Origin of the sequence: Pseudomonas sp. NFIX49 (assembly GCF_900115915.1) — a bacterium.
Classification (GTDB): domain Bacteria; phylum Pseudomonadota; class Gammaproteobacteria; order Pseudomonadales; family Pseudomonadaceae; genus Aquipseudomonas; species Aquipseudomonas pharyngis.
This window is the reverse complement of the sequence record NZ_FOYE01000006.1, coordinates 417,202-532,544: the sequence shown is the minus strand read 5'-3', so window position 1 is coordinate 532,544 and position 115,343 is coordinate 417,202. Positions and strand designations below refer to the sequence as shown.

Annotated in this window: 86 protein-coding genes, 1 pseudogene and 1 riboswitch (2 of these 88 only partly in view); of the genes and pseudogenes, 49 read left to right on the top strand and 38 right to left on the bottom strand. The window is 61.6% G+C overall.

The genetic code is table 11. The annotated features are described in order from the left end of the window. The 4 genes from BMZ46_RS29135 to gspI form a co-directional block, all read right to left on the bottom strand. Positions 1 to 1,097: the 5' portion of a hypothetical protein gene (locus BMZ46_RS29135; protein ID WP_134333647.1), read on the bottom strand. 559 nt of this gene lie to the left of the window's left edge; 1,097 of the gene's 1,656 nt are visible here — the first part of the coding sequence; it begins with the start codon at positions 1,095 to 1,097; its stop codon lies beyond the left edge, outside the window. A 330-nt stretch (positions 1,098 to 1,427) separates the two neighbouring features. Then, positions 1,428 to 2,465 carry a hypothetical protein gene (locus BMZ46_RS20100; RefSeq protein ID WP_074690241.1) on the bottom strand — a complete coding sequence of 346 codons (1,038 nt, stop codon included), beginning with the start codon at positions 2,463 to 2,465 and terminating at the stop codon, positions 1,428 to 1,430. A gap of 495 nt (positions 2,466 to 2,960) precedes the next feature. Beyond that, positions 2,961 to 3,323, bottom strand: a complete 363-nt coding sequence (locus BMZ46_RS20095) for a DUF6124 family protein (protein ID WP_007959368.1) — start codon at positions 3,321 to 3,323, stop codon at positions 2,961 to 2,963. Between the two features lie 614 nt (positions 3,324 to 3,937). Next, a complete protein-coding gene (gene gspI, locus BMZ46_RS20090) occupies positions 3,938 to 4,318 on the bottom strand; it encodes a type II secretion system minor pseudopilin GspI (protein ID WP_074690243.1) in 381 nt (126 codons plus the stop codon). A gap of 146 nt (positions 4,319 to 4,464) precedes the next feature. On the opposite strand from gspI, the gene gspG reads away from it, so the two are divergent. The 9 genes from gspG to BMZ46_RS20045 all read left to right on the top strand — a co-directional run bounded on the left by gspG (position 4,465) and on the right by BMZ46_RS20045 (position 26,688). After that, positions 4,465 to 4,923: a type II secretion system major pseudopilin GspG gene (gene gspG, locus BMZ46_RS20085; RefSeq protein ID WP_025109838.1), complete on the top strand. Its 459-nt coding sequence runs from the start codon at positions 4,465 to 4,467 to the stop codon at positions 4,921 to 4,923. Between the two features lie 8 nt (positions 4,924 to 4,931). Further along, on the top strand, positions 4,932 to 5,885 hold the full coding sequence (gspK, locus tag BMZ46_RS20080) for a type II secretion system minor pseudopilin GspK (RefSeq protein WP_074690245.1): 954 nt from the start codon (positions 4,932 to 4,934) through the stop codon (positions 5,883 to 5,885). Beyond that, positions 5,882 to 7,027 carry a type II secretion system protein GspL gene (gene gspL / locus BMZ46_RS20075; RefSeq protein WP_074690247.1) on the top strand — a complete coding sequence of 382 codons (1,146 nt, stop codon included), beginning with the start codon at positions 5,882 to 5,884 and terminating at the stop codon, positions 7,025 to 7,027. The genes gspK and gspL overlap by 4 nt, the downstream gene beginning before the upstream one ends. Further along, the gene (gspM, locus tag BMZ46_RS20070; protein ID WP_074690249.1) at positions 7,020 to 7,565 is read left to right on the top strand and encodes a type II secretion system protein GspM; all 546 of its coding nucleotides are present in this window, start codon (positions 7,020 to 7,022) and stop codon (positions 7,563 to 7,565) included. The genes gspL and gspM overlap by 8 nt, the downstream gene beginning before the upstream one ends. Next, positions 7,562 to 9,913 carry a type II secretion system secretin GspD gene (gspD, locus tag BMZ46_RS20065; RefSeq protein ID WP_074690251.1) on the top strand — a complete coding sequence of 784 codons (2,352 nt, stop codon included), beginning with the start codon at positions 7,562 to 7,564 and terminating at the stop codon, positions 9,911 to 9,913. Before gspM ends, gspD begins: the two co-directional genes overlap by 4 nt. Further along, the gene (gspE, locus tag BMZ46_RS20060; RefSeq protein ID WP_074690253.1) at positions 9,910 to 11,316 is read left to right on the top strand and encodes a type II secretion system ATPase GspE; all 1,407 of its coding nucleotides are present in this window, start codon (positions 9,910 to 9,912) and stop codon (positions 11,314 to 11,316) included. Before gspD ends, gspE begins: the two co-directional genes overlap by 4 nt. Continuing rightward, entirely contained in the window at positions 11,316 to 12,527 is a 1,212-nt protein-coding gene (gspF, locus tag BMZ46_RS20055; RefSeq protein WP_074690255.1) for a type II secretion system inner membrane protein GspF, read from the top strand. Before gspE ends, gspF begins: the two co-directional genes overlap by 1 nt. A gap of 348 nt (positions 12,528 to 12,875) precedes the next feature. Beyond that, on the top strand, positions 12,876 to 13,985 hold the full coding sequence (locus tag BMZ46_RS20050; protein ID WP_074690257.1) for a substrate-binding domain-containing protein: 1,110 nt from the start codon (positions 12,876 to 12,878) through the stop codon (positions 13,983 to 13,985). Positions 13,986 to 14,175: 190 nt separating this feature from the next. After that, positions 14,176 to 26,688 carry a filamentous haemagglutinin family protein gene (locus tag BMZ46_RS20045; RefSeq protein ID WP_074690259.1) on the top strand — a complete coding sequence of 4,171 codons (12,513 nt, stop codon included), beginning with the start codon at positions 14,176 to 14,178 and terminating at the stop codon, positions 26,686 to 26,688. A gap of 79 nt (positions 26,689 to 26,767) precedes the next feature. Here BMZ46_RS20045 and BMZ46_RS20040 read toward each other — a convergent pair whose 3' ends face one another. Both BMZ46_RS20040 and BMZ46_RS20035 read right to left on the bottom strand, forming a co-directional pair. Continuing rightward, positions 26,768 to 26,962 carry a type II toxin-antitoxin system RelB family antitoxin gene (locus BMZ46_RS20040; protein WP_039768899.1) on the bottom strand — a complete coding sequence of 65 codons (195 nt, stop codon included), beginning with the start codon at positions 26,960 to 26,962 and terminating at the stop codon, positions 26,768 to 26,770. A 244-nt stretch (positions 26,963 to 27,206) separates the two neighbouring features. Beyond that, entirely contained in the window at positions 27,207 to 28,154 is a 948-nt protein-coding gene (locus BMZ46_RS20035) for a SphA family protein (protein WP_074690261.1), read from the bottom strand. 212 nt (positions 28,155 to 28,366) lie between these two features. Between BMZ46_RS20035 and BMZ46_RS20030 the strand changes: the two genes are divergently transcribed. The 11 genes and pseudogenes from BMZ46_RS20030 to BMZ46_RS19980 all read left to right on the top strand — a co-directional run. Then, entirely contained in the window at positions 28,367 to 29,404 is a 1,038-nt protein-coding gene (locus BMZ46_RS20030; protein WP_039768895.1) for an AraC family transcriptional regulator, read from the top strand. 144 nt (positions 29,405 to 29,548) lie between these two features. Continuing rightward, positions 29,549 to 30,436, top strand: coding sequence for a Dyp-type peroxidase (locus tag BMZ46_RS20025; protein WP_074690263.1), 888 nt, complete (start codon positions 29,549 to 29,551; stop codon positions 30,434 to 30,436). A gap of 9 nt (positions 30,437 to 30,445) precedes the next feature. Continuing rightward, complete coding sequence (locus tag BMZ46_RS20020) at positions 30,446 to 31,414, top strand: Gfo/Idh/MocA family protein (protein ID WP_074690265.1); 969 nt, start codon at positions 30,446 to 30,448, stop codon at positions 31,412 to 31,414. Between the two features lie 95 nt (positions 31,415 to 31,509). Beyond that, entirely contained in the window at positions 31,510 to 32,256 is a 747-nt protein-coding gene (locus BMZ46_RS20015) for a GntR family transcriptional regulator (protein ID WP_074690267.1), read from the top strand. Positions 32,257 to 32,258: 2 nt separating this feature from the next. Then, positions 32,259 to 33,989 (top strand): fumarate reductase/succinate dehydrogenase flavoprotein subunit, encoded by a 1,731-nt coding sequence (locus BMZ46_RS20010; protein ID WP_074690269.1) that lies wholly within the window; start codon positions 32,259 to 32,261, stop codon positions 33,987 to 33,989. Between the two features lie 25 nt (positions 33,990 to 34,014). After that, positions 34,015 to 34,260, top strand: coding sequence for a 4Fe-4S dicluster domain-containing protein (locus tag BMZ46_RS20005; RefSeq protein ID WP_007959413.1), 246 nt, complete (start codon positions 34,015 to 34,017; stop codon positions 34,258 to 34,260). A gap of 111 nt (positions 34,261 to 34,371) precedes the next feature. Then, positions 34,372 to 35,775, top strand: a complete 1,404-nt coding sequence (locus BMZ46_RS20000; RefSeq protein WP_074690271.1) for an ABC transporter substrate-binding protein — start codon at positions 34,372 to 34,374, stop codon at positions 35,773 to 35,775. A 125-nt stretch (positions 35,776 to 35,900) separates the two neighbouring features. Further along, positions 35,901 to 36,674, top strand: coding sequence for an ABC transporter permease (locus tag BMZ46_RS19995; protein WP_039768884.1), 774 nt, complete (start codon positions 35,901 to 35,903; stop codon positions 36,672 to 36,674). Beyond that, positions 36,674 to 37,522, top strand: a complete 849-nt coding sequence (locus tag BMZ46_RS19990; protein WP_074690272.1) for an ABC transporter ATP-binding protein — start codon at positions 36,674 to 36,676, stop codon at positions 37,520 to 37,522. The genes BMZ46_RS19995 and BMZ46_RS19990 overlap by 1 nt, the downstream gene beginning before the upstream one ends. Beyond that, complete coding sequence (locus BMZ46_RS19985) at positions 37,519 to 38,481, top strand: HEAT repeat domain-containing protein (RefSeq protein WP_074690274.1); 963 nt, start codon at positions 37,519 to 37,521, stop codon at positions 38,479 to 38,481. Before BMZ46_RS19990 ends, BMZ46_RS19985 begins: the two co-directional genes overlap by 4 nt. Next, positions 38,478 to 38,747: pseudogene (locus tag BMZ46_RS19980) on the top strand (DUF971 domain-containing protein); the annotation flags it as partial. The gene BMZ46_RS19985 and the pseudogene BMZ46_RS19980, both read left to right, overlap by 4 nt. 7 nt (positions 38,748 to 38,754) lie before the next feature. On the opposite strand, the gene BMZ46_RS19975 reads toward BMZ46_RS19980, so the two are convergent. The 3 genes from BMZ46_RS19975 to BMZ46_RS19965 all read right to left on the bottom strand — a co-directional run bounded on the left by BMZ46_RS19975 (position 38,755) and on the right by BMZ46_RS19965 (position 43,171). Then, positions 38,755 to 40,413, bottom strand: coding sequence for a phosphoethanolamine transferase (locus BMZ46_RS19975; RefSeq protein WP_074690278.1), 1,659 nt, complete (start codon positions 40,411 to 40,413; stop codon positions 38,755 to 38,757). A gap of 163 nt (positions 40,414 to 40,576) precedes the next feature. Then, the gene (locus BMZ46_RS19970; RefSeq protein WP_074690280.1) at positions 40,577 to 41,314 is read right to left on the bottom strand and encodes a TorF family putative porin; all 738 of its coding nucleotides are present in this window, start codon (positions 41,312 to 41,314) and stop codon (positions 40,577 to 40,579) included. A 99-nt stretch (positions 41,315 to 41,413) separates the two neighbouring features. Beyond that, entirely contained in the window at positions 41,414 to 43,171 is a 1,758-nt protein-coding gene (locus tag BMZ46_RS19965) for an amidohydrolase (RefSeq protein WP_074690282.1), read from the bottom strand. 103 nt (positions 43,172 to 43,274) lie between these two features. Here BMZ46_RS19965 and BMZ46_RS19960 point away from each other — a divergent pair, with 103 nt between their 5' ends. From BMZ46_RS19960 to BMZ46_RS19940, 5 genes are all read left to right on the top strand, one after another. Next, positions 43,275 to 44,192, top strand: a complete 918-nt coding sequence (locus BMZ46_RS19960) for a LysR family transcriptional regulator (RefSeq protein ID WP_039768875.1) — start codon at positions 43,275 to 43,277, stop codon at positions 44,190 to 44,192. Positions 44,193 to 44,363: 171 nt separating this feature from the next. After that, positions 44,364 to 44,981 (top strand): transcriptional repressor LexA, encoded by a 618-nt coding sequence (gene lexA, locus BMZ46_RS19955; protein WP_039768874.1) that lies wholly within the window; start codon positions 44,364 to 44,366, stop codon positions 44,979 to 44,981. Next, positions 44,981 to 45,598 carry a translesion DNA synthesis-associated protein ImuA gene (imuA, locus tag BMZ46_RS19950; RefSeq protein ID WP_011334534.1) on the top strand — a complete coding sequence of 206 codons (618 nt, stop codon included), beginning with the start codon at positions 44,981 to 44,983 and terminating at the stop codon, positions 45,596 to 45,598. The genes lexA and imuA overlap by 1 nt, the downstream gene beginning before the upstream one ends. A gap of 7 nt (positions 45,599 to 45,605) precedes the next feature. Next, a complete protein-coding gene (locus BMZ46_RS19945; RefSeq protein ID WP_074690284.1) occupies positions 45,606 to 47,021 on the top strand; it encodes a Y-family DNA polymerase in 1,416 nt (471 codons plus the stop codon). Further along, a complete protein-coding gene (locus tag BMZ46_RS19940) occupies positions 46,997 to 50,095 on the top strand; it encodes an error-prone DNA polymerase (protein WP_217634496.1) in 3,099 nt (1,032 codons plus the stop codon). Before BMZ46_RS19945 ends, BMZ46_RS19940 begins: the two co-directional genes overlap by 25 nt. Before the next feature lie 192 nt (positions 50,096 to 50,287). Here BMZ46_RS19940 and BMZ46_RS19935 read toward each other — a convergent pair whose 3' ends face one another. The 7 genes from BMZ46_RS19935 to BMZ46_RS19905 all read right to left on the bottom strand — a co-directional run bounded on the left by BMZ46_RS19935 (position 50,288) and on the right by BMZ46_RS19905 (position 57,582). Continuing rightward, positions 50,288 to 50,947, bottom strand: a complete 660-nt coding sequence (locus BMZ46_RS19935; protein ID WP_011334531.1) for a flavin reductase family protein — start codon at positions 50,945 to 50,947, stop codon at positions 50,288 to 50,290. A gap of 11 nt (positions 50,948 to 50,958) precedes the next feature. Beyond that, on the bottom strand, positions 50,959 to 52,446 hold the full coding sequence (locus BMZ46_RS19930) for an amidohydrolase family protein (protein ID WP_074690286.1): 1,488 nt from the start codon (positions 52,444 to 52,446) through the stop codon (positions 50,959 to 50,961). After that, positions 52,443 to 53,639, bottom strand: a complete 1,197-nt coding sequence (locus BMZ46_RS19925; protein ID WP_074690288.1) for an amidohydrolase family protein — start codon at positions 53,637 to 53,639, stop codon at positions 52,443 to 52,445. The genes BMZ46_RS19930 and BMZ46_RS19925 overlap by 4 nt, the downstream gene beginning before the upstream one ends. 85 nt (positions 53,640 to 53,724) lie before the next feature. Beyond that, complete coding sequence (locus BMZ46_RS19920) at positions 53,725 to 54,777, bottom strand: extracellular solute-binding protein (RefSeq protein WP_064597104.1); 1,053 nt, start codon at positions 54,775 to 54,777, stop codon at positions 53,725 to 53,727. Positions 54,778 to 54,792: 15 nt separating this feature from the next. Beyond that, positions 54,793 to 55,581, bottom strand: coding sequence for an ABC transporter permease (locus tag BMZ46_RS19915; RefSeq protein ID WP_074690290.1), 789 nt, complete (start codon positions 55,579 to 55,581; stop codon positions 54,793 to 54,795). Further along, on the bottom strand, positions 55,578 to 56,495 hold the full coding sequence (locus tag BMZ46_RS19910) for an ABC transporter permease (protein WP_074690291.1): 918 nt from the start codon (positions 56,493 to 56,495) through the stop codon (positions 55,578 to 55,580). The genes BMZ46_RS19915 and BMZ46_RS19910 overlap by 4 nt, the downstream gene beginning before the upstream one ends. Before the next feature lies 1 nt (position 56,496). Beyond that, entirely contained in the window at positions 56,497 to 57,582 is a 1,086-nt protein-coding gene (locus tag BMZ46_RS19905; RefSeq protein ID WP_074690294.1) for an ABC transporter ATP-binding protein, read from the bottom strand. 139 nt (positions 57,583 to 57,721) lie between these two features. Between BMZ46_RS19905 and BMZ46_RS19900 the strand changes: the two genes are divergently transcribed. From BMZ46_RS19900 to BMZ46_RS19890, 3 genes are all read left to right on the top strand, one after another. Continuing rightward, a complete protein-coding gene (locus BMZ46_RS19900) occupies positions 57,722 to 58,411 on the top strand; it encodes a GntR family transcriptional regulator (RefSeq protein ID WP_074690296.1) in 690 nt (229 codons plus the stop codon). Between the two features lie 132 nt (positions 58,412 to 58,543). Beyond that, the gene (locus tag BMZ46_RS19895; RefSeq protein WP_074690675.1) at positions 58,544 to 60,655 is read left to right on the top strand and encodes a hybrid sensor histidine kinase/response regulator; all 2,112 of its coding nucleotides are present in this window, start codon (positions 58,544 to 58,546) and stop codon (positions 60,653 to 60,655) included. Positions 60,656 to 60,683: 28 nt separating this feature from the next. Next, a complete protein-coding gene (locus BMZ46_RS19890; protein WP_074690298.1) occupies positions 60,684 to 63,317 on the top strand; it encodes an excinuclease ABC subunit UvrA in 2,634 nt (877 codons plus the stop codon). 95 nt (positions 63,318 to 63,412) lie between these two features. Here the strand turns inward: BMZ46_RS19890 and BMZ46_RS19885 are convergent, their stop codons facing one another. The 7 genes from BMZ46_RS19885 to BMZ46_RS19855 all read right to left on the bottom strand — a co-directional run bounded on the left by BMZ46_RS19885 (position 63,413) and on the right by BMZ46_RS19855 (position 69,601). Continuing rightward, positions 63,413 to 65,356, bottom strand: coding sequence for a response regulator (locus tag BMZ46_RS19885; RefSeq protein ID WP_074690300.1), 1,944 nt, complete (start codon positions 65,354 to 65,356; stop codon positions 63,413 to 63,415). After that, positions 65,346 to 66,221, bottom strand: coding sequence for a sensor histidine kinase (locus BMZ46_RS19880; protein WP_074690302.1), 876 nt, complete (start codon positions 66,219 to 66,221; stop codon positions 65,346 to 65,348). Before BMZ46_RS19880 ends, BMZ46_RS19885 begins: the two co-directional genes overlap by 11 nt. Further along, positions 66,214 to 67,224: an ATP-binding protein gene (locus BMZ46_RS19875; protein WP_039769014.1), complete on the bottom strand. Its 1,011-nt coding sequence runs from the start codon at positions 67,222 to 67,224 to the stop codon at positions 66,214 to 66,216. The genes BMZ46_RS19880 and BMZ46_RS19875 overlap by 8 nt, the downstream gene beginning before the upstream one ends. After that, complete coding sequence (locus tag BMZ46_RS19870; RefSeq protein WP_039768856.1) at positions 67,221 to 67,625, bottom strand: anti-sigma regulatory factor; 405 nt, start codon at positions 67,623 to 67,625, stop codon at positions 67,221 to 67,223. The genes BMZ46_RS19875 and BMZ46_RS19870 overlap by 4 nt, the downstream gene beginning before the upstream one ends. After that, positions 67,622 to 67,984, bottom strand: coding sequence for an STAS domain-containing protein (locus tag BMZ46_RS19865; protein ID WP_011334518.1), 363 nt, complete (start codon positions 67,982 to 67,984; stop codon positions 67,622 to 67,624). Before BMZ46_RS19865 ends, BMZ46_RS19870 begins: the two co-directional genes overlap by 4 nt. 3 nt (positions 67,985 to 67,987) lie before the next feature. Beyond that, on the bottom strand, positions 67,988 to 68,839 hold the full coding sequence (locus tag BMZ46_RS19860; protein WP_074690304.1) for an STAS domain-containing protein: 852 nt from the start codon (positions 68,837 to 68,839) through the stop codon (positions 67,988 to 67,990). Between the two features lie 240 nt (positions 68,840 to 69,079). Next, positions 69,080 to 69,601, bottom strand: coding sequence for a DUF4142 domain-containing protein (locus tag BMZ46_RS19855; protein ID WP_074690306.1), 522 nt, complete (start codon positions 69,599 to 69,601; stop codon positions 69,080 to 69,082). A gap of 205 nt (positions 69,602 to 69,806) precedes the next feature. On the opposite strand from BMZ46_RS19855, the gene BMZ46_RS19850 reads away from it, so the two are divergent. Next, positions 69,807 to 70,049 carry an HP1242/YdcH family protein gene (locus tag BMZ46_RS19850; RefSeq protein ID WP_039768852.1) on the top strand — a complete coding sequence of 81 codons (243 nt, stop codon included), beginning with the start codon at positions 69,807 to 69,809 and terminating at the stop codon, positions 70,047 to 70,049. Between the two features lie 109 nt (positions 70,050 to 70,158). Continuing rightward, the gene (locus BMZ46_RS29370; protein ID WP_166742314.1) at positions 70,159 to 70,329 is read left to right on the top strand and encodes a hypothetical protein; all 171 of its coding nucleotides are present in this window, start codon (positions 70,159 to 70,161) and stop codon (positions 70,327 to 70,329) included. A gap of 108 nt (positions 70,330 to 70,437) precedes the next feature. On the opposite strand, the gene BMZ46_RS19845 is transcribed toward BMZ46_RS29370, so the two are convergent. The 4 genes from BMZ46_RS19845 to BMZ46_RS19830 all read right to left on the bottom strand — a co-directional run bounded on the left by BMZ46_RS19845 (position 70,438) and on the right by BMZ46_RS19830 (position 75,408). Then, positions 70,438 to 71,454 (bottom strand): SMP-30/gluconolactonase/LRE family protein, encoded by a 1,017-nt coding sequence (locus BMZ46_RS19845; RefSeq protein ID WP_371855447.1) that lies wholly within the window; start codon positions 71,452 to 71,454, stop codon positions 70,438 to 70,440. Between the two features lie 56 nt (positions 71,455 to 71,510). Beyond that, on the bottom strand, positions 71,511 to 72,656 hold the full coding sequence (locus BMZ46_RS19840; RefSeq protein WP_074690309.1) for an SRPBCC family protein: 1,146 nt from the start codon (positions 72,654 to 72,656) through the stop codon (positions 71,511 to 71,513). A gap of 109 nt (positions 72,657 to 72,765) precedes the next feature. Next, positions 72,766 to 73,629, bottom strand: coding sequence for a LysR family transcriptional regulator (locus BMZ46_RS19835; RefSeq protein WP_039768849.1), 864 nt, complete (start codon positions 73,627 to 73,629; stop codon positions 72,766 to 72,768). A gap of 60 nt (positions 73,630 to 73,689) precedes the next feature. Continuing rightward, a complete protein-coding gene (locus BMZ46_RS19830; protein ID WP_074690311.1) occupies positions 73,690 to 75,408 on the bottom strand; it encodes a hydrogenase maturation protein in 1,719 nt (572 codons plus the stop codon). A 298-nt stretch (positions 75,409 to 75,706) separates the two neighbouring features. Between BMZ46_RS19830 and BMZ46_RS19825 the strand changes: the two genes are divergently transcribed. From BMZ46_RS19825 to BMZ46_RS19765, 13 genes are all read left to right on the top strand, one after another. Further along, on the top strand, positions 75,707 to 76,213 hold the full coding sequence (locus BMZ46_RS19825) for a sigma-70 family RNA polymerase sigma factor (RefSeq protein ID WP_011334510.1): 507 nt from the start codon (positions 75,707 to 75,709) through the stop codon (positions 76,211 to 76,213). Next, complete coding sequence (locus BMZ46_RS19820; RefSeq protein WP_074690313.1) at positions 76,210 to 77,157, top strand: FecR domain-containing protein; 948 nt, start codon at positions 76,210 to 76,212, stop codon at positions 77,155 to 77,157. The genes BMZ46_RS19825 and BMZ46_RS19820 overlap by 4 nt, the downstream gene beginning before the upstream one ends. Before the next feature lie 90 nt (positions 77,158 to 77,247). Further along, complete coding sequence (locus BMZ46_RS19815) at positions 77,248 to 80,172, top strand: TonB-dependent receptor (protein WP_074690315.1); 2,925 nt, start codon at positions 77,248 to 77,250, stop codon at positions 80,170 to 80,172. Positions 80,173 to 80,441: 269 nt separating this feature from the next. Next, positions 80,442 to 80,918, top strand: coding sequence for an antitoxin Xre/MbcA/ParS toxin-binding domain-containing protein (locus BMZ46_RS19810; RefSeq protein WP_170844922.1), 477 nt, complete (start codon positions 80,442 to 80,444; stop codon positions 80,916 to 80,918). Next, on the top strand, positions 80,915 to 81,418 hold the full coding sequence (locus BMZ46_RS19805; protein ID WP_039768845.1) for an RES family NAD+ phosphorylase: 504 nt from the start codon (positions 80,915 to 80,917) through the stop codon (positions 81,416 to 81,418). Before BMZ46_RS19810 ends, BMZ46_RS19805 begins: the two co-directional genes overlap by 4 nt. 117 nt (positions 81,419 to 81,535) lie before the next feature. Then, positions 81,536 to 84,190, top strand: a complete 2,655-nt coding sequence (locus BMZ46_RS19800) for a TonB-dependent receptor (RefSeq protein ID WP_074690317.1) — start codon at positions 81,536 to 81,538, stop codon at positions 84,188 to 84,190. 114 nt (positions 84,191 to 84,304) lie between these two features. Further along, positions 84,305 to 86,155: an extracellular solute-binding protein gene (locus tag BMZ46_RS19795; protein ID WP_039768843.1), complete on the top strand. Its 1,851-nt coding sequence runs from the start codon at positions 84,305 to 84,307 to the stop codon at positions 86,153 to 86,155. Then, positions 86,142 to 87,206, top strand: a complete 1,065-nt coding sequence (locus tag BMZ46_RS19790; protein ID WP_074690319.1) for a microcin C ABC transporter permease YejB — start codon at positions 86,142 to 86,144, stop codon at positions 87,204 to 87,206. The genes BMZ46_RS19795 and BMZ46_RS19790 overlap by 14 nt, the downstream gene beginning before the upstream one ends. Continuing rightward, complete coding sequence (locus tag BMZ46_RS19785) at positions 87,206 to 88,228, top strand: ABC transporter permease (protein ID WP_074690321.1); 1,023 nt, start codon at positions 87,206 to 87,208, stop codon at positions 88,226 to 88,228. Before BMZ46_RS19790 ends, BMZ46_RS19785 begins: the two co-directional genes overlap by 1 nt. 1 nt (position 88,229) lies before the next feature. Next, positions 88,230 to 89,864 carry an ABC transporter ATP-binding protein gene (locus BMZ46_RS19780; protein ID WP_074690323.1) on the top strand — a complete coding sequence of 545 codons (1,635 nt, stop codon included), beginning with the start codon at positions 88,230 to 88,232 and terminating at the stop codon, positions 89,862 to 89,864. Positions 89,865 to 89,899: 35 nt separating this feature from the next. After that, on the top strand, positions 89,900 to 90,427 hold the full coding sequence (locus tag BMZ46_RS19775) for a PAAR domain-containing protein (protein WP_039768840.1): 528 nt from the start codon (positions 89,900 to 89,902) through the stop codon (positions 90,425 to 90,427). A gap of 12 nt (positions 90,428 to 90,439) precedes the next feature. After that, on the top strand, positions 90,440 to 91,477 hold the full coding sequence (locus tag BMZ46_RS19770; RefSeq protein WP_039768839.1) for a hypothetical protein: 1,038 nt from the start codon (positions 90,440 to 90,442) through the stop codon (positions 91,475 to 91,477). 2 nt (positions 91,478 to 91,479) lie between these two features. Beyond that, positions 91,480 to 92,079 (top strand): hypothetical protein, encoded by a 600-nt coding sequence (locus tag BMZ46_RS19765; RefSeq protein WP_039768838.1) that lies wholly within the window; start codon positions 91,480 to 91,482, stop codon positions 92,077 to 92,079. 72 nt (positions 92,080 to 92,151) lie between these two features. Here the strand turns inward: BMZ46_RS19765 and BMZ46_RS19760 are convergent, their stop codons facing one another. Both BMZ46_RS19760 and BMZ46_RS19755 read right to left on the bottom strand, forming a co-directional pair. Continuing rightward, complete coding sequence (locus tag BMZ46_RS19760) at positions 92,152 to 92,469, bottom strand: SCP2 sterol-binding domain-containing protein (RefSeq protein WP_007959502.1); 318 nt, start codon at positions 92,467 to 92,469, stop codon at positions 92,152 to 92,154. A gap of 48 nt (positions 92,470 to 92,517) precedes the next feature. Further along, a complete protein-coding gene (locus BMZ46_RS19755) occupies positions 92,518 to 93,228 on the bottom strand; it encodes a histidine phosphatase family protein (RefSeq protein WP_074690327.1) in 711 nt (236 codons plus the stop codon). A 207-nt stretch (positions 93,229 to 93,435) separates the two neighbouring features. Between BMZ46_RS19755 and sohB the strand changes: the two genes are divergently transcribed. Further along, a complete protein-coding gene (sohB, locus tag BMZ46_RS19750; protein WP_074690330.1) occupies positions 93,436 to 94,458 on the top strand; it encodes a protease SohB in 1,023 nt (340 codons plus the stop codon). A 196-nt stretch (positions 94,459 to 94,654) separates the two neighbouring features. Further along, positions 94,655 to 99,508, top strand: a complete 4,854-nt coding sequence (locus tag BMZ46_RS19745; protein ID WP_166742315.1) for an NEL-type E3 ubiquitin ligase domain-containing protein — start codon at positions 94,655 to 94,657, stop codon at positions 99,506 to 99,508. Positions 99,509 to 99,569: 61 nt separating this feature from the next. Here BMZ46_RS19745 and BMZ46_RS19740 read toward each other — a convergent pair whose 3' ends face one another. Then, positions 99,570 to 100,064, bottom strand: a complete 495-nt coding sequence (locus tag BMZ46_RS19740) for a DUF934 domain-containing protein (RefSeq protein ID WP_007959510.1) — start codon at positions 100,062 to 100,064, stop codon at positions 99,570 to 99,572. Next, positions 100,048 to 101,706, bottom strand: a complete 1,659-nt coding sequence (locus BMZ46_RS19735) for a nitrite/sulfite reductase (protein ID WP_039768834.1) — start codon at positions 101,704 to 101,706, stop codon at positions 100,048 to 100,050. Before BMZ46_RS19735 ends, BMZ46_RS19740 begins: the two co-directional genes overlap by 17 nt. A gap of 525 nt (positions 101,707 to 102,231) precedes the next feature. On the opposite strand from BMZ46_RS19735, the gene BMZ46_RS19730 reads away from it, so the two are divergent. Continuing rightward, positions 102,232 to 103,305 carry an ABC transporter substrate-binding protein gene (locus tag BMZ46_RS19730; RefSeq protein WP_039768832.1) on the top strand — a complete coding sequence of 358 codons (1,074 nt, stop codon included), beginning with the start codon at positions 102,232 to 102,234 and terminating at the stop codon, positions 103,303 to 103,305. Between the two features lie 5 nt (positions 103,306 to 103,310). Here BMZ46_RS19730 and BMZ46_RS19725 read toward each other — a convergent pair whose 3' ends face one another. Together BMZ46_RS19725 and metH are read right to left on the bottom strand one after the other, a co-directional pair. Next, positions 103,311 to 103,529, bottom strand: a complete 219-nt coding sequence (locus BMZ46_RS19725; protein ID WP_007959515.1) for a DUF2970 domain-containing protein — start codon at positions 103,527 to 103,529, stop codon at positions 103,311 to 103,313. Positions 103,530 to 103,638: 109 nt separating this feature from the next. Continuing rightward, positions 103,639 to 107,349 carry a methionine synthase gene (gene metH, locus BMZ46_RS19720; RefSeq protein ID WP_039768830.1) on the bottom strand — a complete coding sequence of 1,237 codons (3,711 nt, stop codon included), beginning with the start codon at positions 107,347 to 107,349 and terminating at the stop codon, positions 103,639 to 103,641. Positions 107,350 to 107,507: 158 nt separating this feature from the next. Between metH and BMZ46_RS19715 the strand changes: the two genes are divergently transcribed. From BMZ46_RS19715 to nfuA, 3 genes are all read left to right on the top strand, one after another. Continuing rightward, positions 107,508 to 109,802, top strand: coding sequence for a fatty acid cis/trans isomerase (locus BMZ46_RS19715; protein ID WP_074690334.1), 2,295 nt, complete (start codon positions 107,508 to 107,510; stop codon positions 109,800 to 109,802). A 59-nt stretch (positions 109,803 to 109,861) separates the two neighbouring features. Further along, entirely contained in the window at positions 109,862 to 110,863 is a 1,002-nt protein-coding gene (locus tag BMZ46_RS19710; protein WP_074690336.1) for an acyltransferase family protein, read from the top strand. Positions 110,864 to 110,954: 91 nt separating this feature from the next. After that, complete coding sequence (gene nfuA / locus BMZ46_RS19705; RefSeq protein WP_007959519.1) at positions 110,955 to 111,539, top strand: Fe-S biogenesis protein NfuA; 585 nt, start codon at positions 110,955 to 110,957, stop codon at positions 111,537 to 111,539. Between the two features lie 132 nt (positions 111,540 to 111,671). On the opposite strand, the gene cobM is transcribed toward nfuA, so the two are convergent. The 5 genes from cobM to BMZ46_RS19680 form a co-directional block, all read right to left on the bottom strand. Further along, positions 111,672 to 112,418 carry a precorrin-4 C(11)-methyltransferase gene (gene cobM, locus BMZ46_RS19700; RefSeq protein ID WP_074690338.1) on the bottom strand — a complete coding sequence of 249 codons (747 nt, stop codon included), beginning with the start codon at positions 112,416 to 112,418 and terminating at the stop codon, positions 111,672 to 111,674. Positions 112,419 to 112,509: 91 nt separating this feature from the next. Further along, positions 112,510 to 112,923 carry a cobalamin biosynthesis protein gene (locus BMZ46_RS19695; RefSeq protein WP_074690340.1) on the bottom strand — a complete coding sequence of 138 codons (414 nt, stop codon included), beginning with the start codon at positions 112,921 to 112,923 and terminating at the stop codon, positions 112,510 to 112,512. Next, positions 112,920 to 113,621, bottom strand: a complete 702-nt coding sequence (locus tag BMZ46_RS19690) for a CbtA family protein (RefSeq protein ID WP_039768821.1) — start codon at positions 113,619 to 113,621, stop codon at positions 112,920 to 112,922. The genes BMZ46_RS19695 and BMZ46_RS19690 overlap by 4 nt, the downstream gene beginning before the upstream one ends. An 11-nt stretch (positions 113,622 to 113,632) precedes the next feature. Beyond that, entirely contained in the window at positions 113,633 to 113,830 is a 198-nt protein-coding gene (locus BMZ46_RS19685) for a CbtB domain-containing protein (RefSeq protein WP_039768819.1), read from the bottom strand. Between the two features lie 120 nt (positions 113,831 to 113,950). Next, positions 113,951 to 114,172: riboswitch (cobalamin riboswitch) on the bottom strand. 464 nt (positions 114,173 to 114,636) lie between these two features. After that, a protein-coding gene (locus tag BMZ46_RS19680) for an integrase core domain-containing protein (protein WP_074690342.1) crosses the window boundary here: on the bottom strand, positions 114,637 to 115,343 show its 3' portion. Its footprint extends 445 nt past the window's final position; only the last 707 of its 1,152 coding nucleotides appear in the window; its start codon lies off the right edge, out of view — the gene reads right to left on this strand; the stop codon is at positions 114,637 to 114,639.

Below are 115,343 nucleotides of genomic sequence, written 5' to 3'. Positions count from 1 at the left end.
ATGTCAGTACAGAATCCATTGCTTTCGAAATGTCTTTGAGCTCTTTTCAAAAGTTCAGGTTCGAAAAGATGAGATATCAAACTGTCATAGCTGTATTTGGTGTTTTTATCATCATCTATTAGTATGGAGATCAAGAGATTCCTAGTACCCAGCAGAGCTGGAACTAAGGCAGGGCAGAAGTATATGTCATCCGAAACAATCCAGAATGGTGGCATGAATTTTAAGCTTAGGTTGCTATTTTTTTCCTCGCCGCAGAAGAAGAATTCAGAAAATTTATCGTAGTCTGACTCAGATACCCCAGTGAGCGCTTGTACTAGACGTTTCAACTCAGCGGCACCCAATTTGGCCATGCCCAAGCCTTGCAAATGATGATCCCCATCCCCTGAGTCTTGAAGCTTATTGACTTCCAGATATTTGTAAACTACGAACGTAATATCATTATAAATTTGCCCTATACAAATAAAAGCATTCCTAATTTTTTTAAAGGCATCAGTAGAAGAGAACCCAATCTGCGTATAGAAATCAGGTGGAATGATATCTGCTTCAATGAATGCATTTTCAGATGCTTCGTACTGTTCGGAAATATGATCAAAATAGAATGTGGGGTTTACTGGCTTGTTTGTTTTGAGTCGATTAATAACGCTCGCGAGCCAAGGTCTAGTATCGTGAGTTTGATTTGAAATAACTGGAAGAGACAAATGCGTTAAAATTATGTCATTAATTTCATGCTTGAGTGTGGTTTCATCGGCATAGTCGATAATTGATTTCTCGCTGCTTTCGCGAGTAAAACTATATATTTTGCTACGAATAAACGGGATGACTATATTGAGGTTTGCACAAGCGAATAAATTTTTAAAGTCATTAGAGTTTAGTTTGCGCAAAAAATTATCACATGATTCAGGCGTTTGAGGGCTAAAGTCGTTCATGCGCTCAAATACAAATGTATATGGAGTTGCGAAGCTGTGAGGTACTTGCTTTTCCTGAATGAATTTGAAGGTGGCAATTTGGCAAAAATGATTATAAACATGGAGGAAAGGCTGGCGAAGAATTGGGTTTTCATCAAACAGTTTGTCGATCTGTGGCTCGAGAGTTTTCATTGATAAGCCTAGCTGCAATAATTGGAAAGTAGAATGGAAATGCCCCGTCACGTCAGACTGTATTGTCGATTTAATGGGGTGGGAGAATGTTATTATCTCACGCATTTCCAAAGTAGGTAGAATACGATAAATAGAAAAAGCTTGGATCTTAAGTGCGCATTGTTTCTTAGTCTCGGGCAAGCTCTGCTGGCAGTAGTTGAAAATGTTTAGAAAAAGGGGGGCGATTCATTGTTGTAAAATAAATCAGTCTTCTTTGTTCTTTTGTCCTCCGGTTGCTGCTAAAGCAATCTTGAAAGGACGTTTCACTGCCTTTGAACGAATAACGAGGCCTCAAGAATCTAATTTCTCGTTATCTGCCAAAGCCCATGTGAGCCTGTGAGCCTGCATGTCTGGGTGGAAAAACAGCCTGTAGGATATATTTCTTCGCTCTTCGGCAAATACGCCGTCACGTATTCTGTCGAATTTAATATGGGAGGACTCTTGTTTTTCAAAGTTATAGTCGGCCATGGTTCCGGCAATGTAGTCAGGTACTCTGATGAAGCTATCGTAAATTAGTTTTCCACTCATCTCGGGCTTGGCAAATAAAAGTCTGTGAGAAGAATTTATCCCGCTATTTGAGCAAAGTGTGTGATAGAGGTGGCTAACCTGGTCAAACATATAGTCGCCTATGACTTTGTTCTTGAACGTCAGCATGCTGTCGCGATCTGAGAGCCAAGCTATTTTCTCAGGGTTGGCTTTTACGCTTATCTCTGTAAGCAAATAAGCTGCCAGGCTACCGACAATCTCGATGTCTCTGAATAGACGTAAATTCAGACTTCTCGAGCTAATCAGCCCCTTCACCTTTTTCAGTTGTTTGATTGTGTCTTTATATTTGTCTTTCCCTTCTGGCGTGGATTGGCACCAATATTCCAGCATGCCAATCTGGGAGTCAATTCGGGTTAAGTGGTAAAATTTTTCATCGCTGAACATTCGGCGTTCGCGATCTAATATTAGCGTGATGCTAAATACTGGTCCTTCTTTAAGGAATGATATGAAGCTGTCGTTAACTGAACCGACATTTTTAAGGTCAGATGGGGCCACTGAATCTATGTCTGATGACATTTTTTCAAAAGGTGCCCAGTGTGGGAATAGCGAGAAGGTTACAGCGTCACTAAATTTGTTGGTGTCGTAAAATGCGTAGTCTGACGCTAAAATCCATTTCCTGGTGGGAGCATGCTCTTTTATAAAGTCGTCCAGTAGCTTCGATCCCCTCTTCATAAAGCTGTTATTGAAATGAACAATGGATTCATGGATGCTGAAACCAATCTGTGGCTGGTCAGGGTGCACTCCTTCAAGGGAGTCTTGCTGTATAAACTTCGAAAAATCCATTTCTTTCTCAATCTAATACGAACAGAATTTTTTGGAGAGTTTGGACTACTTGATCTCTGCGAAAATGAAACACTATTTTTACACAATCTGGCTAGTCAGCCTGTCGTAAAATTCTTGCCTTTGAGCGAAGAATTCTGCCGTGTCCAATCGATACGTGCTTTCCGACGCAGAATGGGAAACAGATCTCTTTACCATACGATGATTCAAATTTCCATCCTCATCCATGATTTCGCCATTTACGTTGATATGGACCAAAAAAGGGGACTGATTTATTTCAAGAAAATAGATCAGTTGCCTTTGTTATAAAGACAGGGGAGCGGGTGGGATTATTGATTACTGCTGGTATCGCTTGGGAATCGACACCGACCTGAAGACTCAGGATGACGTCGAGATGTGTCGCAAAAAATAGAAATGCTCATTTGGCCGAGGTTGTCAGCTACACCTGACAACCTCGGCCATTTTCTTTCCAGCTATAGAGCTACAGCGCTCAGCCGATCACGCCTTCACCTCAACATGATCCAACGCCTGATTCACCGCCAACTCGCTCAACATCACCAACTGCGCAATCCCAATCGCGGTTTTGCGATGCGCAGGCTCCAGCGTGGCGGCGAAGTTGTTGAGCATTTCGCTCGCCGATCCCAGTGATTCGCTGGCGTTGGCCAGCAAAGATTCGGTGTTGTAAGCCGGATTGGCCAGGTACATGGGGTCGTGTTTGTGGTGGCTGCCCATGATGCGTTGTTGTGGGGTGAGGTAGTGGTCGAGGGCGCGTTCGGCGGCTTCGTTCAGAGTTCGGGAGTCGGGGAATTTGTAGGGGGAAACCGGATCGGTTTCTGGTGGGTTTGGTGTTGGTTTGAACATAGATGTAGCTCCATATGGGACTCAAGGAGCCATCACTCTCGCTACCAAACGAGTGGTGGTGGCCATACGAAGGTTGGTAGACCGGCCCATATGGAAAATCCGGCGCGCCCGAGGGCGCCCTGCGCATGGCCACCATAAGACGGATGCCGAAAAGGCATCTGCGCTAGGTGACGTTATGCGTCATATGGGAGGTCGGGCTACCAAACCCGATCACTGTTTTTCAGTGACCCGGAAACGATAAGACCCGCGCATTAGACGCACAAGCCGGCGGATTCTGGCGTAGTCGTAGGTAATGACGCAAGGTTGTGTAGCCTTGGGGACGTTACGGTGGGTGTCTTTTAAACGGGGTTTTTGGGGTGGGTAAACGGGTGGTTCAACAAGCGGCCCTCACCCCAGCCCTCTCCCGGAGGGAGAGGGGGCCGACGGAGGTGTCTGGCGTTGTACATCGACCTGGGCGACCGAGTTGATTATGGGTTTGGAGGCGGGCGTTTGAGTTGATTATGGGTTCAACGCGGTGTGTGGGAGTTGGTGAAGATCTTCTGGTGGGTATCGGAAATGTCCCACGGTTGATTCATATACCTCTGAGCCGTCCGACGTTTCGGGACGGTTTAGGGCTAGGGACTCTCGGGACGGCTGAGCAGCGTCTCCAGCCGCGCAAGCGGCGGTGCCTCCTGGCTGCGATCAAAAACTTGCACCCCAACCTTGAGCAACCGCCCATTCTCCACCCCCCCAATCACCTGCTCACACCGCAACAACAACCTCCCTTGATCACACTCCATCGCCTTAACCCCCATCGGCAATCTCCCCTCCAACCGAAGTTCAGCCATCCGACTCTGCGCCGCAATCATCGCAATCGAGCGATCCCGCAAAACCCCGCTGCTCTGGGTCATCAACCCCGCCACGCGCACGGCGGCGGACATGGCCACGGCGATGATCGCCAGCGCAACGAGCACTTCAATCAGGGTGAATCCGGCTTGCGGGGTGGGGGTGCGCATCGGGGTCTCGGGCGGTCGGGCAGCCCTTGACGCTAACGCCCGTGCTTGACGGCTTGACGACGAAAACACCCGAGGATTTTCAACATCCCTGACATATCTTCTTGCAACACTGCGCGTCGAATCGAATCAAGCCAGGGAATGACGAGATGGATATCGCGCAGTTCAAACAGCCCAATCGACCGAGCCGGATGCCCCGTGGGCAGCAGGGTTTTACGCTGATCGAGATCATGGTGGTGGTGGTGATTCTCGGGATTCTGGCGGCGATGGTGGTGCCCAAGGTGCTCGACCGGCCGGATCAGGCGCGGGCCACGGCGGCGAAGCAGGACATTGGCGGGTTGATGCAGGCGCTGAAGCTGTATCGCCTCGATCACGGCACTTACCCGAGCCAGAGTCAGGGCCTGAAAGTGCTGGTTGAGCGGCCGGCCGATGCGAAGAACAGCAACTGGCGCTCGTACCTGGAGCGCCTGCCGAATGACCCGTGGGGTCGTCCTTATCAGTACCTCAATCCCGGTGCCAACGGCGAGATCGACATCTTTTCCCTCGGCGCCGACGGCCAGCCTGACGGCGATGGCGTGAATGCCGACATCGGTTCCTGGCAGTTGTAAGGCCGGTCATGAACAGCCAATCGAACCAGCAGGGGATGGCGATCATCAGTGCGCTGCTGATCGCGGCGGTGGTCGCGGTGATCGCTGCCGGCATGCTGACCCGCCAGAGCGTTTCGACCCGGGCGCTGGAAGCCGAACAATTGCGCGTGCAGGGCCGTTGGCTGTTGCACGGCGGGTTGGAGATCAGCCGGCAATTGTTGTGGGACGCCCGGCAGCGCGATCCATTGACCCGGCTCGATCAACCCTGGGCGCAGTTGTTGAATACCCAGGGTTTCGAGGGGCGGCTGGAGGACGAGCAGGGCAAGTTCAACCTGCGCAATCTGGTGGCCAACGAGCGAATCGATGAGGCGCAGGTGCAGGCGTTCGAGCGCTTGTGCGAGTTGATCGGTGTCAGCAGCGCCTTGAGCCGGCGCATCAGTCAGCGGGTGATCGGCTCTTATCCGCACCTGTTGAATGCCCAAGTGGTGGACAAGCCTGTGGCGAAAAATACGTTCGACAGCGGGCGCGCCACGTCGCCGTCCGCGTCGCGCAAACCGCAATCGCCGACCCTGCCGATGCTGCGCACGCTTGACGATTTGCGCAGTGTCGACGGGGTCAACGATGCGCTGTTGGCGAAACTGGCGCCGTACCTGACGGTGATTCCGGCGACCACCTGGCTCAACGGCAACACGGCCACGGCGCCGGTGCTGGCGGCTTATGTGCCGGGGCTGTCGTTGGAGCGGGCGCAGGCGTTGATCAATGAGCGTGACGCCGGGCGCTGGTTTATCAATCGCGGGGATTTCGTCAATCGCCTGCGACTGCCGCAATTGGAGATCACCAGCGTCAAGGTCGGCATCACCAGCGACTGGTTTCGGCTGCGCGGGCAGGCGCGGCGTGATCAGCGGCGGGTCAGCCTCGATGCGTTGCTGCATCGCAGTCAGGATCGTTTGCCGCAAGTGATCTGGTCGCGGGTGGGCGTATGAGCCAGTTGCGCGTGAGTTTGCCGCCGCTGGCGGAGCTGAGTCTCGACAGTGAAGTGGATTGTGTGTGGCTGGATCGTCAGGGGCAGGTCACACGGCAGGAGCGCGTGCGGCTCGGCGCACTGCCGAAGCAACCGCTGGTGTGTTTTCTGCACCCGTCGGACAGCCTGTTGGCGAGCATCGATCTTCCGCCGCTACCGGCAAACAAAACCGCTGCGGCGGTGCAATGTGCGGCGCAGGCCTTGATGCTCGGCGACAGCGCCGAGATGCACATCGCTCACAGCGCTCGTAATGAAAGCGGCCAGGTGCAGATTGCCTGGGTAGCACGCAAGGATTTGCAGCACCTCGGGCAATTCGGTTTGAACCTCAAAGGCCTGTACCCGGCGGCCTACAGCTTGCCGGTGATGGCGGGCGGCGTGGGTTGCCTGCACGACGAGCATCTGTTGCTGCGCCACGGCCCGAATGCGGCGCAGGTGCAGCCGATGATCGATGAAGCATGGCTGCTGGAAACCGGTCTGCCGGCGCACTGGATCGGTGGCGGCGCGCCGGAAGCGGTGCAATCGACATTGCCTGACTTGCAGCGCTGCTCCGGCCCACTGCCGAATTGGGGTTTGCACGGCGGCCTTCAGCAACCGGGCACCGAACATCGCGGCTGGGGCAGGGCGCTCGGTTGCTGTGCGTTGGCGTTGGCGGTGTGGGTGATCGGTTTGAACCTGTACGCCGCCCGCGAGGCCGGGCAGGGCCTGCAGCTCAAGGCGCAGATGGCGCAGCGGGTGAAGCAGGCGTTCCCCGAGTTGCCGGTAATCCTCAATCCGCTGCAACAGGCTCGTCAGCAAATCGCCGCTCGCCAGCAAGGCGCGGTGGATGCGCCGGGGCAGGATTTCACGCGGCTGGTGTCGCAGGCCGGCAGTGGCATGCCGTCCATGGCGGGCACGGTGCAGCGTCTGGAGTTCGTCGACGGCGCGTTGCAACTGAGTCTGCTGCCCGAGGCCCGGCGTTCGGGCAACGACAAGGATTGGCAAGGCACGCTGGCCCAGGCCGGCATCAGCATCAGCCCGAATGACGACGGCTGGGTCCTGCGCCCGGCCGGCGAGGCGACCGCTGCCACCGACAACGACGATAGCAGCGGAGCCGAAGATGAATAGCCCATCGCTTGCGAAATACCGCGCCGGTTGGCAGCGCTTCAATGCTCAGTTGCAGGCCCGTTGGCAGCCCTTGGCGCTGCGGGAAAAACGCATGGTGGGTGGCATGGCGGCGCTGTTGCTGGGGCTGTTTGTGTGGGTGGCGTTGGTTCAGCCGCCGTTGAAGAAGATCGCCGCCTCGCAAGTCGAAACCCCGAAATTGCGCGCCCAGGCCGAAGCGCTGGAAGTGCTGTTGCGCGACGTTAGCGTGCGCCCCGACGGGCAGAACCTGGAGCAGTCGCTGCAACAAACCTTGCAGGCCAGCGGACTGGGCGGCCATTACCAATTGGCGGCCGCGTCCGCCGGTTGGCAGTTGACCTTCGATGCGGCACCGGCCGACGCCGTGCTCGACTGGCTGCTGAGCCAACCGCGGAATTTTTCACTGCAAGTGGTCGAGGCCCGTCTGCAACGCGCAGACGACGCCGCGACCGATGACACCGCCGGCACTCTGTCGGGCACCGTACGCATGGATCAGGCGCTGGGCGCTAAGGAAGCTTCATGAAGGGGTCAGGATCCAAACGCATGGCGTTGCCGATGCTGTTGATGGCATTGAGCGCGTGCAGCAACACCACGCCACCGAATCAACCGCCGCTGCTGGTGGACAGCGAGCTCGGCCGGCCGCTGGCCAACACCCAGCGCAGTGGCGACGCGGTGCTCGACCGCGAGCGTGCGCAGGCTCAGGTCAAACCGGCGCCGAAGCAATTGCACAACATCACCGGACGCGCCCGCAATGGCGGGTCGGCCCGGGGCACGACGTTGCCGGCCAATCCGTTGGGCGATCAACCGGTGACGCTGAATTTTGTCGACGCGGATATTCAAGCGGTGGTGCGGGCATTGTCGCGTTCCACTGGCCAGCAGTTTCTGGTCGATCCTCGGGTCAAGGGCAACCTTACGCTGGTCTCCGAAGGCCAGGTGCCGGCGCATCAGGCTTACGACATGCTGCTGGCGGCGCTGCGCATGCAGGGTTTCAGTGTGGTGGACGTCGGCGGCGTGGCGCAGGTGGTGCCGGAAGCCGATGCCAAGTTGCTCGGCGGGCCGATCTACAGCGCTGACAAACCGGCCGGCAACGGCATGCTTACCCGCACGTTCCGCCTGCAATACGAGAACGCGGTAAACCTGATCCCGGTGCTGCGCCCGATCGTGTCGCCGAACAACCCGATCAACGCCTATCCGGGCAACAACACCATCGTCGTCACCGACTACGCCGAGAACCTCACGCGCGTCGCCCAGTTGATCCAGACCATCGACACCCCGAGCGCCATCGACACCGACGTGGTGCAGATCCAGAACGGTATCGCCGCCGACATCGCGCCAATGGTCGCCGACCTGCTCGACGCACCGGGCAACGATCCAACGCAGAAAATCGCGGTGATCGGCGACCCGCGTTCCAACACCATCATCATCCGCGCCGGCAGCCCCGAGCGCACGGAGCTGGCGCGCAACCTGATCTACAAACTCGATAACGCCCAGAGCAATCCGAGCAATCTGCACGTGGTGTATCTGCGCAATGCTCAGGCCGGCAAACTGGCCCAGGCGCTGCGCGGTTTATTGACCGGCGAGAGCGACAGCGGCACCAGCGACAATGCGCGCTCGGTGCTCAGCAACATGGGCAGCTCCACCAATTCGGGTAGCGAGCAGAACGGCCAGAGCGGCACGCAAAGCAACGGCAGCACGTCGACCACCAACAGCGGCAGCACCGGCGGCAGCTACGCTCAGGGTAGCAGCGCCACCAGCGGCAGCAGCAATGCGCAAAGCAGCGAACAGAACGTCGCCTTCAGCGCTGGCGGTGTGACCATTCAGGCGGATGCGACCACCAACACCTTGCTGATTTCCGCGCCGGAGCCGCTGTACCGCAACCTGCGCGAAGTCATCGATCTGCTCGACCAGCGCCGCGCGCAAGTGGTGATCGAAAGCCTGATCGTCGAAGTCGGCGAGGACGATGCCAGCGAATTCGGCGTGCAATGGCAGACCGGCAACCTCGGCGGCAAAGGCGTGATCGGCGGCGCCAACCTCGGTGGTTCGGGGATCAACGTCAATGGCAAGACCAGCCTCGATGTACTGCCGCAAGGCCTGAACCTCGGCTACGTCAATGGCACCGTCGACATCCCCGGCATCGGCAAGATCCTCGACCTGAAAGTGCTGGCCCGGGCCCTGAAGAGCAAGGGCGGCACCAACGTGCTGTCGACGCCGAACCTGCTGACCCTGGACAACGAAGCGGCGAGCATTTTCGTCGGCCAGACTATCCCGTTTGTCAGCGGCAGCTACGTCACCGGCGGCGGGGGCACCAGCAACAACCCGTTCCAGACCGTGACTCGCGAAGAGGTCGGTTTGAAGCTCAACGTGCGGCCGCAGATTTCCGAGGGCGGCACGGTCAAGCTCGACATCTATCAGGAAGTCAGCAGCATCGACGAACGCGCCTCGGCGGCGGCCAACTCGGCGGGGATCGTCACCAGCAAACGCGCGCTCGACACCAGCATCCTGCTCGATGACGGGCAGATCATGGTGCTTGGCGGTCTGCTGCAGGACGGCTACAGCCAGAGCAATGACGCGGTGCCATGGTTGTCGAACATTCCGGGGTTGGGCGCGCTGTTTCGCAACGAACGCCGCTCGATCACCAAGACCAACCTGATGGTGTTCCTGCGCCCGTACATCATCCGCGACAGCGCGGCGGGGCGAAGCATCACGCTGAACCGTTACGACTTCATGCGCCGCGCCCAGGGCGGTCTGCAACCGGAGCGCAGCTGGGCGATGCCGGACATGCAGGCGCCGCAGTTGCCGGCCACCGCCCAAGGCGTACCGGCACCGGTGTCCGGCCCGCGCGCGACCATCAAAGTGGTACCGCTGCAATGAGCGCATTGCCTTACGCCTGGGCCAAGGCGCAGCGGATTCTGCTGCGTGACGGCGTGCTGACGGTGTGCCCGTCGACGCCGGGCTGGTCGATCAGCGAAGTACGCCGACAGTTCGGCGCGGTGAGGCTTGAGCGGGTGCGCGATGACGAACTCGACGGCCTGCTGGCCACGGCCTACGCCGATACCGGCAGTGCGGCAGCGGTTGTGGGGGCGGCAGAAAACGAAGTCGACCTAGATCGCCTGATGCAGGACATGCCGGAAATCACCGACCTGCTCGACACCCAGGACGGCGCGCCGGTGATCCGCATGATCAACGCCTTGCTCACCCAAGCGGCGCGGGACGAGGCCAGCGACATTCACATCGAACCGTTCGAAACCCATTCGGTGGTGCGCTACCGGGTCGACGGCACCCTGCGCGACGTGGTCTCGCCGCGCAAGGCATTGCACGGTGCGCTGGTGTCGCGGATCAAGATCATGGCGCAGCTCGATATCGCCGAAAAACGCCTGCCGCAGGACGGGCGCATTGCGTTGCGCGTAGCGGGGCGACCGATCGACATTCGCGTATCGACCGTGCCCACCGGTCATGGCGAGCGAGTGGTGATGCGTCTGCTGGACAAGCAGGCCGGGCGCCTGCATCTGGAAACCTTGGGCATGGACGCGCAGGTGCTGGCCAAACTCGATCACCTGATCCGCCAGCCCCACGGCATCGTGCTCGTGACCGGTCCGACCGGTAGCGGCAAGACCACCAGCCTCTACGCGGCACTGGCGCGACTGGATGCGAGCACCAGTAACATCCTCACCGTGGAAGACCCGGTGGAATACGACTTGCCGGGCATCAGCCAGATTCAGGTCAACGCGAAAATCGACATGACCTTCGCCCTCGCGCTGCGGGCAATTCTTCGGCAGGACCCGGACATCATCATGATCGGCGAGATCCGTGACCTCGAAACCGCGCAGATTGCGGTGCAGGCTTCGCTGACCGGTCACTTGGTGCTAGCGACCCTGCACACCAACGACGCGGTGTCGGCGGTCAACCGCTTGGTCGACATGGGCGTCGAGCCGTTTCTGCTGGCCTCGTCGATGCTCGGCGTTTTGGCCCAGCGGTTGGTACGACGGCTGTGCAATCAGTGCAAACAGGAAGACCCGGCGACGCCCGGGACCTGGCGCCCGGTCGGTTGTGCGGCGTGCAATCACACCGGTTACAGCGGCCGGACCGGCATTCACGAATTGTTCTGCATCGATGACGACATCCGCACCCTGATTCACCAAGGGGCAGGGGAGCAGGCGTTGCGTGCGGCCGCGAGCAAGGCCGGGATGTTCAGCCTGCGCGAGGACGGCGAGCGCTGGATTCGCAGCGGTGCCACGGCGCCGGAAGAAATCCTTCGTGTGACACGGGACGCCTGATGAATCGCTATCGTTTTGAAGCCGCCGATGCCAGCGGCAAGATCGAATCCGGGCATCTGGAGGCGGAGAGTCAGGGCGCGGCGTTTGGCGTGTTGCGCGGTCGTGGCCTGACGGCGTTGTCGGTGGAGAAGGAGAGCAACGTCTCACAGCACGGCGGCGGTGGATTGTTCAGCGCCAGGCTGTCGGATAACGATCTGGCCTGGGCTACCCGGCAGCTGTCGAGCCTGCTTGGCGCCAGTCTGCCGCTGGAGGCTGCGCTAAGTGCCACGGTCGAACAGGCCGAGAAAAAACACATCGCCCACACCCTCAGCGCCGTTCGCGCCGATGTGCGCAGCGGCATGCGCCTGGCCGAAGCGCTGGCGGCGCGGCCACGGGATTTTCCGGAGATTTACCGGGCGCTGATTGCGGCGGGCGAGGAGTCCGGTGATCTGGCGCAGGTAATGGAGCGGCTGGCGGATTACATCGAGGAGCGCAACAACCTGCGCGGCAAGATTCTCACCGCGTTCATCTATCCGGGTGTGGTCGGGCTGGTGTCGATCGGCATCGTGATTTTCCTGCTGAGTTACGTGGTGCCGCAGGTGGTCAGCGCGTTTTCCCAGGCGCGGCAGGATCTGCCGGGGCTGACTTTGGCGATGCTCAATGCCAGTGATTTCATCCGCGCGTGGGGCTGGTTGTGTGCCGGGATCATGGCCGGTGCGTTCTGGAGCTGGCGTCTGTATTTGCGCAACCCCGCGGCGCGTTTGAGTTGGCATCATCGGGTGTTGAAGCTGCCGCTGATCGGGCGGTTTGTGCTGGGGCTGAACACGGCGCGGTTCGCCTCGACGCTGGCGATTCTCGGCGGTGCGGGGGTGCCGTTGTTGCGAGCGCTGGAAGCGGCGCGGCAGACCTTGTCCAATGATCGTCTGAGCCTGAGCGTCAATGAGGCCACCGCCAAAGTGCGCGAGGGCGTCAACCTGGCGGCAGCGCTGAAAGTGGAGAACGTGTTCCCGCCGGTGCTGATTCACCTGATCGCCAGCGGCGAGAAAACCGGTGCGTTGCCGCCGATGCTCGAGCGTGCGGCGCAAACCCTGTCCCGCGATATCGAGCGCCGGGCGATGGGTATGACGGCACTGCTTGAGCCGCTGATGATTGTGGTGATGGGCGGGGTGGTGCTGGTGATCGTGATGGCGGTGTTGTTGCCGATCATTGAGATCAATCAGTTGGTGCAGTAGTTTTTTCAACTTTTTTTACCGGCGTCTGATCTCACCCGAGCGCCAAAAACAGCATCCTCGGGTTCTCCTTTCTGTCATTTGCAACGGCCCTTCAAGGGCTGTGGGCGATTCCCTCGAAAAGCTTGCCGCAGACACTCCGAACAACCCCCGGAACACCCGAGAAAATCCCTCGAAAATCACCTCGCACCTCCCGAGGTTTTTTCCTTTATCTGTCACCGGAAACTGCGAATTTCTCAGTGCGACTTAACCACGGACCCCGCTTGCGAAGGTCGGCGGTGAGTCTTCCCAGTGTCATGCAAGACCCCTGAAAACCTGTGTTCACACCCAACGTTGAAAAGGAGATTCTTCATGTTCAAGCGCACTCTGATCGCAGCTTCCCTGACCGTCGCTGCCCTGGCTTCCGCCCAGGCCATGGCCGCCAACGTTACCGGTGGTGGCGCGACTCTGCCTGCCGCTCTGTACAAAGGCTCTAGCAACAGCATCCTGCCAACCAACTTCAGCTACGTGGGTACCGGTAGCGGCACCGGCAAGACCGCTTTCCTGACCAACAACTCGGCACTGTTCAGCACCACCGGTTCGGTTCACTTCGCCGGTAGCGACTCGATCCTCAGCGCTTCGGAAATCAGCACCTACAACGCCAACTTCGGCGCTTCGTACGGCCCGCTGATCCAGCTGCCTTCGGTGGCCACTTCGGTTGCCATCCCTTACAAAAAATCCGGTCAGACCGCTCTGAACCTGACCAGCGCTCAGCTGTGCGATGCCTTCTCCGGCGCCAAAGCCACCTGGGGCGAGCTGCTGGGCACTTCCGACACCACGCCGATCCGCGTTGTTTATCGCAACGTTTCCAGCGGCACTTCGGAAATCCTGACCCGTCACCTGAACGCGATCTGCCCGACCAGGTTCGCCACCAACTCCACGTTCACCAGCGCTCGTCTGCCAGCCGGTTCGACCCTGCCTTCGAACTGGGTAGGCGTTGCCGGTACTGCTGACGTGGCCACTCAGGTCAACGCTGTTGACGGCTCCATCGGTTACGTCGGTCCGGACGGTGTGAACGCCGCCAGCAACGCAGTGGTTGCTCGCGTCAACGGCGTACAGCCAACCACCGCCAACGTTTCGCTGGCACTGGGTTCGGCTGCTCTGCCAACCACCCCTTCGAACCCTTCGCAGTGGGTACCGGTCGTTCCTAACCCAGCCAGCGGTTACCCGATCGTGGCTTACACCAACTTCATCTTCGGCCAGTGCTACAAGGACGCAGCCGTGGCCGCTGATGTCAAAGCCTTCCTGACCACTCACTACAGCAACCCGGGCAACAACGCTGCCACCATCGCTCACAGCTTCACTCCGGTTCCAACCAACTGGAAAGCGGCTGTGACTGCCAACTTCGTCACCAACACCTCGGGCAACAACCTGGACATCAACAACGCCAGCGTCTGCAACGCTGTCGGTCGTCCTTTGTAAGCCTCGTTTCACGGCAATGAAATGGCAGCAGCCTTCGGGCTGCTGCCATTTTTTTTGGCCGATCTACTCCTCATTCATGAAGTTTGTGTGACATCCGTTCGGTCGCGGCCCCCGCCAACCGCCTATGTCGTAACAGCAGGGGCAAGCCGACCTGCGGCCTCGTGTGGCAAACAAAAAGGATCTCGTAGTGATGCTCGCTCGCCCATCCCGTCGCAGTACCCGTGTTCAGCCTCAGCAGCGCATGGCCGCCGATCCGGCGCTGTGGTTGCTCAAGCCCCTGGCGCAGGCGATTGCCTTGTGCCTGGTGGCGGGCAGTGCCGAGGCGGCGACCACCTTCAGCTCGGGATGGTTTGCCGCCAAGGGCGCGGCGCAACAGGCCGCCGCAGCGCGCCCGAGCGTCGGCGGATTGCCGGGGATGACGCCACCGCTGGCGCAGCAGCAAAAGGCCAACCAGCAGTTGCAGCGCTCGATTCAAACGCTGAACAACACCGTAGCCGCGATTGCGGCGCAACAGGCGGCGCAGGCGGCCGGTCGTGCGGCGGCACTGGGCACGGTGCAGTTTGTGCCTGACGGTCTGGGCGAGGGCGGCCTGAAGGTCGACAACAGCCTCACGCAGGGTTGGCAGAACGCCAAAGGCCCGCAGCAGACTCAGGCCGACGGCAAGACCACGGTGAAGATCGAGCAGACCGCCGACAAGGCGATCCTCAACTGGGAGACCTTCAACGTCGGGCGCAACACCACGGTCGAGTTCGCCCAGCAGTCGAACTGGGCGGTGCTCAACCGGGTCAACGATCCGAATGCGCGGGCCAGCCAGATTCAGGGCCAGATCAAGGGTGATGGCACGGTGATGCTGATCAACCGCAACGGCATCGTGTTCAGCGGCACCAGCCAGGTCAACGTGCGCAACCTGGTCGCGGCGGCAGCCAACATTACTGATATTCAGTTCCGCGATCGCGGCCTGTATTTCGACAGCACCGGCAGTCAGCCGACGTTCACCGAGGCGGCCGGCAAAGTGCTGGTGGAGCGCGGTGCGTCCATCGAAACGGCGCGGCCGGCCAAATCCACGGATGCCGGCGGCTATGCCTTGCTGCTCGGCAGCGAAGTGCAGAACGACGGCAGCATCAACACCGCCAAGGGCCAGACCGTGCTCGGCGCAGGCGATCGCTTTTACATCCGCAAAGGCTCGGGCACTGAAGGCAACGCCTTCTCCACGACGTTCGGCAACGAAGTCACGCCGGGCTTCAAGACCGGCAGTGCTGCCGGCAAGGTCAGCAACAACGGTCTGATTCAGGCCGCGACCGGCGACATCACCCTGACCGGCCATGAGGTCGTACAAAACGGCGTATTGCTGGCCAGCACCTCGGTCGCGACCCGCGGCACGATCCATTTGCTCAACCCGGCGACCGACGCTCAGGGCAGCGTGACGCTGGGGCAGGGCAGCGCGACGGCGATCCTGCTTGACAGCAGTGACCTGACGGCCCTCGACGGTCAGCATCAGGCGGCGCTGACCGGCGTTACACCGAACAACCGGATTCGCAGCGATCAGTCGCGCATTGATATCCAGAGCGGTGGCAGCGTCGAGTTCCGGAACGGTTCGATCACCCTGGCCACGGGCGGCCAGGTTGCAGTGGCGGCGCAGCGTCGCAGTCTGGTGCGAGACGGCGCATTGATCGATGTCTCCGGTGCCATCGGCGTGAAAGTCGCGATGGAATCCAACAGCATCAAGATCAACGTCCAGGGCAACGAGCAGCGCGATGCTTCGGTCAATCGCGATAAAGGTGCGCTCAACAGCAATGACATCTGGGTCGATGTGCGCGAACTGGTCTACGTCCCGGCCGGCACCAACGGCTACGCCACGGATCGCTGGTACACGGCGGGCGGTCTGCTGGAGGTCGGCGGCTATCTCGGCACCCAGGGCCACCGCATCGGCGAATGGATGGCCCAGGGCGGGATGGTGAGTTTTGCCGGCAATGACGTGGTGACCGAGAAGGGCTCGCTGATCAATCTGTCCGGCGGCACGCTGGATGTACAAAGCGGCGAGATTCGCCAGAGCTGGCTGCGTGGGGCCGACGGGCGCCTGTATGAAGTCTCCAAAGCGCCTGGGGATCTGCTCTACACCGGACTGTACAAGGGCTATGAAGACAGCAGTGAGCGCTGGGGCCAGACGAGTTATTACTACAACCCGTTGATTGCGCCGTCCAGTCGTCGGGAATCGGGTTACACCGTGGGTCGCGATGCCGGGCAACTGGTGATCGGCACCCGCAACGCTGTGCTCGAAGGACAAATGCTTGGCGAGGTTTATCAGGGCGAACGCCAGACCCAGGCACCGCGTGCGGTACTCGATGGCTATGCACAGAGTCAGACGGCGCTGGCGCGGCGCGGGCAGTTGATTGTCGGCAGTTACGACCCGGCGTACGTGGCGGCGTCCGGTGGTTTGCTCTATGGGCTCAATCCGTTGTTCGATCAGGTGCAGATCGGCGGCGAGCGGCCGGCTGAAGGCAATGATCGGGATCTGACCGGCGCCGTATCCGATGCGCGCGACGGCAAGCTGTTTCTCGATGCCGGGCAACTCAGCGACTGGCAACTGGGCGCACTGAAAGTGGCGGCCAAAGAACGGATCGACGTGCAAGGTGCCGTCACCGTCGACAAGGGTGGCGACATCACCCTTTACGGGCCGCAGGTGCAGGTCAACGCAAACCTGACCGCGCGCGGCGGCAGCCTGCACCTGGGCAACGTGCTCAATCAGCTCAACACCGATCGCCTCACCGACACCCGGCTCGTCGCACCGACCGGCAAGGCCACCCGCGTGAGCGTGGCTGAAGGGGCACAACTGGACACGCGCGGTCTGTGGAGCAACCTGCGCACCAACCCGGATGATGCCGCGAGCCTGGCGTATCTGGACGGTGGCGTGGTGTCGATCCGCAGTAGCGGCGACATCGAAATCGGTGCGGGCAGTCTGCTGGACGTGTCTTCCGGCGGAGCGATTCTGGCCAACGGCAAGACTCGCGGTGGCAAGGGTGGTGATGTGACGCTGGAGTCCAGCGCCTTGTCCGCGCCGGGTGACAGCCACCTGACCCTGGACGGCCAACTGCGCGGTTACGGTGTTTCCGGCGGTGGCCGACTGCTGATACAGGCGGGCGACATCCTCATCGGCCAGTCCGATAAACCCCTCGTCAACAACACATTGCATCTGCAACCGGATCTGTTCGACAAGGGCTTCTCTGCCTACGACCTTATCGGCCTCAATCGCCTCGACGTGGCGGACAACACCCTCATTGACGTGCTGATGCCGGTCTACCGTTTTGGTGATGCAGCCGCGAATCAGGTCAGTGGCACCGCGCCAGGGCAGGCGCTGGAGTTGTGGACGCCGACGCTTTATCAGGAAAACCCGCTCAAGGCGCAACTGACCCAGCGTACCGGCGCCAGCCTGGCTTTGCAGGCCGGTTCCAGCGAGATAGCTCTGGTCGATCCGACCCGCAACTCCCTGACTCTTGGCCAGGGCTCGCGGATCAGTGTCGATCCGGGGCAGCGCATCAATCTGCGCACCGCCGGTCAGCTCACGGTCGACGGCGAGCTGAATGCCTGGGGCGGCACAATCGATATCCGCCAGCAGCAGTTCGGTTCGATCAATGTCGCCGATTCCTCGCAGACGGCGGACAAGCAAATCCACAACCGTTCCATCTGGATCGGCGAGCACGCGGTGCTGGATGTGGCCGGTCGCGTGGCCACCGGCATCGATGCGCTGGGAAGGGTGTATGGCCAGGTCGGCAAGGGCGGCTCGATCATCATTGGCGGCGAAACCGATGCGAAGAAGGCCACGGCCACGTCGGCCGACGCTTATGTGATCGTGCGAAACGGTGCGCGACTGGAGGCTTCCGGCGCACAGGCGATGTTGGATATCGCCGGGCAGGGACCGACGCTGGTTGCCACGGATGGTGGACGAATTTCGCTGAGTTCCTACAACGGCCTGTTCATCGAAGGCGGCCTGCGTGCGGCGGCCGGTGGTGCCGGGGCGGCGGGCGGGCGACTGGACATTGCGCTGGAGACCCCGATTTATCTGCGCAGCGACGCGAGCAACGACGTTCGCGTGCCGCGCGAAATCGTCATCGGCCAGGACGCCGGCCCGTCGCTGTTGCCGACGGGTCTGCAAGCGGGTGAAGCCGCCCCTGCGTTGCAATACGGACGTGCCCGTCTGGGGGCCGATCAGTTGATGTCCGGCGGGTTCGACAACCTGAGCGTGCTGAGCAACGGTCTGCTGTCGTTCGACGGCAACGTCGATCTGCACATGAATCAAAGCCTGAGCCTGTATGCCGGGGCCTTGTCGCTGGCCGACGGCGCGCCAGACAACGTACGGATCAATCTGTCTGCGCCTTACGTGCGTCTGTCGGGTACGGGCAAATATTTCGAGGCTCCCGGCAACATCCGGCCACGGGTGATGAACAATCCGACCACCGAAGTGGCGCCGGCACACTTCACCGCCACGGCAGACCTGCTGGATCTGGGCAACAGTCTGTCGTTCGGCACGGCCGGGGCAATCGTGCAGCTCGGCGGCCCGGCGCTGGAAGTCGGGCGGCGGGGTTTTGAACAGGTCACGCTCGACAGCCGAGGCGATCTGCGCTTTCTGGCACCCACCGGCAACGTCGAGAAAACCGAACTGTGGACACCGGGCGACCTGAACCTGCGTGCCGCGCAGATCTACCCCGCCAGTGATGTCACAGCCGAGGTACGCGTGGGTTATCAGAGTGTCCAGCGTGACGCCAATCCTGAGCGGACACTGCGAATCAGCAGTTCCGGGGCCGCGCCTGCCGCGTTGCCTTACTCGGTCTTCGGCAATCTGACGCTGGCCGCTGCCCATATCGAGCAGGGCGGGGTGATCCGTGCGCCGCTGGGCATGATCAATCTGGGTGACAACCTGGTTCTCAACACCCAGACGCTGCAGCTGTTGCCAGGCAGCATGACTTCGGCCAGCGCAGCCGGGCTGGTCATGCCTTATGGCGGCACCACCGACGGCATCGACTATCGCTACAACGGCAAGTCCGTGCTGCTTCGAGGGATCACCGCCGAAACCGCTGGCGTGACGCTCACCTCGAAGTACGTCGATGTGCAAGGCGGTGCGTTGATCGACCTGTCGGGTGGCGGTGATTTGCGCGGTGCCGGTTTCGTATCCGGGCGCGGCGGTTCCACCGATGCCCGCTACAACCCGCTGGTGCGCAATGCCAGTGACGGCACCTTCAGCCTGCCTGGCCTGGCCAGCAACCCGGTATACGCCATCGTGCCGGGGAATCAGAGTGCTTATGCGCCGATGCTCGCCGAGGCGGGGGCGGTCGATCCGCGCATCGGCCAGCAGATCACCCTCGGGGCGGGCGTGCCGGGGCTGGCGGCGGGCACCTATACGTTGCTGCCCTCGACCTTTGCGCTGTTGCCGGGTGCCTTCCGGGTCGAGGTCAATGGCCAGGCGGCAGCGGGTGCAACCAACGCTGCACTGCCGCTGCGCAATGGTTCGTGGACGGGTTCGGGGCGGATGTCGATTGCCAATACCGGCCTGCGTGACAGCCTGGCGAGCCAGGTCATCCTGACATCCGCCGCCGTGCTGCGCCGTTACTCGCAGTACAACGAGACCTCTTTCAGTCAGTTCATCCAGAGCGATGCGACGCGCCGGGGCGTGCCACGGGCATTGGCGCCCATGGACGGCAAATCCCTGAGACTGAATCTGTCCCAGGGCGCCGCACCGGGTAACGCGCTGGATTTCAACGGTCAGGCGCTGTTCCAGCCCGCCACGGGAGGCGTCGTCGGGACGGCCGTGGTGCACGGCGCGCCCAACTTCGAAATTCTCGGCGCGGGACATCCGAGCACTGAAGGTTTTGCAGGTGTGTCGCTGTATGCCGGCAGCCTCAACGCGCTCAATGCCGGCCGCTTGACCATCGGCGCGCAACCGACGATCGATTACAACACGTCGGGCAACATCATCGCGTTCAGCGGCGATACCTCAACGATTACCCTGCGTGAAGGTGCCGTGTTGTCGGCACCCGAAGTGCTGCTGCGCACCACCCGCACCGATGGCGGTATCAGCCTCGAAGCCGGCTCGGGCATCAACACGTTGGGGCGTGGCAATGCACCTTATGATTCCAGCACCGGCTTCATCTACAAACCGGGTGCGGCGGGGTTGCTGGTGGTGTCGAACGGCTGGACCAATGTGCTGGCGCCAGAAGTGTCGGTCAGGACATCCGGCGCGGGTAACATTCTCATTGGCAGTTGCCCGACGACAACGTGCAACAACCCGACGCTGCTCTATTCCAGTGGCAGCATTACCGCCGCCACTGACAAGCAATTCGAACTCGACGAAGCGGTACGCTTCGGCACCCGTCATCTGACGCTCGCCGTGGGCTCGGTCAATGCCGGCAGTGCCGAGGCCTTGAGCGCCGCCGGCAACCGGGTGCCGACCGGTCTGACCCTGAACCAGAACGTCTTGAACCGCCTGTTGCGGGGCGATACACAGTTCGGCGCACCGGCTCTGGAAACCCTGAGCCTGACCAGCCGCGATGCGTTCAATTTTTACGGCAGTGTCAGCCTCGATACGCTGGATCCGCAGACCGGTGTCAGCAAGCTGCAAAACCTGATTCTCAGCACCCCGGCCATTTACGGCCTGGGCGAAAGCGGCGACGTGGCGTCCATTCGCACTGCCAATCTGATCTGGAACGGTGCGACTCAGGATCCGGGGTCGGTGATCACGGGCGGCGCCGGCACTGGCCAGGGCACGTTCGATATTCAGGCGCAACGGATCGAGTTCGGCTACGGCCCCAATCCGCAGGCCAGCGGTCTGGACCAGAACAAACGTCTGGTATTGGGTTTTGCCAACGTCAACCTCTCTGCCAGCGATCGCATCACCGCCAACCACAAGGGCAGCCTGGCGGTGTACCAGACGCAGGGTGCTTTTGATCCGGTCAACGGTTATGCCTACAGCGGCGGCAATCTCACGCTGCGTACGCCGTTGCTGACGGGGGAGTCGGGCTCGGTCAACCTGCTCAAGGCCGGAAACAATCTGACCCTGACGGGTGCCGGTACAGCGGCTGTCGCCAATGCGCTGGGAGCCGAATTGACCCTCGATGCGCGCAATGTCCTGCTGGACAGTCGCATCGCCCTGGCCAGCGGCAAACTGGTGGTCAAGTCCGAGGACGATCTGACCCTCGCCAGTGGCGCGTATCTGGACATGGCGGGTCGCACCTTGCCGTTCAACGATGTGAACAAGTACAGCTGGGGCGGCGATGTGGCGCTGTACAGCCGCGACGGCAACATTCGTCAGGCGGCGGGTTCGCGAATCGATCTGTCCGCGCAGAACAATCAGGCCGGTAACCTGAGCGCCGTCGCGCTGGCGGCCGATGCCGGCATGGTCGATCTGCAAGGCGATATCCTCGGTGCGAGCAGCGGCTATTACGATGCCGGCGGCACGCTGGTGCCTTACAAGGCCGGTGGCGTGGATATCCGCGCGCAGCACCTGAATGGCGATGCGAGCCAGCAATTCGCGGCTCTCAATCAGCGCTTGAATGCGGGGCAGGTTTTCGGCAGCCGCAGCTTGCAGCTCAAGCAAGGCGATCTGCTGATTGGCGACGGGCTCAAGGCGGGTGAGGTCAATGTGTCGGTGGACAACGGCCGGTTGACGGTGGCGGGTCTGATCGATGCCAGCGGCGAGCGGGTCGGCAGTATTCGCCTGTCGGCGCAAAACGGCCTGACCCTGGCAGGCAATGCGGTGCTTGACGCCCATGGTCGTGTGCTGCGGGTCGACAGCTACGGCAAGATCATAGACGCACCGAACCGGGCGATGGTCGAACTCAACTCCGGACAAGGCGTGCTGACCCTCGGCGCCGGTGCGCGCATCGATTTGCGCCATGGCACCGAGGCCGTTCTCGGCACTCTGCCGGGGCAGTCCGACGGACTGCTGCGCGGTACGCTGGAGCTGAACGCGCCGCGTCTGGGGACGGGTGACATTGCCATCGATGCCGGCGGTGCGCTGAGTATTCAGGGAGCCCGCTCGATTGGCCTCAACGCCACGCGCCGCTATACCGATGCCAGCGACGGCACGGATCCGGCGGCCAGTGGACGTCCGTATCAGGTGATCGATCAGGCATATCTCGATCGCATCCATGGCGACAGCACGGCGTTCATCAATGCGGCGCTGGCCAACGGCAACTTGCTGAACAACAAACTGGCCGGCCTGAACAACGCCACTTATGCCGACGCCTTCCATTTGCGCCCCGGCGTCGAGATCGCCAGTAAAACCGCCGATGGTGATCTGGTGGTACAAGGTGATGTGGACCTGTCCGGTTACCGTTACGCCAGCCTGAATCCGCACACGCAGAAGACTTCGGTATACGGCTCGGGCGAGGCGGGCAACCTGGTGATCCGCGCGGGCGGCAACCTCGATATCCATGGCAGCCTCAACGACGGTTTCGCGCCGCCGCCGGAGACCGTGGACGATGCGGGCTGGAAATTGCTGCCGGGGATTCAGCCGTTCGGCGGCGATCTGATCGTGCCGGGGGCGGGCGTTACGCTCGCGGACGGTACGGTGTTCCCGGTCGGCGCCACGTTGAACTACGACCTCCCGTTGCAAGCGACGACGCTGGCCAGCGGCACGCTGTTGCCGACCGAGGCGACACTGGCGGCGCCTTACACTTTCGGCGCCGGCACGGTGCTCGCCGGCTCGGTTCGCGATGCTTCGGGCAACGTGCTGTATGCCGCCGGCACGCTGCTCGCCGACAGTGTGACTTTGCCCGCGGGCAGCCGGCTGGGAGCGGGTATCCGTTTGAATGACGCAACAGCGTTGCAAGCCCTGCGCTGGCCCAAAGGCGTGCCGCTGCCGGGCAGCGTCGAGGCCGGCGACGCCGGGGTCAAGGGCGTGCGCCTGAGCGGTTCGCTGGCCCTGTTGCGCGGTTCGCTGATTCCGTCGATGACCAATGTCGTACTGGCGGACGGTACGGCGTTCATCGAGTTGCGGCCATTGACCGGCACGACCCAGGGGCGCAATTGGGCGGTCGCCAGCCTGTTGCCGGCCGACAGCGCGTCGTGGTCGATGCGCGTGGTGGCGGGGGCCGATCTGAGCGCCGCGGACAGCCGGGCGATCAAGCCGGTGTCCAGCGATGGCCATCTGCGCCTGGCCGACACCCATTACGGTCTGACCGTGACAGAAAAACCACCGACCCTGGTCTGGGGCGAGGGCAACCTGGGCGGCTTCACGCCGGGTGACCCCGTCCCCGAGGATCAAATGATGTGGTGCGACTGGGCACCGAACTCCTGTGTGCCGGCACCGCGTTGGGTCTGGGCACCGGACAACTGGATGGGCATGCCGCCTGGCTCGCCGATGACCGACGATGAAGTGCTGTCCTGGTGTGGCGCATTCCCGGAACTGTGCGTGGAGAACAAACCGGGTACCACGGTAAAGACCCACACACAGATGTTCAGCGTGCTGCGGACCGGCACCGGCGATCTGGACGTACTCGCCGCCGGCGATCTGAGCATGGATTCGCCGTACGGCGTGTATACCGCCGGCACTCAGTCGCAAGACATCGATCCGCGCTTCAATCAGCCTCGCGGAAAACTGTCGGACAACGGCTCGGTGCTGGGCAGTGCCGGCGGCGACTACGAAAAATGGGTCAGTGGCAGTGACAGCCTGTATCAGGCCTGGTACCCGCAAATGGGCGGCAACCTGACCATCAATGCCGGCGGCTCGATATCGGGCGATGTACTGGGGCGTCGCGGCTTGTCGCAAAACATGGACACCCGTGAGCAGGTTCCGAGTGTGGCCGTGGGCAACTGGCTCTGGCGTCAGGGCACCGGCAACAGTGATGTGCCGACCGCGTGGTGGATCAACTTCGGCAGCTATGCGACGCAACCGTTGCCGGATCAGAGTGTTGATACCGGCCCGTACCTGGTCGGTTTCACCGGTTTCGGCACCTTGGGCGGCGGCAATATCAGCCTGCGTGCCGGGGGCGATGCCGGCATGCTCAAGGCGATGGGCGACGCTAACAAGACCAACCTTTATCCACGCGGGCGGGGGCTGGTCGTGGCGGTCGGCAGTACCGGGCGCGTGGGCAGCGATGGCAGCCTGCAATTGACCGGTGGCGGCGACATGGACATCCGCATTGGCGGATCGGTGAACCCGTCATTGCAGGCCCGGGCCGGAGAGAACGGCATCGGTGTCGCACAACACGACCTGCAAGGTGCATTGATCAACCTGCGCGGTGCCGCGCGACTGACCGGCGGCGCGCTGGGCGGGATCAATCTGCAATATGGCGCCGAAGCCTCGACCCAGGATCCTCGTGAAGTGCGCCCGTTCGACCCGTTCACGTCCACGATGGGCAGCGCCTCCGGTGGGCTTGTGCTGATTCCGGGGGATTCGGGGATGAGTCTCAGCACGCGCGGCGATCTGGTGTTGGGCGGGGCGGCGGACCCGGGTCGGGTGCGGCTGCAGAACTCCACGCCGTTCACCACGGACGACGGTGTCGTCCATGAGGGGGGCGGCCTGACGGGCTTCTCGTTGTGGACCGATCACACCGCCATCGACCTGTTCTCGGCGGGAGGCAACCTGACACCGAGCACCCAACTGGGCGAAGTCGACGGTCAGGGCCCTGTCACCGGCCGCAATACGTCGCCTACCGATGGACGATTCGTTTACCCGTCGATCCTGCGGGCGGTGGCGGCGCAAGGTTCGATTTATGCCGGACCTTCAGCGGTCTACAGCCAGGGCAGCGGAACGGTGCCGGCAACCGGGTATTCGCTGCTGCTGGCACCCTCCAGCACCGGGCAACTGGAGTTGCTGGCGCAGGACTCGATTTACGCGGGTGGCTATGCGATCAATCAGTCGGGCGCAAGTCCGCTGTCCATCGCCACACCGTTCGCGCCGGCCTTCAACGGGTACGGCAACAACACGTCGGCCACGCCGATCATGAGCAATCGCAACAGCGACGGGGTTTTGCCGGACAAGAATCTGCGCTATCCGTTATTCGCTTTCGGCGCCAACAGCTACTCGGGCTTGAGCGACGTCCAGACACCGGCGCGGTTCTACGCCTTGACCGGCGATCTGGTGGGCGTTCGCAGCGGTGAAACGCTGACGTTCAGCCTGTCGAAACGTACCTGGTACGAAGCCGCAGGCCCTGTCTGGATGCTGGCCGGGCGCGATATCGTGGCGTCCGGTACTTTCCTGGGCAGCCCAACGACCGTGCCTGGTGCCGAGATGGGCATAACACCGACAGAAAGCATCACCTCGACCGGCAACCTGTTCGTGCATGACGACCCAAGGGACGTGTCGCGGGTATCGGCAGGGCGGGACATCCTCTACAGCAGCTTCGACATCGCGGGCCCCGGCGTCCTGGATATCAATGCCGGGCGCAATATCCTGATGGAAGACCGCGCCAGCATCACCAGCCTTGGCTCATTGGTGGCCGGTGATCAGCGGTCGGGCGCCAGTGTGGTGTTGCAGGCCGGTGTGGGCGCGCAGGGGCCGGATTATTCGCGGTTCATCGCCCGGTACCTGAACCCGCAGTACCTCGCGGACCCGAACGCATCCCTCAACGGGCAACCGGGCAAAGTGGTCAAGACCTACCTCGACGAGCTGCAGAGCTGGCTGACCCTCGGCTACGGCTTCAGTGGCAACGCAGAGCAGGCGCAAGCCTTCTTTGCAGCGTTGCCAAGTGCCGAACAGGCGATCTTCGCCCGCCAGGTGTACTTCGCCGAATTGCGTGCTGGCGGCCTGGAATACAACGATGTCGACGGCCCGCGCACAGGCAGTTATCTGCGTGGTCGTAACGCTGTTGCTTCGCTGTTCCCGACCGTCGATGTGGCCGGCAACCCGATCCGCTACGACGGCGACATCACCCTTTACGGTGGCGCCGGGGTCAAGACCCTGTTCGGTGGCGATATCCAGATGCTCACGCCGGGCGGCGGTCAGGTGTTCGGCATCGAGGGTGCCGCGCCGCCGTCCACGGCAGGGATCATCACCCAAGGTTCGGGCAACATTCAGCTTTACTCCCAAGGCAGTATCTTGCTGGGGCAGAGCCGGATCATGACCACGTTTGGCGGCTCGATCCTTGGCTGGTCTGCCGAGGGCGACATCAACGCCGGTCGCGGTTCGAAAACCACCGTGGTCTACACCCCGCCGAAACGCGTGTACGACACTTGGGGCAACGTGACCCTGTCGCCATCGGTGCCGAGCACCGGCGCCGGTATCGCCACACTCAACCCGATTGCCGAAGTGGCGCCGGGGGACATCGACCTGATCGCGCCGCTGGGCACCATCGATGCGGGCGAGGCGGGGATTCGCGTGTCGGGCAACGTCAACATCGCCGCGCTGACGGTGGTCAACGCCGCCAACATCTCGGTGCAGGGCAAGGCGACCGGCGTGCCGGTGGTCTCGGCGGTCAACACCGGGGCGATCACCTCCGCCAGCTCCGCTGCGTCCTCGGCAACCCAGGCCGCGGAAGACGTCGCCCGTCAGCAGCAAGCCGCCTCGCGCCAGAATCAGGCCTCGGTATTCACCGTGCAGGTACTCAGCTTCGGCAACGAACAACTGGCCCCGACCCGCGACGGCGCCAGCCGTGCACCGACACCGGGTTACAACCCCAACAGCCCGGTGCAGGTGCTGGGCGCCGGGGCGCTGGATGAACAGGCGAAACAGCAGCTGACCGAAGAGGAGCGGGGACAGCTGACGTTGTAAAGAACTCTCGTGTAGTACGCTTCGGGCGGCCATTTGGCCGCCCTTTTTTTATGTTGAAGATGTCAGCCAGTTGATCCATTCAAGCAGCAGCGCGGCGCTTCCTGCGCATCTCTTCCAGCATCTGGTCGAGCATTGCCATAGCTTCATCATGGGGAATGCCAGGGCTGGGGTCATCAAGTGCCTCCTGCACCTTGGCACGAAACCAGCGATCGTAGCTCTCTGCCTCTTCTTCGGATTCGAACTCGGAATAAAACGGGGAAAGCAAAATGCTCATAGTGGCCTCGGTGATCAATCTCAAGAGGATTGGCTCGCTGTCGTCACTCGCGGACGATGCACCTCATGAGTTCCAAACGAACCCTTCGGTTGCGAAGCCCAGTATCTGCAAGCACCCCCGTTAAATCTGCCGGACGTTTCCTCCCGTTGTCCGGCAATCTCGACCGCCGCTGTAGGCCTATTCCTCCCCTCTGTTTTTCAGGTTTCCAGCCTACAAATCCGCGCGCGCCTTCCTACAAATGCACTCAGAACGCATACGGAATACTCACCTTCGCCCACAACATTTCCCCCTCTGGCCGGTTCTCCACGTCGAATTCTTTGGCCCAGCGGATCTCGGCGCTGGCGTACTTGAGGAAGGTGAAGTGCAGCGCCGGGCCGATGGCGAAGACCTTGCCGCGTACGCCGTCATCAACGTCCTGGCCGGCGAATTGCACGGTGTGGCCGAACTGTTTGTCGTCGGTGGTCTGCTTGAGGTAGTAGCCATTGATGCCGAGCATCAGGTCGTCGGTGATCTTGTAGCTGGCCGAGTAATCGAAGTGGAAGATCTGCCCGGATTTGTAGTCGGTGTCCTTGTTCTTCTCGTTGAAGCTGTAGGTGGTCTTCATCGACACCTCGGTGCGCTCGGTCGGCAGCCAGGTGAAGGAGAACAGCGGTTTGTAGGTGTAGAAGTTGTTGCTGGTGTTGGCCAGCCGGTCGACGCTGTATTCGCCAGTGGGCACGGTGATTTCAACAGCGGCGCCGAGGGTCAGGTCCTTGCCCATGTCCCACAGGATGATCGGCGCGATGGTGGTATCGCCCATGCCTTCGCGGGTGTCGCTCAGGCCGAACACCGAGACTTCCTGCTTGAGCCACGGCTGGGCGATGTAACCGGCCAGGCGCCCGCCGAAGATTCGTACCGGGCTCAGGTAATCGAGACGCGGGATGACGGCGGTGGATTCGATCTCGACATTCGGCACCTTGCCGCCGAACGAGCTGATGTTGAGCTTCCGAGCCTTGTAGTGGTTGTAGTAGAGGTTGAAGGCGACCATGTTCTCCGGAAGGCTGTCGACTTCCATCGGCAGCATGAAGAAGCCGTCGGTGCCGGGGCCGATGTTGTCGACGCCGGCTTCGGTGGCCAGCGCCGGCAGGGTCGCGGCGCAGCCGAGCAGGCTCAGCGCCAGTCGCACAGGGAATGTCGCGCGGTTCGGGGTCATGTCCGTCCTCATTATTATTGTGTCTTGGGCGCAACGCCGGCATTCGGGGTGCCCGGCCACGATAGAAATAAGCCCTTGGCGCACAACAGGGCAGGGTATTGGCGGACACGGAAGGGGGCTTCTGCGGACACTTCGTCAACCCTGTGCTAACTTCCTTCGACATAACCGGTAACAAAAATAACAATTCAGCGTGATCCGGAATGTCAGCCCCCATGAACGTAAAAGTCCAAGACCCGACCTTCGAAATGGCGCTGGTGTCGCCGTTTCTCCTGCAAACCCTGGCCGAAGTCGCCGCCAACAAGGGCATCGAGCCGCAGAGCCTGTGCCGTGGCCTGGGTTTTGATTTCGAAGACCTGCAGGATCCGGCGCAGCGAATTTCCTACCGCCAGGCCGTGGCCATGATCCAGCGGGGGCTTAAAGCTTTGCCCAATCAGGGGCTGGGCCTGTGGGTGGGCGCGCAGAACGTGCTCGGTACGCTGGGGCTGCTGGGGCACGTACTGTCGCTGTGCAAGACCTTGCGCGATGCGTTCGACATTGGCGTTCGGCATCAGCACACCTCCGGCGGGATCGTGGTTTCCAGCGTCGATGTGGTGGGCGATCAGGTCTACGTCGACGTTGAGTGCCGGCTGCCGTTTGCCGAGGTGCAGGTGTTTGCGGTGGAAGAGTTTTTCGCCAGCCTGCTGGTCTATGGCCGGGCGCTGGTGGGCGAGACGTTCAAGCCGATTGCCGTGGAATTCATGCACGCGGCGCCGGATTACGTTGATGAATACCGGCGTCTGCTGGGGCCGGAGGTGCGCTTCGGTTGCCTGCACAATCGGATGCTGATCGACGTGCAATGGCTGGATGTGAATCTGCCCAATCATCATTCGCTGGCGCTGCGTCAGGCGGTCAAACTGCTGGAACTGGAAGCGGCGCAGGTTCATCAAAAACTTGATCTGATCCAGGCCGTGGAGCGGGCGATTGCGCGGGATCTGAGCCGGGGCAGTCACATTGAAAAGATTGCCGGTGACTTGAACATGAGCAGCCGGACTTTGCGTCGGCGGCTGACTGAACATTCGTTGACGTTCGAGGCGCTGCTGGAGCAGGTGCGGCAGGCGCGAACCATGAGTTTGCTGGCCAATCCTGATATGCCGATCGAGCGGATTACCGAGGAGGTCGGCTATAGCGATGTGCGCAGTTTTCGGCGGGCGTTCAAGCGGTGGACGGGGAAGAGTCCGAGTGCGTGGCGCATGGAGAGTTCTGTGATTTGACTTGAGACCGATACCCCTCACCCCAGCCCTCTCCCTCCGGGAGAGGGCTGGGGTGAGGGCGCTTTTGACGTTATCCAACCCATTTCAATCCCCCACAAACCCTCCGCCTACAGTTAAACTCCGCGCTCTTTCCAAGGAGTCGACATGAGTTACTACCAGCCGGGCATTCTCGCCACCCCTGTTCCGCCGCAAGCACGTCACCTGTTTTTCGCTCTCGAGTCGGTTGAAGCGCTGCCGCAGGCGATCGACAACCTGCTGAACCTGGTGGATGGCAAGTCGGCGGTGGTCGGTTTCGGTGAATCCCTGGCCAAGGCCCTGAATGTGCACATCGACGGCTTGCGCAGCTTCCCGGCGCTGACCGGCGTTGGCGTGGAAAACCCGTCGACCCAGCACGCCCTGTGGGTCTGGCTGCACGGCGTCGACCGTGGCGAGCTGCTCAACCGCAGCACTGCGCTTGAGGCCGCACTGGCCCCGGCGCTGCGTCTGGTGCAGATGCAGGAAGCCTTTCGCCACAAGGACGGCCATGACCTCACCGGTTATGAAGACGGCACCGAAAACCCCCATGACGAAGCCGCTATCGCCGCCGCACTGCAAAGTGAAGGTGCGGACGGTCTGGTCGGTGGCAGCTTCGCTGCGATCCAGCAATGGCAGCACGACCTCAAGGGTTTCCATGCGCTGTCCGCCGAGGACAAGGACAACATCATGGGCCGTCGCCTGAGCGACAACGAAGAGATCGACGACGCCCCGGTGTCCGCTCACGTCAAACGCACCGCCCAGGAAAGCTTCGCCCCGGAAGCCTTCGTCGTGCGTCGTTCGATGCCGTGGATCGAAGGCGATCGCGCCGGCCTGATGTTCCTCGCGTTCGGTTTCTCCCTTGATGCCTTCGAAGCGCAACTGCGGCGCATGAGCGGTCTGGAAGACGGCATCACCGACGGTCTGTACCGCATCAGCCGGCCGATCACCGGCGGCTACTACTGGTGCCCGCCGCTGCAAAACGGCCACCTCGACCTGCGCGCACTGCGCATCGGCTGAGGCGCAAGCATGCACGTGGTGCGTTGGGGCATGATCGGTTGCGGCAGCGTCGCTGAACGCAAGAGCGGGCCGGCCTTCTACAAGGCCCCCGGCTCGGCGTTGGTGGCCGTCATGGGGCGACGCCTCGAAGCGGTGACCGATTACGCCGCGCGCCACGGTATCGCCCGGACTTGCACCGACGTCGATGCCCTGATCAACGACCCCGAGGTGGACGCGGTGTACATCGCCACGCCACCCGACAGCCACCACGCCTACAGCCTGAAAGTCGCCGCCGCCGGCAAGCATTGCTGCGTGGAAAAACCCATGGCCCTCAACGCCGGGCAAAGCCGCGAGATGCAGCAGGTGTTCGACGACGCCGGTCTGCACCTGTTCGTCTCCTATTACCGCCGTTCGCTGCCACGTTTCCAGCAGGTTCGGCAATGGCTGGAGCAGGGGCGCATCGGTGAGGTGCGGCATTTGAGCTGGACGCTGACCAAGGCACCATCGCCCAAGGATCTGGACGGCAGCGCAAACTGGCGCACCGATCCGGCGGTGGCCGGGGGCGGGTATTTCGCCGATCTGGCCAGCCATGGGTTCGACCTGTTCCAGTACCTGCTCGGCGACATCGTGGAAGTCGCCGGCTTCACCGCGCGTCAGGCCGGGTTGTACGCGGCGGAAGATGCGGTGAGCGCCAGTTGGCGATTCGCCTCGGGTGCGCTGGGCATGGGCTGCTGGAGCTTTGTCGCGGACCGGCGCGAGGATCGGGTCGAGATCATCGGCAGCCAAGGGCGGATCGGGTTTTCGGTGTTCGATGAGCATCCGGTCGAGCTGCATGCCGAAGAGGGCATCAGCCTGGAAATCCCCCATCACGAACACATCCAATGGCACCACGTGCTGGGCATGAACGCGCAGATTCGCGGTGAGTCCCGGCACCCGGCTGTCGCCGCAGAGGCCCTGAAGACCGATTGGGTCATGGATCAGATCCTCAAGCGCCACTGAAGGCGCATCTAAGGTTATGCCCAAACAATATTTCTCAAGCTTGTCATAACGTCTCTAAGATCACGTCATAACTCGTTATAACAAGTGATCCCGTGATGACCGATAACGTTCTCTCCTTAAGCAGCGTTCCTCTGCACACCCAACTGCGCGACGTGCTGCGCGCCCGGATTCTCGACGGCGAATACCCGCAAGACAGCCAGATGCCGTCCGAAAGCGAGCTCGGCGCACTGTTCAAGGTCAGTCGCATCACCGTGCGCCAGGCCCTGGGCGATCTGCAGAAGGAAGGTCTGATCTTCAAGATCCACGGCAAGGGCACCTTCGTCGCCAAGCCCAAGACCTTTCAAAACGTCAGCACCCTGCAAGGCCTCGCCGAGTCCATGACCGGCCGTGGCTACGAGGTGATCAACCGCCTGCGCAGCTTCAAATTCATCGCCGCCGACAAACTGGTCGCCGAGCGTTTGCAGGTCGCCGAAGGCGAAACTGTTGCGCAGATCAAACGCGTACGTCTGATCAATCGCGAGCCGATTTCGCTGGAAATCACCTACCTGCCCAAAGCGGTCGGCGAGCGTCTGGAGAAGGCCGATCTGGTCACCCGCGACATCTTCCTGATCCTCGAGAACGACTGCGGCATCGCCCTCGGCCATGCCGATCTGGCCATCGACGCGGTGCTGGCCGACAGCGACCTGACCCAGGCGCTGAACGTCGAGGCCGGCTCGCCGATCATGCGCATCGAACGTCTGACCCACGACGCCCACGGCCAGCCGCTGGACTTCGAACACCTTTACTACCGTGGCGATGCGTTCCAGTACCGCCTGCGGATCGACCGGCAAAAAGGGGCCTGAACATGACCCGCAACACCTTAGAGCAGGAATACGACATCGTCGTGATCGGCGGCGGCACCGCTGGCCCGATGGCTGCGATCAAGGCCAAGGAAAAGAACAAGGAGCTGCGCGTGTTGTTGGTGGACAAGGCCAACGTCAAACGCAGCGGTGCGATCAGCATGGGCATGGACGGCCTGAACAACGCGATCATCCCCGGCCACTCGACGCCCGAGCAGTACACCAAGGAAATCACCATCGCCAACGACGGCATCGTCAATCAGGCGGCGGTGTACGCCTACGCGACGCACAGTTTTGAAACCATCGAGCAGCTCGACCGCTGGGGCGTGAAGTTCGAGAAGGACGAAACCGGCGATTACGCGGTGAAGAAAGTCCACCACATGGGCGCCTATGTGCTGCCGATGCCGGAAGGGCACGACATCAAGAAAGTCCTCTATCGCCAGTTGAAGCGCGCGCGAGTGAGCATCACCAACCGCCTGGTCTGCACCCGTCTGCTGACTGACGAGGAGGGCGCCGTCAACGGCGTGATGGGGTTCGACTGCCGCACCGCCGACTTCCATGTGATCAAGGCCAAGGCTGTCATCCTCGCTTGCGGCGCGGCCGGCCGACTCGGTCTGCCGTCCTCGGGTTACCTGATGGGCACCTACGAAAACCCGACCAACGCTGGCGACGGTTACGCGATGGCGTATCACGCCGGTGCGGAACTGGCGAACCTCGAGTGCTTCCAGATCAACCCGCTGATCAAGGATTACAACGGCCCGGCCTGCGCCTACGTCACCGGGCCGCTCGGCGGCTACACCGCCAACAACAAGGGCGAACGCTTCATCGAATGCGACTACTGGAGCGGGCAGATGATGTGGGAGTTCCACCAGGAACTGGAGAGCGGCAACGGTCCGGTGTTCCTCAAACTCGATCACCTGGCCGAGGAAACCATCCAGAACATCGAGGAAATTCTGCACAGCAACGAGCGCCCGAGTCGCGGCCAGTTTCATGCCAATCGCGGCACCGACTACCGCACGCAGATGGTCGAGATGCACATCTCGGAAATCGGTTTTTGCAGCGGCCATTCGGCGTCCGGCGTCTGGGTCAACGAGCGCGCCGAAACCTCGGTGAAGGGTTTGTACTCGGCCGGCGACATGGCTGCCGTGCCGCACAACTACATGCTCGGCGCGTTCACCTACGGCTGGTTCGCAGGTAATAACGCGGCGGAATTTGTCGCCGGGCGCGAGTTCTCTGCGCTGGATGCCGAGCAGATCGAGAAGGAAAAGGCCCGGGTCTACGCACCGCTGGATCGCGAACACGGTCTGCCGCCGGCGCAGGTCGAGTTCAAGCTGCGGCGCTTCGTCAACGACTACCTGCAACCGCCGAAAGTGACGAAGAAGATGGAAATCGGCCTGCAACGCTTCAGCGACATCGAACGTGATCTCAACGAGATGAAGGCCAACAACGCCCATGAACTGATGCGCGCCATGGAAACCAGCGTGATCCGCGACTGCGCCGAAATGGCTGCGCGCGCCTCGCTGTTCCGCGCCGAAAGCCGCTGGGGCCTGTACCACTACCGCGTCGATCACCCGCAACGAGACGACCGCGAATGGTTCTGCCACTGCCACCTGAAGAAGGGCGAAGACGGGCGCATGACCAGTTTCAAGAAAGCCGTCGAGCCTTACATCATCCCGCTCGATGCCGAGGAAATGCAGGCCTACGACCGTTTGCGGGTCGGCGCTTTCGCCGCTTGATGCATCACTAGAGAGAGTCCGAACCATGGCCTATCAAGCCCAGGAAATCTTCTTCCGCTCCAACGCCCCCGTCACCGTGGACGAGGACAAATGCATCGCCGAAAAGGGCTGCACCGTGTGCGTCGACGTCTGCCCGATGGACCTGCTGGCGATCAATCCGGCCACGCAAAAGGCCTACATGGCCTTCGATGAGTGCTGGTACTGCATGCCTTGCGAAAAGGACTGCCCGACCGGCGCCGTCAAAGTCGAAATCCCGTATCTGCTTCGCTAAAAACGCTATCCGGCAACACCGGACGCCTGATTCAACACACCCCTCGTTTCCCACCGCGCCCTGATCGCGGCGGAGACGAACATCCTATAAATGATTCGAGGGGATTCAACCATGTTGCGTGCAGCAATCGCCGGTCTGGTACTGGCTTCGTTCACCCTGTCGGCCTCGGCCGAAACCATCCGCATTGCCATCGGCACCCAGGACACCACCATCAACTGCGCCGCCGGCGGTTTGTTGATTCGCGAGCTGGGCCTGCTCGACAAATACCTGCCTCACGACGGCGCCTACAAGGACGCCAGGTACGACGTGCAGTGGAAGAACTTCACCAGCGGTGCGCCGCTGACCAACGAGATGGTCGCCGGCAAACTCGATTTCGGCGCCATGGCCGATTTCCCCGGTGCGTTCAATGGCGTGGCGTTCGAAACCGCCGGCAAACACAGCCTGTTCATCAGCGTGCTGTCGGGCAGCATCAAGGGCAGCGGCAACGGCATCGTGGTGCCGAGCGCGTCCGGCGTGCAGTCGCTGAGCGAGCTCAAGGGCAAGACCATTTCCGTGCCGTTCGCCTCCACCGCCCACGGCATGTTGCTGCGCGCGGTGGCGGAGCAGGGTTGGGACCCGCTGAAGGACGTGAACATCATCGCCCAACCGCCGGAGGTCGCAGGTTCCGCGTTGCAGGCCGGCAAGATCGACGCCCACGCCGACTTCGTACCGTTCGCCGAGCTGTTCCCGAGCCGTGGCTTTGCTCGCAAGATCTACGACGGTGCCCAAGCCAATGCACCGACCTTCCACGGTGCGCTGGTGGATCAGGCCTACGCCAAAAAATATCCGGAAATCGTCGTCGCCTACCTGCGCGCCAGCATCGAGGCCAATCAACTGTTGGCCGCCGAACCGGAGAAATACAGCGAGCTGATCGCCAAGGTCACCGGCGTTGATGCCGAGGTCAATTATCTGTTCCACGGCCCGCTCGGCGTGCAGACCCGCGACCTGAGCTGGAAACCGGAATACCGCCAGGCCGTGGGCACTGCCATCGACACGCTGAAGCTGCTGAAGAAGGCCGATCGCGGGCTCGACCTGAACACCTTTATCGACGATCAGTACATCCGCGCGGCGTTCAAGGCCTCGAATCTGGATTACACCGCGCAACTGGCCAACTACGCGCAGACGCCCTTGAAGTCGGTCGATGCGGCGACTGGAAAAGCTATCAGCGATTTCAGCCATGTCGCGGAAATCTGGGTGCGCGGTGAGGACAAGGTCCGGCGCTATGCCTCGGCTGAAGAGGCGTTCACCGCGTTGGCCGGTCTGAAGTCGGAAGGCAAGAACATCCGTGCGGTGTATGCCCAGGCGAGTGACAGCGGGATCAAGTTGCTGGCGGAGCAGGCGTGGTTTGCCAGTGATGCGAAGGGGCGCCTCAGCGCGTTCCTGCTCAAAGGCCAGGCGCAGCAATTTGCATCGGCGCAGGGCGGGAAAGTCCTCGACTTCACCGATGCCACGACTCAGGCAGTGGCCACCCGTTAACTCAAACGTAGATCGTTCCCACGCTCCGCGTGGGAATGCCGCCATGGACGCTCTGCGTCCACTGTGACGCGGAGCGTCGCGGGATGCATTCCCACGCGGAGCGTGGGAACGATCAGAGGTGATATATGTTTTCACGCTGGATCCCCCGAGCCGCCTCACTGCTGCTCTGCCTGCTCTTCTGGCAACTCGCCGCCAGCCACCACTGGAACCTCGGCCTCGTCACCTTCGCCAACGTCCCGACCCCGCTGGCCGTGATCGAAGCCGCCCTCGGCCTGGGCGACTCCGGCAAGCTCATCCAGCACCTGAGCGCCAGCCTCGGCCGAGTCTTCGCCGGCTACCTCGCCGCGCTGGTAATCGGCATCGCCCTGGGCCTGGCCATCGGCCGTTCGAAGTGGGCCGAAGACCTGCTGCTGCCGCCACTGGAAGTGTTGCGCCCGATCCCTGCCGTGGCCTGGATTCCACTGGCGATCCTGATGTTCCCGTCGTCGGAACTGTCGATGGTCTTCATCACCTTCACCGGCGCGCTGTTCCCGATCCTGCTCAACACCGTGCACGGCGTCGAAGGCGTCGACCCGCGCCTGATCGCCTCGGCCAAAAGCCTCGGGGCCGGGCGTCGGGCGATTCTGCTGGAAGTGATCCTGCCGGGCGCCGCACCGAGCATCATCACCGGCCTAGCGATCGGCATGGGCACGTCGTGGTTCTGCCTGGTGACCGCCGAAATGATCTCCGGCCAGTTCGGCATCGGTTACTACACCTGGGAGTCCTACACCATCCAGAACTATGCGGACATCGTGGTCGGCATGTTGCTGATCGGCGTGTTGGGCATGGGCAGCAGCCTGCTGATCAAACGCCTGGGCGGGCTGTTCACGCCCTGGCATCGACCACGAGGAAAAGCCTGATGAGCGTGATGCAAACCCCGGAAGGGCGGATCGATATCCGTCAGCTGTCCATCGTGCTCGGCGAAGGCCGGCAAGCGTTTGAAGCGGTGCAGGGGCTGGACTGCCAGATCGAACCCGGCCAGTTCGTGTGCATTCTCGGCCCCTCCGGTTGCGGCAAGTCGACTTTACTCGGCGCATTGGCAGGGCATCTGCAACTCCATGGCGGGCAGTTGAAAGTCGATGGCACCGAAGTGTCCGGCCCGTCACCGCAACGCGGCATGGTGTTCCAGCATCACACCCTGTTCCCGTGGCGCACGGTGCGCGACAACGTTGCCTTCGGCCTGAAGATGCGCGGTATCGGCAAAGCCGAACGCCATCGTGCCGCTGACGACATCCTCAAACTGGTCGGCCTCGAAGGTTTCGCCGAACGCTGGCCCGATCAACTTTCCGGCGGCATGCAGCAACGGGTGGAAATCGCCCGGGTGCTGGTCAACCGGCCACGGCTGTTGCTGATGGACGAACCCTTCGGCGCACTGGACGCGCTGACCCGCCTGAACATGCAGGAACTGCTGCTGGACATCTGGACGCGGATTCGCACCACCGTGGTGTTCGTCACCCATGACATCGACGAAGCGCTGTTCCTTGCCGACCGCTTGCTGGTGATGAGCGCACGGCCAGGGCGAATCATCGAAGACCTGCGCCTGGATTTCCCCCGGCCACGCACCACCGAACTGGTCACCAGCCACGAGTTCTCGCGCCTCAAGCGCCACTGCCTCGACCTGCTGCGCCACGACAACGACCGACCGCTGCCGCGCCTCAATCCGCTCGGCCTGCCTCCCGAAAATTCCTTGCCGAGATTTGCCCTGTGACCTCATTTTTTGCTGTGACCGATAACGACGACATTCTCGCCCTGCAACCACGCCTCACCGCCGATGATGCCGGGGTGCGGCGGATTGCCCTGATCGACCTGGCCGACCTCGAAGAGCCGGACGGTTTGCTGTGGCTGGTCGAGCGCTTGGCCGAAGACCCCGCCGAAGAAGTGCGTGCCGAAGCGGCGCGCCTGTTGGAAGCCTGGGAAGACGAGCCGGTGGTCGAAGCGTTGTGCCAGGCGCTGACGGATCCGTCCCCGGCCGTGCAAGCCGCTGCGGCGCAGAGCCTGAGCCTGCTCAAGACCGAAGCGGCGGGCAGGGTGATTCTGCCGTGGACCAGCCATGCCGAAACCGGCGTGCGGATTGCCGCGTTCCGGGCCTTGCGCGAGTTGCGTTTCCCCGGCGCTGCGCCGGCCGCGACTCAGGCTCTGAACGATGCCGACGCCAGTGTCCGCCGCGAAGCCGTCGGCGTGCTCGGCTGGCTCAAGCAACTCGACGCGCTGCCGGCCCTGGCCCGCTTGGCGAGTGATGACCCTGACACCGAAGTTCGCCGCGCCGCCACCGGCGCCCTGGGTCTGGCAAGTGACGCCGAAGTGCTGCCCGCGTTGCGTCAAGCCTTGCAGGATCAAGCCTGGCAAGTGCGCGAAGAAGCCGCGACCACCCTCGGCAAGGTCGGCCATACCGACGCGGGCCCGGCGCTGATCGAAGCCTTGGCCGACGACTACTGGCAAGTGCGCCTGCGCGCGACCCGCAGCCTCGGGCGCCTCAAGTACGTCGCAGCCCTCGACGCCCTGATCGACACCCTCGGCCATCGCATCAGCAACCTGCGCAAGGAAGCCGCGCTGGCCCTCGGCGAACTGAACGATCGCGGTGCCGTGGCCGCGTTGCAGGCCGCGCAGGACGACGGCGACCCGGAAGTGCGTAAAGCCGTGCGGATTGCCTTGAGTCAGCTGCAATGAATCCGCTGTCGGTCGGCAACTCCCAACGTGAGCACCGGTTGCTGCTGAGCTGGCCGGATGGCCGCGAGCAACTGCTTGAGCATGCCGAACTGCGCCGCCAATGCCCGTGCTCGCAATGCCGGGCGTTTCGCCTGCGGGGCTCGCCGCCCATGGTTGACCCGCGTGTGCGGGTCATCGAATTGAACGCTCAGGGCTATGGCCTGCAGCTGGTGTTCAGCGACGGCCACCAGCGCGGGATTTACCCGTGGGCCTATCTGGCGCAGCTGGAGGGGATCACTGTCCCGCCGTCATCGCCGGCCGACAGCCATGGAAAATATCCAGCCCCGGCTGATACAGCGACGTCCTGACTTCGAACAACCCGAGCACCGAATGGAACAGGTTGTCATGGCTCAGATCCGGCTGGCTGCTTTTGCCTTGCAGGCAGCCACGGTCGATGCCCAGTTGCGCCAGGGTGTTGTTGCCGAACCACATCACCATCGGCACATGGGTCTGCGCTTCCGGCGCCAGCGCATAAGGCGCGGCGTGCAGGTACAGGCCGTTTTCGCCCAGGGATTCGCCATGGTCGGAGACGTACAGCATCGACGTATCGAGGTGGTCCTGATTGCGCTTGAGCAGCTCGATCACCTTGGCCAGGAAATGGTCGGTATAGAGGATCGTGTTGTCGTAGACGTTAACCAGCTCGTCACGGCTGCAACTACCCAGTTGATTGGTGTGGCAGATCGGTTTGAAGCGCTCCATGTCCTTGGGATAGCGCTCGTAGTATTCCGGGCCGTGACTGCCGTCGGCGTGCAGGACAATGATCGCGTTGCCCTTGAGGCTATCGATGTAGCCTTGCAGGTCGGCCAGCAGCGCTTCGTCGAGGCAGTTGTTGCCGTCGCAGAACGGCCCCGGCTGATTCTTCGCGATGTCGCGGTTCGGCACGCGCAGGCAGGTGCCTTTGCAGTCGCTGTTGTTGTCCAGCCACAGCACCTGCACGCCGGCCCGTTGCAGGATGTCGAGCAGGCCTTCGTAGGTTTTGCCTTTCTTGTCGCTGTAGTCCTCGCGCGGGAACATCGAGAACATGCACGGCACCGACACCGCCGTCGAAGTGCCGCAGGAATGCACGTTGGTGAAGTTGATGATGTCGAGTTTGCTCAGCTCGGGATTGGTCTCGCGCTCATAACCGTTGAGCGAGAAATGGTCGGCCCGGGCAGTTTCACCGACCACGAACACCATCAGCGATTTCTTCTCGCGACCGGCTGCCTTGGCGCTCATGACTGCGTCTTCGCCGATGGCCTGCACCACAAAATGCTTTTTGATCCCCAGCCGCTGCTTGGTGTATTTGCTGATCGCGTAGATGTAGTTGGTCGGGTTGATGAAGTGGGTGAGCTTGTCTTCCTCGCGAAAGATCGGCGCGTAGGTCGAATAGAACGCGCCCACCGAAGCGCCGATCACCAGCACACAGGCCGCGATCACCAGCACCTTGTTCAGCAAACCCCGAAAGAACGGCCGATAAACCACCGGCCAGCGCCAGATCAGCACGGCCGGCAACACACCGAGCACCAGCACGTAAGCCAGCAGTTTGCCGCTGAACAGTGCGGTGGCCTCCCCGGGATTGGTTTCGAACACGTTCTGGATCATCACCGTGTCGATGGTGATGCCGTATTCGTTCATGAAATACGCCGCGCAGGCCGAGAGCAGGGCCACCAGCGTCAGCGCCGGTTTCAGCGTCCAGCGAAACGACACCAGGGTCAGCAGCAGGGTGATCGCCGCCCAGAGAAACAGCCCGAAGGACGCGAAGAACGCCAGTTTGTGCGCGCCTTGCAAGGTAATCAGCGTTCCCAGCGCCTTCCAGGTCGCCAGGTTGTACAGCGCCACCAGTGCCAGCGAAAACAGCAGCACCAGGCGGGTCGGAGTGATGGACGGTAAACGCAGTCCCTTGCCCAAAGCCATTTCGAAACCTTCCTCTACGTCAGTCGAAAACCCATACGGTTACGCGCGTAACTGTAGAAGAGCATTGGTAAAAATTCCGTAAACATCCGGTAACAAAATCACGGTAAGTGCAAAAAAAATGTGGGCGCCAGCAGGCCGGCTCCCACGGGAGATTTGCGGCGGGTCAGAAGGACTTGCTGACGCTGGCGACGACCGTGGCCGTGCACACGTCCTTGAAGCCCCAGTTGCTGAGGCACTGGCTCTGCGAGAGGTCGGTGTCGATGTAGCTCAGGCCCAGCACCATGCCGGCCACGTTATGGGTCAGTTTGACTTCCCACTCCCGGTAAGACTCTTCGCTGTGACCGGACGCCGAATACATATGCGGATCCTTGAAGTCCATGTTGCCGTAGCGCAGCTTCAGCCCGGAATGGAACGGCAATTCGGTTTCATAGCCGATGTAGCTGTAGAGCGAACTCTGTTTGCTGTCGATGCCCGGCGCGTCACTGGAGTAATAAGCCGCGAGTTTCACGCCGTAAGCGCTGAGAATCGAGTACACCTCGCTCTGGTTGAACTGGCTCTCCTTGGGATACGCGTATTTGATGTAGCCCAGATCCAGGCTCACGGCCTCGGTGGCCTGCCACAACCAGCCGGCGTAGTAATCGACTTCCTGACGGGTTTTCAGGCCGCCACCGAAATCGACGTTCGAGCTCCACGCGCCGAGGTACAGGCCGCTGCTGTGGGCCAGGGTCAGGCCGGCCTGCACCGCCGGGTCGTTCTGGGTCTGGGAGATGCCGCGGGTGCGGTAGTCGCTGGCCAGAGTCAGGTCGACCAGCACCGCGAAATCATCGTTCAGGGCTATCGCGTGGCTGCTCAAAGGCAGCAGGCTCAAGGAAGTGAGGGCGAGCAGGGGCAAGGCTTTCATGTGAAGTCCCGTTGTTGTGGTTGTTATGGGCAGGAAGCGGGCAAGGCTGCGCCGGACCCCGGCGTCGGGCGCGGGGGCGGGCAGCGGGTACGGCGATTGTTATTGGAGGGTAGGGGCGTAGACCTGACGGCCGGCGAACCAGGTTTGCAGCACCTGGGTGTCATGCAGGGCCTTGTCGTCGACGCTGAACACGTCGCGATCGAGCACGATGAAATCGGCCTGTTTGCCAGGGCTCAGCGAGCCGATCTGCTGTTCCAGGCCGATGGTCCGCGCGGCGTTGGCGGTGTAGGCGTAGAACATGGTTTCGCGATCCAGGCGTTCGTCGGCGTTGAGCACGCCCAGCGGCCCGGTGCGGGTGATGGCCTGGGCCATGGCGTTCCACGGGTTCGGCGAGGACACCGGCCAGTCGCTGGCGCCGGCAATCGTCGCGCCCTGTTTGAGCAGCGAATGCGCCGGGTATTGATAGCGAAAGGCAAGAGCGCTGACGTAAGGCTTGATCATGTCGGTGGTGTAGTCGTCGGCGCTGGCCCACAGCAGCTGCATCGAGGCAATCACGTTCAACGGCTTGAAGCGGGCGAACTCCTTCGGGTTGACCATTTGCAGGTGGGTGATCGAGTGCGTCACGCCGCTCTGCCGGTCCTTGCGCGCCTGGGCGATACCGTTTAGCGATTCGCGCACCGCGCGGTCGCCGATGGCGTGGATGTGCACCAGCCAGCCGCGCTGGTCGATGGCACTGACCAGTTCGCCGAAGTGCTGCGGATCGATCAGCAACTCGCCCTGTTTGTGCGAGTTGCTGTAGGGATCGATCATCGCCGCGCTCTGGGCCGGGTATTCGATCACGCCGTCAGCGAAGATCTTGATCCCAGGCAGCGTCAGGTTGGGGATGCCCTGAAACTGCCGGCGCACTTTGTCGAGGGTGTCGAGATCGGCCGGGACGCTTTTCGGATTGGCCACCAGCAGCGCGGCGACGTGAGCAGTCATGCCGCCGCTTTCCGACAGGGCTTTATAAGCGGGCAACACGCCGACGGTTTTCTCGGTGGGCTTGAGGGCGAACACCGGCTCGCCCGGCGCGGCGTTGGCGGCGGGGTCCATCCACGCGGTGATGCCCAGGCTGTTGTTGAAACGCACCGCCGATTGCGCGGCCTTGAGCATGTCGGCCGGGCTCGGCACCGGCATTTTCGAGGCGACCCGATCCCAGCCGGCGTCGACCACAAAGCCGTTCGGTTCACCGCTGGCCAGTTTGCCGATGGTGTCTTTTTCTGCGTCCGGCAGGGTTTTCAGCAGCGCGGCGTCGATGCCCGCACGCTTGAGCATCACGTTATTGGCCCACGCCGTGTGGTGATCGCTGCCGGTGAACACCACCGGCACGTCGGCCCATTCGCCGTTGTTGAAGATTTTGCCCAGCGCTTCAGCCTTGGCCCAATACGCCGAACTCATGCCGGCCACGCTCAGCACATCGCCATGCCGGGCCTTGCCGTCGTCACGCCAGCCGCGCAGGCGTTTTTCCAGTTCATCCAGACCGACCACGTCGTCTTCCATGTTGGCTGAGACCATTTCCAGTCCGCCGAAAATCGCATGGGAATGGCTGTCGATCAGGCCGGGCATCAGCGCCTGGCCTTTGAGGTCGATGACCTGGGTGCCGGGCTCGATCAAGGCCTTGATCTGCGCATCGCTGCCGACTTTAAGCACCTTGCCGTTCTCCACGGCCAGCGCCTGAACCTTCGGCTGGGCGCGGTCGGCGGTGAAAATCTTGCCATTGAGCAGCACCAGATCGGTGGCGGCCATGGCTTCCATCGAGGCAAAACTCATAGCGGCGACCAGCACATTTTTTGCGAAATGCGGGATGAATCTTTTCATTGAACATTTCCTTGTTATTGCGTCTGATGGCCAGATTAGTGGCTGCCAACGCCCGACAGAACGCCTCCCTCACGAAAAACGTTTTTGCCTGAATGGAAAAAGCATGGACAAGCTGGGTGCACTGAAAATGTTCGTGGTCACCGCGCAACTCGGCAGTTTCAGCCGCGCTGCCGAGCAATTGGGCAAGACCCCGTCGGCCCTGACCAAAGCGGTCAATCATCTGGAATCCGAACTCGGCGCGCGGTTGTTCGAGCGCAGCACGCGGCGGATTCTGCTGACCGAAATCGGCCGGCTGTATCTGGAAACCGCACGCCAGGTGTTGCAACGGCTGGACGAGGCCAGCGAGGAAATCGAGCAGTTGCAGCACGGCCTGCGCGGCAGCCTGAAAATCACCGCGCCGCTGGCTTACGGGCGGGCGTTTCTCGATCAGGTGTGTGACGGCTTTTTGCAGCAATACCCGCAGATCAGCCTGCAAGTGGATTTGTGCGACGAATTCGTCAATCTGCTGGAAAGCGGCTATGACCTGGCGTTGCGCGAGGGGCACGACGACTTGCCGGGGCTGATCGCGCGAGTGGTCGGCAGCAATCGCCTGGCGCTGTGCGGCAGCCCTGAATACCTGGCGCGCAAAGGGTTGCCGGTGACGCCGCAAACCCTCGATCAGCATGAATGGCTGCTGTACCGGCATCCGTTGCTCAGCCGCGAGTTCTGGTGGGCCGAACGCGACGGCCAGCGCCTGAGCCTGGCGCAACCGGCGGCGCCGCTGTTGCGCAGTGACAATTACGATTTGCTGCTGGCCAGCGCCCTGGCCGGGCGCGGTTTGCTGCACACGCCGCTGTGGAGCGCCGCGCCGTACATCGCCGACGGGCGACTGGTGCGGGTGATGGCCGATTACGACATCGACCCGGACAGCTTCGGCCCGCACATCCTGGCGGTGTACCCGAGTCATCGGCGGGCGACGGCCAAGGTTGTGGCGTTTATTGATTACATCGCAGGGTTTCTCGCCGAACGCGGTTTGAGCTGACTCCGTGCTTCTGATCGTTCCCACGCTCCGCGTGGGAATGCAGCCCGTGACGCTCCGCGTCACTGGACGCGGAGCGTCCCTAGAGGCATTCCCACGCAGAGCGTGGGAACGATCATCAGTAGGTTTGAGCTGACTGGCGGTGCTTGTCAGGAAATTCCCACAAGAGTACAAATGTACTCCATGACGACTCTGACTCCCCGCCGTACCGCCATCCTGACCTTTATCCGCGAACGCATCGCCGAACACGGTCAGCCCCCAAGCCTCGCTGAAATCAGCGAGGCTTTTGGTTTCGCCTCCCGCAGCGTGGCGCGCAAGCATGTGCTGGCGCTCACCGAAGCCGGGTTCATCGAGGTCAATCCGCATCAGGCCCGGGGCATTCGTTTGCTCGGGCAACCGGCGCGACCGGAACTGCTCGAAGTGCCGGTGCTTGGCCGGGTGGCCGCCGGTGCGCCCATCGGTGCCGATGCCGACCTGCACAATCGGCTGATGCTCGACCCGGCGCTGTTCTCCCGCACGCCCGACTACATGCTGCGGGTGCAGGGCGATTCGATGATCGAGGACGGCATTCTCGACGGCGATCTGGTCGGCGTGCGGCGCAACCCCGAGGCGCTCAACGGCCAGATCGTGGTGGCGCGGCTCGACGGTGAAGTCACCATCAAACGCTTCGAGCGCATCGGTGATGAAGTTCGCCTGTTGCCGCGCAACCCGGCGTACCAGCCGATTGTGGTGCGGGCCGATCAGGATCTGGCCATCGAAGGGGTGTTCTGCGGTCTGGTGAGGCAAGGCTGATGGGGGCCGTCGTTGCGCTGGATACGCTGTTCAATGGCGGCCAGGTCTGGAAGGGCCGGCCTGCGCCACCGGCCGCCAGCCCGCAACCCACCGGGCACGCGGCGCTGGACGCCGCCTTGCCCAGTGGCGGCTGGCCGGAAGCGGCGCTGAGCGAAATCCTGCTGGCCGGGCCCGGTGTCGGCGAACTGCAACTGGTGTGGCCGACGTTGGCGCGGCTGTCGGCGGCGGGCGAGCGCATCGTGCTGGTGGCGCCGCCGTTTGTGCCGTACCCGCAGGCCTGGGCCAATGCCGGGGTCGATCTGCGGCAGTTGTCGGTGATCCAGGCCAGCGAGCGCGATGCGTTGTGGGCGGCAGAACAATGCCTGCGCTCGGGCAGTTGCGGCGCGGTGCTGTGCTGGCCGCACAAGGCCGATGACCGTGCCTTGCGCCGTTTGCAGGTGGCGGCGGAAACCGGCCAGACCCTGGCGTTCGCGTGGCGCCCCTTGAGCGAAGCGGTCAACCCGTCGCCGGCCGCGCTGCGCATTGCCATCGATGCGCGGCCGGCGCAGTTGCGCGTGCTCAAGTGCCGGGGTGGTCTGGCGCGCAGCGCACCGATTGCCTTCACCGTGGGGCATTGAGGTCGCCATGCGCTGGGTTTGCATTCTGTTCCCGCAATTGGCCCTCGACGCCGTGCTGCGCCAGCGCCCCGATCCCGAGCAACCCTTGGCGCTGCTCAGCGGCCCGGCCCAGCGCCGGGTGCTGCAAGCGGTCAACCCGGCGGCGCGGGCCCTGGGCTTGCGTCCGGGGCAGTCGATGACTGCTGCGCAGGCCATGAGCAAAGGGTTTGCCACCGTCGATTACGATTCGGCCGAGGTCGAGCACTGGCAGCAGTTTCTCGCCGCCTGGGCCTATCGTTTCAGCGCCCAGGTCAGCGTGCATTACCCGCGCACCGTGGTGTTCGAGATCGAATCGAGCCTCGGCCTGTTCGGTTCCTGGGCGCAGTTCGAGGCGCGGTTGCGCACGGAGCTGACCGAGCTGGGCTTTCGGCACCGCATCGTTGCCGCGCCCAACCCGGTGGCGGCGCGGGTGCTGGCCAACGCCTACGACGGATTGGTGGTGCCCGACGGTGAAGCCCTGCGCCATCACCTCGGGCAACTGCCGGTCGACCGCATCGGGCTGGAGCCGAGTGTGGCCACGGCGCTGTCGCGCATGGGCCTGCGCAACCTCCATCAGGTGCAGAGCCTGCCGCGTCAGGCCCTGGCCCGGCGTTTCGAGGCGCCGATGCTCAAGCATCTGGACACGCTGTTCGGCGCACGGCCGCTGGCGCTGGCGTTCTACCTGCCGCCGGATCGCTTCGACGTGCGCATCGAACTCAATTTCGACGTGCAGTCCCATCAGGCGCTGCTGTTTCCATTGCGCCGCCTGACGTCCGATCTGGCGGCGTTTTTGTGCGGGCGCGACAGCGGCGTGCAGCGCTTCGATCTGCATCTGGAACACGCCGGGTTGCCGGACACGCTGATCAAGGTCGGCCTGCTCAGCGCCGAGCGCGATCCGGCGATGCTGTTCGAGCTGGCCCGTGGTCGACTGGAGCAGGTGCAGGTCGAAGCCCCGGTGCGCGGTTTTCGTTTGCGCGCCGAGGATCTGCCGAGTTTCGTGCCGCAGTTTCAGGAGCTGTTCGACGACCGTCCGCAGCAGACCTTGCCCTGGGAGCAATTGCGCGAACGCCTGCGCGCGCGGCTGGGGGATGAGGCGGTGCAGGGCCTGCGCTTTCAGGCCGATCATCGCCCGGAGTGCACGTGGCAGAACGCCGATGACAAACAGCGTTGCCCTGCATTGCCGGGCGTGCAGCGTCCGGGCTGGTTGTTGGGCGAACCGCAATCCGTGCCCGAAGGTTCGGCGCGGATTCTCATGGGCCCGGAACGCATCGAGTCCGGCTGGTGGGACGGTGATGATGTGCGCCGCGACTATTACTTGATCCAGAACCGCGCCGGCCAGCAAGGCTGGGCGTACCGGGCAGTGGGTGAGGGCGGTCCGTTGTGGCTGCAGGGCTGGTTCGCGTGAGCCAGGGTTACGCCGAGCTGCACTGCCTGTCGAACTTCAGTTTTCAGCGCGGTGCGTCCAGTGCATTGGAGCTGTTCCAGCGCGCGAAGAAACACGGCTATCAGGCGCTGGCGATCACCGATGAATGCACACTGGCCGGGATCGTTCGTGCCTGGCAGGCAGCCAAATCCGTGGAGCTGCCGCTGATTATCGGCAGCGAGATGCGCATCGAGAACGGCCCGAAACTGGTGTTGCTGGTGGAGAACATCGAGGGTTATCAGGCGTTGTGCGGCTTGATCACCCAGGCTCGACGGCGCACCCAGAAAGGCCAGTATCAAATACTGCGCGAGGATTTCAGCGAGCCGCTGCCGGGATTGCTGGTGCTGTGGGTGCCGGATTCGGTCGATGAGGTGGAAGAGGGCCGCTGGCTGAAACAGGCGTTCGGTGAACGGCTGTGGTTGGCGGTGCAGTTGCATCGTGGGCAGAACGATCAGCAACGGCTGGCCGCACTGCTGAGTCTGGCGGATGAACTGCAGATTCCAGCTGTGGCCAGCGGTGATGTGCACATGCACGCCCGTGGCCGGCGGGCCTTGCAGGACACCATGACTGCGATCCGCCATCACGTTCCGGTGGCCGAAGCCGGGTTGCGCCTGCACCCCAATGGCGAGCGGCATTTACGCAGCCTCGATGTGCTGCAAGAACTGTATCCGCAGGCCTTGCTGGACGAATCCGTGAAACTGGCTCGACGCTGCACGTTCGATCTGGGCGAGTTGCGTTATCAATACCCCAAAGAGCTGGTGCCCGAGGAACACAGCGCCAGTTCCTGGCTGCGCCACCTGACCGAACAAGGCATCGCCTGGCGCTGGCCGCAAGGCGCACAACCCAAGGTGCTCAAGCAGATCGACGATGAGCTGAAGCTGATCGCCGAACTCGGCTACGAAAGCTACTTCCTTACCGTGCACGACGTGGTGCGCTTCGCTCGGGAGCAGAAAATCCTCTGCCAGGGCCGAGGTTCGGCGGCCAACTCGGCGGTGTGTTTTGCCTTGGGCATCACCGAGATCGACCCGGATCGCACCACGCTGCTGTTCGAACGTTTCATGTCGAGGGAGCGCAACGAGCCGCCGGACATCGACGTGGATTTCGAGCACGAGCGCCGGGAAGAAGTCCTGCAATACGTGTTCCGGCGTTATGGTCGCCGTCGTGCGGCGCTGACCGCGGTGGTCAGCACCTACCACGCTTCCGGTGCGATCCGCGATGTGGCCAAGGCGCTGGGGCTGCCGCCGGACCAGATCAATGCGCTGGCCGACTGCTGCGGCCACTGGAGCGATGAGACGCCGCCCGTGGAGCGTCTGCGCGAAGGCGGTTTCGACCCCGAAAGTCCGCTGCTGCATCGCGTGCTGAGCCTGACCGGGCAACTGATCGGCTTCCCCCGGCACCTGTCGCAGCACCCCGGTGGTTTCGTGATTTCCGAGCAACCGCTGGACACGCTGGTGCCGGTGGAAAACGCCGCCATGGCCGACCGGACCATCATCCAGTGGGACAAGGACGACCTCGACGCCGTCGGGCTGCTCAAGGTGGATATCCTCGCCCTTGGCATGCTCAGCGCGATCCGCCGCTGTTTCGACCTGCTGCGCCGTCATCGTAACCAGAAGCTGAGTCTGGCGACGATTCCGGCCGAGGATCGCGCCACGTACGACATGATCAGCCGCGCCGACACCATCGGCGTGTTCCAGATCGAGTCCCGGGCGCAGATGTCGATGCTGCCGCGCCTGCGCCCGCAAACCTTCTACGACCTGGTGATCGAGGTGGCCATCGTCCGGCCGGGGCCGATCCAGGGCGGGATGGTCCATCCGTACCTGCGCCGCCGGAACAAGGAGGAAGAGGAAACCTATCCGTCACCGGAGCTGGAAGTGGTGCTCAAACGCACCCTCGGCGTGCCGCTGTTTCAGGAACAGGTGATGCAGATCGCCATTGTTGCCGCCGACTACAGCCCCGGCGAGGCCGACCAGTTACGCCGTTCCATGGCCGCGTGGAAACGCCACGGCGGACTGGAACCGCACAAGGAGCGGCTGGCCGCCGGCATGAAGAAAAACGGCTACAGCCCGGAATTCGCCGCGCAGATCTTCGAGCAGATCAAGGGCTTCGGCAGTTACGGTTTCCCTGAATCCCACGCTGCCAGTTTTGCCTTGCTGACCTATGCCAGTTGCTGGCTCAAGTGCCACGAACCAGCGGCGTTCGCCTGTGCGCTGATCAACAGTTGGCCGATGGGGTTCTACAGCCCGGATCAGATTCTTCAGGACGCGCGCCGGCATCATTTGCAGATCCGCCCGGTGGACGTGCGCGCCAGCGACTGGGATTGCAGCCTGGAGCCGATCACCGGCGAGCAACCGGCCATCCGCATGGGCCTGCGGATGATCAAGGGCTTTCGCGAGGAGGATGCGCGCAGCATTGAAAGCGCGCGGGCGAGGGGGGCGTTTGCCGATGTCGCCGATCTGGGCGAACGGGCCGGGCTCGACAGTCGCGCTCAGGCGCTGCTGGCCGATGCCGGGGCATTGCGCGGTCTGGCCGGTCATCGTCATCGGGCACGCTGGGAAGTGGCCGGGGTGCAGAAACAGCTTGGGTTGTTTGCCGGGTTGCCGAGTCAGGAAGAGCCGGATGTGCTGCTGCCGACGCCGAGTGTCAGCGAAGACCTGTTCACCGACTACGCAACGCTGGGCACCACGCTGGGGCCGCACCCGCTGACGCTATTGCGCGACGAGTTGCGGGCGCGGCGCTGTCGCAGTTCCCGGGAGTTGTTGGAGGTCGAGCATGGCCGGCCGGTCAGCGTGGCGGGGCTGGTGACCGGTCGCCAGCGGCCGGGCACCGCCAGCGGCGTGACCTTCGTGACCCTCGAAGACGAGTTCGGCAACGTCAACGTGGTGGTCTGGCGCGATCTGGCCGAGCGTCAGCGCCAGGTGCTGGTGGGCTCACAACTGCTCAAGGTCGATGGCCGCTGGGAGCGGGAAGGCGAGGTGCGGCATCTGATTGCCGGACGCTTGAGTGACCTCAGCCCGCTGCTCAACGGCATCCGCGTACAGAGCCGCGACTTCCACTGAACCTGCTGCTCGTTCCCACGCCCTGCATCGTTGATCGTTCCCACGTCGAGGCGTCGAACCGTCCGCGTGGGAATGTCGCCATGGACGCTCCGCGTCCACTGTGACGCAGAGCGTCACGGTATGCATTCCCACGCGGAGCGTGGGAACGATCAGCACGAGCAGCACACGGAGCGTGGGAACGAGCAATAGCTTTCAGCGCTGTGGCCAGAACCGCTCGCCACCCCCCGGCGCTTCCGTCCACGCTTGCAACGAGCGGGTCGGCAAGTCGAAGTAATCCCGGGTCCGCGCATAACCATGCCCGCCCATGCGCCCGATCGCATCCAGCCCCAATTGATCGATGTACAGGGTTTTCGGGTCGATCAACTCGTCGCGCACATGCGCCATCAACACCTCGCCAAAAATGATCTCCCGGGACTGACCGATGTTCAGCGCCATCATCCGTCGGCATTCCAGCGCCACCGGTGCTTCGCCGATTCGCGGGCATTTGACCGAGGTGCCGGGAATCGCTGTCAGGCCCGCAGCGGTCAATTCATCGAAACCCGGCGCGAACGGCACGGCGCAGACGTTCATGGCTTCCACCAGTGCATCGCTGACGATGTTGACCGTGAATTCCTGATTCATCTGGATATTGCGCGTGGTGTCCTTCGGGCTTTGATCGCCGTAGTTCTCCACGCCGAGCGCCAGAATCGGCGGATCCGCCGACAGCGCATTGAAAAAGCTGAACGGCGCGGCATTGACCCGGCCTTCGGCATCGATGGTGGTGACCAGAGCAATCGGGCGCGGCACTACGCTGCCGATCAGAATCTTGTACTTTTCCCGTGGGCTCAGTTGGCTGAAATCGAAGCTGTGCATGGCAGTGTTCTCTAAAGAAGTGGATCGATGGCGCTCAACGGCGCTTCGGCGCTGTAGTCGTCGGCGAACGGAATGGCCGGCTGAAACAGGGTTTTCCAGTCCGGTCGGCCAACGGCCCGGTCGCTGTGGCTGCGCATCAGTTTTTCGTATTGGCGTTGGGCCTGGCGTTGCAGAGAGGGGTAGTCGACGCCGATGACCTGACCGTCCTGCATCACGCAGCGACCGTCGATGTAACTGGCGAGGCAGTCGTCGCCGCGTCCGGCCAGCAGCAGGTTTTTCAGTGGATCGAACAGCGGGCCCAGGTGCAGACCGCGCAGGTTGAACACGGTGATATCCGCTTTGGCGCCGGCGGCCAGGCGACCGAGGTCGTCACGGCCCAGCGCCTTGGCGCCGCCGAGGGTGGCGGCGTTGTACAGATCCAGGCTGCTGGTCAGCGCGGGCCCGCCTTCCATCAAGCGGGCAATGTTCAAACCGTGGCGCATGTTCTCCAGCAGGTCTGCCGGCCAGGTGTCGGTGCCGAGGCCGAAGTTGATGCCTTTGGCACGATAGCGGCCGAACGAATTCAGCGCCTCGCCGTCACGGGCGAACACCAGCGGGCAGTGCACCAGACTCGCGCCGCCGTCAATGACCCGCTGCAGATCGTCATCGCCCGAGGTGTAGAGGCCGTGGGGCAGCAGGCTGCGCGGGGTGAGCAGGTCGAGTTGCTGCAACCAGCCCAGCGGCGTGGTGCCGCGTAGCTGTTCGACCATCGCCACTTCCCCCGGCGCCTGACAGCAATGCAGGCGCATCGGTGCGTTCAGTTCGCGACTCAAGGCGGACGTACGCTGAAGCAGCGCCGGCGTGCAGGTCTGGATGCGATCCGGCAGCAGCGCGCCGCGAATCAACCCGGCGCGGGCGCCATCGAAATCCTTGAAAAACCGTTCGGCCGCGTCCAGTCCAGCCAGGCCCCGAGCCTCATCCCAGCGATGGGCGAGGGTGCCGTCGGCGCGCCAGTAACTCATGCCGCTCATGTAGCAGGGGCCGAGATAGGTACGCAGGCCCAACTCGCCCGCCACGTCAGCGACAGCGGCAAACTCGTCGTAGGTCTCCGCCCATTCGCGGTAGTACATCGAGGTGATCGGCATGGCCGTGGTGATGCCGTTGCGGATCAACTGGGTGAAGGCGTAGCGGTATTTGAAGACCTCTTCGTCCGGGCTGAACGACTCACGCGGGCCGGCTGCCAGATACTCCGCCGACCACATGCGGCCCATGGCACGCTCGTCGCCGTTGTCCAAGGTCAGCACCGTGGAGTCGAGATCGCCGAGGGCGTCCAGGTCTATGAAACCGGGACCGATCAGTGCGTTGCCGTAGTCGATCCACTGATCCACCGGCCCTTGATAACCGCGCCCGACAAACTCGATGCGCGATCCGCTGAATACCACTTCGCCGTCGCGCCACAGCACATGTTGCGTGCCGTCGAAGCCGACCACGCAACCGGCCTTCAGGCCGATGCGTTTCACAGACGGCTGCCCAGCAAACGACCGCCGCTGGCGATCAGTTCGCCGCCGCGATAGACCTGACGCACTGGCCGCGCGACTACCGCTTCACCAAGGGTTTCCACCGGCATCAGCAGAAAGTCTGCCGGCCGGCCGATGGCGAAGCCGTAATCCTCGATCCCCAATGCGCGCGCGCCGTTGACCGTCGCCGCGTCGAACGCCGCCGCCAGTTCATCGTCCTTGCCCAGATCAAAACGAAACGCCAGCAGCATTGCCCGTTCCAGCATGTCGCCGTTGCCCATCGGTGACCACGCATCACGAATGCCGTCGGAGCCCAGACACACGTTGACGCCGGTCTCGCGCAGCGCCAGGAAGGGTGGAACGGCGCAGTCGGCCGGCGCCGAACTCATCAGCGAAATCCCCAGCGCAGCGAGGCGTTCGGCGACGGGTTTGACCTGGCTCCACGGCAGCATGCCCAGGCAATAGGCGTGGCTGATCATCACCCGGTTCTGCAGGTTGAAACGCTCGGTGTAATCGGCGATCCGGGCTATCTGCCACAGGCCCAGTTCTCCTTTGTCGTGCAGGTGAATGTCGACGCCACGCTGGAATTCACTGGCCAGTTTGAACACGAAATCCAGCTGCGCGATCGGGTCGTTGTCGATGCCGCAGGGGTCGAGCCCGCCGACGTTTTCCACGCCCAGGGCCATGGCTTCACGCATCAGCTCGGCGGTGCCGGGGCGGCTGATCAGGCCGGTTTGCGGGAAGACCACCAGTTGCAGGTCGATCAGGTCGTTGTAGGTTTCGCGCAGTTGTTGCATGGCCTCGACGTGACGCAGGCCGAATTCCGGGTCGATGTCGACGTGGCAACGCATCGTCAGCGAACCCCGGGCGATGCAGTTCTCCAGCAGGGCGCCGGCGCGTTCGGCAATTGGCGCTTTGACTTCGCGCAGCACGCGGCGCTCGTTGCTGATGTAGTCCTTGAGCGTCGGGCCGGCGCTGTTCGGGCGCCAGGGTTGGCCGTAGAGGGTCTTGTCGAGGTGGACGTGGCTTTCCACCAGCGGGGCGGTCAGGAGCTGGTTCTGGCCGTCGATGTCGGTGGCGGCCAGCGGGGTGCTGGAGGCCGGGCGGCGTTGGCTGAACTTGCCGTTTTCGATCAGCAGGTCTTCGGCAGGGGCGCCGTAGGGGCGGATGTTTCTGAGCCAGCGGGGGTGGGACATTTCATACCTCTGTTTCTATGTTGTCTGGGCGGGCCTCATCGCTGGCTTGCCAGCGATGGCCGCGACGCGGTCTCAAGTCAGGCGATCAGCCTTTGAGCTTCGACCAGATCCGATCCTGCAGCTCCCGCGCCTTGTTGCTGCATTCCTTCTCCGGCCGCAGCCGCGAGGCGTACTCCTCGGGCATGTTGATCGCGTCCATGACCTTCCATTTCGCATCCAGCAACTGATCGCTCTGAATCCCGTTGGCATAGGCAATCGCGTTGGACACGGCCGCCGCGTTCTCGGGCTTCATCATCCAGTCGATGAAGATCTTCGCGTTGCCCGGATGCGGCGCGCTTTTGGGTACGGCGAAGTTGTCCTGGAACATCGCCAGGCCTTCTTTCGGGTACACGTATTTGATCGTGCTCTTCTGCAACGTGGCGCGGGCCGTCGAGCCGTTCCAGTTCTGCATCATGATCACCTCGCCCGAGGCCATGCGGTCGACGGTGTTGTCGGAGCTGTACATCTTCAAAAACGGTTTCTGCTTTTGCAGCAGTTCGAGGATGCGCTTGGCGTCCTGCGGGTTTTCCGTGCATTCGTCGACGTTCAGGTAATGGCTGGCGGCGTTGATCACGCTGCTGGAGGTGTCGAGGGCGGCAAGCTGGCCTTGCAGTTCCTTGCGCGGCTCGAAGAATTCTTTCCACGAATCATCGAGCTTGCCGCCCGGCACCCGCGCGCTGTCATAGGAAAACCCGGTGGTGCCCCACAGATACGGCGCCGAAAACTTGCGGCCCGGGTCGAAGCTCGGATCGCGGAACGGGCCTTTGACGTACTGGAAGTTGCTCAGGGTCGGGGCGTCGATTTCCAGCAGCAGGTCCTGCTTGATCAGCGTCTGCATGATCGACTGCGACGGCACGATCACGTCATACGCGGCGCCGCCGGCCTGCAACTTGGCGAGCAGGGTTTCGTTGCTGTCGTAGCCGTCCATGGTGACCTTGATCCCGGTCTCCTTTTCGAACTTGGCCAGCAGGTCCACCGGGTAGTAATCGGTCCAGTTGTAGAAGAACAATTGCTTGGGCTCGGCGGCGTGGGCGCCGAACGCGGTGAAACAACTCAGGGCCAGACCGGATACTGCCAGACGCATGTTTTTCACTTTCATGAGCGCGCTCCAGGTTTATTGTTGTTTGCCGCGTTGGCCAAGCCAGAAGGCCAGCACCACCAGCACGATGGAAATCACCAGCATCAGGGTCGAAATCGCGTTGATTTCCGGCGTCACGCCGGCCTTGATCGCCGAGAAGATGTACACCGGCAACGTGGTCGAGCCGGGCCCGGCGACGAAGAAGGTCATGATGAAATCGTCGAGGCTGACCACGAACGCCAGCACCGAACCGGACAACACCGCCGGCCACAGCAGCGGCAAGGACACGCGGCGGAACACCTGCCACGGGTTGGCATACAGATCGTTGGCGGCCTCCAGCAGGCTCTTGTCCAGGTCGTTGAGCCGCGCGCGGATCGGCAGGTAGGCGAACGGAATGCAGAAGCCGATGTGCGCGACGATCACCGTCATCAGCCCGAGCTTGATCCCCAGCGCCATGAACAGCAGCAGGGTGGCCACGGCGGTGACGATCTCCGGCAGGATCAGCGGCAGGTTGATCCCGCCTTCGACCATTTTCTGTCCGTAGAACGGCCGGTAAGTCGCCAGCGCCGCCAGCAGTGCAATCGCCGTGGCGCACACGGTGGCGATGGTCGCGACGATGATCGAATTCAGCGCGGCAGTCTGGATCGACGGGTTGGCCAGGATCCGCCCGTACCAGGCGAACGAGAATTCGGTCCACACCGTCGCCGAGCGGTTGGCGTTGAAGCTGTAGGCGATCAACACCAGGATCGGCACGTACAAATAGGCGAGGATCAGCAGGCTGATTTCCCGGGTCGCCGGAAGTTTTTTCAGGTGCAGAGAGATCATGCTTTCGCTCCCCGGTTCAGGGTTTTCGCCGCGCTGCGGCTGTACAGGGCGTATAGCACCAGCGACAACAGCAGAATCCCCAGCAGCAGGAACGACAACGAACTGCCGAGCGGCCAGTTGCGCGCGGTACCGAATTGCTGCTGGATCAGGTTGCCGATCATCAGGGTCTTGCCGCCGCCGAGGATCGCCGGGGTGATGAAGGCGCCGAGGCTCGGCACGAACACCAGCAACGCGCCAGCAATCACGCCGGGCATCGACAGCGGCAGGATGATCCGCCGCAGCGCATGCCAGCGGTTGGCGCCCAGGTCATAGGCGGCTTCCACCAGACGCCAGTCGAGTTTTTCCAGGGTCGAGTAGATCGGCAAAATCATGAACGGCAGGAAGCTGTAGACCAGACCCACGCTGACCGCGAAGTCGTTGTAGAGCAGGGTGATGCCGCCGGCACTCGGGAACAGCGCGTTGAGGCTCTGGGCGACCCAGCCCTGCTCGCGCAGGATGATCAGCCACGCGTAGTTGCGGATCAGCAGGTTGGTCCAGAACGGAATGGTGATGAGCAACACCATCAGGTTGCGCCGGCGTGGGGTCAGGCTCGACATCCACAGCGCCACCGGAAACCCGAACAAAAAGCACAGCACGGTGGTGCCACCGGCCTGGAACACCGAGCGCAGCAGCGCCTGGGCGTAGACCCAGTTCAGCTCCAGTTCGCCGTCAAAACCTTCCTGGAAAAACAGCTGCACGTAACTCTGCAATTGCCATTGGGCCTGCCAGTCGACGCCGCCGTAGGTGTTGCGCGGCAGCAGGCTGATGTAGCCCATGATGCCCAGCGGAATGGCGATCAGGGCGAGCAGGGTCAACACCACCGGGCTGAGCAACAGCGCGCGGTTGAGGGCGGGGGAAGTGCTGCTGACGCTCATCTCAGGCCTCCATCAACAGGCAGGCCTGGGGCGGCAGGTGCACCGCCACGGGCTCGCCGACTGCACGACCACGGTTCAGGCCTTCGTTGTTTTCCCGCAGCATGACTTTGATGTCGTTGTTCAAGCGGCACTGGTACAGCGTCGCGGTGCCGACATACAGCACCGCCTCGATCACCCCGCGCAGATGATGCGGCTGATCCGCTGTGACCAGTTGCGAGCGCTCGGGCCGAAACGCCAGTTGCACGCTGCTGCCGCTGACGCCCTGTGGCGGGCAGGGGATTTCCACCGGCATGCCATTGGGCACGAAGATGTTTTCGTTGTGCTCGCCGCGCTTGAGTTCGCCGGGGAGGAAATTGATGTCGCCGATGAACTGGGCGACGAAGCGGTGCTGCGGGCGTTCGTAGATGTCGGTCGGGGTGCCGATCTGCAGGATCTTGCCGGCGGACATCACCGCGATCCGGTCGGACAGGGTCAGGGCTTCTTCCTGGTCGTGGGTGACGAAGATGAAAGTGATGCCGGCTTCCTGCTGCACGCGCTTGAGTTCGACCTGCATTTCCTTGCGCAGCTTCAGGTCCAGCGCCGACAGCGGCTCGTCGAGCAACAGCACTTTCGGCTTCGGCGCCAGGGCCCGGGCCAGAGCCACGCGTTGCTGCTGGCCGCCGGATAATTCCGCCGGTTTGCGCCCGGCCAGGTGTTCCATCTGCACCAGCGCGAGCATTTCGTCGACCCGTCCGGGAATCGTCTTGCGATCAAGACCCTGCATCTCGAGGCCGAAGGCGATATTCTGCGCGACACTCATGTGCGGAAACAGCGCGTAACTCTGGAACACCGTGTTGACCCGACGCTTGAACGGCGGCAGGTGATTGACCGTTTCCCCCGCCAGACGGATCTCGCCGTCGCTGACGTGTTCGAAACCGGCGATGGTGCGCAGCAGGGTGGTCTTGCCGCAGCCCGAGGGGCCGAGGAGGGTGAAAAACTCGTTGTCGGCGATGTTCACCGATACGTTGTCGAGGGCTGGCGCGAGGCCAGGGTCATCAGAATACCGCTTGGATACGTTACGCACTTCAATGGCTATTGGTTGACCCATAATGGTGCAATCCTCTAATTATTGTATGCAATATCTGAATGCAATTTAGAAATACCCGGATTAATCTGCTGGCGCAACCCCCATTTCCCTGACTGAGTCGTTCGTCGGGCAGCGTCGCCAGCGTTGAAGGAGCTTTCAAATGACCGAGAAAAAAACGGAAACCACGGTCGACCGCGTCTACCAAGGGGTTTACGAGGCGATCAGCAAGCGTTCGCTGCGTCCGGGGATGAAGCTGGGCGAGGCGTCGCTGGCGGAGTTATTCAATGTCAGCCGCACGTCGGTTCGTGCCGCGCTCAAGCAACTGGAGGCCGACGGACTGGTCACCACCGAGCCCAATAAAGGTGCATCGGTGTCGTTGCCCAGTGATGAGGAAATCCGTTCCCTGTTCGAAACCCGGCGTCTGATCGAAATCGGCATCGTCACCGAGCTGTGCCGGCGCAAGGACTCTGCGGCGATGCAGGACCTGCGTGATCATTTGCTGCTGGAAGACGAAGCCCACGATGCCGGCGACCACGAGCGACTGATTCACCTGCTCGGCGAGTTCCACATCAAACTCGCCCGCAGCCTGAACAACCCGGTACTGCTCGACTGGTTCCAGAAGCTGATTTCCCGCGCCTCGCTGTACGCCGCCGCGCTGGATGACGACAGCCACGAAGCCTGCCGTGATGACGAGCACCTGCGGTTGATCGAGTACATCGAGGCCGGCAATCAGAGCGCCGCGATCGAGCTGACCTGCATGCACCTGGACGGCATCCAGAAGGCGATCCTCGACGTCGCTGCGAAAATGAAGACCGGCTACCATCCGCTCAAACACCTGATCGGAGTGTGAGCGTCGAGTGCAGGTGAAATCGGCTATACCTCTAATGAAACCATCGCTGCCCGACACGCTCGAAACAGACGGGCGTGGCGTTTGAACGCGCGGCGATAGAACCGGACCCACTACAAGGCGTTGAAGCAGCTGATGCAGTTTTTATCCGATAGCCATGGGTGTGACGGCTGGCAAGGCGAGATGGCCGGGCGCATTCGTGCGTTTGACTGGAGCAGGACTGATCTGGGCCCGCTCGAGACCTGGCCGGCCAGCCTGTGCAGCACGGTCCAGCTGATGCTGGCCTCGCCGCTGCCGATGGTCATGCTCTGGGGGCATGCCGGTTACATGATCTACAACGACGCCTATTCGCGATTCGCCGGCGGCCGGCATCCGTACCTGCTCGGATCACCGGTGGAACTGGGCTGGCCGGAGGTCGCCGATTTCAACCGGCATGTGGTCGACACCTGTCTGGCCGGCGGCACCCTGGAATACCGCAACAAGGTCTTGGTGTTGCTGCGCGACGGTGTGCCCGAGGATGTCTGGCTCGATTTGTATTACAGCCCGGTGGCCAACGATGCCGGCGTGCCTTCGGGTGTGATGGCGATGGTGGTGGAAACCACTGAACTGGTGTTGTCCGAGCGTCTGCGTCAGGCCGCCGAAGACGCTTATCGCGCCGATAACGAGCGGGTGCGACTGGCACTCAATGCCGGGGCACTGCTTGGCTCGTTTGTCTGGGACGTCAGAAACAATGTGCTGTCGGCCGATGAGCGATTCGCCCGGACATTTTCCTACCCGCCTGATCAAGACCTGAGCAACCTGCCGCAGCATATCGCCGAGACGCACATTCATCCGGACGACCGTAATTGGGTACAGGAGTGCGTGGAGAATTCGGTGCGTACCGGCGAGCCCTACAACGCCGAGTACCGGGTGGTGCGTGCCGATGGCAGTTGTCTGTGGGTGCTCGCCAGCGGCGCTTGCGAATTCGACGAGCAGGGCCGGCCGTTCCGTTTCCCCGGTGTGTTGATCGATATTCACGAGCGCAAGACCGCCGAGGAATCGCTGCTCAAGTTCACCCGCAACCTCGAACAGCGGGTAGCGGATGAAGTCGAGGCGCGCCTCGCCGCCGAAGAGCAATTGCGTCAGTCGCAGAAGCTCGAAGCCATCGGCGGCCTCACCGGCGGCGTGGCTCACGACTTCAACAACCTGCTGCAAGTGATCGCCGGCAACCTGCACCTGCTGGCGCGACATGAACCGAACAACGCCAACGTCCAGCGCCGGGTCAGCGCCTCGCTGGCGGCGGTGGAGCGCGGCGCCAAGCTGTCCTCGCAACTGCTCGCGTTTGCCCGGCGTCAGCCGCTGTCGCCGGCGGTTTGCGACCCACGCCAGATTTTCGAAGGCGTGGGCGAGTTGCTGCAACGGGCGCTGGGCGAAACCATTCAGATCGACGTGCAACTGCCTGTTGAGCCGTGGCACATCAACGTCGACCGCAATCAACTGGAAAACGCCATTCTCAATCTGGCAATCAACGCCCGGGACGCCATGAAGGGCGAGGGCACGATTGTGCTTGGCGCCTCCAACCTCTCACTGGATCGGGCGTTCTGTTCGGGCAAGGGCATCGTGCCGGGGGATTTCGTCCGGGTCTCGGTCAGTGACAGCGGCGTGGGCATTGCCCCGCACATGCTCGAGCAGGTGTTCGAACCGTTCTTCACCACCAAGGCCGACGGCCAGGGCACTGGCCTGGGCTTGAGCATGGTGTTCGGCTTCGTCAAGCAGAGCGGCGGGCATGTGGAGATCGACAGTCGGATTGGCGAAGGCACGCGGGTGCAGTTGTACTTTCCACGCAGCCTGCGCCCCGTGCTCGATGACTCGCCGAGCGTCAATCATCAGCAGGCGGGTGGTCACGAGACGATCCTGGTGGTCGAGGACAACGAAGCGGTGCGCACCTCGGCGGTCGAACTGTTGCGCGAAGAAGGCTACCGCGTGCTGATCGCCGGCAACGGCGACGCGGCCATGCAGACGTTGATGGAAGGCGCTCGGGTCGACCTGATCTTCACCGACGTGGTCATGCCCGGTCTTATCAAGAGCTCCGATCTGGCGGCGTGGGCCAAGGTGCAAATGCCGCCGGTGGCCGTGCTGTTCACCTCGGGGCACACCCGCGACATCATCTCGCGCAACCACCAGCTCAGCCCCGACACCCATTTGCTCGGCAAGCCCTATGGCCCCGAAGCACTGCTGCAGATGATCCGTTCCGTGCTCAGCACCTGAGCTCCAATCCCCTGACCAAGGCTGGCCGATGACTTCCAGACGCAATTCCAGTTCTGCCGCCGGCATGGTTCGCGTGCGCGGCGCCCGTGAACACAATCTGAAGAACGTGGACGTCGACATTCCTCGCGATGCACTGGTGGTGTTCACCGGGGTGTCGGGTTCGGGCAAGTCGTCGCTGGCGTTTTCGACGCTGTATGCCGAAGCCCAGCGGCGCTATTTCGAATCGGTGGCGCCCTATGCGCGGCGGCTGATCGATCAGGTCGGCGTACCGGACGTCGATTCCATCGAAGGTCTGCCCCCGGCCGTGGCCCTGCAGCAACAGCGCGGCACGCCGAGCACACGCTCGTCGGTGGGCAGCGTCACCACGTTGTCGAGCCTGATCCGTATGCTGTACTCGCGCGCCGGCAGCTATCCGCCGGGTCAGCCAATGCTGTATGCCGAGGATTTTTCACCGAACACGCCGCAAGGCGCCTGCCCGCAATGCCATGGACTGGGCCGGGTTTACGAGGTCACCGAGGCGTTGATGGTGCCGGATCCGAATCTGACCATCCGCCAGCGTGCCGTGGCGTCCTGGCCGCTGGCCTGGCAGGGGCAGAACCTGCGCGACATCCTGGTGACCATGGGCATCGATGTCGATATCCCGTGGCGCAAGCTGCCGAAAAAACAGCGTGACTGGATCCTCTTCACCGAGGAAACACCGACCGTTCCGGTGTACGCCGGGCTGACGCCGGAAGAGACCCGCGTCGCCCTCAAGCGCAACATGGAACCGAGCTATCAAGGCACGTTCACCGGCGCCCGGCGCTACATCCTGCACACGTTTACCCATTCGCAAAGTGCGCTGATGAAGAAGCGCGTGTCGCAGTTCATGATCGGCAGCCTTTGCCCGCTGTGCGATGGCAAGCGCCTCAAGCGCGAGGCGCTGTCGGTGACGTTTGCCGGGCATGACATCGGCGAGTTGTCGCGGATGCCGCTGCTGCAAGTCGCCGAAGTCTTGAAGCCGGTGGCGGACGCGAGCTGGCTGGAACACGCCGATGAAAGCGGTGAAACCCTGACCCACAGCCAGACCCGCGAAGCCCGCCAGCAGCGCGTGGCCCATGGCGCCAGCGGCCACGCCAACGCGCCGGACGTGCGCCATACGCCGAACCTGTCGCTGGAAAAACGACTGGCCGCGCAGCGCATTGCCGAGGACCTGCTGGAACGGGTCAGCACCCTGACTGATCTCGGCCTCGGTTATCTGGCCCTGGAGCGCAGCACGCCGACCCTGTCGTCCGGCGAATTGCAACGCCTGCGACTGGCCACTCAATTGGGGTCGCAATTGTTCGGCGTGATCTACGTGCTCGACGAACCCTCCGCCGGCCTGCACCCGGCGGACGGAGAAGCGCTGTTCGAGGCCTTGCAGCGCCTGAAGGCCGACGGCAACAGCGTGTTTGTGGTCGAGCACGATCTGGACACCATGCGCCGCGCTGACTGGCTGATCGACGTCGGCCCGGCGGCCGGTGAAAAGGGCGGGCAGATTCTCTACAGCGGCCCGCCACCGGGGCTGGCCGCGATCAAGGACTCGCAGACCCGCGCCTATCTGTTCGCCGAACAGCAACGGCCGAACCGCGCCGCGCGCAAACCGTCGGGCTGGCTGAAACTCGACGGCGTCACTCGCAACAACCTGAATAACCTCAGCGCCGAATTTCCCCTGGGTTGTTTCACTTCGGTCACCGGTGTTTCCGGTTCGGGCAAATCCAGTCTGGTCAGCCAGGCGCTGCTGGAACTGGTCGGCGCGCAGCTCGGGCGCAGCGTCAGTGACGCCGAGCCGGAAGAGCTCAATCTGGAAGACGATACCCCGTCTGCCAGCACCGGCCAGGTCAGCGCCGGGCTGGAGTCGATCAAGCGTCTGGTGCAGGTCGATCAGAAACCCATCGGCCGCACGCCGCGTTCGAATCTGGCGACCTACACCGGGCTGTTCGACAACGTGCGCAAGCTGTTTGCCGCGACCGATGAGGCGAAAGCGGCGGGATACGACGCCGGGCAGTTTTCCTTCAACGTCGCCAAGGGTCGCTGCCCGACCTGCGAAGGCGAGGGGTTTGTCAGTGTCGAATTACTGTTCATGCCCAGCGTTTATGCGCCGTGCCCGACCTGTCACGGCGCGCGTTACAACCCCGAAACCCTGGCCATCCTCTGGCAGGGCTTGAGCATCGCGCAGGTGCTGAAACTGACGGTAGACGAAGCGGTGACGGTGTTTGCCGAGCAACCGGCGATCCGCCGTTCGCTGGAGGTACTGCGCGACATCGGTCTCGGTTATCTGCGCCTCGGGCAACCGGCGACCGAGTTGTCCGGCGGCGAAGCCCAGCGCATCAAACTGGCCACCGAGCTGCAACGCAACCAGCGTGGGGCGACATTGTATGTGCTGGATGAACCGACCACCGGGTTGCACCCGCGCGACGTTGACCGCTTGCTGGAGCAACTGGATACGCTGGTCACGGCGGGGCACACGGTGATCGTGGTCGAGCATGAAATGCGCGTGGTGGCGCAGAGCGACTGGGTGATCGACATCGGTCCGGGTGCGGGGGATCAGGGCGGCAAGATCGTCGTGGCCGGAACGCCGCAGAAAGTGGCGGCGAGCAAGAAGAGCCGGACTGCGCCGTTTCTTTCTCGTGCCCTCAGCCGCTAGCCATAGCGTGTCGAATATCGTCATCGCCAGCAGGCTGGCTCCCACAGATTGCTGGTTTTCCATGTGGGAGCCAGCCTGCTGGCGATGGCGGTGTATCAGGCGCCGTCGAGGGTGCGGCGTACCTTGTCCAGCAACTCGCGGATCTGGAACGGCTTGACCAGCATCTCCATGCCGGCCCCGAGGAACACCTGGCGGTTGATCGCGGTTTCCGCGTAACCGGTCATGAACAGGATCGGCAGCGCTTCACGCCAGCCCCGGGCAACGTCCGCCAGTTCACGGCCGGTCATGCGTGGCAGGCCCACGTCGGTCAGCAGCAGGTCGATCGACGGGTCGTTCCGCAAGCGCTCCAGCGCGGTTTCGATATCGGCCGCCTGGGTGCATCGGTAGCCGGCGTCTTCCAGCACTTCGGTGACGAACAGGCGCACCGCCGGCATGTCTTCGACGATCAACACATGCTCGCCCGAGCCTTGCGGATCGATGGTCACCGGGGCCACATCGACAGCGGTCGGATCACTGGTGGCCGGCAGCATGATCGTCACTTCGGTGCCGCGTCGCGCGACGCTGCGGATGTGCGCATCGCCACCGGATTGACGAGCGAAACCGTAGATCGTCGACAGCCCCAACCCGGTGCCCTGGCCCAGCGGTTTGGTGGTGAAAAACGGCTCGAACACCTTATCGATGACGCTGTGCTCGATGCCGGTACCGTCATCGCGCACCGATAGCGCCACATAGGAACCATCGGCGAGGTTCGGGTCGCCGTGGGAATACGCCGCGTAAGTGCTGACCCAGATATTGCCGCCCCGTGGCAATGCGTCCCGGGCGTTGATCACCAGGTTGAGCACTGCGCTTTCGAGCTGGATCGGATCGACCAGCGCGATGGCAGGTTTGGTGGTCATTTCCAGTTTGAGGGCGATGCGTTCGCCGATGGTGCGCACCAGCAATTCTTCCAGCGAGCGGACGTGCTTGTTGATGTCCACCGGACGGGTGTCGAGCGGTTGCTGGCGGGCAAAAGCCAGCAGGCGATGGGTGAGCGAGGCCGCACTCATCGCCGAGTTCAGAGCTGCTTCGGCGTAAAACTGCACCTTGTCCGGGCGGGCATCGGCGACCCGTTTCTGGATCAGCTCAAGGCTGGTGATGATCCCGGTCAGGAGGTTGTTGAAGTCGTGGGCAATGCCGCCGGTGAGTTTGCCCAGCGCATCCATTTTCTGTACTTGCAGCAGTTGCGATTCGGCGCGTACCCGGTCGGCGACTTCCTTGGCCAGTTGCGTGGTGGTGTCGTCCAGCCGCGCCAGGTGCGAACGTTCGCGGTGACGGTGTTCGGTGACGTCTTCGACGAACACCAGGCTCAGTTTCGGGGTGCGGTAGGGGGAAATCTGCCACTCGGTCTCACGGATCTCGCCCTGCACGCGCATGTTCAGCGTGCCTTTCCAGCGTTCGCCATCCACCAGCCGCAGGCGCAGTTCGTCGAGGATCGCGCTCTGATCCTCGGCGAAGCATTCGCTGAGGGGCTGCGGGTCGCGGTTGTCCTGGATCAGTTGGGAGAAAGCGTGGTTGCACTCGTGGACTTTCAGGTCGGCATCCAGCACCGCGATGGGCGCGGAGATGTTGACGAAGATCTCGCGGAAACGCGCCTCGCTTTCGCGCAACGCGTTCTCCGTGTCGCGCACCCGAAGCAGGGTGCGCAATGTTGCCAGCAGCACGTCGGGATCGACTGGGTGAATCAAATAGGCATCGGCTCCGGCATCAAGGCCGGTGATGATGTCGCCGGTCTGGATCGACGCGGCCGACACGTGGATCACCGGGAGCAGGGCGGTGCGGGCGTCGGCGCGCAGTTCGCGGACAATATCGAAGCCGCTCATGTCCGGCAGGTTGACGTCGAGAATCAACGCGTCGAGCTTTTCACTGGCGATCAATGCCAAGCCATCGCCACCGGTGCCGGCCTCTAACACCTCATAGCCGTGGCGTTCCAGCCGTCGGCGCAAGGCATAGCGGGTGGCGACGTTGTCGTCGACAATCAACAGACGGATGTCATGTTTCATCGACGCTCTCCTGGGCGATCGCCAACGGGATGATCACGAAAAAGCACGAACCCACGCTCGGGGTACTCTGGACGCCGACCTCGCCACCGAGCAGTTCGGCGAAGCGTTTGCACAGGGACAATCCGAGCCCGGTGCCGCGCAGGCGTTTCTGCAGCGGTGAGTCGACCTGAGAAAAGTCTTCAAACAAGGTGCCATGCAGCTCCGAAGCGATACCGATACCGGTGTCGCTGACGGCGAACCGTACCTTGTCCTCACCCTCAAGGCGTGCCGAGATCCTTACTTCACCACGGGTGGTGAATTTCAGCGAGTTGGAAATGAAGTTGCGCAGAATCTGCGCGAGCTTCTTGTCGTCGGTATAGAGACGCGGCAGGCCCACTGGCTCTTCGAAAATCAGGTCTACGGCAGTGGCGTCGACAATCGGCCGGAACATTCCGCGCAACGCCGCGAACAGGTCGAACATGTCGAACCACGCAGGCGAAATGCTGATGCGTCCGGCCTCGATCTTCGCCAGGTCGAGCAGGTCGTCGACCATGTCGCTGAGTTCCCGGGCGGCGCTGCTGACGAAGGCCACCTGTTTGTGCTGCTCGGGGCTGAGGGGACCGTCGAGTTCGTCGGCCAGCAGGCTGTTGATGCTTAGGATCGAGCCCAGCGGTGTGCGGAACTCGTGGCTCATGTACGACAGAAAGCGGCTTTTCAGATCGGACGCCTGACGCAGTTGTTCGGCCTGGGTGTCGAGTTCGGCGTACAGCGCCAGCACGCCCTGATTGGTTTCGTCGAGCTCTTCGCGCAACGCAACGGTTTCGCTCTGCAACTGGGCGATCAACGCAGCCTGTTCGGCATTGCTCAGTGTCGGGGACTCAGCCATGGGCGGCCTCCAGGGCAACGACCAGCACCGTTACATCGTCGCGCCCGCGACAGAAATCGCGGTGCAGGACGGTGGCTATCACGGCGGGATGGCGATGCACCAGACCGGGGTAGTCTTGAAGGTTCCAACGGGACTGCAAGCCATCGCTGTACATGATCAATAGATGTCCGTTCACGTGAGCATAGTCAAAGGGCTGGGCTTTTCGGTATTGGCCGCCGACTATCCCCGGATGCGAGGCCAGTCCGCGCGACTTGTCTGAGGCGATCAGGCTGGCACCGATGTTACCGACACCGGTGAACGACAGACTGGCACGCCCGGCATGAAACTGCGCGAATGCCACTGCGCCACCCCGGCTCCCGATCATTTCCCGGTGCATGTCTTCCATCAGGACCGTTGGCGCACCGAACGGGCTCAGGGCAAAGGCTTTCTCTCCTGCTCGGGCCGCACGCTCGGCGTCTTCGCCATGGCCCAGACCATCGACGATCAGGGCACTGATGTCACTGCCGTGAATCGCCAGATGCCAGACGTCGCCGCAGGCGGGATCGTTGTGCAGCGAGTGTTGACTGACACCATACGGCATATCCAACTGCCGGTCGCTGCGCGGATACAGACGAGCCAGCAGCACAGCGCCGCGATGATCGGCAAATACGTCGAAGATATCCGCCTGTCGAGCCACTGCACCGAGGCCGATGCCCTGAGTACCACCGGTGGAAAAGCCGTCCGCCAGACACGCGTCCAGATCAAACCCCTGGGCACGGTCGACCGCAATCATCTCGATACCGTCGTCACCCTGACGGGGCAACAGGCGCAGGTGCAATTCCCCGCGCCCGGCGTGCTTGAGCACATTGCTCGCCAGCTCCGTGGCCACCAGCGCCACACGGCCTGCGTCGCTTTCGCCAAAACCGTGTTGCTCGGCCAGACGCTGGGCCGTACGCCGGGCATGGCCGATCTGGCTGCTGTCCTCGATCACCAACACCTGGGTCAATGTCCCGCTGATGTTCATGTCCATCGGGTGATCGTTATGCGAGTGCCTTTGCCGGGCTCGGTGTCCAGTTCAAATTCGTCCACCAGCCGCTTGGCCCCGGTCAGCCCCAGGCCCAGACCGCTGCCGGAGGTCCAGCCGTCGGTCATCGCCAGTTTGATGTCGGGAATGCCCGGGCCTTCATCGCGAAAGGTCAGGCGCAGGCCGACCTTGTGGTTGTCGTCGAGGATCTGCCAGTCCATGTCGCCACCCCCGCCATACACCATAGTGTTGCGCGCCAGCTCGCTGACGGCGGTCACCAGTTTGGTCAGGTCGATCAGGCGCATGCCGCATTCGGTGGCCAGTTTGCGCGCCTGTTGCCGGGCCAGCACCACGTCCTGCTCGATGTTGATCGGTTGGGTACCGCTGCTGCGCACGGTCATTGCTGGCGTACTCGTTCCTGCAGCAGTTTCATGCCGCGCTCGACGTTCAGCGCGGTACTGACGCCTGGCAGGTACAGACCGAGCTCGACCAGGGTAATGGCGACCGCCGGCTGCATGCCGACGAGCATGGTTTCGGCATCCATGATTTTCGACAGGCCGGAAATGGTGCCGATCATCCGGCCAATGAACGAATCGACCATGTCCAGCGCCGAGATGTCGATCAGCACCCCGCGCGCGGAGGTCTTGCTGATGCGCTCGGACAGGTCGTCCTGCAGGGTGAGGGCGAGCTGGTCGTGCATGTCGACCTGGATGGTCACCAGCAAGAAGTCACCCATCTGAAGAATCGGGATACGTTCCATTGTTCAGACCGTCTTGGTGAGGGTGATGCCCAGACGGGTCAGGGCCAGCTTCAATGCGTCGGCCAGATTGGCTTTGGTGACCACGCCTTGCAGGTCGAGGCCCAGATGGACGATGGTCTGGGCAATCTGCGGTCGCACGCCGCTGATGATGCAATCGGCGCCCATCAGGCGGATCGCGGTCACAGTCTTGAGCAGGTGTTGGGCGACCAGCGTGTCGACGGTCGGCACACCGGTGATGTCGATGATGGCGATTTCCGAACCGGTGTCGACGATGCGTTGCAGCAGCGATTCCATTACCACTTGGGTGCGCTGTGAATCGAGGGTGCCGATCATCGGCAGTGCAAGCACGCCATCCCACAATTTGACCACCGGGGTCGACAACTCCAGCAGTTCTTCCTGCTGGCGCTTGATCACCGCTTCACGGGACTTCTGGAACGTGCGAATGGTGTACAGGCCGAAAGCATCGAACAATTCGGAAATTTCCCAAAGCTGTTCGGCGAGCAGGGCGGGCTGATCCTGATAATGGTTTTGCAGCAGGGCGAACAGCGGGCCCTTGAGCGAGAAAATGAAGCTGGCGGTCTGCTGGGAATCCTGACCGAGCTGGGCGCGGCTATGGGAGAGTTTTTCGAGGAACTGGCGCATGCCTTCCCAGCCCGGCGCGGCGATGTTGGTGCCGCTGTCGTTTTCCAGGCCGCTGACCACCAGTTGCAGGAATTCACTGGTTTGCTGCTGCAAGTCGTGTTCTTTGAGATTGCGGGTGGCACCGCTGTCGACCAGTCCTTTAGTCCATTCGCCCAGCAGTTGTACCTGTTTGTTTTTCATCGCATCGAGTGTGCTGTTCTGCAGTGCTGCCATGTGCCTGTTGCTCCATTGCGAATTGGGGGCCGGTTCTTCGGAAAATGACCGGCGCGAAGTGAATGACCTTGGCCGTTCGAAATAGTTGTTCGTTCCCCCGAGGATATTTTTGATCTGCCGCAAGTAATGCACCGGTAACTCTAGTCGGCGCGGCCAGGAATGCTGATCTTTTGCCTGCAACAAAGCCCCAACGCAAAGAGGCCGCGTCCAATGGAGGCGGCCTCTTTGTGTACCTGGCGGTTACTTGCTGGGGTGTTTGGCCTGCAGCTCTTTGGCGTGGGCCAGGTGTTTTTCCAGTGCCGGCAGCATTTTCTGCGCAAAGGCTTTGAGTTCGGTGGCGCCTTTGACTTTGTCGTCGGTCACGGTGTTGGCTTGTTTCTTGAACAGCTCAATGGTTTCTTCGTGAGCCTTCACCTGATTATTGGCATAGGCGGCGTCGAACGACTCATCACGGACTTCGAGTATTTTTTCCTTGGCCTGTTTGACCAGGGTCGTGGTGTCCGGCACCTCGATGTCGTTGGCCTTGGCAATTGTCGCCAGTTCATCGTTGGCCTTGCCGTGGTCGGCGATCATCATGTTGGCAAACGCTTTGATGTCGGCGGATTGGCTTTTTTCCAGCGCCAGGCGACTGGTTTCGATTTCAGCGATGCCGCCGGCCGCTGCGTTGTCGACAAAATCGTTATCGGTAGCGGCGAAAGCCGAGCCCATGCCGGTGCTCAATGCAACGGCCAGAAAGAGATGACGCAGTTTGAATCCGTCCATTGGTGTTTCTCCACGCAGGTTTTTGTGAGCGTTATTCAATGGAGGGAGTTCGCCGACCAAAGGTTTTATCGCATTTGCGAAAGGGCGACGAACGGACACCGCTGGTCTGACAGGTGGTCGACAGAAGTGGCCAACCGAGGCCATTCTGATACCTGGCCAGCGCAATCGGTCGCGTTGGCTGCCGATCAACTGACGGAGGTGTTCCATGCCGGTGACCCATGATCTGTTACAGGACTTGAAACTTACAAAGGAAGAGATCCAGCAACGACGCACCGCGGATCCACATCTGGATGCACTGATCAACAAGTATTCCCAGGCGGACGCCGAAGTCGTCAAGGCCGAGACGGCGACCTCGGATGCGCCGAGCGACGACACCCTGAAGAAACTGAAAGAGAAACGCCTGCAGGTCAAAGACAAGATCGTCGAGCAGTTGCAGGCTCGATCCTGACCGTCAGTCGCACCACCGGCCTGCGGTGGTGAATTGACTGGAACGACAGCCCCGACCGGCACCTCGAATGTTCAGAGTCTTCACATTGCGACTCTCAACGAGGTGCCTTATGAACGATCCAAAATTCCCCAGTGAAGAACAGGGCGCATTCGACCCGGTTCCCACCCATCCCGAGCCGAACAGTCCGGCGCACACCGTCCGTAATCCTGAAGAGGAACGCGAAAGCGAGGAAGTGCCGGAGGACGAAGACCCGGAAACCTTCGATAGATCCAGTAACTGACTATCCGCTATCGCCAGCAGGCTGGCTCCCACATTTGGGATGCAAATTCTTTGTGGGAGCCAGCCTGCTGGCGATAGGGCCAGTCGACCCAATACAAAGTCCAGGGCCTCACTTCAAGGCGGCGTCCAATGGCATCCGCGCCATGTGCGTCGCCTTCAGCGAGCCGAAATACAGCCAGTCGCCATACTCGCGCACTGTGGTGATCGGCGAGTAATTGCCGGCGCTGGCATCCTGCAGATTGGCGATAACCTTGCCGTCCAGATCCAGCCCCAGCACGAACCCGCGCTTTTCCACCGGCTTGGGCAGCACGGTCATCGCCCGCACCAGCATCTTGCGCACGAAAGGGTGGGCGGCGGTACGGTCGAGCAGCGGATTGCGTGGTGTGTACAACGCCACCCAGAAACGATCCCGACCATTGAATGCCAGGTTGTCCGGCAGCCCCGGCAGGTTGTCGATGAACAGGTCATGGGTGCCGGCCTGCGGCCCGGTCAGCCAGTAGCGGCTGATGCGGTAGGCGCCGGTTTCGTTGACCAGCACATAGGCGTCTTCCGGGCCGAGGGTCACGCCGTTGGCGAACTCCAGCTTGTCCAGCAATACGCTGGTTTTTCCGGTCTGGAAGTCGTAACGCAGCAGGCGCCCGTCGCCGCCATGCTCGATGATCGCTTCGCCATCGTGGCCGTAACCCCAGCGACTGGAGGCATCGCTGAAGTAGGCGTAATGCCCGGACTTGTCGATGGCCACGTCATCGGTAAACCCGAACGGCAGGCCATTGGCTTCGGTGGTCAGCGCCACCAGTTGCCCCTGTGCATCAAGGGACAGCAAACCCTTGACCCCGTCGGCGATCACCAGCAAACCGTTGGGATGCCGCGCCAGCCCCAGCGGCCGGCCGCCGGTATCGGCCAGCACCTTGCGCTGCTGGCCATCGAGACTGGTGCGCAGCAGGCGTCCGTCGTGCAGTCCGGTGATCAGAAAGTCGTTTTCCAGCAGCAGCGCTTCCGGGCCTTCGATGTCACTTGGACCGACCTGTGCCGCGCTCTTGAGCCGCTGATTGTCAGCGTACTGGCCCTCGGTCAGCGAGGGCGCCGGTTGCGGCGTCCAGGCCACGGGCTCGACCCTGGTCGGCATCAACAGCAAAAAGCCCAGAACCCCGACAACCAGCAGCAACACCAGATAACGCCATCTCACACGTGGGCTCCCGCGAGTGCGAGATGCCGGGTGGCCATGTCGCGCAGGGCCAGCATCGACGTTGCCGACTCGCGCTCGATGCGCCGCTTGAGCAGCAGATGGTTGGCGATGCGCAGGCCGATCCCTTCGAACCGGTAATCGAGGGTGCGCACGAACCGCGTGGCAGCGTCGTGCGCCGAGCATTCATAGGTCAGCCGCAACGACAGACCCTGATCACCCTGGGCCCGGGCGCACCAGCGTCGGCCGGGCAGGTACTCGGTGACCTCCCAGCGCAAATGCCCCTCGCGCCCACCGGCGTGAATGTCCTCGTCGAATCGCGCACCGGCATGCAACGCACCGCTCGGGCCGTCGATCTTCAGCGAAGACGGGTGCCACTCCGGCCAGCGACTGACGGTGGCGGCGTAGGCGAGGACGGCGATCGGATCGCCGGCGATATCGACTGTGTGCTGCATGCGGGTCATGGGCGTTCTCGAATCGGTCAAAGGGGCGATTTCCGGCTCCCGGTAGAGGGTGCCGAACAGGTAGTCCATCAGCGGAAAAACGATATTGAAATTACGCTCCTGCATGTGCTCGCGACGGTGATGCAATTCGTGCAGACGGCGCATCTGGCGGATCCACGGCAGGCGGGTCAGCGGGTTCTGCGGCGGCAGATGCTCGCAGGCGTGAAACACTTCATAGGTCAGGTAACCGAACACCATGCAGCCACCGAACAGTCCGGCGACGTTGCTGTTGACCTGCGCGAACAGCCACCACAGGGGCAGGGTGATCGCCAGCGTGTGCAGCACGATCAGCCAGGCCGGGAACAGGATCACCCGCCAGTCGCGGGCGCCGTCGTAGGTCATGTGGCCGGGGGTGAAGAAACTGTGATGATCGCCGGCATGCCGGGCGTAGAACATCCGCGCGAAACTCTTTTTGTGGTGGCCGAGGTGGCGGTGCACCATGTACACGCCGAAATTGAAGAACAGCAGGGTCAGCGGCACGGTCAGCCATTCCAGCGGCCGCACCAGGTGCACGCTGCTCCAGAACGCGCCGATGGCCAGCACGCCGAACAGCAGCACGAACGCGCCGTGCAGCCACGGGTTGTAGCGGGGATGGATCGCCGCCCGGTAGCGGCTGCGAAATGCCTCGGTGGTCTGCCTCACTGCGCTCACCTGCGGATATTGTCGTTATCCCGGCAGCGTAGCCGATCCCGCCGTTTGTGCAGCGCCAACCTTCAGGTCACAAGTGCCATGCTCCGGTGCATAGCGGCCGTCAGCTCAACGGGTTCCAGCGCTGCGACCAGTCGTCATCGGCCCTGATCACCTCGCGCAGCAGGTCAAACGCCTGTTGCAGGATCGCCGAGTCGCGGTCACGGGAGTAGACGAGGTAGGTCGGGTAGCCGAATTCCGGGGCTTTGGTCACCGGCTCCAGCGCGCCGCTTTCCAGATAAGTACGCACGACCCGGGTCCGGAAATAGCCGCTGCCGCCGTTCTCCAGAATGTATTGCAGGGCCAGCGGGCCGAGGTTGAAGCTCAGGGCAGCCTTGGCTTTTTCCGGCAGGGCGGCGTCGTGCTGGCGGCGGAAATCCGGGCCCCAGTCGATGTACACGTAAGGGGCAGGGCGGCCGGGCGTGGTCACCAGAATCAGTTTCTCTTCCAGCACCTGCTCGACCTGCAGCCCCGGCCAGTATTCCGGCTGATAGACCAGCGCCGCATCGAGCACCCCCAGTTCGAGCTGACGCAGCAGGTTTTCACCATCGCGGATCTCCATGCGCAAGGCGTGGCCGGGGATTTTCTCGCGCAATTCGGCGGCCCAACTGAGCATCAACGGGTTGCACAGGCTGACCTCGCCACCGATGTGCAGCACGTTGTGATAGCCCTCGGGCAAGGGCAGGTCGCGGCGTGCGGCTTCCCAGGTCTGCACCAGCTGATTGGCGTAGACCACGAAGGCCTCGCCGTTGGCGGTCAGCCGCGCACCGGCGCGGTTGCGCACGAACAGCGTGCTGCCCAACTGGCTTTCGAGTTTCTGGACCCGGGCGGTGATTGCCGTTTGCGTGACAAACAGCTTTTCCGCCGCCGCGGCGAGGCTGCCGTGGCGGACGATTTCCAGAAAGGTGCGGGCGAGGTCGATGTCCATGGGCGGGCCGGTGGTTGAGGTCCGCGCATTGTACGGGCAGCCCCGGGACCGCGTCATTGTTCAGTCAGCCACTTCGACTTCACGCACCCGCGCCCAATCTTCCACCAACCGCGCCGGCGTGCAGCAAGTCTTGCGCTTGTAGACGAAGTTGCGGCACTTCTCGGCAAACTGATTGCGGTTGTACAGCATGTCTTCCTGCATCTCCCGCAGCTCCGCCTCGCGGCACTGACGAATCAACACATGATCGACCCGCAGCTTGCGTTCGCGCACCGACGCATAAGTCGGATCGCTCAGCACACTGTTGGCCCGTTGCAGCAGCCACAGCGAGAACTCGTCCGGGCAGCGCGGGCCGATTTCCTGAACCATGCCCAGTTGCAGCGCCTGCGCAGCGCTGACCGGCAGACAGGCCTGGGTCAGTTGTTCGGCCATGGCCGGGCCGACGGCGCGGGGCAGGCTGTAGGTCCAGTATTCCGAGCCATACAGGCCCATGCTCTTGTAGTGCGGATTGAGCACGATATCGGCGCGGGCGAACACGATGTCAGCCGCCAGGGCGAGCATCACACCGCCGGCACCGGCATTGCCGGTAACCCCGCTGACCACCAGTTGCCGTGCGCTGAGCAATTCTTCGCACACATCGTCGATGGCCTGGATATTGGCCCAGGCTTCGGCGCCCGGATCTTCGGCGGCCTGGATCACGTTCAGATGCACGCCATTGGAAAAACTGCCGCGTCCGCCCTTGATCAACAGCACCTGAGTGTCGCGGGATTTAGCCCAGCGCAGGGCCTCGACCATGCGCCGGCACTGCTCGGTGCTCATGGCGCCGTTGTAGAACTCCAGCGTCAGCTCGCCGACCAGACCGGACTCGCGATAACGGATCGGTTGATACGGCTCGTCGCTGAACGGCGCGTTGGCAATCGACCAGTCCAGCACCGGCACGCCAGACAACTGACCGGCCAGCACATGCCGCGCCGGACGCTTGAAGGTTTCCTCGCCCGGTTGCGGTTTGCGCCGCAGCGAGCCGATCCACAGGCTGTGATCACCGGTCGCCACCAATACCGCGTCGTCGTGCACCGCGAGAATCTCGCCGGGCATGCCGGTGCGCTGATCGAGGTGCGCGTCGTACACGTAATATTGCCCGCCGGCGAGACTGGCGAGCACACCGGGCTGGCCGTCCGCCGCATCGATGCAGCGTTTGATGAAGCGCGAGCAGTCGTGCCAGCTGAAGGTGCGATCGTCCTGTTTCATGTTCGGCTGCAAGCGTCCACGAACCTTGGGATCGTTGTAGTCCAGCGCCACCGGCACGAAGCCGTCGATGAATTTTTCCACCACCTCACGGATGCAACGGATCGCCGCGTCGCTGACTCGCCCGTTGTACAGCTCGGATTTGCGCAAGCCTGTCGGCAGGTTGAATTCGCAGGTGGCCCAGACCGGTCCGGCGTCCATTTCTTCCACCGCTTGCAGGGCGGTTACGCCCCAGGACGGCAGCTCGCGCATGATCGCCCAATCCAGTGCGCTGGCACCGCGATCGCCGACGATGCCCGGGTGGATGATGACGACCGGACGCTGCGGGTTGCTCCACAGCGCGTGGGGAACGCGGTCCTTGAGAAACGGGCAGATCACCAGCTCGGCGCCGCTGTTTTCGATCTGCTCGCACACGGCGGTTTCGTCGGTGAACAGCACCACGCTGGGTGAGTGCCCGGCCTGACGCAGTTCCAGCCAGGCACGCTGGGTCAGGCCGTTGAACGCCGACGACAGAAGAATGATGTTGAGTGATCGCATGATTTCTCGTCCTTGAAAGGTTAGCCGCAGGCTCCCGGTGAGCCGTCCGTGGCTATCGATGGAGGCGCAAGGTTAGAGACTGGCGTGGCCGGCGCCACTGATCGAGATCAACGTTGTGTCAGCCAATGTTGCTGCGGCGACGACGTGCCTTATTCTCAAAGGTTTGCTGATCCTGATTTTTTATTACTTCAAATGTATCGGGCGCTATTGCACAGTCGCACCCCTGATCACCGCCGGAAGATCCCGGCGTATCCATGGATTTTCGCAGCGGGTGGAGCCCGTTTTCAGGGAGTAAGGCATGGGGAGTCACAACCCGCATTACCAGGTCATCGGGCAAATGTTCCAAAAGGACTACCGATGGTTGTGCGCAGCGGTCAGCCGTACCCTCGGCTGCCCGCACAGCGCACAGGACATTGCTTCGGAAACTTTTCTTCGGGTTTTGGCACTGCCCGATCCGCTGGCGATTCGCGAACCCCGCGCGCTGTTGACCACGATTGCCCGGCGGCTGGTCTATGAAGGCTGGCGCCGGCAGGATCTGGAGCGCGCTTATCTGCAAAGCCTTGCCTTGGCGCCGGAACCGGTGCACCCGTCGCCCGAGGAACGGGAATTGGTGATCGAAACGCTGCTGGCGGTGGATCGCTTGCTCAACGGCCTGTCGGCCAAGGCCAAGGCTGCGTTTCTCTATCACCAGCTCGATGGCCTGACCTACAGCGAAATCGGCGAACGCCTCGGCGTGTCCACCAGCCGAGTGCAGCAATACATGGTCGAGGCATTCAAACGTTGCTATCAGGCGATGCAGGCATGAGGCCGGACGACACGCTGATCGACGAAGCCGCGCAATGGATGGCGCTGCTGCAATCGGGGCACGTCAGCTTGCAGGAGCGCGCGGCCTTCGACGCCTGGCGCACGGCGGATCCACGGCATCAGCAAATCATCGAGCAAATGGGTGGCGGGTTGAACCTGCTGCGCCATGCGAACCTGCGCGGCTTGCCGCGTGAAAGTGTCCTGCACAGCCTGAATGCGCCGTCCAGTCGGCGTCGATTCCTCAGCGGCAGTTTGAGTGTGCTCGGGATCGCGGTGCTGGCGGGTCTGCTCGGGCGACGCTATGGCTGGCTGCCGGAGGCCGGCGAGTTGTCGACCGGAACGGGCGAGCGTCGGGCGTTCACGCTGGAGGATGGCAGCGCCCTGACCCTCAATGCCCGCAGCCGCGTGGTGCCGCGCTTCAACAATCTTGAGCGTCTGCTGGACTTGCGCAGCGGTGAACTGCTGATCGATGTGGCGAAAAATCTGGGACGCCCCTTTGTGGTCGAAACCGAGCATGGGCGGATGCGCGCGCTCGGGACGAAATTTCTGGTGCAGCGCGGTGAGGATTCGACGCGGCTGGTGATGCTGCATTCACAGGTCGAAGTGGTCACCGCCAGCGGCGCGCGGCAAGTGGTGGAGGCGGGCGAAAGTCTGCTGTTCAACGGGCAGGAAATCCTCGGGTTGGAACCCAGCAAAGGGCAGGAAAGTGCCTGGGTGCAAGGGCGGCTTGAAGTGCGTGATCGCCCCTTGAGCGAAGTCATCGACAGCCTGCGCAGCTACCGTCGCGGCATCCTGCACCTGAGTCCCGAGGTCGCCGGTTTGCGCCTCAGCGGTCTCTATCCGCTGGACGACAGCGACCGCACCCTGCAGCTGCTGGAGCGTTCGCTGCCGATCCGTGTCACCTGGCACAACCCGTACTGGGTCAGCATCGAAGCACGGTTATAAATCCATAACTTCCCGGTCTATCCGTCCCCCTATAAAAAGCGCCGGCCCGCTGCTCATTCCCTGCAGACGCCTTCAACAGGGAAGCCCCTCATGTTTTCATTCAAACAACAACAATTGTCCCGCCTGACACTGGCCATAGTGCTGGCGACGGGTATGGTCCCGGCCGCCGTTCTGGCGCAAGACGCCGCCACTCAAGTCTTTACCTTCGACATTGCCGCCGGGGCCCTCGACGAGGTGCTGCTGGACATCTCGCGTCAGACCGGCGTGCCGATTTCCTTCAGTCAGAATTTGGTTCAGGGCAAGCGCAGCAGTGCGGTGCGCGGGGCATTGGGTGGCCGCCAGGCGGTGGAGAAGGCTTTGCTCGGCAGTGGTCTGCAAGTCGAACAGGGGGCGCAGGGCCTGAGCATTCGCCCGGCCGATACGCCGAGTGCCACGCCGGTCAAGGCCGCTGCCGTGGTACCCGCCAGCACTGCCGATTACCGCATGGAAAAAGTCACCGTCACCGGCTCGCGCATCGCCCGCGCGCAGAGCGATGGTGCGACCCCGGTCAATGTCATCACCCACGAAGAAATGGAAGCGCGCGGCTACAAGAACGTCTACGACGCCCTCGCCACGCAGACGCAAAACACCGGCATGACCCAGGGCGAAGACTACGGCAATACCTGGCAACCGGCGGCCAGCGCCCTCAACCTGCGCGGCCTCGGCCCGAACCACACGCTGGTGCTGATCAACGGCCGACGGGTCGCCGATTACCCGACGCCGTACGACGGCAAGGTCAACTTCACCAACCTGGCGAACATTCCGTCGGCGATCATCGAGCGCATCGAAGTGCTCAGCAGCGGCGCTTCGGCGATCTACGGTTCGGACGCGATTGCCGGGGTGGTAAACATCATCCTCAAAGACAAAATGAATGGCGTCGACGTCAATCTCAAGGGCGGCACCAGCGAGCGCGGCGGCGGTGACAACCAGCGCTTGCAGATCAGCGGCGGCGGCAGCTGGGGCGACTTCGACGGGCTGTTCGGGCTCGAACTGACCAATCGCGATCCGATCTGGGCCGATGATCGCGGCTTCATGCAGAGCGGGCCGCTGGCGGATGTCGGCTACCGTCGCGACCTGACCAACAACCGCTATCTGGGACCCGGCTGTGGCGCGTATCAGGGCACGTTCGACAACAAGCTGTTCAACAGCGGCGGGCGCTGCCGCACCGACCAGATTTACAACGATTACTGGACGGTGCAAACCCAGAAGGAAAACTACGACGGCTACACCCGTGGCACCTGGCATTTCAGCGACAGCGGGCAGGTTTTCGCCGATCTGATGTACGGCCTCGATCACATCCAGAACAACACACGCGGCCCGAGCTTCACCTCGCCGGATTTCATCAACCAGAACAGCGGCAATCTGGAGCGTTGGTATCGACGCTTCGGCGAAGAGGAAATTGGCGGGCGCACCAGCAACAACAGCAAGTGGCGCGACACCTCCTGGACCGGCACCCTGGGCCTCTCGGACAAGATCGCCGACACCGGGTGGAACTATGAACTCGCGGCCAACCGGTCCGAGTACAAAAGCGTGCGCACCACCCGTTACACGCCGCTGTCGTCGATCCAGGATTTCTACCTCGGCCCGCAGCTGGGCACCCGTGACGGTTACCCGGTGTTCGCGCCGGATGCCTCGCGCCTCGACCGGCCACTGACGCAGCAGGAATGGGAGCAGTTTCGCGGCAACCTGACGCAGAGCAGCAAGTCGGTTTCCACCAGTTACAACGCGTCGGTCAACGGCGAGTTGTTTGACCTGCCCGCCGGTCCGGTGGGATTTGCCGGCGTGCTCGAGGCGGGCAAGCAGGAATATCGCATCGATCCGGATGACAGCCTTAATGACGGCAGTTTCTACGGCGTGACCCCGGCGCAAAGCTCCGGCGGCTCGCGCAAGCGTTACGCGGCCGGCGGCGAGTTCAGCATTCCGGTCACCGACACGGTGCTGGCGACAGCCGCAGGGCGCTGGGACCAATACAAATTCAGTGGCCGCACCGAACAACAGAAAACCTACAACCTCGGCCTGGAATGGCGGCCGGTGAACAGCCTGTTGGTGCGCGGCAGCTACGGCACCAGTTTCCGCGCCCCGGACCTGAACTACATCTATCAGTCCGACAGCAACGGTTACTACCCGGCGCAGATCGACTATTACGGTTGCAGCCAGGGCGTGGAGGGCGCCTGTGATCGCGGGCGGGTCGATTACACCCAGAGCGGCACGGCGGATCTGGAATCCGAACGCGGCAAATCCTGGACCTACGGTTTCGTCTGGTCGCCGTCGCGCAATTTCGATTTCTCCACCGATTTCTGGCGGGTGGAGATCGATGACCTGCTGACCACCGTCGACGAAAACCGTCTGCTGCAGCAAGAGAACGAATGCCGCAATGGCACCCAGGACATCAACTCGGCCAACTGCCAGTCGACCCTGGCGCGCGTCGATCGCAATCCCGGCAACGCCGCCGTCGATCCCAATCAGTTGCAGCGGGTGCGAGTGAACGCGATCAACGCCGCCAGCGAGCGGGTCAGCGGCCTGGACTTCAAGAGCAACATCCGCTGGGGCGCCGGGCAGTACGGCGCGTTCAGTTCGGCGCTGGGCTACACCCTGGTGCTCTCGCACTACTACAAGGAATCGGACGAAGCCCCGACCCAGGACTGGCGCACCTCGCGCACCAACTACGACTGGCGCAGCAAGGTCAACGCCAGCCTGACCTGGGATTACCAGAAAGCTACGGCGACGCTGATGGGGATTCGTTACGGCTCGGTCACCAACGGCGCGGGCGACGGGCGTCTGTCGCCGTGGACGGTGTTCAACGCCAGTGCACGGTACAAGCTCAACGACCGGGCGAGTGTCGGGCTGACCGTGAACAATGTGCTCAATCAGGTCAAGCATGACGACTCGGCGGGATGGCCGTATTACCCGACCGGCAACTACGACCCGTACGGGCGCCAGTGGTGGCTGGATGTGAGTTATCACTTCGGGAGTTGAAGGCGGAATAATGCCCGGTAGCGTCCTACGGAAGTTGCCGGACTTTGGGCGAAAACGGGGATATTTCCGACGACTTTTTAAGGTTGGCCGTCGGAAGCAGGGCCTATAGCATCGGTCGTGACATGAAGTCACTGACCGGCCTGGAGACTCGGGCCCCTGACATTGGATGGATTATGCGAATCCCACATCTCGAGCACGAAAACTCTACTTATTCCCCTCGTGATTCCTGGCGCCACGATCATGCCAGATGCCCTATGGAGGGTGTTCCGATGCCCCAAGCGAAAGCACCCCGGTTTACGGGGCTGAAGAAGGTCGAGGGGAAGCCTGTTGAGGTGTTGCTGAACGGCCGGATATGGGACAGAGACACCATGCACATTGTTGGTTACGCGCGGGAAGGTTTTGATCTGCGGGACGTTGTGAACATGATTTCAACATCCGAGCTCTACCGGGAAAGCGAGCTTGTGCAGCTCATCACCGGAAAGTCGGTCAGAACCGTGCGGCGCTTGCTGAGTAGTGGCGAGCCGACGCGAATGAGCCGACAGCAGAGCATGATCGCTTTTCAGTATGCGCACGCTCTTGAGTCCGCTATCGAGGTGTTCCACGATCAGCCGAGCGCCGAGGAGTGGATGAGCAAGGCGACCAAATGGTTAAACGGTTACAGACCCGTTGCATTGATTGAAAGCTCACTGGGGTATCAATCGGTCATTGCTTATCTGCACCGGATTAAATACGGGGTTTATCAATGAACCCGCTGCCTTGGGACGACCGCTGGTATGCGTGGCGTTTGGACCCTGAGGTTTATCGGTGCACATGGGACAGCGGCATCGGTTCAGAACTGCAGGGCGGTCGATGGAACCGGCCCGGCCGCCGTGTCGTTTATGCTTCGATCGACCCATCTACAGCCATTCTGGAGGTGGCCGCTCACGGGAGTTTCAACGCACTTGATAGAAGTCCCTATGTGCTGACGTGCTTTGAGGTGGTCAGCGAGGCGCTTGTGAAAATCGTGCAACCCGAGGAGCTGCCCAACCCCTACTGGATGAGTCCCGCACAGGCCTCGCCCAACCAGCAGGATTTTGCCGACGCGTTGCTCGCCGAGCACCCGTTTGTACTGATTCCATCGGCAGCCACCCGGCACTCGTGGAATTTGCTGGTGAGCTGCGATTTGGCGGAGGGGCAATTCAGGATGGTCTCGCAAGAGCGATTCGGGCTGGATACGCGATTGCTCAAGGACGCAGAACTGGTATGAAAAATCACGCGCCTCTTTTTGCATAACCTCAGCACCCAACGGTCTAAATCGCACCCTATAAGTCCCCATCTGCCATCGCACATCCCTGCATAAACCAAAACGCAGGGATGGCTGTTCATGATCCATTTTTCACCCGTTAAATCCCCTTTGAGCCTGGCCTTGCTGCTGGCGATCAACACGTTGCCGGCCGTCGCTGCCGACAGCACGGCAAACGAACCGACCACCCAACTGCAACGGGTCGAAGTCACCGGCACCGCGATCCGCCGGGTCGATGCCGAAACCGCCGTGCCGGTCACCATCCTGCGGGTCGAGGAGTTGCAGAAGCAGGGCGTGACCACCACTGAAGAGCTGGTCAACCGCATCTCGGCCAACCAGTCTTCGGTGGGCTCCGGGCGCTCGGTGGGGTCGAGCAGCGGCGGGGCGTCTTATGCCGACCTGCGCGGCATTGGCCCGAACAAGACCCTGGTGCTGCTCAACGGTCGGCGTCTGAGCAACAACGCGACCAATGCGATCAATGGCTCTGGCGTCGACCTCAACACTATCCCGTTCGCCGCCATCGACCGGGTGGAAGTGCTGCGCGACGGTGCTTCGGCGCTGTACGGTACCGATGCCATCGGCGGGGTGATCAACTTCATCACCAAGACCAGCCTCACCGAAGGTCAGATCAGCACGAACTACGACACACCGACCCATTCTGGCGGTGGTGAAAGTCGCAATTTCAGCGGCAGTTGGGGTTTTGGCGATTTACAGGACGATCGCTTCAACGTTTTCGGCGTGGTGAGTTACGACAAGCAGAATCGCCTGGCCGCCGACGACCGTGGTTACACCTATAACTACCAGCCGGGGCGCGGACTCGATTACACCTCCGGCACGGCATCGCCCGCCAACTGGAGCCAGGGCAGCAATGCCACCAACCCGCTGGCCGGCTCCGGTTGCAATGCGCCGGGGCTGTTGTCACGCAACGGCATCTGCCGCCAGAGCCTGTGGAACTACCTTGATCTGGTGCCGGAAACCGAGAAGACCTCGGCCTTCGCCAAGGCCACCGGCAAGCTGTCGGACGATCACAACGTCAGCCTCGAATACTTTTGGGCGCGCAACGAAAACCGTACCCAAATCGGGCCCGGCACTTTGATGGGCAATCAGGTCAACCCTGGCACGGCGTTCTATCCGGGGAACGGCATTACGCCCGGACCGAGCGGTTTTGCCCTCGACCCGACGCAGCCGGTGGACGTGAACTGGCGTGAAACCGCCGTCGGTGCCCGTCAGCATGAGGACGACAACACCGGTCAGCGCCTGCTGTTGAGCTTCGACGGCACCCTGGTCGGGTGGGATTACAACCTCGGCGCGTCGTACAACCAGAACAAGGTGGTCAACACGATTCGCAGCGGTTATGTGAACGACCGCGCCGTCAGCCAGGGCATCGCCAACGGTGTGATCAACCCGTTCGGCCCGCAGACCGCCGCCGGTTCGGCGTTGCTGGCGGCCAATGAGGTAGACGGCGATTACGCGACGGCGGTGGGCCGGGTCAAGGCGATTGACGGGCGTGTCAGCCGCGAGATCGGCGACTGGTTCGGTGCAGGGCCTTCGGCGCTGGCGCTGGGCGGCGAGTATCGCAAGGAAGATTTTCATCAGGATTTCGCTGCGTTTGCCGGCGACGTGCAGAGCCTGGGTGTTGATCCCAACGGCAGCGTACAAGGGGATCGCAGCGTCTCGGCGCAGTACGCCGAAGTCAACGTGCCGGTGCTCGACAGCCTTGAATTGTCCGCCGCCGTGCGCCACGACAAGTACAGCGACTTCGGCAGCACCACTAACCCGAAATACTCGTTCCGCTTCCAGCCGTTCAAGGAGCTGGTGGTGCGCGGCGCCTACAGCGAAGGTTTCCGTGCGCCGTCGCTTTATGAGTTGTACAACCCGACGTTTACCTCGTTCACCAATGCCAACTACAACGACCCGCGTCTTTGCGCCGGTGGCAACCCGAGCAACGGCGGCATTGCCAACCGCGACTGCGCCCAGCAGTTCAATCGCACCTCTGGCGGCAACACCGACCTGAGCCCGGAGACCGCGCGTAACGTCACCCTCGGTTTCGTTTACCAGCCGTTCGATCGCCTGACCACCGGCCTGGATTTCTGGTGGATCGACATCGCCAACCAGATCGCCGAATTCCCTGAATCGGCGGTGTTCGAAAACCCGGAGCTGTACCCGGAGCGTTTGATCCGCAAGCCTGATGGTTCCATCGATCACATCGTCACTGGCCTGGCCAACCTCGGCAAGATCAAGACCAACGGTGTCGACGTGAGCTTCGACTATCGCCTGCCGAGCACACCGTACGGCGATTTCGGCATCGGCCTGCAAGGCACTTACGTGACTCGTTATGACTATCAGCAGCAGCTCAAGGGCGACTACATCGACAAGCTCGGCGATTTTCGCGGTGGCGACTTTGCCTCGGCCGGCGCCGTGGCCCGTTGGCGTCACAGCCTGACCGGCAGCTGGAACTACGGCCCGCTCGGCGCGAGCCTGACCAACCGCTACACCAGCGGTTACCACGACTCGGATCGCGAGACCCACGATTACGTCGGTTCGTACAACGTCTGGGACGTGGCCGGCACCTACACCTGGCGCAAGACCCTGGCGGTGACCCTCGGGGTGAAAAACCTGTTCGACCGCGAACCACCATTCAGCAACCAGACCTACACGTTCCAAAGCGGCTACGACCCGAAATACGGCGACCCGTTTGGCCGCACGCTGTACACGCGGGTCAATTACAAGTTCTGAGAAAGATCGGTCGGGGCAGGTTTTAGTAACACATCGTTCTAAACCCCGCCCTATAAAAAGGCCCGGCCTGTTGCACATCACAGTCAGGCAGGCACGTGGTGAAAGGATCTGCCCATGTTTTCCAGAGTCATTCTGTTCAGTGTCGGTCTGTTGCTGAGCCCGGCGCTGTTCGCAGCGCCCCAACACGCCCTCACGGTCTACGGCGAAGCCCCGAAATACGCCCCGGACTTCCAGCACCTGGCCTACGCCAATCCCGCTGCGCCCAAGGGTGGAACCTTGCGCCGCTCTTCGCTGGAGAGCGGCCCGTTCGATCACCTGATTCCCTACATCGACAAAGGCACCGGCGTTGCCGACATCGACGGCTGGCTCTATGCGCCGCTGGCCTATCGCAGCAAGGACGAGCCCTACAGCGTCTACGGCCTGGTGGCCCAACGCATGGAGTTGGACGTGGACCGCCGCTGGCTGCGCTTTTACTTGAACCCCAAGGCGCGGTTCGAGGACGGCACGCCGATCTCCGCTGAAGACGTGCGCTACACCTTCGAACTGTTCACTACCCAGGGCAGCCTTAAGTATCGCCAGCAGTTTCGTGATGTCGCCGAGGTGCAGGTCGAGTCGCCGACCCAGGTGCGTTTCGTGTTCAAGAACAACGAGAGCCGCACATTGCCGCTGGATCTGGCGACGTTGCCGGTGCTGCCCGAGCATTGGTGGCGCACACGCAATTTCGCCGATGGCGCAGGCTTCGAGATTCCGCCGGGCAGCGGGCCGTACAAGGTCAGCGCGGTGGATGCCGGACGCAGCGTGAAATTCCAGCGGATCAAGGACTGGTGGGCCAGGGATCTGCCGATCACTCGCGGGCTCTATAACTTCGATCAGTTGAGCGTGGAGTTTTTTGCCGACACCGACGTGTCGCGACAAGTACTGAAGGCCGGCGGCTTCGATTACAACCGCGAGTTCTCCGCCACCAGTTACACCATCGGTTACGCCGGCGCGGCGCTGGAGCAGGGCAAGTTGCTGCGCGAACACCTCGCACCCGGCGCTGCGCAAGGGTCTCAAGGGTTTGTGTTCAATCTGCAGAAACCGATGTTTCAGGATCGCCGGGTCCGGCAGGCGATCGCCATGCTTTGGGATTTCGAATGGAGCAACCGGCAGATGATGCGCAGCATGTACCTGCGCCAGCGCAGCTTCTTTTCCCACAGCGCGTTGTCGGCCACCGAACTGCCGGATGCCGAGGAACTGAAAATCCTTGATCCGTGGCGCGGCAAGATTCCCGATGAAGTCTTCAGCCAGGTATTCGAGGCGCCGCGCACCGACGGCAGCGGCAATATTCGTGCGCAACAGTTGCAGGCGCTGAAATTGCTGGAGTCCGCCGGCTGGAAACCCCGTGGCGATCAATTGGTGAATGCCGCCGGTGAGCCGTTGCAATTCACTTTTCTCAACGGCCAGAAGGGCTTCGAGCGCCTGCTGCTGCCGTTCAAGCGCAACCTGGCGCAGATCGGCATCGGCTTCGATATCCGCCAGGTCGACACCGCGCAATACACCAACCGCGTGCGCAGCCGCGACTACGACATGATCGTCGTCGGTTACCCGGTGAGTCAGGCGCCGGGGCGCGAGCTGTTCAACTACTTCGGCTCCGAGGGTGCCGACGATCCTGGCTCGAACAACTACATGGTGCTGCGCGATCCGGCGGTGGATGCGCTGCTAGAAGGTGTGGTGCAGGCCGACAATCGCGAGAGCCTTCTGCGCCACGCCCATGCTCTGGATCGGGTGTTGCAGTGGGGCTACTACTGGATTCCCAACTATTACCCGCCGGGGATTTCCACGGTGTGGTGGAACCGCTTCGGTCGCCCGGCTATTGCGCCGTTGTACGACGCCGGACTCGACACCTGGTGGGAAATCAGCCCGACCGCGCTGACCTCGACGCAGATGCAGCAACAGCACAAGGAGTACGCCCATGTGGGGTTATAGCCTGCGGCGTCTGCTGCTGATCGTGCCGACCTTGCTGGCGATTCTGCTGGTGAACTTCGTGATTGTGCAGGCCGCGCCCGGTGGCCCGGTCGAGCAGGCCATCGCCCGATTGCAGGGGATCGGTGTCGGTGCGGCGGTGGGTGCCAGCCATGTCGAAAGCATTGGCGGCGAGTCCCGCGCGACTCGGGGGCTGGATCCGAAACTGGTGGCCGAGATCGAGCGGCAGTATGGCTTCGACAAAAGCGCTGGCGAGCGCTTGTGGCTGATGCTCAAGAGCTACGCGCAACTGGACTTCGGCAAGAGCTTCTTCCGTGGCGCGACGGTGACCGAACTGATCTGGCAGAAGCTGCCGGTGACCCTGTCGCTGGGTTTGTGGGCGACGCTGATCACTTATCTGGTATCGATTCCGCTGGGTATCCGCAAGGCGGTGCACAACGGTTCGGCGTTCGATGTCTGGAGCAGCGCGGCGATCATCATCGGCTACGCCATGCCGGGGTTTCTGTTTGCGCTGCTGCTGATCGTGGTGTTCGCCGGCGGGACGGCGCTGGACTGGTTTCCGGTGCGCGGGCTGGTCTCGGACAACTTTGCCGAGCTGTCGCTGTGGGGCAAGGTTGCCGATTACTTCTGGCATCTGGTGTTGCCGGTCAGTGCGCTGGTGATCGGCGGTTTCGCGACGCTGACGATCCTGACCAAGAACAGCTTTCTCAACGAGATCTCGCGGCTGTACGTGGTCACGGCCCGCGCCAAAGGCCTGAGCGAACGACAGGTGTTGTACGGGCATGTGTTTCGCAACGCGATGCTGCTGGTGGTGGCCGGATTGCCTCAGGCACTGGTCACGGTGTTTTTCGGCGGCTCGCTCTTGATCGAAGTGATCTTCTCCCTCGACGGTCTCGGCCGCCTGAGCTACGAGGCGGCGGTGTCGCGGGATTACCCGGTGGTGTTCGGTTCGCTGTTCATCTTCACCCTGTTCGGGCTCTTGATAAAACTGCTGGGCGACCTGTGTTACACGCTGGTCGATCCGCGCATCAACTTCACCGCGAGGACTGCCTGATGCCGACGCTTTCTCCAATCGGACGGCGCCGTTGGGCGCGGTTCAAGGCCCATCGGCGCGGCTGGTGGTCGTTGTGGTTGTTTCTCGCGCTGTTCGGCCTGAGCCTGGGCGGCGAACTGGTTGCCAATGACAAACCGTTGCTGGTGACGTATCAGGGCGAATGGCTTTTCCCGGCGTTCAAACGCTACACCGAGCAGGATTTTGGCGGCGAGCTGCCGTTCCAGCCAGATTACCGCAGTGCCCAGGTGCGTGAACTGATCGAGGGGCAGGGCGGGCGGATGTGGTTTGCGCCGATCCCGTTCGGTTTCGACACGGTCAACTATGACCTCAGCGAACCGGCCCCGAGCCCACCCACCGCTGAAAACTGGCTGGGCACCGATGATCAGACGCGAGATGTACTGGCGCGGGTGATATTCGGCACGCGGGTGTCGCTCTTATTTGCTCTGGGGTTGACAGCGGTGAGCGCGTTGATCGGCATCGCGGCCGGTGCCTTGCAAGGCTATTACGGCGGTTGGGTCGATTTGCTCGGTCAGCGTTTGCTGGAGGTCTGGTCGGGGCTGCCGGTGCTTTACCTGCTGATCATTCTGTCGGGCTTCGTCGAGCCGAACTTCTGGTGGTTGCTGGGGATCATGGCGCTGTTTTCCTGGCTGAGTCTGGTGGACGTGGTGCGCGCCGAGTTTCTGCGCAGCCGCGGACTTGAGTACGTGAAAGCGGCGCGGGCGCTGGGTGTCGGCGATGCGCAAGTGATCGTGCGTCACATTCTGCCCAACGCCATGAGTGCGACCTTGACGTACCTGCCGTTCATTCTGACCGGGGCGATCGCCACGTTGTCGGCGCTGGATTTTCTCGGCTTCGGCATGCCCGCCGGCAGTGCTTCGCTGGGTGAGCTGATCGGTCAGGGCAAGAACAATCTGCAAGCACCGTGGTTGGGCCTGACGGCGTTCTTCGCCCTGGCGCTGATTCTTTCTTTACTCGTTTTCATCGGCGAAGCCTGCCGTGATGCCTTCGACCCCAGGACTTGATATGCGTGAACATCTGATCGAAATACGCGACCTGCGGGTGGCCTTCAAAGGGCAGGAAGTGGTGCACGGCATCGACCTCGACATTTGTCCGGGGGAATGCCTGGCCCTGGTCGGCGAGTCCGGCTCCGGCAAGTCGGTAACGGCCCACAGCATTCTGCAACTGCTGGACCCGAACATCACGCAGATCGACGGCAGCATCCGCTATGGCGGCGAAGAGCTGCTGGGTGTGCACGAGCGCTATCTGCGGCAACTGCGCGGCAACCGCATCGCAATGATTTTTCAGGAGCCAATGAGTTCGCTCAACCCGTTGCACAGCATTGAGCGCCAACTCGGCGAAAGCCTGGCGCTGCACAAAGGCCTGGCGGGCACTGCGGCGCGCAAACGGATTCTGGAGCTGTTGGAACTGGTGGGCATTCAACGTCCGCGCGAGCGGCTCAAGGCGTATCCGCATCAGCTCTCCGGCGGGCAGCGGCAACGGGTGATGATCGCCATGGCGCTGGCGTGCGAACCGCAATTGCTGATTGCCGATGAGCCGACCACGGCCCTCGACGTCACGGTCCAGCGCAGGATTCTGTTGCTGCTCAAGGAACTGCAACAGCGCCTGGGCATGGCGCTGCTGATCATCAGCCATGACTTGAATCTGGTGCGCACCATCGCCCAGCGGGTGGCGGTGATGCGCGCGGGCGAAATCGTCGAACAGGCTACTTGCGAGCAATTGTTCCGCGCGCCGCAGCATCCCTACAGCATCGAATTGCTCAACGCCGAACCCGGCGGCGCGGCGCTTTGCCGTGATGCAGCGGAAGATCTGCTCGAGGTTCGTGATCTGAATGTGGGTTTTCCGCTGGGTGGCGGATGGCTGCGGGCCAAGACGTATCTGCACGCGGTCAACGGCATCGATTTGAACCTGCAGCGGGGCAAGACCTTGGGCATTGTTGGTGAATCCGGATCGGGCAAGTCCACTTTAGGTCAGGCGATCCTGCGTCTGATCGACGCCGACGGCAACATCCGCTTCAAGGGCGAGGCGCTCGAACAACTGAGCGGCAAGCAATTGCGTCCGCTGCGCAAACGCCTGCAAGTGGTGTTTCAGGACCCGTTCGGGAGCCTGAGTCCGCGCTTGTGTGTGGAGCAGATCATTGCCGAAGGTCTGCAGGTGCACAGCGACTTGAATGCGCAGGCGCGCGAGCAGGCTGTGATCGATGTACTGAAGGAAGTCGGGCTCGATCCGGCGACGCGTCATCGCTATCCCCACGAGTTTTCCGGCGGGCAACGGCAACGTATCGCCATCGCTCGGGCGCTGGTGCTCAAGCCGGATCTGATCCTGCTCGATGAGCCGACGTCGGCGCTGGATCGCACGGTGCAGAAACAGATCGTCGCGCTGTTGCGCAGGTTGCAGGAGGAACACGGTCTGACTTATCTGTTCATCAGTCATGACCTGGCGGTGGTGCGGGCGCTGGCCCACGATCTGATCGTGATGAAGGATGGCGAGGTGGTGGAGCGTGGCGAAACGGCCGGGTTGTTTCATTCGGCCCGACACCCGTATACGCGGGAACTGCTGGCTGCATCGTTTGTGACACCGGTCACGGCAGAGACGGGCAGGCAGGAGGCCAGCCTTTCACCCACAGGGCAGATCCGGTAAATTTCGCGGCCTCCGCTCATACAAGGATGTAGATGATGGCAAAACCTGCCGCGCGCCTCAGCGATCTCAATGCCTGCCCGATCACTGGACACGGTACCAACCCCAGCACCAGCGGTTCACCCAATGTGAACATCAATGGCATGCCTGTGCTGCGAGTCGGTGATACCACCGCCTGCGGTGATTCCGTCACCGAGGGCATCGGCAACATCCTGATCAACGGCAAGCCAATCGCCTTCCTCGGCAGCGCCACAGCCCATGGCGGAATGATCATTACCGGCTCCGGCGACGTTTTTGTCGGCACGCAGGTCGGTTCCGCGCCTTTCAGCCCGATTGTCACCGTGCCAAAACACAGTGAACGCTTCCAGCTGGTGGACGAAACCACCGGCGAAGCAATTCCCGACATGCTCTATTGCATCGAAACCGGCGATGGACAGCGCCTGGTCGGCCATACCGACAACCATGGCAATGCTGAGAGGGTATTTACAGCCGATCCGACATCCATTGTTGTTCAGTGGGGCAAGGAAGCGGCCCTCCATCTGGATGCCCTGGGCATCGACTATTAAGGAGGGCGACGCGTGGCTGCACCAAAGAAGAAACAGGCCAAGACCACTGATCAGCATGCGACGACTCAGGTCACGGGCACGCTGGCACAGGATTATGTGACCGTGGTGGGGGCTTCCTACATGTCGACGATAGAAAACTGGCGCGGGCAGAAGGGCAATAAAATGCGCTTCATCAATCAAGGCATCCGACAACTGACGAAGTACCCCGAAGGCACGCCAAGTTTTTCGAAACAACGCGTCTTTCTGATTTTCAAGGATGACTATCCGCAAAACCTGCTGGCGGCCTTGAAACTGGTAGTCGAGCGCGATCATGGCGCGCAATACCGGGAACTGGATTCAATATCCGGCCTGGTGGATTTCATCTTTACCCGGCAACGTCGCGGCAGAGAAATCAAACAGCTCGATTTTTTCTCCCATGGCGTAGTGGGTGCAATCGAGCTGGGATACGAGCTGGATAAGCGTGAAAGTTACCGATTACGTGATGCCCAGGCGAAAATGTTCAAGCCGGAAGCGTTTGCATACGGTGCAAAGATTCACTCTTATGCCTGTCGCACCGGGCTGGGCATCAACGCCGAGCGTTGGGTGCTCGAGGGCGAAGACCCTCATTATGAACTCAGCCTCGCGCAAATCATGGCTAATGCAACCCGGACAACCGTCATGGCGTTTCCGCGTCGCAGCAATTACGACACGACTTATGGCACCAACGCGGAGCGGCAATCGGTGCCCGGCACGCGTCAGCGGATGGCCTCCGACAGGGAGGCGATGGAAAGCTACACCCGCAAGAATATCGAGTATCAACGAAAGCTTGCAGAACACCGTAAGACAGCGAAGAACCCGACGGCTGAGCTTCCAGATGAAAAGGCCCCGCAAAAACCCCTTTCAACGGTTACTGATGAGGAGCGCAAGTTGGTAGCACATGAGGACAGCCGCAGTTTTCACGAGAAAACCGTGGGTTACCCGCTGGATGCGTTGGGTGCACATCGTGATGTCCGTTCCGGGGATACCCCCACCGGGGTGCCGGCCCACCTTCTTGAATACAGACCCGCTTGAGCATGCTGCGTCTATCGAGAAAGAACTGCCTTCTGCTCATCTTGCTGGCAGTGTTCATCACTACGGTATTTTTTTATTACAGCAAGGAAGATCAAATGTCCGCCAGGGTAATGATGTATTACGGCGACTGGAGCCCTGAAGAAACGCGCTTTGACGCGACACGATGGTTCAGCTCGGGAATGTATCGACCGCGTTTTATGGGTACGCCTTCCGCACAGAGTCCTGTCACCATGCTGCGCAACAGTCCTGATCCGTTGAGGGGCATTTCGAATGACGAGTTTCTGACCAAAGTGCTGGTTGCGATGGAAGAGCGTTATCCGAAGGTGGATACAGAGGGGCTGGTTCTCGATACACCGGATCTTCGTCGCCAGATTCGATATGCCTACAGTGCGTTCTCCCAACCGGACAGACCGGTGGATTCCTATTGGTTGTTTGTGACTCTTGGGGGCGACACGTTTGTCATCACGATTGACTGGGATGTCACCGACAAAAAAATGCTGACTGGGTCGATGGCAGAGCATCTGGCTGAAGGAAGTGAAGCGGCCACTGCGTTTCGAGATATTCAGCGAGAGCTGGAAAGAGCGCCGGGTTCAACACGTTGATGGTTGGAGATCATCGGCCTCTGAAAGCACGAATCCCGCCAGAGGCGGGATTCGCGAATTGCGTCCGGACGTTTACGCCGGGAACAGCTCGGACAGTTTCATCGACAGCATCATGTCGCCTTCAACGCGCAGCTTGCCGCCCATGAAAGCCTGCATGCCGTCGGTTTCGCCGCTGACGATACCTTTGAGGGTTTCGCTGTCCAGCACCAGCGTGCAGTTGGCGTCCGGGTTTTCGCCTTCCTGGATGTCGCAGGTGCCGTCTTTGACGATCAGGGCGTATTGCTTGTCTTCGTCAGTGATGTTGAAACCGAAGACCAGATCCAGACCGGCAGCGGCGGCTGGGTTGAACTTGGCTTGCATTGCTTTTACGGCATCAGCTACGGAGGTCATGGTTCGATCCTTTTTGGTTGATTGCAGCAGGGTCACAGTAATCCGGACTCAGCGAAACGTGATGAGTTCCGGGGCCTTCAGCAGTTGCAGGTGTGCATGACTGTTGAAGGAAGCCAGAGCCACCTCGCGACCGCGGAACTTCAGCTGGTTGAGCGAGGTGTTGACGATTTGCCAGTTCAGTTCAAAGGCCTGCCGGGCAGGCATTTGAGTGATGAGGTGGAGCAGGGCGGTGATCGTGCCACCGGAAGTGAACACCGCGATTTTCTGGGTGTTGTCGGCTTGTTCGAGTATTCGGTGCAGACCGGCCTGGACCCGCTCGACGAAACCCAGCCAGCTTTCCAGGCCAGGTGTGTCGTAGGTGCCGGCGAGCCAGCGTTCGATGATCAAGGCGAAGATGCGCTGGAACTCGCCACGGTTTTGTGCGGCGTTGCGCAGGATTTCCAGTGCTTCGGGCTCTTGCGGCAGCATGGGCGGGAGCAGGGCGCGGATCACGGCGTCGGCGTCGAATTCGTTGAAAGCCGAATCGATCTCCAGAACGGGAACCGGCAGGCCGACGGCGGCGAACTGTTCCAGCGCGCTGTTGGCCGTGTGTTGCTGGCGGCGCAGGTCGCCCGACAGGCAGCGGTCGAAGCTGATTCCGAGTTCGGCGAGGTGACGGCCGAGGATTTCTGCCTGGCGTACACCGGTCGGCGACAGGACGTCATAGTCGTCTGCACCGAAGGAGGCCTGGCCATGTCGAATCAAGTAGATGCTGCCCACGTCCGCGTCGTCCCGGTACGTTGAAGGTTGAGGCGAGGTTATGGGGATGACGGTGAGCTGTCAATGAAAAAACATACGCTTGTTTGAAATGCCCGTTCCAGCCTTGTTGCCAGAGGTTTCACGGCTGGCCGACCGGCCGGTGCATGGGTATGCTGGAGCCAATTCCCGCGTGTGTTTCATGACCGCGCATCGTTTGAAGGAGTCACTGTGGAGTTTTTCACTGAATACGCCAGTTTCCTGGCCAAGACCGTAACGCTGGTCATCGCCATTCTGGTGGTGCTGGCCAGTTTTGCTGCGTTGCGCAGCAAGGGCCGGCGCAAATCTGCGGGCCAGTTGCAGGTCAGCAAGCTCAACGATTTCTATAAAGGCCTGCGTGAGCGTCTGGAGCAGACCCTGCTCGACAAGGATCAGCTCAAGGCCTTGCGCAAGGGCCAGGCCAAGTCCGAGAAGAAACAGAAAAAGAAACCCGAAGCCAAACCTCGGGTGTTCGTGCTCGACTTCGACGGCGACATCAAGGCTTCGGCCACCGAGAGCCTGCGCCACGAAATCACCGCGCTGCTGACCCTGGCCACGCCGAAGGACGAAGTGGTCCTGCGTCTGGAAAGCGGCGGCGGCATGGTGCACAGCTATGGCCTGGCCTCGTCGCAACTGGCGCGCGTTCGTGAAGCCGGCGTGCCGTTGACCGTGTGCATCGACAAGGTCGCAGCCAGCGGCGGCTACATGATGGCGTGCATCGGCGAGAAGATCATCAGCGCGCCATTCGCCATTCTTGGCTCCATCGGTGTGGTGGCGCAGTTGCCCAACGTCAACCGCCTGCTGAAAAAGCATGACATCGATTTCGAAGTACTGACCGCCGGCGAGTACAAACGCACCCTGACCGTGTTCGGTGAAAACACCGAGAAGGGCCGGGAGAAATTCCAGGAAGACCTGGACATCACCCATCAGCTGTTCAAGAACTTCGTTGCCCGTTATCGCCCACAGCTGGCGATCGACGAGGTCGCCACCGGTGAAGTCTGGCTCGGCATCGCGGCACTGGACAAGCAACTGGTCGACGAACTCAAGACCAGCGACGAATACCTGGCCGAGCGCGCCAAACAGTCCGAGGTCTATCACCTGCACTACGCCGAACGCAAAAGCCTGCAGGAGCGGATCGGCATGGCGGCCAGCGGCTCGGTGGATCGCGTGTTGCTGAGCTGGTGGAGTCGTCTGACCCAGCAGCGTTTCTGGTAATGCTCCGTGGGGGCGTCGGCGGCAAATGCCAACTGCCCCCCTCTGCATTTTTATTGAAACGATGTGCGTTACATATATAGTTTAAAGTTTAAAGTTACTGCTGTTTCATAGTTCGTATCCATCAACTATTTATGCTTTTTTTTAATTGGCCCGGGCTCTAGGCTAATTATTCAAAATTGTTTGATGGATGTTTTACATGGAAGTTAGGCGAGACGAAAAAATAACTTTAGAAATGACACCGGCTGAACAGGGTGTGCATTTTGATCTGTTGAAAAAACATACCCCTGCCTGGATGCTTGAGTCATCAGCCGAAGTTCGGAATGACTTATATGCAAGCCTGAAGTCCAGTTATGTGTCGAGGAACGCTGCGGTCAGCGCGTTGCGAGCATTCAAGTCGCCGGAGCAATTCTGCAAACCTTTACTGGCCAAGGCCATGTCCGACAGGTTGGCCGAACCTTTTCAGGTGGAGGGGGTGGTATTTCAACATGTGCGCTCCACTTCCAGCCTGCTTGGGCTGCGACGCAAACTTGTGCTGCCGATTGAACGGGATCTATTGACCGCTGCATGTGAAAACTTTGAAGTCAGCGAGACACTGCCCCAGAATTATCATGAACAATCACATCTCTATATTCCGGAAAAGATAACGGGGCATGTCAGTCGAACACTTTCAATTGAGCCTCATGAGTTTGCCAAGCTTTGTCGAGATCTGGATCTGGGAAAGCAATATCAAGCCCATGTGGCTGATTTGTTCGGTGACAAGAATAAAACTGGCAGCCTGCTTGATAAAGGTCTGGTCTATGCCAAAGATCGATTCGCGGTCGAACGGCATCTTGCCTACCTGCAAAAACATATCAGTGCCGATGTATACCGTATGCTTCATACCGTGGGGAACGAAGAGTCATCGAACCAGAATGTCCTCGCGTACAAGACTCTGAAAATACTGGGCGTACAACTGCATGGTCCGATATCCATAGCGCCCGTCAGCGAAAACGACGACCGATGTGTGATTTACCTGCCGGGTGATTCGCTGCACCCTTTGAAAGAGTATCTGTCGTTTAACCGATTTGAGGTAGATCTAAGTCGTCGCCTGAGAACAACCGAATTTCTCGGTTTTTTCATGGGGTTCATCAAGCTCAAGGATCGCCCCGAGTTTCTCGCTGCTCTGGATAAGCGCTTGTTGTCGGTGACACCTCCGATCCTGCCCAAGGACTCTATCTATCTCCCGCTCGAAGAGCTTGATCTGGGTAAAGAGCATAAGAATGATCTGTTTCGGGCAATGTTCCAGATGCAGGCCGAACGCATCCGCGCAGATGCACGATTGCTGGTGATCCCGACGGATGACGAGGACGAAAAGACCCGGTTGGCCAGGCTCGATACCTACAAAACCATTGCGTTCAATACGGCACTGTTCTTCGCCTCATTTGTGCCTGTTGTTGGTGAAGTCATGTTTGCCGTGGCCGGTATCCAGTTGCTTGACAATATTTACGAAGGTATTTCCAGCTGGGCAGCGGGGGACCAGGAGCGGGCCACGGATTATCTCTTTGATACCATCGAGAACCTGATTGTAATGTCTGCTGCGACCGCAGGCGTAAAGGTAGCGATCGGTACCTACAAGGTGGTCAGGGCCTCCCCCTTCATCCAGCGACTGCGTTCAGTGCCTATCTCGTCGGGTGTGCTGCGGTTGTGGAATGTCGATCTGGCGGCCTACAGGCGGCACCGGGCGATGCCTCGCGGGATCGAAATGGACGAACAGGGGCTCGTCCGAGAGCACAGCAACCTTTATTTGCGCATTGACTCCGACAACTATGTCGTACGGCCGAGGCCTGAGTCCGATGTTTGGGAGGTGGCCCATCATGACGTGGCGGACCGTTACTCCCCCGTACTGGAAACCAACCGCGCCGGCGCCTGGCGACACGACTCCGAACTTCCCCAGGACTGGAACCGCCTGAGACTGTTCCGTCGTCTGGGGTATCGCCAGGAACACCTTACCGATGCGCAGGCTTTACAAGTCCTGGCGACCATCGATATCGGCGAACAGCCGTTGCGGCAACTGTTCATTGATCGAAGCAAGCCGATGGCCGTGCTCGTCGACAGCGTCAGGCGATTTCGCGCCGATGCGGCTGTCGAGCAATTCATGAAACAGTTGAATAACCCTTTATCCGCTTCTGCTGCCAATCCGGACTTGCAACTTTTCCTCCTTACGTCCGCCCCTGGGTGGCCAAAAAACCTCGCGGTGAGTGTGGTCAGTGTCGTCGGAAAGGAAATCGAACGCTATGGTCCGGCAACGGCGCTACAGCGGTTGAAGATCGGCGAAGAACGGCTTCACAAGGGTGATTACTATCCGGTGTTGCTGGCCGGTCTCGACAGCCCTCAACGATTGCGCTTGCTAGGCTCGGCGCCCGCTGACCAGGCCGGACAGATCGAACAGCTGAGGGTCGTGATCGCCGGCAAGGCGAACAAATCACGCCTGGGACTGTTCCATCGGGTCGATCTCCAGACCGACGTTCTTCGCGAATCCCTGGCCGAGCCGGTACATGAGGCATTTGCCGGTCTGCCAGCGAGCGTTGCCGATGAACTGGTGGCCAACGCTGATTCGGGAGAACTGGAAGAACTCGAGTCCGGTAGCGTGCCTTTGCGTCTGGCCGAAGAAGCGCGGCGCTATGAGCAAGTCGTTCGGTTGAATCGCGCCTACGAAGGACTTTATCTGGACGCCGCCTGTGGGCTGTCCAGCGATCTGCTGGTGCTGGATAGCCTGGCCAGTCTGCCGGGGTGGCCTGCCGACGTGTTCATCGAAATTGTGGAGTGGGCGGTGCATTCGGACGAGCGCGCGAGTATCGGCAGTACGACTGCGCGCCACAAGGTTTTTATCGAAGCCTACACGGATCGATTTCAAGCACTCGATGCGGACGAAAAAGTGCTTACAACTCACGACGGTCGCACTCGCGAGAGTTTCTTTCATGCGCTGTGGGACGGTCTGCCGGAGCACGCACGAAAATCCCTGAAGGTTGACGTCGACAAAGGAGAGGAGGTCTTGCGTCGAAAAATCACTGCGATGGCTCATCAACGACGCGAGGTTTTCGCCCGCCTGCTGGAAAAGGAAGCGTTGCGTGAAGGTTATCGCTCGCCCATGGTCCTGGCTGATCGCCTGGTGGAACGATCGACCTGGCTGGCCGAGCCACCTGCAGACCCGGCATCCAGGCGATCATCTGTACTGATACAACGTGCCCGGGAGTTGTTCCCCTCGCATTCGGCTGCGCAAATCGATCATTTCGTGAAGACACTGGACAGCGACGATGTACTGGCAGTCCGGACGCTCGAGGGGTTGAGGCAACAATACGAGTCAATGCGTAATACGCTGGAGCAATGGGTTCATCGCGACACCCGATATCAGGTGGGCGACGGCCCGAGGCGCAAAGTTCCTCCGCGCAGCAAGGCAAGGGCCGCCCAGGCGATTCTGCAGGCCTGGCGCAGGGAATCCGCTACCGTGACGCAAGCCTCCCGGACGTTCTACAGACTGGTGTTTGATCCGCAACCGCTTGGCGACCTGCCTGTCATCGTCGCCGACTTCCGACATGTCAATGCACTGGTAATGGACAATGTGGGCGCCAGTGCCGGTTTGAATGCTTTTTTGCATAACTTCCCCAATCTGAACGACTTGAGCCTGACCGGAAACGGGCTGACTCGGGTTCCCCTGGCGCTTGAGAGCATGTCACGGCTGACCCATCTGAATCTGAGCAACAATCAGATTCATCTGACCGCTGAAGCACAGGCTTCGCTAGCCGCAATGACACATCTGCAATCGTTGAACCTGAGTTTCAATCCTGATCTCGGCCGCTTGCCGGCCGTGACCTCCTGGAGTCGCTTGCGTCACCTGTCATTGCGTGCCAGTGGCATCAGTCAGTGGCCATTGGGCGTATACGGTCTGGCTGAACTGCAAACCCTGGATCTGCGTGACAACATGATCGCGACACTGCCCGACTCAGTGTTCACGGCTCGTCTGGAGCTGAACCGAGGTACTAATGTCGACGGCAATCCGCTTTCGCCTGCCACCCTGAGAGCAATCGCAACCTACCAGCGGGATCGTGGCATCAGCCTGGGCGTGATTACTGCCGACTACATCCAGCGAGTGCCGGAGGCGCTGCGTACGGATGCACTGGGTGCTCACTGGGTCTCGGGCGTGGCAGGCGATCTGGTCGTCCAGATGCAGCGGACCTGGGCGGCATTGATCACCAACCCGCGGTCCAGGGATTTCTTTCTGGTGCTCGAGCAAATGCGTTACACCGCCGACTACACCCGCCAACATACACAGTTGGCCCAGCGAGTCTGGAACGTGTTGCAGGCCGCTTCAGAAAGCGATGAACTGCGTAACGCGCTGTTTCGAATGGCCTGGATCGGTCGAGTCAGTGCTGCAGATGCCTCTGCTCTGTTCAGTGATATCGAAGTCAGGGTGTTGTGTTACCGGGCAATGGAGGCTGCGCGCTCCGGTGCGCAGTCTCTTGAAGGGGAGCTGATCCGGTTGCTGCGGGGCCTGTTCCGTTTGCAGGAAGTGGAAAAGCAGGCGTTGATCGAGATAAGCAGCCGTACGCAGGATGGCACGCTCAGTCGTCAGCAGGCGCTGGAGCTGAACCTCGGCTACCGGGTCGGGCTTGCCCAGCGACTGGATCTGCCTGCCCAGCCACGGGACATCAATGTCCGACTCGATGTCGAGATCACCGAAGATCAACTGGACCGGGCCTACACCGAGGTCGTCAAGGCAGAAAACTCACCCGCACTGCTGGCGTCGATCAAGACACAGCCTTTCTGGTCGCAGTACTTGCATACGATATATCGGGAACAGTTTCTGACCCTGCTGAATGACAGTGCTGACGCGTTCGCGCGACTGGAGGTGCAGGCAGAGCTGCCACGGCCGGTTGCGACTCAAAGAATGATGGCGATCTTCGAAAACTATCGAAACCAAATGGCGAGACTGACCCGACAGTTGACCGAACAGGCCCTGGCCCGGCATCCAGGACTGAGCAGTGTGCAAGCACAGGGTTCTGCGCGCCTGTGAGCTGAAACAGTGGGGGGAAACGGTGCGATCCTGAGCCCGGTAGCCGGGCTCAGGCGCATGTTCAGCGGCGACGGAACAGCGGCAGCGGTTCGTCAGTGGCGGCCTGATAGGTCACCGAGAAGTCCTTGAGGCTTTCAAGGGCATCGTACGGGTCTTTGTCCGCGCGCAGGGCGAAGGCATCGAAACCGCAACGGCGCATGTAGAACAGCTGGTCGCGCAGTACGTCGCCAATCGCTCGCAGTTCGCCTTTGAAACCGTAACGGTCACGCAGCAGGCGGGCGTTGGAGTAGTTGCGGCCATCGGTGAACGCCGGGAAGTTCAGGGCAATTACCTGGAACTCATTGACGTCGTCACCGATTTCTTCGGCTTCTTCATCGGCGTCCAGCCACACACCCAGACCGCCATCGCGGGCCTTGAGCATGCGGGCGTGTTCACGCCACAGCTGCAGCGGGACGATCAGGTCGTCGCAGTTGCTGATTTCGTCGATGTTGAAATCCTTGGGCAGCAGGTGCCAGGTTTCGTCGACGACCTCGTTGTTCTTAATGATTCGCTGCATAGACGCGTTCCTTGAAGAGGTCGATGCCAATACGCTGGTAGGTGTCGATGAAACGCTCGTCTTCGGTGCGCTGTTCCACGTACACGTCGATCAGTTTGGAGATCACGTCCGGCATGTCTTCCTGGGCGAAGGAAGGGCCGAGGATCTTGCCCAGGCTGGCGTCACGGCTGGCGCTGCCGCCGAGCGAGACCTGGTAGAACTCTTCACCTTTCTTGTCCACACCGAGGATGCCGATGTGGCCGACGTGGTGGTGACCGCAGGCGTTCATGCAGCCGGAGATGTTCAGGTCCAGTTCACCGATGTCGAACAGGTAGTCCAGGTCGTCGAAACGGCGCTGGATCGATTCGGCGATCGGGATCGACTTGGCGTTGGCCAGGGAGCAGAAATCACCGCCAGGGCAGCAGATGATGTCGGTCAGCAGGCCGATGTTCGGAGTGGCGAAGCCACCTTCACGCAGTTCGCCCCACAGGGTGAACAGCTGGCTCTGCTCGACGTCGGCCAGAATGATGTTCTGCTCGTGGGAGGTGCGCAGTTGACCGAAGCTGTAGCGGTCGGCCAGGTCGGCGACGGCGTCGAGCTGCTTGTCGGTGATGTCACCCGGTGCAACGCCGGTCGGCTTCAGGGACAGGGTCACGGCCACATAGCCCGGCTTCTTGTGCGCCAGGGTGTTGCGGGTGCGCCAGCGGGCGAAACCCGGATGCTCTTTGTCGAGGGCGGCCAGTTCGGCGTCCTGACTGCTCAGTGCCTTGTAGTCCGGGTCGACGAAGTGTTTGGCGACGCGATGGACTTCGGCTTCGGTCAGGGTGGTCTGGCCGCCGCGCAGGTGTTCCATCTCGGCATCGACTTTTTGGGCGAAGACTTCCGGCGTCAGCGCCTTGACGAGGATCTTGATCCGCGCCTTGTATTTGTTGTCGCGACGCCCGTAGCGGTTGTACACCCGCAGGATCGCGTCGAGGTAGCTCAACAGGTCCTGCCATGGCAGGAACTCGTTGATGAACGCACCGACCACCGGGGTACGACCCAGACCACCGCCGACCAGCACGCGGAAACCGAGTTCGCCAGCAGCGTTGTGTACCGGCTCAAGGCCGATGTCGTGGACTTCGATGGCCGCGCGGTCGGAAGTCGAACCGTTGACGGCGATCTTGAACTTGCGTGGCAGGTAGGCGAATTCCGGGTGGAACGTGGTCCACTGACGAACGATTTCGCACCACGGACGCGGGTCGATCAACTCGTCGGCTGCGACACCGGCGAACTGGTCAGTAGTGACGTTGCGCAGGCAGTTGCCGCTGGTCTGGATGGCGTGCATCTGCACAGTGGCCAGTTCGGCGAGGATGTCCGGGATGTCTTCGACCGCCGGCCAGTTGAACTGCACGTTCTGCCGCGTGCTGATGTGGGCGTAGCCCTTGTCATAGTCGCGGGCGATCTTGGCCATCATGCGCACCTGACGCGAGGTCAGTTGGCCGTAAGGCACCGCCACTCGCAACATCGGCGCGAAACGCTGGATATACAGGCCATTCTGCAGGCGCAGGGGGCGGAATTCTTCTTCGCTCAGCTCACCTGCCAGATAGCGTCGGGTCTGATCACGGAACTGCTTGACGCGGTCCTCGATGATCCGCTGATCGTACTCGTCGTATACGTACATATAAGTCCTGTTCTCAGGCTTTGGCCACTCGGAAAACGCTGCGTTTTCGCTTGCTGGAGTCCGATGGTTCCTCTGCAATTCTGCGCGCACGGCCGCGCACTCCCTGACGGAGCCGGGGCAATATACCCGTTTGCAGTTATGCGCAAAAGTGATGTTTGAGTATATGTAAAGAACCAAATCGCCTAACAAGAATCACTGTCAACTAAACCACATTTGTCGTGCGGACAATCATCGTCTTTACTGTGGACGAGTCTTTCTGCAATCACCGATAAAACCGACAAGAGGCGATGCAATGAGCAACCCAACCAAAGCAAGGAAAAGCGATAGCAGCGTCGATGCCTGGGCGATTCTGTTCCTGATCATTCTGGTCGTTGGAACGGCGGTATTCTGGGTCAGCCATCAGTAAAACGACTCGTCCGGGCCCCGCTTGCGACGATTGTCGGACAAAAGGCGGGATCAAGCGCCAAAGGCCAGGTGATCAATGGCTATAATGCGCGGCCATTTTTCCTTGGGCCCGGATGATTCATGTTCAAGCTTCTTCACCTCAGCCTGCTGCTGTTCGGCGCGGTTTTCGGTACCTGCGCGCGTGCGGAGTCGGTGCTGTTCCTGAATCCGGGCTCGACGCAGGAAGCATTCTGGGTCAGCTATTCGCAATTCATGCAGGCTGCCGCCCGGGATCTGGGCATCGACCTGCGCATCCTCTACGCCCAGCGTCAGCCGGAATTGACCCTGGCGCAGGCGCGACTGGCCCTGCAGGGGCCAGATCGCCCGGATTATCTGGTGTTCGTCAACGAACAGTACGTGGCACCGCAGATTCTGCGCTTGGCCAATGGCAGTGGTGTGAAGCTTTTTATTGTCAACTCGGGACTGACGTCCAACCAGCAGGCACTGGTGACAGAGGGCGCGGATCGCATCGGCAGCCTGGTGCCCAATGACGAGGAGGGCGGCTACCTGATGATGAAAGAGCTGATCCGCCTGCATCCGCCCGTGGCGCCCGGTGAAAGCATCGATCTGCTGGCGTTTTCCGGCCTCAAGATCACGCCATCGGCGCAATTGCGCGAAAAGGGCATGCAGCGAGCCCTGGCGGAGAATCCGCAGGTGCGTTTGCGGCAACTGGTCTATGGCGGCTGGACCCAGCAGCGGGCTTACGAGCAGGCGAAGCAGTTGCTGGTCCGCTATCCCAACGTTTCATTGGTATGGGCAGCCAATGATGAAATGGCCTTCGGCGTGATGCGTGCCGCGTCCGAGGCCGGCAAGGTGCCGGGCAAGGACGTGCTGTTCAGCGCGGTCAACACCTCGCCCGAAGCCTTGCAGGCGGTGGTCGACGGGCGCCTGAGCGCGTTGCTCGGCGGCCATTTCACCCTGGGTGGCTGGGCACTGGTCGAGCTGCATGATCACGCGCAAGGCGTCGATCTGAATCAGTATGGCGGCCGGGATCGGCAGATTCCGTTGCTGCAACTGATCGACAGGGATCATGCCCGCCGAATCCTTGCCATGGGCGCCTCGCCGGACTACGGCGTGCACTTTCGCAAGCTCTCGGCGAAAGGGCGCCCGGTTTCGTATCGCTACCCGTTCAATCTGCAGACCCTGATGCACTAGGGCCGTCAGACGCCCGCCAGGTGCACCACCAGTTGCACAATGCCGAACAGCGTCAGCGCGAACACCGCCGTGAACGCGATACCCAAAAAGATGAAATGGCTGGGCTTGCCGTGGGTGAAGTCCCTTGCCCGGTTCTTGCCGCTCTGCACCCCGAACGCCGCCGCCATGACGCTATGCAGCATCTGCCAGAACGTCGGTGGCTTGTTGTCGACTGGATCGTCCATAAATCCCTCGTCTGCCGTGTGTGTCAGACAAGCATAGCCAACGCCTTTGAAGCCACAGAAATAACTGTGGGAGCCAATTGGCTCCCACAGGGTGTCGCGTGAAGCCGGATTAGTTGTCGTAACCCAGATTAGGCGCCAGCCAGCGCTCGGTCAGGCTCAGTTCCTGGCCTTTGCGCGAGGTGTAGCTCTGCACCTGATCCTTGTCGACCTTGCCCACCGCGAAGTACTGCGCCTGCGGATGGGCGAAGTACCAGCCGCTGACCGCTGCCGCCGGGAACATCGCGTAGTGCTCGGTCAGGAACACGCCGCTGCGACCGGCGCGCATTTCCTGGGCCTCAGGGTCGAGCAGGGCGAACAGCGTGGCCTTCTCGGTGTGATCCGGGCACGCGGGGTAGCCGGGAGCAGGGCGGATGCCGGAGTACTGCTCTTTGATCAGCGCCTCGTTGTCGAGCGCTTCATCCTTGGCGTAACCCCAGTGCTCCTTACGCACCTGCTGGTGCAGCCACTCGGCGCAGGCCTCGGCCAGACGGTCGGCGAGGGCCTTGACCATGATCGAGTTGTAATCGTCGCCAGCATCCTGATAAGCCTTGGCCACTTCTTCGGCGCCGATCCCGGCGGTGGTGATGAAACCACCGACATAGTCGGTCACTTCGCTGTCCTTCGGCGCGACGAAGTCGGCCAGGGAGAAGTTCGGCTTGCCGTCGGTCTTGATGATCTGCTGACGCAGGTGATGCAGGCGGGCCATTGGCTTGCCGTCATCGCCGTACAGCTCGATATCGTCGTCGTGCACCTGATTGGCCGGCCAGAAGCCGAACACCGCACGGGCACTGATCAATTTCTCGTCGATCAGTTTGGTCAGCATCTCGCGGGCGTCCTTGTACAGCGAGGTCGCAGCTTCACCGACCACTTCGTCTTCGAGGATGCGCGGGAACTTGCCGGCCAGGTCCCAGGAGATGAAGAACGGCGTCCAGTCGATGTACTCGGCCAGGACGTTGAGGTCGATATTGTCCAGCACGCGGGTGCCGGTGAAGGTCGGTTTGACCGGGGTGTAGGTGGCCCAGTCGAATTGTGGCTTCTTGGCGATCGCGGCGGCGTAGCTCAGACGTTCGGTACGGGCGCTGCGGTTGGCGGTGCGCTCGCGGACGTCGATGTACTCTTCGCGGGTCTTCTGGACGAAGCCGGCCTTCAGTTCCTTGGACAGCAACTGCGTCGCCACGCCCACGGCGCGGGAGGCGTCGGTCACGTAGACCACCGCGTCGTTGCTGTACTTGGGCTCGATCTTCACCGCCGTGTGCGCCTTGGAGGTGGTCGCGCCGCCGATCATCAACGGCAGGTGGAAGTCCTGGCGCTGCATCTCGCGGGCCACATGGACCATTTCATCCAGCGACGGGGTGATCAGGCCGGACAGTCCGATGATGTCGCACTTCTGCTCCCTGGCCACCTGCAGGATCTTCTCGGCTGGCACCATCACGCCGAGGTCGACGATGTCATAGCCGTTGCAACCCAGTACCACGCCGACGATGTTCTTGCCGATGTCGTGCACGTCGCCCTTCACCGTGGCCATCAGGATCTTGCCCTTGGCTTCCGGCTTGTCGCCCTTTTCCAGTTCGATGAACGGAATCAGGTGCGCCACAGCCTGTTTCATCACACGGGCGGATTTCACCACCTGCGGCAGGAACATTTTGCCGGCGCCGAACAGGTCGCCGACGATGTTCATGCCGGACATCAACGGGCCTTCGATCACTTCGATCGGGCGCGCGAAGGACTGACGGGACTCTTCGGTGTCTTCGACGATGTGGGTGGTGATGCCCTTGACCAGCGCATGCTCCAGACGCTTGTTGACGTCCCAGCTGCGCCATTCTTCGGTCTCGGCTTCCTTGACGCTGCCATCGCCCTTGTACTTATCGGCGATGGCGAGGAGGGCGTCGGTGCCTTCGGGCGTGCGGTTGAGGATCACGTCTTCAACGGCGTCGCGCAGTTCCTGCGGGATCTGGTCGTAGATCTCCAGCTGACCGGCGTTGACGATGCCCATGGTCAGGCCGGCGCGGATCGCGTACAGCAGGAACACCGAGTGGATCGCCTCGCGCACCGGGTTGTTGCCGCGGAACGAGAACGACACGTTGGACACGCCGCCGGAGCTCAGGGCATACGGCAGTTCGTCACGGATGTAGGCACAGGCGTTGATGAAGTCCACAGCGTAGTTGTTGTGTTCCTCGATGCCGGTGGCCACGGCGAAGATGTTCGGGTCGAAAATGATGTCTTCCGGTGGGAAGCCGACTTCGTTGACCAGAATGTCGTAGGAGCGTTTGCAGATTTCTTTCTTGCGCGCTTCGGTGTCGGCCTGGCCGGCTTCGTCGAACGCCATCACCACCACGGCCGCGCCGTAGCGCTTGCACAGTTTGGCGTGATGGATGAACTGCTCGACGCCTTCTTTCATGCTGATCGAGTTGACGATGCCCTTGCCCTGGATGCATTTGAGGCCGGCTTCGATCACGTCCCATTTCGAGGAGTCAATCATGATCGGCACGCGGGAGATGTCCGGTTCGCCGGCAATCAGATTGAGGAAGGTCACCATGGCCTTCTTCGAATCGAGCATCCCTTCGTCCATGTTGATGTCGATCACCTGGGCGCCGGCCTCGACCTGCTGCAGGGCGACTTCCAGGGCTTCGGTATAGTTGTCTTCACGGATCAGGCGGGCGAATTTTGCGGAACCGGTGATGTTGGTCCGCTCGCCGACGTTGACGAACAGCGAGCTGCGATCGATGGTGAACGGCTCCAGGCCTGAGAGGCGGCAAGCCTTGGGAATGTCCGGAATCTGCCGTGGCGCGTAGCCGGCGACGGCTTTGGCGATGGCTTCGATGTGGCCCGGCGTGGTGCCGCAGCAACCGCCGACAATGTTGAGGAAACCACTCTGGGCGAATTCTTCGATGACCTTGGCGGTGTCCACCGGCAGTTCGTCGTACTCGCCGAACTCGTTCGGCAGGCCAGCGTTCGGGTGCGCCGAAACGTGGGTGCTGGCCTTGTCCGACAGTTCTTCCAGGTACGGACGCAGTTCGCGGGCACCGAGGGCGCAGTTCAGGCCGACCGAAATCGGTTTGGCGTGGGCCACGGAGTTCCAGAACGCTTCGGTGGTCTGGCCCGACAGGGTACGGCCGGAGGCGTCGGTGATGGTGCCGGAAATCATGATCGGCAATTCGAAGCCCAGTTCTTCGAACACGCCTTGCACGGCAAAGATCGCGGCTTTGGCGTTGAGAGTGTCGAAAATGGTTTCGATCAGGATCAGGTCGGCGCCGCCTTCGATCAGGCCTTTGGTGGCCTCGGTGTAGTTTTCCACCAGTTCATCGAAGGTAACGTTGCGATAGCCCGGGTTGTTGACGTCCGGCGACAGCGAGCAGGTGCGGCTGGTCGGGCCCAGAACGCCGGCGACGAAACGCGGCTTGTCCGGGGTCTCGAGGGTTTTCGCGTCGGCGACCTTGCGCGCCAGACGGGCGCCTTCTACGTTGAGTTCGTAGACCAGTTCTTCCATGCCGTAGTCGGCCATGGAAATCTGCGTGGCGTTGAAGGTGTTGGTCTCGAGGATGTCGGCACCGGCATCCAGATAGGCTTTCTCGATGCCGCCGATCACGTCCGGGCGGGTCAGCACCAACAGGTCGTTGTTGCCCTTGACATCGCTCGGCCAGTCGGCGAAACGTTTGCCGCGATAATCCTGCTCTTCGAGCTTGTAGCTCTGGATCATCGTGCCCATGCCGCCGTCGAGAATCAGGATGCGCTCTTTGAGAGCTTGCTTGAGAGCTTGAAGGCGGACGCTGCGATCGGACATTGGGGCTACTCGAAAAAGACCATGACGAAGGGCCGGGATCATAACAAACCTGTGCGGTTTTAGAGCATGTGGCGCTTTTGCATGAATATCGCTCATGTTGGTACGGACGTCATAACGGTAGAATCGCGGTGTTTTTCTCCAGGATCAGGATCAGGGACATGTCGTACCGCGTCATCAGCATTTTTTTGCTGTTCTTAAGCTGGGGCGCCGCTGCGCAGCAACCCTCGATTTCTCCCGCTATTTCTTACAGCCGCGATATTCAGCCGATCTTCACCGAGAAGTGCGTGGCCTGCCATGCGTGTTATGACTCTGCCTGTCAGCTCAACCTGGGCAGCGGTGAAGGCGCAGCGCGGGGCGCGAGCAAGATGCCGGTCTACGATGGCGAACGCACCCAGGCGGCGCCGACCACGCGGCTGTTCTATGACGCCTTCGGCAAGCGGGCCTGGCAGCAGAAAGACTTCTACTCGGTGCTCGACGCCCAGGGCAGCCAGGCCGCACTGATGGCGCGCATGTTGGAGCTGGGACACAAAACCCCGCTGACCCCCAACGCCAAACTGCCGCAAGACATTGTGCTGGGTCTCAACCGCGAAAACCTGTGCGCGATGCCCGCCGAGTTCGAAGGCTATGCCGGCGCCCATCCGAGAGAGGGAATGCCGCTGGCGGTGACCGGGCTGACCGATCAGCAATATCAGACACTGCAACGCTGGCTCGCTTCCGGCGCACCGATCGATGAGCAAGGCCTGGCGCCAAGCGCCAAGGAGGCGATGCAGATCGTCCAGTGGGAAAATCTGCTCAACCAGCCTGGCGCGCGGGAAAGTCTGGTCGGGCGCTGGCTGTTCGAGCACTGGTTCCTCGCGCACATCTATTTCAAGGACGGCGAGCCGGGGCATTACTTCCAGTGGGTGCGCTCGCGCACGCCGACCGGGCAACCAATCGATCTGATCGCCACCCGTCGCCCGAACGACGATCCGGGTACTCAGGTGTATTACCGCCTGTGGCCGGTGCAGGGCGTGATCGTGCACAAGACCCACATCACTTATCCGCTGAGCGCGGCGAAGATGGCGCGGGTCAAAAGCCTGTTCTACAACGGTAACTGGCAGGTCAATGCCTTGCCGGGCTACGGGCCGCAGAGCCGGGCCAACCCGTTCGCGACCTTTGAGGCGATTCCGGCGCAGGCGCGCTATCAGTTCATGCTCGATAACGCAGAATACTTCGTGCGCACCTTCATTCGCGGCCCGGTGTGCCGTGGGCAGATCGCGACTGACGTGATCCGCGACAACTTCTGGGCGTTGTTCCAGGCCCCGGAACACGACCTCTACATCACCGACCCGAACTATCGCGGCCAGGCCACGCCATTGCTGGCCATGCCGGGGCAGAACGACGATGTCGGCAGCGTCCTGAGCCTGTGGCACAACTACCGCAACAAGCGAAACCAATACGAAGCCCTGCGCCGTGACAGCTACGCCGACCTGCCGGCGCCGAGCTGGTCGACCCTGTGGGCCGGCAACGATAACGCCTTGCTCAGCATCTTCCGCCACTTCGACAGCGCTTCGGTGACCAAGGGCCTGATCGGCGAGGTGCCGCAGACGATGTGGCTGTTCGACTATCCGCTGCTGGAGCGCACCTATTATCAGTTGGCAGTGAATTTCGATGTGTTCGGCAACGTCTCCCATCAGGCGCAAACGCGCTTGTATTTCGACCTGATCCGCAACGGCGCCGAACAGAACTTCCTGCGCCTGATGCCCGCCGATTCCCGTGAGGGCTACCTCGACGATTGGTACCAGAGCAGCGGCCAGTTCAAGATGTGGCTCGATTACGAAGCCATCGACGACGACAAGCCGACCGCGCTGAAACTCGACGAGAAAGACCCGAAACGCGATTTCGCTATGCAATTGCTGGCGCGTTACGGCGATCTCAACGCGCGTCCGGATCCGATCAACCGCTGTGAAGACGCCTATTGCTCGCGCCCGAACATCGACCCGGCGCTGCAAAACGCCGAACAGGCGCTGAGTCGCCTGACTTCGCGCCCGGCGGCGGGCCTGAAGGTGATCGATCAATTGCCGGAAGCCACCATGCTCCGGGTTGAAACCCGCAGCGGCAAGCGCGAGGTCTACAGCCTGCTGCGCAACCGCGCCCACAGCAACGTGGCGTTCCTGCTCGGTGAATCGCTGCGTTATCAGCCGGGCCTGGACACGCTGACGATCTACCCGGGCGTGCTCAGCAGCTACCCGAATTTCATGTTCAACGTTCCGGCAGACCAGGTGCCGGCGTTTGTCGATGCGATGGAAGGGGCAAAGGACGCGGCGCAGTTCGAGAAAGTCGTCGAGCGCTGGGGGATTCGCCGCAGTCATCCGCAGTTCTGGTTCTATTTCCACGATTTGAGCCAGTACATCCACGAAACCGAGCCGGTGGAAGAGGGCGTGCTGGACATGAACCGGTACGAGAATCTTTGATCGTTTGAGCGATGGCGGTTGTCCCAATTCTGTGAAGTACGGGATCGGGAGCGCCATCGATGTTGATTTCAGTGCAGGCCCTGCGAGCGCTCGCCGCGTGGGCGGTGGTCTGCCATCATTTCATGCAGATTTTCTTCGACTTCGAGGCGCGGGGGCCGATAGGTCAGCTGTTCATCGACAAGGGTGCCGTGGGCGTCGATATCTTTTTCGTGATCAGCGGGCTGGTGATTTTCCTGTCCACTGAAGGCAAGGCGCTGCCGCCCGCGCGGTTTTTGCTGTATCGACTGTTCCGGATTGTCCCGGCGTATTGGCTCTACACCGTGCTGATGGCGTTGCTGGTGGTGTTCGCCCGGCCATTGCTGCCGGATCAGACGGTGGACTGGAGTCATCTGTTCCTGTCGTTACTATTTATCCCGACCGAAAACCCCGGCGGCTACGGGATCTACCCGACCCTGAATGTCGGCTGGACCCTGAATTACGAAATGCTGTTCTACGTGTTGTTCGCCTGGGCGCTGTTGTTTCGGTTGCAGGTGCGCTTGCTGGTGGTCGCGGCGCTGCTGTTCGCGGTGTGCCAGGCCTGGACCGGATTTGGCTGGGTCAGCGAGTTCTATCGCTCGGACATCGTTTATGAGTTCCTGCTGGGGATCGGCATCGGCATGCTCTACCGTCGCGGCTGGATCGGCCCGGCGCTGTGGCTGCCCTTATTGGGGATCAGTGCGGCGTTGCTGGCTATCTATCACCTGCCGCCGGAACCCCGATTGCTGAACTGGGGCGTGCCCAGTGCGGTGCTGGTCATGGCCAGCATGGCGCTGGAGCGCCATGTCGAGCGCAACAGGCTGCTGAAGCTGCTGGGCGACTGTTCCTACTCTGTATATCTGATGCACGTGCTGGTGCTGTCGGCCGGCGGTTATCTGGCCCGACGCTACGGGATCAACCCGTATTTGATGTTTGTCGTCTGTGCGCTGGCCATCGCTATCGGTTCGTGGCTGAGCTACGAATGGGTGGAAAAACGCAGTTATCAATGGCTTAAAGCGCGGATTGACGGTGAACCTGGCACCTAGCCGATTTGCGAACTATTCCTACGTAAATACTAGGACTTTGTGCCGCGCGCCGATTGGCGTAAACTCCGCCCCAAGCCTGCGAGGAGTTTCCATGACCGCTATTACCATTACCGACGCCGCCCATGATTACCTGGCCGATCTGCTCTCCAAGCAGAACACCCCGGGCATCGGCATCCGCGTTTTCATCACCCAGCCTGGCACCCAGTACGCCGAAACCTGCATTGCCTACTGCAAGCCGGGCGAAGAGAAACCTGAAGACACGGCGCTGGGGCTGAAAAGCTTCACCGCTTACATCGACTCGTTCAGCGAAGCGTTCCTCGATGATGCCGTCGTCGACTACGCCACCGACCGCATGGGCGGCCAGCTGACCATCAAGGCGCCAAACGCCAAAGTCCCGATGGTCAACGCCGACAGCCCGATCAACGAGCGCATCAACTACTACCTGCAAACCGAAATCAACCCGGGACTGGCCAGCCACGGCGGTCAGGTCAGCCTGATCGATGTGGTTGAAGACGGCATTGCCGTGTTGCAGTTCGGCGGCGGTTGCCAGGGCTGCGGCCAGGCGGACGTGACCCTGAAGGAAGGCATCGAGCGCACCTTGCTCGAGCGCATTCCGGAGCTCAAGGGCGTTCGCGACGTGACCGACCACACGCAGAAAGAAAACGCCTACTACTAAGGTGTTCGCTGCGACATGAAAAACGGCGCCCCGTGAGCGCCGTTTTTTATGCCTGCCGGACGATGATCGTTCGTTGGTTGATCGTTCCCACGCTCTGCGTGGGAATGCAGCCGTGGACGCTCCGCGTCCCATTCACGGTCGATAAAGGTGCGCATGCCCCGCGCGATACAGCGACGACTCGCTAAAGTGATCGCTACCCAACACCCGCCCAACCAGAATCAACGCGGTACGCCGAAACCCCTTGGTCGTCACCTTCTCGGCAATATCCTCCAGCGTTCCGACTACCCAATCCTGATCCGGCCAAGTCGCCCGATGAATCACCGCGATCGGGCAATCTGCGCCGTAATGCGGCAGCAACTCGGCCAGAATCTTCTCCAGATGATTGACCCCCAGATGAATCGCCATGGTCGCCCCGTGCTGCGCCAGACTACCGAGTTCTTCGCCAACCGGCATCGCCGTCTTGTCCGCATAGCGGGTCAGAATCACGCTTTGCGAGATGTCCGGCAGGGTCAGTTCAGCGCCCAACAGCGCGGCGCACGCGGCGGTGGCGGTCACGCCGGGAATGATTTCGAACGGAATATCCAGCTCGCGCAAATAACGAATCTGCTCGCCAATCGCGCCATACAGGCTTGGATCGCCCGAATGCACCCGCGCCACATCCTGGCCCTTGGCATGGGCGGTCTTGATCAGGTCGATGATCTGTTCCAGGTGCAGCTCGGCGCTGTTGACCACGGTTTCCGCGCAATGACCTTCCAGCACCGCCGTCGGGACCAGCGAACCTGCATAGATGATCACCGGGCAACTGCGGATCAGCCGCTGGCCTTTGACAGTGATCAATTCCGGGTCGCCGGGGCCGGCGCCGATGAAGTAAACGGTCATCGTTGGATCCTGTAGAAAAGGGGCAGGGCAGTGCTTCACAAGCCCTTCAGATGAAGAATGCTCATGATCGAAAGCGTGAATTATCGGGAATTTACGCCGCGCCGGCCAATGCCAGAGTTGCCTGGGTGTATTTTTGCCGGGGTATCAGCAGTTTTGCCGGGCCGCTTATCAACTGCTCGGCGAGCGCCAGCGCGGCACTTTCCGCTACGCCGTAGCAACCGGTGCGTTCGAAGGCAATCTGTGAATGATGGCTCAGTCGTTGCTGATAACTGGCCAGTTCTTCGCTGCTGAAATACAGCAACGGCAGCGCCAGTTGGGCGGCGAGTTCCTGCAGGCCAGGTTCGTCGCGCTTGAGGTCGATGCTGGCCAGCGCCTTGACCTTCTCCAGATCAATTCGATGTGCCTGTAATGCCTGATCAAGCAAGGCGCGCAGCGTGCTGGCCGGGCAGCCGCGCTGGCAGCCCAGGCCGACCACGAAGGTCGGCGCTGCGCTGTCATCGGTCATGCCTGGTACTGACCTTCGCTTTTGCGGCGGAACAACCACGCGCTGATCAGGCCCAGGGCCAACCAGAACGCGACGTTGGTCAGCTGCGAAGCGATTTTGAACTGCGCTTCGAGGGCTTCCGGGGCGAGCATCGAGTGCACTTCCGGTTGCGGCGCGCCGATCACGTGCGGCACGGCAAGGATCGCCACGCCGAGGATCTTCATCAGCCAGTGACGGCTGAATGCAATCAGGGCCAGACCGACAGCGGTGGAAGCGGCGGTGCCGATCCACCACATCTGACGCGAGGCCAGATCCGCGGCGGCGGTGCCCGGCAGCTCAGGTGGCAGGCCCAGGGTCGGTGCAAGTACGAAAGTCGCATAACCGGCCAGGCCCCAGAGCAGGCCTTGCGAGGTTTTGGTCGGCGCACGCAGGGTGTACAGGCCCGCGAGCATCAGTGCGAAACCCACGGCAACCACCAGATTGCCACCGGTGGTGGACACCACGCGCTGCCAGCCGTCTTCCGGCTCCCAGGCTTCGGCATCGTGGGTGTGGGCGGCGGTGCCGGCAGCGTGTTCGTGAACTTCGGCCACCGGTTCGGCTTTCTCGAAGGTTTCGGCCTGCAGAATCAGCGGTGATACCCAGAAGCTTTGCAGCAACGTCAGGAGCAGGGCGGCCAGAAGGCCGGTGAAACCTGCGGTCTGCGCAATACGCTTGATCATGTCGTCAGGTCTCAGTGGCACGGGAACGCGGCGCTGTGGCGGGTATCGTGAGCAGCGTTGTGCACCGCTTCGATGTGCGAGAAACCGGCGAAATACACAAGGCACGCACCGAGGATCGACGCGCAGGCGGCGGCGGTCAGGCGTTGGCTCAGGGTGGTGGTGCTGGAGATCTTGTCCGAATTGCTGCCGGTGCTGCTGATGATCGACATGGCGCTTCCCTCTGAAGTGTCAGCGGGTGAATAGAGCGCATGAAAACCCCTGCGGCCGGGCACGCAGAGGTTCGAACAGCGCCCGCCCACCGCGGGTTTGTTATGTTCAGCGACGCAAGATGCGCACTGTGTGTTGCGGGCCGGTCTCCGGGCTCACGAGGGGTGGCTGTCTGCCGACCTGCAAGCGTCACCTTCCCATGCCTGTGGGCACAGTGGATCTGACGCTTCGCTCGCTTACCGTTGCGGGGGCAGCACCGGACTGACATGGCTTTAGAGTAAAGCACATGATTCACCGGTTTCCCGTTTCACCCTGTGAAGGGCACCCGTAACAAGTTGTGTAGGAGACCATGAGGGGGAATTTGAGTCAATTGGGATTGGGATTGGGGCAGATCCGTTGCTGCGGTTATGGCTGCTTAGGGTTCCGCCCTTACGGCGGGTCACTTTTGGCAAACGCCCCAAAAGTAACCAAAAGGTCTCTAACCCTGACGTACGGCCCCTCGCTTAGGCTCGGGGTTCCTTCGCTCCGGGATTGATCCGGGGGCATCGCCTACGGTTTGCTCCGCTGCACCTCCTCTCGATGCATGCGGCTGCGCCGCACGGTCGCTGCGCTCCCACCCCCGGATCAATCCCTCCACTCAGCCTGCCGACGGGCCCTGCGATCAAAAGCGGTACTCGAGCTAACGCTCATCGTTTTGAGTGGGGAGGAGCGGGGCGTGTTCGGCTTTGGTTTTTGTGGTGGGTTTACCCCTCACTGTAGAGACCGGTACATCCTTTACACATTAGACCGGGGACATCGTTTACACCTTTTACAGGCTTGATACGCGGTTGGCACCGCGCTCAAGCCTGCCTAAACAGAAGTTGCAAAGGTACAGCTCCCACACGTCATCAGCCACTTCCTTCAGCGCGATGTCCTCGCCGATCAGCGCCTCGCCCAAAAACATTCGTTGCCCCTTCCACTTGAACTCGCCGTTCGAGCGAACCTTGCGTACCTCAACCTCAGGGCCATATTCGACCGCGGGCAAGTAGCCCGGATACGGGCGCAACGAAGGTCTGTATACGGAAGCCGGCGGTTTCATGCCCAGTGCGGTGTGTGGTCGATCATGGTTGAAGTCCTGAACGAACTCTTCAAAGGCCAGCTGCTGGCGTACGAGATTTTCCGCAGGTGTTCGCAGTACCGCTGCTTTGAGGGTGCGGTGCATCCGTTCGTGTCGACCGTTCTGGTCAGGACGCCCTGGTGTGATTGTCTCGATATGGATGCCATGCCTGATGAACCAGACGGACAGCTTCGACAGCCGCGCCAAACCGGTCGATGCGAAAGGCGCCCCGTTATCTGTGCGGATTACGTCCGGCAATCCAAACTCCCGGAAAGCCCATTCGAATCCCTGTCGCGTCGGCTCGCTGTGCGTGCCGGGCAGCGCCCGGCAGAGCAGCAGATAGCGGCTCATCTGATCGGTAATGGTCAGCGGATAGCACCAATTGCCGTCCTGCATCCTGAACTGCCCTTTGAAGTCGG

Coding starts and splice junctions, on each gene's coding strand:
- BMZ46_RS19815 (WP_074690315.1), top strand. CDS start 77,248: ATGTTTTCATTCAAACAACAACAATTGTCCCGCCTGACACTGGCCATA.
- BMZ46_RS19850 (WP_039768852.1), top strand. CDS start 69,807: ATGCCGGTGACCCATGATCTGTTACAGGACTTGAAACTTACAAAGGAA.
- BMZ46_RS19695 (WP_074690340.1), bottom strand. CDS start 112,923: ATGACCGATGACAGCGCAGCGCCGACCTTCGTGGTCGGCCTGGGCTGC.
- BMZ46_RS19905 (WP_074690294.1), bottom strand. CDS start 57,582: ATGGGTCAACCAATAGCCATTGAAGTGCGTAACGTATCCAAGCGGTAT.
- cobM (WP_074690338.1), bottom strand. CDS start 112,418: ATGACCGTTTACTTCATCGGCGCCGGCCCCGGCGACCCGGAATTGATC.
- BMZ46_RS19745 (WP_166742315.1), top strand. CDS start 94,655: ATGGAAGTTAGGCGAGACGAAAAAATAACTTTAGAAATGACACCGGCT.
- BMZ46_RS19860 (WP_074690304.1), bottom strand. CDS start 68,839: ATGGCAGCACTGCAGAACAGCACACTCGATGCGATGAAAAACAAACAG.
- BMZ46_RS19910 (WP_074690291.1), bottom strand. CDS start 56,495: ATGAGCGTCAGCAGCACTTCCCCCGCCCTCAACCGCGCGCTGTTGCTC.
- BMZ46_RS19795 (WP_039768843.1), top strand. CDS start 84,305: ATGTTTTCCAGAGTCATTCTGTTCAGTGTCGGTCTGTTGCTGAGCCCG.
- BMZ46_RS19775 (WP_039768840.1), top strand. CDS start 89,900: ATGGCAAAACCTGCCGCGCGCCTCAGCGATCTCAATGCCTGCCCGATC.
- gspD (WP_074690251.1), top strand. CDS start 7,562: ATGAAGGGGTCAGGATCCAAACGCATGGCGTTGCCGATGCTGTTGATG.
- BMZ46_RS19735 (WP_039768834.1), bottom strand. CDS start 101,706: ATGTACGTATACGACGAGTACGATCAGCGGATCATCGAGGACCGCGTC.
- BMZ46_RS19880 (WP_074690302.1), bottom strand. CDS start 66,221: ATGGCTGAGTCCCCGACACTGAGCAATGCCGAACAGGCTGCGTTGATC.
- BMZ46_RS20020 (WP_074690265.1), top strand. CDS start 30,446: ATGCACGTGGTGCGTTGGGGCATGATCGGTTGCGGCAGCGTCGCTGAA.
- nfuA (WP_007959519.1), top strand. CDS start 110,955: ATGACCGCTATTACCATTACCGACGCCGCCCATGATTACCTGGCCGAT.
- BMZ46_RS19715 (WP_074690334.1), top strand. CDS start 107,508: ATGTCGTACCGCGTCATCAGCATTTTTTTGCTGTTCTTAAGCTGGGGC.
- BMZ46_RS19805 (WP_039768845.1), top strand. CDS start 80,915: ATGAACCCGCTGCCTTGGGACGACCGCTGGTATGCGTGGCGTTTGGAC.
- metH (WP_039768830.1), bottom strand. CDS start 107,349: ATGTCCGATCGCAGCGTCCGCCTTCAAGCTCTCAAGCAAGCTCTCAAA.
- BMZ46_RS19685 (WP_039768819.1), bottom strand. CDS start 113,830: ATGTCGATCATCAGCAGCACCGGCAGCAATTCGGACAAGATCTCCAGC.
- BMZ46_RS19855 (WP_074690306.1), bottom strand. CDS start 69,601: ATGGACGGATTCAAACTGCGTCATCTCTTTCTGGCCGTTGCATTGAGC.
- BMZ46_RS20095 (WP_007959368.1), bottom strand. CDS start 3,323: ATGTTCAAACCAACACCAAACCCACCAGAAACCGATCCGGTTTCCCCC.
- BMZ46_RS19790 (WP_074690319.1), top strand. CDS start 86,142: ATGTGGGGTTATAGCCTGCGGCGTCTGCTGCTGATCGTGCCGACCTTG.
- BMZ46_RS19760 (WP_007959502.1), bottom strand. CDS start 92,469: ATGACCTCCGTAGCTGATGCCGTAAAAGCAATGCAAGCCAAGTTCAAC.
- BMZ46_RS19970 (WP_074690280.1), bottom strand. CDS start 41,314: ATGAAAGCCTTGCCCCTGCTCGCCCTCACTTCCTTGAGCCTGCTGCCT.
- BMZ46_RS19900 (WP_074690296.1), top strand. CDS start 57,722: ATGACCGAGAAAAAAACGGAAACCACGGTCGACCGCGTCTACCAAGGG.
- gspF (WP_074690255.1), top strand. CDS start 11,316: ATGAATCGCTATCGTTTTGAAGCCGCCGATGCCAGCGGCAAGATCGAA.
- BMZ46_RS20040 (WP_039768899.1), bottom strand. CDS start 26,962: ATGAGCATTTTGCTTTCCCCGTTTTATTCCGAGTTCGAATCCGAAGAA.
- BMZ46_RS19965 (WP_074690282.1), bottom strand. CDS start 43,171: ATGAAAAGATTCATCCCGCATTTCGCAAAAAATGTGCTGGTCGCCGCT.
- BMZ46_RS19810 (WP_170844922.1), top strand. CDS start 80,442: ATGCCCCAAGCGAAAGCACCCCGGTTTACGGGGCTGAAGAAGGTCGAG.
- BMZ46_RS20015 (WP_074690267.1), top strand. CDS start 31,510: ATGACCGATAACGTTCTCTCCTTAAGCAGCGTTCCTCTGCACACCCAA.
- BMZ46_RS19830 (WP_074690311.1), bottom strand. CDS start 75,408: ATGCGATCACTCAACATCATTCTTCTGTCGTCGGCGTTCAACGGCCTG.
- BMZ46_RS19825 (WP_011334510.1), top strand. CDS start 75,707: ATGGGGAGTCACAACCCGCATTACCAGGTCATCGGGCAAATGTTCCAA.
- gspE (WP_074690253.1), top strand. CDS start 9,910: ATGAGCGCATTGCCTTACGCCTGGGCCAAGGCGCAGCGGATTCTGCTG.
- BMZ46_RS19975 (WP_074690278.1), bottom strand. CDS start 40,413: ATGGCTTTGGGCAAGGGACTGCGTTTACCGTCCATCACTCCGACCCGC.
- BMZ46_RS19990 (WP_074690272.1), top strand. CDS start 36,674: ATGAGCGTGATGCAAACCCCGGAAGGGCGGATCGATATCCGTCAGCTG.
- imuA (WP_011334534.1), top strand. CDS start 44,981: ATGGGGGCCGTCGTTGCGCTGGATACGCTGTTCAATGGCGGCCAGGTC.
- BMZ46_RS20030 (WP_039768895.1), top strand. CDS start 28,367: ATGAACGTAAAAGTCCAAGACCCGACCTTCGAAATGGCGCTGGTGTCG.
- BMZ46_RS19690 (WP_039768821.1), bottom strand. CDS start 113,621: ATGATCAAGCGTATTGCGCAGACCGCAGGTTTCACCGGCCTTCTGGCC.
- BMZ46_RS19820 (WP_074690313.1), top strand. CDS start 76,210: ATGAGGCCGGACGACACGCTGATCGACGAAGCCGCGCAATGGATGGCG.
- BMZ46_RS19765 (WP_039768838.1), top strand. CDS start 91,480: ATGCTGCGTCTATCGAGAAAGAACTGCCTTCTGCTCATCTTGCTGGCA.
- BMZ46_RS20035 (WP_074690261.1), bottom strand. CDS start 28,154: ATGACCCCGAACCGCGCGACATTCCCTGTGCGACTGGCGCTGAGCCTG.
- BMZ46_RS20010 (WP_074690269.1), top strand. CDS start 32,259: ATGACCCGCAACACCTTAGAGCAGGAATACGACATCGTCGTGATCGGC.
- BMZ46_RS20025 (WP_074690263.1), top strand. CDS start 29,549: ATGAGTTACTACCAGCCGGGCATTCTCGCCACCCCTGTTCCGCCGCAA.
- BMZ46_RS19800 (WP_074690317.1), top strand. CDS start 81,536: ATGATCCATTTTTCACCCGTTAAATCCCCTTTGAGCCTGGCCTTGCTG.
- BMZ46_RS19780 (WP_074690323.1), top strand. CDS start 88,230: ATGCGTGAACATCTGATCGAAATACGCGACCTGCGGGTGGCCTTCAAA.
- gspG (WP_025109838.1), top strand. CDS start 4,465: ATGGATATCGCGCAGTTCAAACAGCCCAATCGACCGAGCCGGATGCCC.
- BMZ46_RS20100 (WP_074690241.1), bottom strand. CDS start 2,465: ATGGATTTTTCGAAGTTTATACAGCAAGACTCCCTTGAAGGAGTGCAC.
- BMZ46_RS19785 (WP_074690321.1), top strand. CDS start 87,206: ATGCCGACGCTTTCTCCAATCGGACGGCGCCGTTGGGCGCGGTTCAAG.
- BMZ46_RS19895 (WP_074690675.1), top strand. CDS start 58,544: ATGCAGTTTTTATCCGATAGCCATGGGTGTGACGGCTGGCAAGGCGAG.
- gspI (WP_074690243.1), bottom strand. CDS start 4,318: ATGCGCACCCCCACCCCGCAAGCCGGATTCACCCTGATTGAAGTGCTC.
- BMZ46_RS19890 (WP_074690298.1), top strand. CDS start 60,684: ATGACTTCCAGACGCAATTCCAGTTCTGCCGCCGGCATGGTTCGCGTG.
- gspL (WP_074690247.1), top strand. CDS start 5,882: ATGAGCCAGTTGCGCGTGAGTTTGCCGCCGCTGGCGGAGCTGAGTCTC.
- BMZ46_RS19995 (WP_039768884.1), top strand. CDS start 35,901: ATGTTTTCACGCTGGATCCCCCGAGCCGCCTCACTGCTGCTCTGCCTG.
- BMZ46_RS19835 (WP_039768849.1), bottom strand. CDS start 73,629: ATGGACATCGACCTCGCCCGCACCTTTCTGGAAATCGTCCGCCACGGC.
- BMZ46_RS19935 (WP_011334531.1), bottom strand. CDS start 50,947: ATGCACAGCTTCGATTTCAGCCAACTGAGCCCACGGGAAAAGTACAAG.
- BMZ46_RS19875 (WP_039769014.1), bottom strand. CDS start 67,224: ATGAACATCAGCGGGACATTGACCCAGGTGTTGGTGATCGAGGACAGC.
- BMZ46_RS19945 (WP_074690284.1), top strand. CDS start 45,606: ATGCGCTGGGTTTGCATTCTGTTCCCGCAATTGGCCCTCGACGCCGTG.
- BMZ46_RS20000 (WP_074690271.1), top strand. CDS start 34,372: ATGTTGCGTGCAGCAATCGCCGGTCTGGTACTGGCTTCGTTCACCCTG.
- BMZ46_RS20045 (WP_074690259.1), top strand. CDS start 14,176: ATGCTCGCTCGCCCATCCCGTCGCAGTACCCGTGTTCAGCCTCAGCAG.
- BMZ46_RS19710 (WP_074690336.1), top strand. CDS start 109,862: ATGTTGATTTCAGTGCAGGCCCTGCGAGCGCTCGCCGCGTGGGCGGTG.
- BMZ46_RS19885 (WP_074690300.1), bottom strand. CDS start 65,356: ATGAAACATGACATCCGTCTGTTGATTGTCGACGACAACGTCGCCACC.
- lexA (WP_039768874.1), top strand. CDS start 44,364: ATGTACTCCATGACGACTCTGACTCCCCGCCGTACCGCCATCCTGACC.
- BMZ46_RS19925 (WP_074690288.1), bottom strand. CDS start 53,639: ATGTCCCACCCCCGCTGGCTCAGAAACATCCGCCCCTACGGCGCCCCT.
- BMZ46_RS19915 (WP_074690290.1), bottom strand. CDS start 55,581: ATGATCTCTCTGCACCTGAAAAAACTTCCGGCGACCCGGGAAATCAGC.
- BMZ46_RS19845 (WP_371855447.1), bottom strand. CDS start 71,454: ATGCCGACCAGGGTCGAGCCCGTGGCCTGGACGCCGCAACCGGCGCCC.
- BMZ46_RS19865 (WP_011334518.1), bottom strand. CDS start 67,984: ATGGAACGTATCCCGATTCTTCAGATGGGTGACTTCTTGCTGGTGACC.
- BMZ46_RS19730 (WP_039768832.1), top strand. CDS start 102,232: ATGTTCAAGCTTCTTCACCTCAGCCTGCTGCTGTTCGGCGCGGTTTTC.
- BMZ46_RS19740 (WP_007959510.1), bottom strand. CDS start 100,064: ATGCAGCGAATCATTAAGAACAACGAGGTCGTCGACGAAACCTGGCAC.
- BMZ46_RS19725 (WP_007959515.1), bottom strand. CDS start 103,529: ATGGACGATCCAGTCGACAACAAGCCACCGACGTTCTGGCAGATGCTG.
- BMZ46_RS29370 (WP_166742314.1), top strand. CDS start 70,159: ATGAACGATCCAAAATTCCCCAGTGAAGAACAGGGCGCATTCGACCCG.
- BMZ46_RS20005 (WP_007959413.1), top strand. CDS start 34,015: ATGGCCTATCAAGCCCAGGAAATCTTCTTCCGCTCCAACGCCCCCGTC.
- BMZ46_RS19920 (WP_064597104.1), bottom strand. CDS start 54,777: ATGAAAGTGAAAAACATGCGTCTGGCAGTATCCGGTCTGGCCCTGAGT.
- gspM (WP_074690249.1), top strand. CDS start 7,020: ATGAATAGCCCATCGCTTGCGAAATACCGCGCCGGTTGGCAGCGCTTC.
- BMZ46_RS19870 (WP_039768856.1), bottom strand. CDS start 67,625: ATGACCGTGCGCAGCAGCGGTACCCAACCGATCAACATCGAGCAGGAC.
- gspK (WP_074690245.1), top strand. CDS start 4,932: ATGAACAGCCAATCGAACCAGCAGGGGATGGCGATCATCAGTGCGCTG.
- BMZ46_RS20050 (WP_074690257.1), top strand. CDS start 12,876: ATGTTCAAGCGCACTCTGATCGCAGCTTCCCTGACCGTCGCTGCCCTG.
- BMZ46_RS19960 (WP_039768875.1), top strand. CDS start 43,275: ATGGACAAGCTGGGTGCACTGAAAATGTTCGTGGTCACCGCGCAACTC.